Origin of the sequence: Streptomyces sp. NPDC002265 (assembly GCF_040296125.1) — a bacterium.
Taxonomy (GTDB): Bacteria; Actinomycetota; Actinomycetes; order Streptomycetales; family Streptomycetaceae; genus Streptomyces.
This window is the reverse complement of record NZ_JBEOWS010000004.1, coordinates 1-81,288: the sequence shown is the minus strand read 5'-3', so window position 1 is coordinate 81,288 and position 81,288 is coordinate 1. Positions and strand designations below refer to the sequence as shown.

Annotated in this window: 79 protein-coding genes, 3 tRNA genes and 1 pseudogene; 42 read left to right on the top strand and 41 right to left on the bottom strand. The window is 70.6% G+C overall.

The features are described 5' to 3' along the window. Positions 1-71 precede the first annotated feature (71 nt). Complete coding sequence (locus ABT085_RS01645; protein WP_351600394.1) at positions 72-380, bottom strand: hypothetical protein; 309 nt, start codon at positions 378-380, stop codon at positions 72-74. 405 nt (positions 381-785) lie between these two features. Here ABT085_RS01645 and ABT085_RS01640 point away from each other — a divergent pair, with 405 nt between their 5' ends. Next, entirely contained in the window at positions 786-3,134 is a 2,349-nt protein-coding gene (locus tag ABT085_RS01640; protein WP_351600392.1) for an immune inhibitor A domain-containing protein, read from the top strand. A gap of 121 nt (positions 3,135-3,255) precedes the next feature. After that, entirely contained in the window at positions 3,256-3,585 is a 330-nt protein-coding gene (locus ABT085_RS01635) for a hypothetical protein (protein ID WP_351600391.1), read from the top strand. A gap of 13 nt (positions 3,586-3,598) precedes the next feature. On the opposite strand, the gene ABT085_RS01630 is transcribed toward ABT085_RS01635, so the two are convergent. Together ABT085_RS01630 and ABT085_RS01625 are read right to left on the bottom strand one after the other, a co-directional pair. Beyond that, on the bottom strand, positions 3,599-4,183 hold the full coding sequence (locus ABT085_RS01630) for an isochorismatase family protein (RefSeq protein WP_351600389.1): 585 nt from the start codon (positions 4,181-4,183) through the stop codon (positions 3,599-3,601). Positions 4,184-4,367: 184 nt separating this feature from the next. Beyond that, positions 4,368-5,714 (bottom strand): nicotinate phosphoribosyltransferase, encoded by a 1,347-nt coding sequence (locus ABT085_RS01625; protein ID WP_351600385.1) that lies wholly within the window; start codon positions 5,712-5,714, stop codon positions 4,368-4,370. Between the two features lie 96 nt (positions 5,715-5,810). Here ABT085_RS01625 and clpS point away from each other — a divergent pair, with 96 nt between their 5' ends. The 8 genes from clpS to ABT085_RS01585 all read left to right on the top strand — a co-directional run bounded on the left by clpS (position 5,811) and on the right by ABT085_RS01585 (position 13,027). Then, positions 5,811-6,128, top strand: a complete 318-nt coding sequence (gene clpS, locus ABT085_RS01620) for an ATP-dependent Clp protease adapter ClpS (protein WP_152892859.1) — start codon at positions 5,811-5,813, stop codon at positions 6,126-6,128. Between the two features lie 12 nt (positions 6,129-6,140). Next, positions 6,141-6,746 carry a DUF2017 domain-containing protein gene (locus ABT085_RS01615; protein WP_351600383.1) on the top strand — a complete coding sequence of 202 codons (606 nt, stop codon included), beginning with the start codon at positions 6,141-6,143 and terminating at the stop codon, positions 6,744-6,746. A gap of 348 nt (positions 6,747-7,094) precedes the next feature. Then, positions 7,095-8,519, top strand: coding sequence for an amino acid permease (locus tag ABT085_RS01610; protein ID WP_351600381.1), 1,425 nt, complete (start codon positions 7,095-7,097; stop codon positions 8,517-8,519). Positions 8,520-8,653: 134 nt separating this feature from the next. Further along, on the top strand, positions 8,654-9,076 hold the full coding sequence (locus ABT085_RS01605) for a M67 family metallopeptidase (protein ID WP_351600379.1): 423 nt from the start codon (positions 8,654-8,656) through the stop codon (positions 9,074-9,076). A 79-nt stretch (positions 9,077-9,155) separates the two neighbouring features. Further along, positions 9,156-9,251 carry a putative leader peptide gene (locus tag ABT085_RS01600; protein ID WP_238427166.1) on the top strand — a complete coding sequence of 32 codons (96 nt, stop codon included), beginning with the start codon at positions 9,156-9,158 and terminating at the stop codon, positions 9,249-9,251. A gap of 129 nt (positions 9,252-9,380) precedes the next feature. After that, the gene (locus tag ABT085_RS01595) at positions 9,381-9,659 is read left to right on the top strand and encodes a MoaD/ThiS family protein (RefSeq protein ID WP_351600375.1); all 279 of its coding nucleotides are present in this window, start codon (positions 9,381-9,383) and stop codon (positions 9,657-9,659) included. 17 nt (positions 9,660-9,676) lie between these two features. Continuing rightward, complete coding sequence (locus ABT085_RS01590; protein WP_351600373.1) at positions 9,677-10,627, top strand: PLP-dependent cysteine synthase family protein; 951 nt, start codon at positions 9,677-9,679, stop codon at positions 10,625-10,627. Between the two features lie 327 nt (positions 10,628-10,954). Further along, entirely contained in the window at positions 10,955-13,027 is a 2,073-nt protein-coding gene (locus ABT085_RS01585; protein WP_351600371.1) for a putative Ig domain-containing protein, read from the top strand. Between the two features lie 120 nt (positions 13,028-13,147). On the opposite strand, the gene ABT085_RS01580 is transcribed toward ABT085_RS01585, so the two are convergent. Next, on the bottom strand, positions 13,148-13,399 hold the full coding sequence (locus ABT085_RS01580) for a hypothetical protein (RefSeq protein WP_351600369.1): 252 nt from the start codon (positions 13,397-13,399) through the stop codon (positions 13,148-13,150). On the opposite strand from ABT085_RS01580, the gene ABT085_RS01575 reads away from it, so the two are divergent. Continuing rightward, complete coding sequence (locus ABT085_RS01575) at positions 13,389-13,694, top strand: hypothetical protein (protein WP_351600367.1); 306 nt, start codon at positions 13,389-13,391, stop codon at positions 13,692-13,694. The two genes, ABT085_RS01580 and ABT085_RS01575, sit on opposite strands and share 11 nt — an antisense overlap. Before the next feature lie 21 nt (positions 13,695-13,715). Here the strand turns inward: ABT085_RS01575 and ABT085_RS01570 are convergent, their stop codons facing one another. After that, positions 13,716-14,180, bottom strand: a complete 465-nt coding sequence (locus ABT085_RS01570; RefSeq protein WP_351600365.1) for a type II toxin-antitoxin system PemK/MazF family toxin — start codon at positions 14,178-14,180, stop codon at positions 13,716-13,718. 214 nt (positions 14,181-14,394) lie between these two features. Between ABT085_RS01570 and ABT085_RS01565 the strand changes: the two genes are divergently transcribed. Continuing rightward, complete coding sequence (locus tag ABT085_RS01565) at positions 14,395-15,147, top strand: MBL fold metallo-hydrolase (RefSeq protein ID WP_351600363.1); 753 nt, start codon at positions 14,395-14,397, stop codon at positions 15,145-15,147. Positions 15,148-15,295: 148 nt separating this feature from the next. On the opposite strand, the gene ABT085_RS01560 is transcribed toward ABT085_RS01565, so the two are convergent. Together ABT085_RS01560 and ABT085_RS01555 are read right to left on the bottom strand one after the other, a co-directional pair. Continuing rightward, the gene (locus ABT085_RS01560; RefSeq protein WP_351600361.1) at positions 15,296-16,600 is read right to left on the bottom strand and encodes a PTS transporter subunit EIIC; all 1,305 of its coding nucleotides are present in this window, start codon (positions 16,598-16,600) and stop codon (positions 15,296-15,298) included. A gap of 203 nt (positions 16,601-16,803) precedes the next feature. Then, positions 16,804-18,090: a PTS transporter subunit EIIC gene (locus tag ABT085_RS01555; RefSeq protein ID WP_351600359.1), complete on the bottom strand. Its 1,287-nt coding sequence runs from the start codon at positions 18,088-18,090 to the stop codon at positions 16,804-16,806. A 177-nt stretch (positions 18,091-18,267) separates the two neighbouring features. Between ABT085_RS01555 and ABT085_RS01550 the strand changes: the two genes are divergently transcribed. The 4 genes from ABT085_RS01550 to rdgB all read left to right on the top strand — a co-directional run bounded on the left by ABT085_RS01550 (position 18,268) and on the right by rdgB (position 20,505). Beyond that, the gene (locus ABT085_RS01550; RefSeq protein WP_152892847.1) at positions 18,268-18,501 is read left to right on the top strand and encodes a PTS sugar transporter subunit IIB; all 234 of its coding nucleotides are present in this window, start codon (positions 18,268-18,270) and stop codon (positions 18,499-18,501) included. Between the two features lie 79 nt (positions 18,502-18,580). Continuing rightward, complete coding sequence (rph, locus tag ABT085_RS01545; RefSeq protein WP_351600357.1) at positions 18,581-19,318, top strand: ribonuclease PH; 738 nt, start codon at positions 18,581-18,583, stop codon at positions 19,316-19,318. 148 nt (positions 19,319-19,466) lie between these two features. Beyond that, positions 19,467-19,868 carry a hypothetical protein gene (locus ABT085_RS01540; RefSeq protein WP_351600355.1) on the top strand — a complete coding sequence of 134 codons (402 nt, stop codon included), beginning with the start codon at positions 19,467-19,469 and terminating at the stop codon, positions 19,866-19,868. 34 nt (positions 19,869-19,902) lie between these two features. Then, positions 19,903-20,505, top strand: coding sequence for an RdgB/HAM1 family non-canonical purine NTP pyrophosphatase (rdgB, locus tag ABT085_RS01535; protein WP_351600353.1), 603 nt, complete (start codon positions 19,903-19,905; stop codon positions 20,503-20,505). Positions 20,506-20,556: 51 nt separating this feature from the next. Here rdgB and ABT085_RS01530 read toward each other — a convergent pair. From ABT085_RS01530 to bcp, 4 genes are all read right to left on the bottom strand, one after another. Then, a tRNA-Leu gene (locus tag ABT085_RS01530) sits at positions 20,557-20,629 on the bottom strand. A gap of 24 nt (positions 20,630-20,653) precedes the next feature. Next, positions 20,654-21,322 carry an HNH endonuclease gene (locus ABT085_RS01525; RefSeq protein ID WP_351600352.1) on the bottom strand — a complete coding sequence of 223 codons (669 nt, stop codon included), beginning with the start codon at positions 21,320-21,322 and terminating at the stop codon, positions 20,654-20,656. Further along, positions 21,319-21,960: an HNH endonuclease signature motif containing protein gene (locus ABT085_RS01520; protein ID WP_351600350.1), complete on the bottom strand. Its 642-nt coding sequence runs from the start codon at positions 21,958-21,960 to the stop codon at positions 21,319-21,321. Before ABT085_RS01520 ends, ABT085_RS01525 begins: the two co-directional genes overlap by 4 nt. Positions 21,961-22,103: 143 nt before the next feature. Then, positions 22,104-22,571 (bottom strand): thioredoxin-dependent thiol peroxidase, encoded by a 468-nt coding sequence (gene bcp, locus ABT085_RS01515; protein WP_351600348.1) that lies wholly within the window; start codon positions 22,569-22,571, stop codon positions 22,104-22,106. A gap of 95 nt (positions 22,572-22,666) precedes the next feature. Between bcp and ABT085_RS01510 the strand changes: the two genes are divergently transcribed. From ABT085_RS01510 to sugE, 3 genes are all read left to right on the top strand, one after another. After that, positions 22,667-23,005, top strand: coding sequence for a DUF3618 domain-containing protein (locus ABT085_RS01510; protein ID WP_351600346.1), 339 nt, complete (start codon positions 22,667-22,669; stop codon positions 23,003-23,005). A gap of 55 nt (positions 23,006-23,060) precedes the next feature. Further along, positions 23,061-23,417: a GroES family chaperonin gene (locus ABT085_RS01505; protein ID WP_351600344.1), complete on the top strand. Its 357-nt coding sequence runs from the start codon at positions 23,061-23,063 to the stop codon at positions 23,415-23,417. Between the two features lie 194 nt (positions 23,418-23,611). After that, on the top strand, positions 23,612-23,932 hold the full coding sequence (sugE, locus tag ABT085_RS01500) for a quaternary ammonium compound efflux SMR transporter SugE (protein WP_351600342.1): 321 nt from the start codon (positions 23,612-23,614) through the stop codon (positions 23,930-23,932). Positions 23,933-23,948: 16 nt separating this feature from the next. Here the strand turns inward: sugE and ABT085_RS01495 are convergent, their stop codons facing one another. Continuing rightward, positions 23,949-26,291, bottom strand: a complete 2,343-nt coding sequence (locus ABT085_RS01495) for a transglycosylase domain-containing protein (RefSeq protein WP_502982591.1) — start codon at positions 26,289-26,291, stop codon at positions 23,949-23,951. A gap of 855 nt (positions 26,292-27,146) precedes the next feature. Here ABT085_RS01495 and ABT085_RS01490 point away from each other — a divergent pair. The 4 genes from ABT085_RS01490 to ABT085_RS01475 are packed head-to-tail and all read left to right on the top strand — an operon-like array spanning position 27,147 to position 30,821. Next, complete coding sequence (locus ABT085_RS01490; RefSeq protein WP_351600405.1) at positions 27,147-27,947, top strand: ABC transporter permease; 801 nt, start codon at positions 27,147-27,149, stop codon at positions 27,945-27,947. Between the two features lie 49 nt (positions 27,948-27,996). Continuing rightward, positions 27,997-28,761, top strand: a complete 765-nt coding sequence (locus ABT085_RS01485; RefSeq protein ID WP_351600403.1) for an ABC transporter permease — start codon at positions 27,997-27,999, stop codon at positions 28,759-28,761. 35 nt (positions 28,762-28,796) lie between these two features. Beyond that, positions 28,797-29,945 (top strand): ABC transporter ATP-binding protein, encoded by a 1,149-nt coding sequence (locus ABT085_RS01480; protein ID WP_351600401.1) that lies wholly within the window; start codon positions 28,797-28,799, stop codon positions 29,943-29,945. 33 nt (positions 29,946-29,978) lie between these two features. After that, the gene (locus tag ABT085_RS01475) at positions 29,979-30,821 is read left to right on the top strand and encodes a DUF1707 SHOCT-like domain-containing protein (protein WP_351600340.1); all 843 of its coding nucleotides are present in this window, start codon (positions 29,979-29,981) and stop codon (positions 30,819-30,821) included. A gap of 101 nt (positions 30,822-30,922) precedes the next feature. Here the strand turns inward: ABT085_RS01475 and ABT085_RS01470 are convergent, their stop codons facing one another. Beyond that, the gene (locus tag ABT085_RS01470; RefSeq protein WP_351600339.1) at positions 30,923-32,269 is read right to left on the bottom strand and encodes an SGNH/GDSL hydrolase family protein; all 1,347 of its coding nucleotides are present in this window, start codon (positions 32,267-32,269) and stop codon (positions 30,923-30,925) included. 253 nt (positions 32,270-32,522) lie between these two features. Between ABT085_RS01470 and ABT085_RS01465 the strand changes: the two genes are divergently transcribed. Then, on the top strand, positions 32,523-33,866 hold the full coding sequence (locus ABT085_RS01465; RefSeq protein WP_351600337.1) for a DUF445 domain-containing protein: 1,344 nt from the start codon (positions 32,523-32,525) through the stop codon (positions 33,864-33,866). 84 nt (positions 33,867-33,950) lie between these two features. On the opposite strand, the gene ABT085_RS01460 is transcribed toward ABT085_RS01465, so the two are convergent. From ABT085_RS01460 to ABT085_RS01440, 5 genes are all read right to left on the bottom strand, one after another. Further along, the gene (locus tag ABT085_RS01460) at positions 33,951-34,460 is read right to left on the bottom strand and encodes a levansucrase (protein WP_351600335.1); all 510 of its coding nucleotides are present in this window, start codon (positions 34,458-34,460) and stop codon (positions 33,951-33,953) included. Between the two features lie 110 nt (positions 34,461-34,570). Then, positions 34,571-35,020 carry a DUF2269 family protein gene (locus tag ABT085_RS01455; protein ID WP_351600333.1) on the bottom strand — a complete coding sequence of 150 codons (450 nt, stop codon included), beginning with the start codon at positions 35,018-35,020 and terminating at the stop codon, positions 34,571-34,573. Between the two features lie 171 nt (positions 35,021-35,191). After that, positions 35,192-35,494, bottom strand: a complete 303-nt coding sequence (locus ABT085_RS01450; protein ID WP_351600332.1) for a hypothetical protein — start codon at positions 35,492-35,494, stop codon at positions 35,192-35,194. A gap of 94 nt (positions 35,495-35,588) precedes the next feature. Next, positions 35,589-35,786: a DUF397 domain-containing protein gene (locus ABT085_RS01445; RefSeq protein ID WP_351600330.1), complete on the bottom strand. Its 198-nt coding sequence runs from the start codon at positions 35,784-35,786 to the stop codon at positions 35,589-35,591. After that, a complete protein-coding gene (locus ABT085_RS01440) occupies positions 35,787-36,632 on the bottom strand; it encodes a helix-turn-helix domain-containing protein (RefSeq protein WP_351600328.1) in 846 nt (281 codons plus the stop codon). A gap of 218 nt (positions 36,633-36,850) precedes the next feature. Between ABT085_RS01440 and ABT085_RS01435 the strand changes: the two genes are divergently transcribed. Next, positions 36,851-37,489 carry an ATP-binding protein gene (locus ABT085_RS01435; protein WP_351600326.1) on the top strand — a complete coding sequence of 213 codons (639 nt, stop codon included), beginning with the start codon at positions 36,851-36,853 and terminating at the stop codon, positions 37,487-37,489. A gap of 11 nt (positions 37,490-37,500) precedes the next feature. Here the strand turns inward: ABT085_RS01435 and ABT085_RS01430 are convergent, their stop codons facing one another. Next, positions 37,501-38,220: an HNH endonuclease gene (locus ABT085_RS01430; RefSeq protein WP_351600324.1), complete on the bottom strand. Its 720-nt coding sequence runs from the start codon at positions 38,218-38,220 to the stop codon at positions 37,501-37,503. A gap of 171 nt (positions 38,221-38,391) precedes the next feature. On the opposite strand from ABT085_RS01430, the gene ABT085_RS01425 reads away from it, so the two are divergent. Next, positions 38,392-39,525, top strand: a complete 1,134-nt coding sequence (locus ABT085_RS01425; RefSeq protein ID WP_351600322.1) for a DNA cytosine methyltransferase — start codon at positions 38,392-38,394, stop codon at positions 39,523-39,525. A gap of 85 nt (positions 39,526-39,610) precedes the next feature. Here ABT085_RS01425 and ABT085_RS01420 read toward each other — a convergent pair whose 3' ends face one another. From ABT085_RS01420 to ABT085_RS01390, 7 genes are all read right to left on the bottom strand, one after another. Then, positions 39,611-40,129, bottom strand: coding sequence for a very short patch repair endonuclease (locus ABT085_RS01420; RefSeq protein WP_351600320.1), 519 nt, complete (start codon positions 40,127-40,129; stop codon positions 39,611-39,613). Between the two features lie 154 nt (positions 40,130-40,283). Next, entirely contained in the window at positions 40,284-41,333 is a 1,050-nt protein-coding gene (locus ABT085_RS01415) for a NaeI family type II restriction endonuclease (protein ID WP_351600318.1), read from the bottom strand. Between the two features lie 71 nt (positions 41,334-41,404). Continuing rightward, positions 41,405-44,317 carry a Z1 domain-containing protein gene (locus ABT085_RS01410; RefSeq protein ID WP_351600399.1) on the bottom strand — a complete coding sequence of 971 codons (2,913 nt, stop codon included), beginning with the start codon at positions 44,315-44,317 and terminating at the stop codon, positions 41,405-41,407. A gap of 120 nt (positions 44,318-44,437) precedes the next feature. After that, positions 44,438-46,018 (bottom strand): ATP-binding protein, encoded by a 1,581-nt coding sequence (locus ABT085_RS01405; protein ID WP_351600316.1) that lies wholly within the window; start codon positions 46,016-46,018, stop codon positions 44,438-44,440. 182 nt (positions 46,019-46,200) lie between these two features. Continuing rightward, a complete protein-coding gene (locus ABT085_RS01400; protein WP_351600314.1) occupies positions 46,201-47,220 on the bottom strand; it encodes an SEC-C domain-containing protein in 1,020 nt (339 codons plus the stop codon). Between the two features lie 79 nt (positions 47,221-47,299). After that, positions 47,300-48,775 (bottom strand): glycoside hydrolase, encoded by a 1,476-nt coding sequence (locus ABT085_RS01395; RefSeq protein WP_351600312.1) that lies wholly within the window; start codon positions 48,773-48,775, stop codon positions 47,300-47,302. Positions 48,776-48,981: 206 nt separating this feature from the next. Then, positions 48,982-50,232, bottom strand: a complete 1,251-nt coding sequence (locus ABT085_RS01390) for a cytochrome P450 (RefSeq protein ID WP_351600310.1) — start codon at positions 50,230-50,232, stop codon at positions 48,982-48,984. Positions 50,233-50,684: 452 nt separating this feature from the next. Between ABT085_RS01390 and ABT085_RS01385 the strand changes: the two genes are divergently transcribed. Further along, positions 50,685-51,464 (top strand): class E sortase, encoded by a 780-nt coding sequence (locus ABT085_RS01385; RefSeq protein ID WP_351600397.1) that lies wholly within the window; start codon positions 50,685-50,687, stop codon positions 51,462-51,464. On the opposite strand, the gene ABT085_RS01380 is transcribed toward ABT085_RS01385, so the two are convergent. Continuing rightward, positions 51,442-52,848 (bottom strand): MFS transporter, encoded by a 1,407-nt coding sequence (locus ABT085_RS01380; protein ID WP_351600308.1) that lies wholly within the window; start codon positions 52,846-52,848, stop codon positions 51,442-51,444. The genes ABT085_RS01385 and ABT085_RS01380 overlap by 23 nt on opposite strands. A gap of 124 nt (positions 52,849-52,972) precedes the next feature. Here ABT085_RS01380 and ABT085_RS01375 point away from each other — a divergent pair, with 124 nt between their 5' ends. The 4 genes from ABT085_RS01375 to ABT085_RS01360 all read left to right on the top strand — a co-directional run bounded on the left by ABT085_RS01375 (position 52,973) and on the right by ABT085_RS01360 (position 55,911). Continuing rightward, positions 52,973-53,545, top strand: a complete 573-nt coding sequence (locus tag ABT085_RS01375) for a winged helix-turn-helix transcriptional regulator (protein WP_351600306.1) — start codon at positions 52,973-52,975, stop codon at positions 53,543-53,545. Positions 53,546-53,679: 134 nt separating this feature from the next. Then, positions 53,680-53,991, top strand: a complete 312-nt coding sequence (locus ABT085_RS01370) for a DUF6412 domain-containing protein (protein ID WP_351600304.1) — start codon at positions 53,680-53,682, stop codon at positions 53,989-53,991. 140 nt (positions 53,992-54,131) lie between these two features. Continuing rightward, a complete protein-coding gene (gene yidC, locus ABT085_RS01365) occupies positions 54,132-54,878 on the top strand; it encodes a membrane protein insertase YidC (protein ID WP_351600302.1) in 747 nt (248 codons plus the stop codon). 163 nt (positions 54,879-55,041) lie between these two features. Next, positions 55,042-55,911 carry a fumarylacetoacetate hydrolase family protein gene (locus ABT085_RS01360; RefSeq protein ID WP_351600300.1) on the top strand — a complete coding sequence of 290 codons (870 nt, stop codon included), beginning with the start codon at positions 55,042-55,044 and terminating at the stop codon, positions 55,909-55,911. 115 nt (positions 55,912-56,026) lie between these two features. Here the strand turns inward: ABT085_RS01360 and ABT085_RS01355 are convergent, their stop codons facing one another. The 3 genes from ABT085_RS01355 to ABT085_RS01345 all read right to left on the bottom strand — a co-directional run bounded on the left by ABT085_RS01355 (position 56,027) and on the right by ABT085_RS01345 (position 58,577). Further along, the gene (locus ABT085_RS01355; protein WP_351600298.1) at positions 56,027-56,911 is read right to left on the bottom strand and encodes an LLM class F420-dependent oxidoreductase; all 885 of its coding nucleotides are present in this window, start codon (positions 56,909-56,911) and stop codon (positions 56,027-56,029) included. A 98-nt stretch (positions 56,912-57,009) separates the two neighbouring features. Next, a complete protein-coding gene (locus ABT085_RS01350; protein WP_351600296.1) occupies positions 57,010-57,510 on the bottom strand; it encodes a heme-degrading domain-containing protein in 501 nt (166 codons plus the stop codon). Next, entirely contained in the window at positions 57,510-58,577 is a 1,068-nt protein-coding gene (locus tag ABT085_RS01345; RefSeq protein ID WP_351600294.1) for a Gfo/Idh/MocA family protein, read from the bottom strand. Before ABT085_RS01345 ends, ABT085_RS01350 begins: the two co-directional genes overlap by 1 nt. A gap of 56 nt (positions 58,578-58,633) precedes the next feature. Between ABT085_RS01345 and ABT085_RS01340 the strand changes: the two genes are divergently transcribed. The 4 genes from ABT085_RS01340 to ABT085_RS01325 all read left to right on the top strand — a co-directional run bounded on the left by ABT085_RS01340 (position 58,634) and on the right by ABT085_RS01325 (position 63,589). Next, the gene (locus tag ABT085_RS01340) at positions 58,634-59,851 is read left to right on the top strand and encodes an ROK family transcriptional regulator (protein WP_502982587.1); all 1,218 of its coding nucleotides are present in this window, start codon (positions 58,634-58,636) and stop codon (positions 59,849-59,851) included. 236 nt (positions 59,852-60,087) lie between these two features. After that, entirely contained in the window at positions 60,088-61,194 is a 1,107-nt protein-coding gene (locus ABT085_RS01335) for a hypothetical protein (protein ID WP_351600292.1), read from the top strand. Between the two features lie 84 nt (positions 61,195-61,278). Beyond that, entirely contained in the window at positions 61,279-62,058 is a 780-nt protein-coding gene (locus ABT085_RS01330; RefSeq protein ID WP_351600290.1) for an HAD-IIA family hydrolase, read from the top strand. A gap of 496 nt (positions 62,059-62,554) precedes the next feature. Continuing rightward, positions 62,555-63,589 carry a glycoside hydrolase family 6 protein gene (locus tag ABT085_RS01325; protein ID WP_351600288.1) on the top strand — a complete coding sequence of 345 codons (1,035 nt, stop codon included), beginning with the start codon at positions 62,555-62,557 and terminating at the stop codon, positions 63,587-63,589. A gap of 31 nt (positions 63,590-63,620) precedes the next feature. Here the strand turns inward: ABT085_RS01325 and glxA are convergent, their stop codons facing one another. The 4 genes from glxA to ABT085_RS01305 form a co-directional block, all read right to left on the bottom strand. Next, positions 63,621-65,558: a radical copper oxidase GlxA gene (glxA, locus tag ABT085_RS01320; protein WP_351600286.1), complete on the bottom strand. Its 1,938-nt coding sequence runs from the start codon at positions 65,556-65,558 to the stop codon at positions 63,621-63,623. After that, positions 65,555-67,522 carry a glycosyltransferase family 2 protein gene (locus ABT085_RS01315; protein WP_351600284.1) on the bottom strand — a complete coding sequence of 656 codons (1,968 nt, stop codon included), beginning with the start codon at positions 67,520-67,522 and terminating at the stop codon, positions 65,555-65,557. Before ABT085_RS01315 ends, glxA begins: the two co-directional genes overlap by 4 nt. 308 nt (positions 67,523-67,830) lie before the next feature. Continuing rightward, the gene (locus tag ABT085_RS01310; RefSeq protein WP_351600282.1) at positions 67,831-68,544 is read right to left on the bottom strand and encodes a FadR/GntR family transcriptional regulator; all 714 of its coding nucleotides are present in this window, start codon (positions 68,542-68,544) and stop codon (positions 67,831-67,833) included. 66 nt (positions 68,545-68,610) lie between these two features. Next, a tRNA-Lys gene (locus ABT085_RS01305) sits at positions 68,611-68,684 on the bottom strand. Between the two features lie 220 nt (positions 68,685-68,904). Here ABT085_RS01305 and ABT085_RS01300 point away from each other — a divergent pair. The 5 genes from ABT085_RS01300 to ABT085_RS01280 all read left to right on the top strand — a co-directional run bounded on the left by ABT085_RS01300 (position 68,905) and on the right by ABT085_RS01280 (position 74,704). Further along, entirely contained in the window at positions 68,905-70,230 is a 1,326-nt protein-coding gene (locus ABT085_RS01300) for a peptidoglycan-binding protein (protein ID WP_351600281.1), read from the top strand. 150 nt (positions 70,231-70,380) lie between these two features. Continuing rightward, complete coding sequence (locus tag ABT085_RS01295; protein ID WP_351600279.1) at positions 70,381-71,538, top strand: SPFH domain-containing protein; 1,158 nt, start codon at positions 70,381-70,383, stop codon at positions 71,536-71,538. A 96-nt stretch (positions 71,539-71,634) separates the two neighbouring features. Further along, complete coding sequence (locus ABT085_RS01290) at positions 71,635-72,240, top strand: lytic polysaccharide monooxygenase auxiliary activity family 9 protein (protein ID WP_351600277.1); 606 nt, start codon at positions 71,635-71,637, stop codon at positions 72,238-72,240. 192 nt (positions 72,241-72,432) lie between these two features. Continuing rightward, positions 72,433-72,897, top strand: coding sequence for a DUF3592 domain-containing protein (locus ABT085_RS01285; RefSeq protein WP_351600275.1), 465 nt, complete (start codon positions 72,433-72,435; stop codon positions 72,895-72,897). Between the two features lie 40 nt (positions 72,898-72,937). Then, positions 72,938-74,704: an AMP-binding protein gene (locus tag ABT085_RS01280; protein ID WP_351600273.1), complete on the top strand. Its 1,767-nt coding sequence runs from the start codon at positions 72,938-72,940 to the stop codon at positions 74,702-74,704. Here the strand turns inward: ABT085_RS01280 and ABT085_RS01275 are convergent. The 7 genes from ABT085_RS01275 to ABT085_RS01245 all read right to left on the bottom strand — a co-directional run bounded on the left by ABT085_RS01275 (position 74,670) and on the right by ABT085_RS01245 (position 79,903). Continuing rightward, a tRNA-Lys gene (locus ABT085_RS01275) sits at positions 74,670-74,743 on the bottom strand. The two genes, ABT085_RS01280 and ABT085_RS01275, sit on opposite strands and share 35 nt — an antisense overlap. A 123-nt stretch (positions 74,744-74,866) precedes the next feature. After that, complete coding sequence (locus tag ABT085_RS01270; RefSeq protein WP_351600271.1) at positions 74,867-75,625, bottom strand: IclR family transcriptional regulator; 759 nt, start codon at positions 75,623-75,625, stop codon at positions 74,867-74,869. Positions 75,626-75,855: 230 nt separating this feature from the next. Further along, positions 75,856-76,653, bottom strand: a complete 798-nt coding sequence (locus ABT085_RS01265) for an amino acid ABC transporter ATP-binding protein (RefSeq protein ID WP_351600269.1) — start codon at positions 76,651-76,653, stop codon at positions 75,856-75,858. After that, positions 76,643-77,293 carry an ectoine/hydroxyectoine ABC transporter permease subunit EhuD gene (gene ehuD, locus ABT085_RS01260; protein WP_351600267.1) on the bottom strand — a complete coding sequence of 217 codons (651 nt, stop codon included), beginning with the start codon at positions 77,291-77,293 and terminating at the stop codon, positions 76,643-76,645. The genes ABT085_RS01265 and ehuD overlap by 11 nt, the downstream gene beginning before the upstream one ends. Continuing rightward, positions 77,290-77,946 (bottom strand): ectoine/hydroxyectoine ABC transporter permease subunit EhuC, encoded by a 657-nt coding sequence (gene ehuC / locus ABT085_RS01255; RefSeq protein ID WP_351600260.1) that lies wholly within the window; start codon positions 77,944-77,946, stop codon positions 77,290-77,292. Before ehuC ends, ehuD begins: the two co-directional genes overlap by 4 nt. Further along, positions 77,943-78,848 (bottom strand): ectoine/hydroxyectoine ABC transporter substrate-binding protein EhuB, encoded by a 906-nt coding sequence (gene ehuB, locus ABT085_RS01250; protein ID WP_351600258.1) that lies wholly within the window; start codon positions 78,846-78,848, stop codon positions 77,943-77,945. The genes ehuC and ehuB overlap by 4 nt, the downstream gene beginning before the upstream one ends. 107 nt (positions 78,849-78,955) lie before the next feature. Continuing rightward, on the bottom strand, positions 78,956-79,903 hold the full coding sequence (locus ABT085_RS01245; protein WP_351600256.1) for a D-2-hydroxyacid dehydrogenase: 948 nt from the start codon (positions 79,901-79,903) through the stop codon (positions 78,956-78,958). Positions 79,904-80,313: 410 nt separating this feature from the next. Here ABT085_RS01245 and ABT085_RS01240 point away from each other — a divergent pair. Both ABT085_RS01240 and ABT085_RS01235 read left to right on the top strand, forming a co-directional pair. Next, positions 80,314-80,466, top strand: a pseudogene (locus ABT085_RS01240) (maleate cis-trans isomerase family protein); the annotation flags it as partial. Next, entirely contained in the window at positions 80,463-81,200 is a 738-nt protein-coding gene (locus ABT085_RS01235) for a maleate cis-trans isomerase family protein (protein ID WP_351600254.1), read from the top strand. The pseudogene ABT085_RS01240 and the gene ABT085_RS01235, both read left to right, overlap by 4 nt. Positions 81,201-81,288 lie beyond the last annotated feature (88 nt).

The window sequence follows — 81,288 nt, the reverse complement described above, 5'->3', positions numbered from 1 at the left end:
CGACGACGGCAATGTCGCGGCCGGCGGCAGCCTCGCCCTGTTCGACACGGCGTCCTGGGGCGACTCCTGTGTCAGCCGGCCGTCGGCACCCGCTCCTCGACCGCCTCGACGGCCGCGACGGTCTGAACGCCGTGGGCGGTCTCGACGAGTTCGGGCGAGACCGGGGCCGCGGCGTCCGCGTGCGTCGCGGCCGAGGCCGCGGCGCGCGACTTCGGCAGCGGGACCGTCATCGAGACCAGGAGCCCCAGCGCGAGTGCCGCGAGGGCGATGACCGCGATCCCCAGGCCCGAACTCGTCTGTGACAGCAGCAGCATGGCGAGCGTCGAGAAGATCACGGTGGAGGAACCGTAGGCGAGCTGTGCGGCAGTCGGACGAGGCATGGCAATCGTGTCCTCGGATGAGAAAGTGGGTCAGAGGGGTAGCGGCCTGGCATTCCGCCGACTTCCTGGCCTTCCGCCAGTCGACTCTAATCGGCTGCATGCCCGAGCGGAACGAACGGTAAGCGTGACCTAACCGACAGCGCTGGTGCACGGGGGGCGCACGGAGTCATGGAGTCCGCCAAGTGGGCCGACGCGCGCGCCTGTTGTGTTACGGCGCCATGTCCGTAATACGAACTCCTGCTTCGCATAGTGCAGTTGTCCTGCTCAAGTCAAGGTCTGTCTTTTCTCGTAAACCAGTAGTCAAATGACGTCACTTGACTACACGCGTTTAACCGTGCGCGGACCTTTCCTGTCCTGAACAGGCCCCCCTTCCGCGCGGTCGGTTGCGTCAGGGGAGGACATCAAGTGAGCAGCAGACCCAGGACCTTCAGAGCGGCCGCCACGGTCGTCGCCCTAGCGGCGGCCTCGGTGACGTTCTCGACCTTCGCGGTGGCGCAGGCCGCGGAGAGCACGTCCGCGGGAAGCCCCGCGGTGGACCGGCACGATCCGCAGCCGGTCAAGAGCAAGGAGCACGACTTCGACGGCCCCCTGAGCAAGACTCAGGACGCGCAGCGCAAGGAGGCTCTCCAGCAGGTCATATCCGGCCGGGCCACGGTCAAGGACCGCAACGGCTCGCAGGTCGTCCAGCTGAAGGGCAAGCAGGGCGGCAGCAAGTACGTCGAGCTCGGCCGCGAGAAGACCGACAAGATCTTCACCATCCTGGTGGAGTTCGGCGACCAGGTCGACAGCCGCTACGGCGGCACCGCGGGCCCGCTCCACAACCAGATCGCCGCGCCGGACCGCGCCAAGGACAACAGCACCGCCTGGCAGGCGGACTACAACCAGGCGCACTTCCAGGACCTGTACTTCGGCACCGGCAAGAACACCGAGTCGCTGAAGAAGTACTACGAGAAGCAGTCCTCGGGCCGCTACTCGGTCGACGGCGAGGTCACCGACTGGGTCAAGGTCCCCTACAACGAGGCCCGTTACGGCTCCAACGACGCCCCCACCGGCGCCTGGTACGCGGTGCAGGACGGCGTCAACGCCTGGGTCGCCCAGCGCGAGGCCGCCGGCGACACCGCCGCCCAGATCCGGACCGAGCTGGCCCAGTACGACCAGTGGGACCGTTACGACTACGACGGCGACGGCAACTTCAACGAGCCCGACGGCTACATCGACCACTTCCAGATCGTGCACGCCGGTGAGGACGAGTCCGCGGGCGGCGGCGCCCAGGGCGAGGACGCGATCTGGGCGCACCGCTGGTACGCCTTCGGCACCGACGCCGGTTCCACCGGCCCGGACACCAACAAGCTCGGCGGCACGCAGATCGGTGACACCGGCATCTGGGTCGGCGACTACACCATCCAGCCGGAGAACGGCGGCCTGGGCGTCTACGCCCACGAGTACGGCCACGACCTCGGCCTGCCCGACGAGTACGACACCGCGGGCGGCGAGAACTCCACCGGCTTCTGGACGCTGATGTCGTCCGGTTCCTGGCTCGGCACCGGCAAGAACGCCATCGGCGACCTGCCCGGCGACATGAACGCCTGGGACAAGCTCCAGCTCGGCTGGCTCGACTACGACGTGGCGAAGGCCGGCAAGCTGTCCGCGCACACGCTGGGCGTCGCGGAGTACAACACCAAGAACCCGCAGGCCCTCGTGGTCCAGCTGCCGAGGAAGACGGTCACCACGGACGTCGTCACCCCGGCCCAGGGCGCCACGCAGTGGTGGAGCGGCAGCGGCAACGACCTGCACAACACCCTGACCCGCTCGGTCGATCTGACCGGCAAGGCGTCCGCGAGCCTGACCCTCGACGGCTGGTGGGACATCGAGCAGGACTACGACTACCTCTACACCGAGGTCTCCACCGACGGCGGCGCCAACTGGACGCCCGTCGACGGCACCCTGGCCGACGGCACCGCCATCCCGCGTGACGGCAGCGGCAAGCCCGCCCTCACCGGCTCGGTGGCCGCGTACCAGAAGCTGACGTTCCCGCTCGACGCCTACGCGGGCAAGAAGGTCGACCTGCGCTTCCGCTACCAGACCGACGGCGGTGCGGCGCTGAAGGGCTTCACGGCCGACGAGATCACCCTGACCGCCGACGGCGCCACGGTGTTCTCCGACAACGCCGAGTCCGCGGACGCGGCCTGGACGGCGGCCGGCTTCACCCGCGTCGGCGCGTCCGTCACGGACGACTACGACCAGTACTACATCGCCGAGAACCGCCAGTACGTGTCGTACGACCAGCAGTTGAAGACCGGTCCGTACAACTTCGGCTTCTCGACGACCCGTCCGGACTGGGTGGAGCACTACGGCTACCAGACCGGTCTGCTGATCTGGAAGTGGGACACCTCCCAGGTCGACGACAACACCAGCGCGCACCCGGGCACGGGCCTGATCCTGCCGATCGACTCGCACCCGAAGCCGCTGAAGTGGGCGGACGGCACGCTGATGCGCAACCGCATCCAGGCCTACGACTCCCCGTTCGGCTGGTACCCGACCGACGCCGTCACGCTGCACAAGGCCGACGTCGCCACCAAGATCAAGTCGCAGGCCGGGGTCCCGGTCTTCGACGACGGCCGCTCGACGTACTACGACGCGTCGAACCCGTACGCCGGTGTCAAGATCACTGACACCAACACCCGGATCACGATCGTCCAGCAGCCGCTGAGCGGCTCGACGATCAAGCTCGTGGTCACCCCGTCCCACAAGTAGATCGCGTTTTAGCAGGTCACAGGCGTATCGGCGGCAACCCCTTGGCGGGTTGCCGCCGATCGTGTTTAGGTGCGTGCTGTGGATTTCTTATTGACACCGATGCACACGGGGGTGTGACCGCATGGCTGTGGGAGGTTTCTGCAAGTTGCCGGACGGCATGGTGGTGGTGGCGCTGAACCTGCCCAGCCCCGACGCCGACGGCTCGCCCGGTGTCCGGGTGCTCGTGCACGCCCGCAACCGTGCCCGGGCCCTGACCAGGCTGCGCAACCTCGGAATGCGCGCCGTCTACCTGCGGGGCAACGCGGCCCCGCCGACACCGGACGAGATCACCGCCGTCCTGCACCATCCCGACGGCCTGATATGGCGCAAGACGCCCTGCGGCGAGGTCACCCCGCCGGAGCTGTGGCACCCCATCCGTGCCCTGCTCAGACAGCCGACGGCTCCCGTCTGACGGGCCCGCCGACTCAGACGACCGGCTTGCCGGTCAGCTCCACCCCCGCCGCGCGCAGCTCCTCCAGCGCCCGGCCGGTGCTCTCCTCGGCCACCCCGGCGGTCAGGTCGAGGAGCACATGGGTGCGGAAGCCCTGCCGTACGGCGTCCAGGGCGGTGGCCCGTACGCAGTGGTCGGTGGCGATGCCCACCACGTCCACCTCGTCGATCTCGCGCGCCCTGAGCCAGTCGCCCAGCGGCACCCCGTTCTCGTCGGCGCCCTCGAAGCCGCTGTACGCCGCCGCGTACGCCCCCTTGTCGAACACGGCGTCGATCGCCCCGGAGGCGACCACGGGCGCGAAGTTCGGGTGGAAGCCCACCCCCTCCGTACCGGCGACGCAGTGCGCGGGCCAGGAGCGGACGAAGTCCGGGTTGTCGGCGAAATGGCCGCCGGGCGCGATGTGGTGGTCACGGGTGGCCACCACGTGCCGGTAGCCGGCGGGAGCCTGTCCGATCAGCTCGGTGATCGCGGCGGCGACGTCGGCACCCCCGGCCACCGCGAGGCTGCCTCCCTCGCAGAAGTCGTTCTGCACATCTACGACGATCAGGGCGCGGCGCATGGCGGATGTCCTTCGGCAGTGGGATCGCGGTGGGGGAGGGGACGGTGGTGGAGGACGGGCGAGGGATCGGGGGAGCGGTCGGGGGACGGTGCGGGACAGGAACCCGGCCGGGAAGTTCCGAGCCTAGAGACTTCGCGGGCCGTACGGGAGGGGGCGGCCGGGGGCGTGCGTGCGGGCACTCGCTCTAGCTACCCGACCGTCCGTGGACGTACTCCGTAGGAAGGACGGGTTCTCCCCGGGACAGCTGGGCGGCCGACAGCGGCAGACCGGCCAGGGCCGCCCGGTGCCGGTCGCGTGCGGCGTCCAGGGGCTCGCGGGCGACGACCTCGCCGCCCTTGACCAGATCGACCAGCAGCCGCCGGTCGAGCAGCTCGGGCGGCACCGCTCCGGTGCCGACGACCTCGGCCTCGGCGACCCCGTACGCGTCCAGCCGCCGCGCGGCCCACTTGCGGCCGCCGATGGAGGTCTTGCCGCCGCCGGACTTCTTCGCCACCGGCAGCAGAGGCGCCTTCGGGTCGGTGGAACCGGCGCGGGCGACCAGCTTGTACACCATCGAGCAGGTCGGGTGCCCGGACCCGGTCACCAGCTGCGTACCGACGCCGTACGCGTCCACCGGCGACGCCGCCAGCGAGGCGATCGCGTACTCGTCCAGGTCGGAGGTCACGATGATCTTCGTGTCGGCGGCGCCCAGCTCGTCGAGCTGATGGCGCACCCGGTGCGCCATCAACAGCAGGTCGCCGGAGTCGATGCGTACCGCGCCCAGCTCGGGCCCGGCGATCTCGACCGCCGTACGGACCGCCTCGGCGACGTCGTAGGTGTCCACCAGCAGCGTCGTGCCCCGGCCCAGTGAGGCGACCTGTGCCTGGAAGGCGTCCCGCTCCCGGTCGTGCAGCAGGGTGAAGGCGTGGGCGGAGGTGCCGACGGTCGGGATGTTGTAGCGGAAACCGGCCGCCAGGTCGGAGGTGGAGCTGAAACCGCCCACGTACGCGGCGCGCGCCGAGGCGACCGCGGCCAGCTCGTGGGTGCGCCGGGCGCCCATCTCGATCAGCGGCCGCCCCCGGGCGGCGGAGGACATCCGGGAGGCGGCGGCCGCGATCGCCGAGTCGTGGTTGAGGACGGACAGGATCACCGTCTCCAGCAGCACGCATTCCGCGAAGGTGCCCTCGACCCGCATGATCGGCGAGCCCGGGAAGTACACCTCGCCCTCGGGATAGCCCCACACGTCACCGGAGAACCGGTAGGCGGCGAGCCAGGCCAGGGTCGCCTCGTCCACGACGGCGCGTTCGCGCAGGAAGGCGATGACGTCCGCGTCGAAGCGGAAGTTCTCGATCGCGTCCAGCACGCGCCCGGTGCCCGCGACGACGCCGTAGCGCCGCCCTTCCGGCAGCCGGCGCGTGAACACCTCGAACACGCTGCGCCGCTCGGCGGTGCCCGCCTTGAGCGCGGCCTGGAGCATGGTCAGTTCGTACTGGTCGGTGAAGAGCGCGGTAGAGGGAACGTCCACCGGCAGCCCAAGGTCCGCTACGTCCATGGCCCGGATCGTACCCCCATTTCGTCAGTTTGACGATTTCAGTTTCGGGGTGCCCCGGGCGGGCTGTTTGTGCGACCACCCCCCTCGGGTGGCAGCATGGGCTCTGTGACGTCACCCGCACCCCTGGAGATCGAACGCACCGAGTCGGCGGAGGAGGTCTTCGCCGTACCCGAGCCCGACGTCCCCTGGGTCACGATCGTCCACAACGACCCGGTCAACCTGATGAGCTATGTGACGTACGTCTTCCAGTCGTACTTCGGCTACACCAAGGACAAGGCCACCAAGCTCATGCTCGACGTCCACCACAAGGGCCGGGCGGTCGTCTCCAGCGGCAGTCGCGAGGAGATGGAACGCGACGTGCAGGCCATGCACGGCTACGGTCTGTGGGCCACCCTCCAGCAGGACCGGAAGTAGCGAATCGCCTCCATGCCAGGACACTTCGAACCGCTCCCCGGCGGCGGCGCGGCCGTCGCCCTCGACGACGTCGAGATCTCCATCATCCGCTCGCTGACCGTCCAGCTCCTGGAACTCATCGGCCCCGGCCCCGCCGAGGACGCCTCGGCCGACCCGCTCGCCGAGCTGTTCGCCGAGGGCCCCAGCGAGCCGCCCGCCGACCCGGTCCTCAGACGGCTCTTCCCCGACGCCTACGGCGACCCGGAGGCCGCCCCGGGACCCGAGGAGGCGGAGGAGCAGCGGGCGCACTCCGCCGAGTTCCGCCGGTACACCGAGAACGACCTGCGGGCCGGCAAGCGCGAGAACGCGCTCGCGGTGATCCGGACCCTGGACGCGCTCACCTCCGCCGCCGGTGACAGCGGCGCGGTGCTCAAGCTGTCGCCCGGCGAGTCCCGGCAGTGGCTGAGCGCCCTGAACGACCTGCGGCTGGCGATCGGCGCCCGGCTGGAGATCACCGACGAGGACGACACCGACCTCCTCTACCGCCTCCCGGACGAGGACCCGCGCAAGCCGATGGTGATGGCCTATCTCTGGCTGGGCGGGCTCCAGGAGACGCTCGTGTCCACCCTCCTGCCCTGATCCGCCCGGCCGGGCGTTCGCTCAGCGGACGCTCAAATCCGGATAACGATCGCATTACCCCAGCGGCCGACTGTGTCCACTTTGTGCACCCTTTGGCCGCTTCTACCTGTGCGTTGCGCCACAAATCGCCCCGACGATCAAGAGTAGGGGCGTGATAAATCTTCACGACCGCCCGGCGAGGACCACCCATGCCCCCGCCGGGTGCGCCACCGAGCCGACGACCGTCGGCCAGGCACGGAGCGGACTCGGAGAGCCCCGAGCCCGCTCGCTCCATACATCCGGGGGGATCGCAACCCGATCCGAGGCCGACAAAAGGCCTGGGTCGGCATGGAGAAAGGCGCACCACACATGACCTCGGTACAGGTCGACAAGGACAGCACCCCCGAAGAGGGGTACGAGCGCGGGCTCGGCAGCCGCCAGGTCCAGATGATCGCGATCGGCGGAGCCGTCGGTGTCGGGCTCTTCCTCGGCGCCGGGGCGAACATCGCCAAGGCGGGCCCCAGTCTCATCCTCATGTACGCCCTCGCCGGCGTGATCATCTTCTTCATCATGCGGGCACTGGGCGAGCTGCTGCTCTACCGCCCCGTCTCCGGCTCCTTCGCGGAGTACTCCCGAGAGTTCCTCGGCCCGTTCTTCGGCTACTTCACCGGCTGGACCTACTGGCTGATGTGGGTCGTCACCGGCATGGCGGAGCTCACCGCCGCCGCGATCTACGTCAACTACTGGTTCCCGTCCATCCACCAATGGGTGACGGCACTGGTCTTCCTGGTCGTCCTGTTCGTGGCCAACCTGATCTCCGTCAAGCTCTTCGGCGAGATCGAGTTCTGGTTCTCGATGGTCAAGGTCACCGCCCTGATCGGCATGATCGTGATCGGCCTCGGCGTCCTCACCTTCGGCTTCAGCTCCGCCGGTGACACCGCCTCGGTCGCCAACCTCTGGCAGTTCGACGGCTTCTTCCCCAAGGGCATCGGCTCCTCCCTCATGACCCTCCAGGGCGTCATGTTCGCCTACCTCGCCGTCGAACTCGTCGGCGTCACCGCGGGCGAGTCCGAGAACCCCGAGAAGACCCTCCCGAAGGCGATCAACACCCTGCCCTGGCGCATCGCCCTCTTCTACGTCGGCGCCCTCACCGTCATCCTCTGCGTGGTGAAGTGGACCGAGTTCGCTCCCGGCGTCAGCCCCTTCGTCGAGGCGTTCGCGAAGATCGGCATCCCGGCGGGCGCGGGCATCGTCAACTTCGTCGTCCTGACCGCCGCCCTGTCCTCCTGCAACTCCGGCATGTACTCCACCGGCCGGATGCTGCGCACCCTCGCGGACAACGGCGAGGCCCCCAAGGTCTTCAACCGGCTCTCCGCCACCAAGACCCCGGCGATCGGCATCACCGTCTCCATGCTCTTCATGGGCATCGGCGTCGTCCTCAACTACGTCGTCCCGGAGAAGGCCTTCGGCTACGTCACCTCCGTCGCCACCGCGGCCGGCATCTGGACCTGGCTGATGATCCTGATCAGCCATGTCCTCTACCGCCGCGCCGTCGACGCCGGCCGGCTGCCCGCCTCCTCCTTCCCGGCACCCGGCGGCGCCAAGTTCAGCTACGTCGCCATCGCGTTCCTGCTCTTCGTCACCGGCCTCATCGCCTTCGACGCCGACTCCCGCGTCTGCCTCTACGTGATGGCCGGCTGGGCCGCCGCCCTCGCCGTCGGCTGGTACGTCGTCAAGGCCCGCAACCCCCAGGTCGCCGAGCGCCGCGCCCCGGAGTTCGAGAACGTGGGCTGACCACCCTCCCAGGACGTCCGGCCGCGGGGAGCACTCGTGGCGCCCCTCGTGGCAGCCGCTCAGGGCGTCCGGCATACGGGCTCTGCCGTACCACTCTTCGGTACGGCAGGGTCCGTCTGTCTATCCTGACCGGCATGCTGACCATCACCCAGTACCTGTACGACCGGATCGTCGCCCACGCGCGCCAGGACCACCCCGACGAGGCCTGCGGCGTCGTCGCGGGCCCGGTGGGCGAAGGCCGCCCCGAGCGCTTCATCCCCATGCTGAACGCCGCCCGCTCGCCCACGTTCTACGAGTTCGACTCCCAGGACCTGCTCAAGCTCTACCGCGAGATGGACGACCGCGACGAGGAGCCGGTGATCATCTACCACTCCCACACCGCGACCGAGGCCTACCCCTCCCGCACCGACCTCTCCTACGCCAACGAGCCCGGCGCCCACTACGTCCTCGTCTCCACCGCGGACACCGACGGCGCCGGAGAGTTCCAGTTCCGCTCCTTCCGGATCGTCGAAGGAGAGGTGACGGAGGAGGAGGTCAAGGTCGTGGAGGCCTACTGATCTCGCCCCTCGGTCGAAAAAAGTCCGTCATGTGGGATGACACTCCGGAATCCGGACCGGGAATCGATACGATGAGCCCATGGTTCTGTACGACGTGAGCGAGAAGACGCCGGGCGCACTGCTCGTGGCGCGGCTGCACGTCGACCTGTGCAGGCTCGCCAGCGCCATCTGTTGACGCCGACCCCTGCTGACGCCGACCCCTGCCGCCGTACGGCCCGTGAGCCGCGGCGCCCGATCCGCGCCACCACGCCCGGCACCGCCGCGCGCCCACCGAACCCGCCACTCCCGACAGGAGCCCTCAGCCATGGCCATCGAGGTCCGCATCCCCACCATCCTCCGCACCTACACCGACGGCGCGAAGGCGGTCGACGCCAACGGGGAGACCCTCGCCGAGCTGTTCGCCGACCTCGACACCCGCCACGCGGGCATCCAGGCCCGCATCGTGGACAACGGCGAGCTGCGCCGCTTCGTCAACGTCTACCTCAACGACGAGGACGTCCGCTTCCTCGACGGCATCAACACCAAGCTGACCGACGGCGACAACGTCACGATCCTGCCGGCCGTCGCCGGCGGCATGGCCTGATCGGTCTTCGGGCACCCATGCGCTACGACTCCCCGCTGGCCGCGGTGGGCAACACCCCTCTGGTGCGCCTGCCGCGGCTGTCGCCGTCCGCCGACGTCCGTATCTGGGCCAAGCTGGAGGACCGCAACCCCACCGGCTCGGTCAAGGACCGTCCCGCCCTGCACATGATCGAGCAGGCCGAGAAGGACGGCCGGCTCACTCCCGGCTGCACGATCCTCGAACCCACCTCGGGCAACACCGGCATCTCCCTGGCCATGGCGGCCAAGCTCAAGGGCTACCGCATGGTCTGCGTCATGCCCGAGAACACCTCCCAGGAGCGCCGGGACCTGCTCGGCATGTGGGGCGCCGAGATCATCCCCTCCCCGGCCGCGGGCGGCTCCAACACCGCCGTGCGTGTCGCCAAGGAACTGGCCGCCGAACACCCCGACTGGGTGATGCTCTACCAGTACGGCAACCCCGACAACGCGGGCGCCCACTACGCCACCACCGGCCCCGAGATCCTCGCCGACCTGCCCTCCGTCACCCACTTCGTGGCCGGCCTCGGCACCACGGGCACCCTGATGGGCGTGGGCCGGTTCCTGCGCGAGCACAAGCCGGACGTCAAGATCGTCGCCGCCGAACCGCGCTACGACGACCTGGTCTACGGCCTGCGCAACCTCGACGAGGGCTTCGTCCCCGAGCTCTACGACGCCTCCGTCCTGACCACCCGCTTTTCCGTCGGCTCTGCGGACGCCGTCACCCGCACCCGTGAGCTCCTCCAGCAGGAGGGCATCTTCGCGGGCGTCTCCACCGGTGCCGCCCTGCACGCCGCGATCGGCGTCGGCACCAAGGCGGTCAAGGCGGGCGAGAGCGCCGACATCGTCTTCGTGGTGGCCGACGGCGGCTGGAAGTACCTCTCCACCGGCGTCTACACCGCGGCCACCACCGAGCAGGCCATCGAGACCCTCCACGGCCAGCTCTGGGCATAGTCCTTCTCATCGATGCGCCAACCCCCTCTCATGAGGGGGCTAAGGCGCGTTATGAGGCGGCAAAGATCTCCCTCCGGGCCTGCCCGGCCCCTCCCCGGGCGGGCTACGGTCTGCCCGCGCCTTGTCATGCCTAGCTCATCCGGGTAGGGCGGGGCGCCGAAGGTGTTCCAAGCGTTCGAAGCGTTCCAAGTGTTCCAAGCGTCATGTCGATGACGTGAGTCGATGCTGTAAGTGTCATGCTCATGACCGCGCTTTGAGCCGCCGCTACGCGCGTCACAAGCCTGCCACCCAAGTCGAGATCCCCACTCCCGATGGAGGCAGTACCCCATGCGTGAGTCACGCCCGAGCAAGCGGCGACCGAGCCTGCGAAGACTCCTGACCGCAGCAGTCCCGGCCCTCGCCCTCACCGTCGCCGGCCTCATGGCGGCCCCCGCGGCCGGAGCCCAGACCGCCACCGCGGTCCCCGCCACCTCCCACACCACCCAGAACGCCAAGGCCCTCACCGCCCCCGAGCGGCAGGCCGTCCACGCGACCGGCAAGGCCGGCCAGAAGGTGCCGACCGAGCACCTCTGCGCCACCGCCGAGCCCGGCCACGCGTCCTGCTTCGCCCAGCGGCGCACCGACATCAAGCAGCAGCTGTCCGCCGCCCTCGCCGCCGCCGCGCCCTCCGGCCTGAGCCCGGCCAACCTGCACAGCGCCTACAACCTGCCCTCGACCGGCGGCTCCGGGCTGACCGTCGCCGTCGTCGACGCCTACAACGACCCCAACGCCGAGTCGGACCTGGCCACTTACCGCTCGACGTACGGCCTCTCGGCCTGCACCAAGGCCAACGGCTGCTTCAAGCAGGTCAGCCAGACCGGCTCCACCACCTCGCTGCCGACCAACGACAGCGGCTGGGCCGGTGAAGAGGCCCTCGACATCGACATGGTCAGCGCGGTCTGCCCGAACTGCAACATCATCCTGGTCGAGGCCACCTCCGCGAACGACTCCGACCTCGGCACCGCCGAGAACGAAGCCGTCGCGCTCGGCGCCAAGTTCGTCTCCAACAGCTGGGGCGGCAGCGAGTCCTCCTCCCAGACCAGCGAGGACACCTCCTACTTCAAGCACCCGGGCGTCGCCATCACCGTCTCCTCGGGCGACGAGGACTACGGCGCCGAGTACCCGGCGACCTCCCAGTACGTGACCGCCGTCGGCGGCACCGCGCTGTCCACGTCCTCCAACAGCCGCGGCTGGACCGAGTCCGTGTGGAAGACCTCCAGCAGCGAGGGCACCGGCTCCGGCTGCTCCGCCTACGACCCCAAGCCGAGCTGGCAGACCGACACCGGCTGCACCAAGCGCATGGAGTCCGACGTCTCCGCGGTCGCCGACCCGGCCACCGGCGTGGCGGTCTACGACACCTACGGCGGCTCCGGCTGGGCGGTCTACGGCGGCACCAGCGCCTCCGCGCCGATCATCGCCGGCGTCTACGCCCTCGCGGGCACCCCGGGCTCCAGCGACTACCCGGCGAAGTACCCCTACTCCCACACCTCCAACCTGTACGACGTCACCAGCGGCAGCAACGGCAGCTGCTCCACCTCGTACTTCTGCACCGCGGGCACCGGCTACGACGGCCCGACCGGCTGGGGCACCCCCAACGGCACCACCGCCTTCGCCTCCGGCACCAGCACCGGCAACACGGTGACCGTCACCAACCCGGGCAGCCAGTCGACCGCCACCGGCAGCTCGGTCAGCCTCCAGATATCCGCGAGCGACAGCGCCGGCGCGACCCTCACCTACAGCGCGACCGGCCTGCCGACCGGCCTGTCCATCAGCAGCTCGACCGGCCTGATCTCCGGCACGGCGTCCACCGCGGGCACCTACAGCACCACCGTCACCGCGAAGGACTCCACCGGAGCCTCCGGATCGGCCTCCTTCACCTGGACCGTCAGCACCTCGGGCGGCGGCACCTGCACCTCCGCCCAGCTGCTCGGCAACCCGGGCTTCGAGTCCGGCAACACCACCTGGACCGCGAGCAGCGGAGTCATCACCACCGACTCCGGCGAGGCGGCCCACGCCGGCTCCTACAAGGCCTGGCTGGACGGCTACGGCTCCACCCACACCGACACCCTGTCCCAGTCGGTGACCATCCCCTCCGGCTGCAAGGCGAGCTTCACCTTCTATCTGCACATCGACACCGCGGAGACCAGCACCAGCTCGGCGTACGACAAGCTGACGGTCACCGCCGGATCGACCACCCTGGCGACGTACTCGAACCTCAACAAGGCCACGGGATACACCCAGAAGACCTTCGACCTGTCCTCCTTCGCGGGCTCGACGGTCACGATCAAGTTCAGCGGCGCGGAGGACTCCTCCCTCCAGACCAGCTTCGTCGTGGACGACACCGCCGTCACGACCAGCTGACCCTCCCGTACCGCTGAGCGGGGGCCCCGGCCGTGCGACACGGCCGGGGCCCTTCCGGGATCCGGATGTGCGGGTGGAACGTCACATCTGCACCAGGCACCGGTCCCGGCGGAAAGGCGGTCACCCCATGCGCCGTACGACGCTCCACCGCACGACGGTCACCACGGTCGCCACGGCGACGCTCCTCCTCGCGGGCTGCGGCGCGCAGCACGGGGGCACGGGCGGCGCCTCGACGGTGTCCCCGTCCGCGGACACGTCCGCGGGTAAGCCCTCGGACGCATTTCCGAGTGCGCCGTCGAGTACGCCGCCGGGCGCGTCGGCGCCCGCGACCCCGTCCGGGTCACCGGCCTGCACATCCCACGTGGAACTCACCGCCGCCGACAACGGCCGCGCCGTCTGTCTGACGGCGGGCGGCCAGATCCGCCTCACCCTGGACGGAACCAGGGAACGGCCCTGGACCCCGGTCACGGCGAGCGGCGGCGCGCTGAAGGCCGCGAACCCGGGCATCGCCGTCCTGCCGGGCGACGCCGTCGCCGCCTACGACGCGGTGGCCACCGGAGACGCGGAACTCGGCTCCTCCCGCCCGGTGTGCGCCCAGCACACCGGCCCCGGCCGGATGTCCTGCAAGAGCGTCGAGGAATGGACCGTCACCGTGACAGTGCGCTGAGCCCGCGAGGCCGAGCGCTCCTCAGCCGGCCAGGTGCCGCACCTGGTCCCACAGGGCCGGGTCCACCACGCCCACCCGACGCCGGAAGTCCATCAGCGGCACCTGCCGCAACTCGTCCGTCTCCAGGAAACTCGTCCGCCCCTGCGCGTCCCCGACCGCACCCGGCGGCAGCGGGATCACCCCGGCCCGCTCGTCGTGGTACCTGCTGGTGATTTTCGCGACCGTCGCCCGCCGCCCGCGCACCGACAGCACCAGACACGGCCGGTCCTTGCCTCCGGGCCGGTCCTCGTACGGCACGCTCGCCCACCAGATCTCCGCCGGCCGCGGCCGCCCCGCACCGCCCACGCGCCCCGGCTGTCCCGGCCGCCCCGGTGGACGGCTGCGGCGCCGGGCCGGTCTGCCGCTGCGCCCCCAGCCGTCGACCAGCACGGCGACCAGCGCGAGCAGTACCACCGCCGCCAGCGCCAGCCACCATGACGTGTCCATACGACGACGTTACCGGCGCGCAATCCCCGCCGCGCGCCTTGCCCCTACGCCCCCGGGCTCCGCTTCCAGCCGATCCGGTGACACCACGGGTGAGTTCGCCCACAACGGCCCCTGGCGGAGGAGCGACCGACGGTTTTGCGCCTTACGCTCGACGGACCGCACGACCCCCGTCACCCCTTTTCCCAGTATTCCCGCCAGCGGAGGTTTCTGCTTTATGAAGCTCACCGTCGTCGGCTGCTCGGGGTCGTTCCCGTCCGCGGAATCGGCCTGCTCGAGCTACCTCGTCGAGGCCGACGGCTTCCGGTTGCTTCTCGACATGGGCAACGGTGCCCTCGGAGAGTTGCAGCGCCACTGCGGTCTCTACGACCTCGACGCGATCTTCCTGAGTCATCTGCACGCCGACCACTGCATCGACATGTGCGCCTATTTCGTCGCGCGCTACTACCGCCACGACGGCGGCCCGTGCGCCCCGATCCCGGTCTACGGGCCCGAGGGCACCGAGCACCGCCTCACCACGGCCTACGGCGACACCCCCACCGCCTCGTCGATGAGCGAGGTCTTCGACTTCCACACGGTCAAGCCGTCCACGTTCGAGATCGGCCCGTTCACCGTGCACACCGAGCGGGTGGCCCACCCGGTGGAGGCGTACGCCATCCGTATCGAGTACGGCGGCCGCTCGCTGACGTACTCGGGCGACACGGGAGTCAGCGACGCCTTGACGGAACTCGCCCGGGACACCGACCTGTTCCTGTGCGAGGCCGCCTTCACCCACGGCCGGGAGGACATCCCCGACGTGCACCTCAACGGCCGCGAGGCAGGCGAGATCGCGACCCGCGCGGGCGTGCGCCGCCTGGTGCTGACCCATGTGCCGCCGTGGACGGACCCCGCGATCAACCTGGCCGACGCCCGAGCGGCGTACGACGGACCGCTGGAACTGGCGGCGCCGAGGATGGCGTACGACATCTAGGTCCCGAGACCTCCCGAGTGCTTTACGGGGTTCCACGCCCCGCGGCCGCGCAGCCCACGGCGTGACGAACTGCCGGGCAGGTCCCACGACATGACGAAGGCCCCCGGAGCCACAGTGCTCCGGGGGCCTTCTGCCGTTCAGCGGGGACTCACGCCTTCGTGAGGTCCTCGATCTCCTCCTCGGGCTCGCGGCCCGGGGTCGGGAGGTTGAACTTGGTGATCGCGAAGCGGAAGACGACGTAGTAGATCGCCGCGAAGACCAGACCGACAGGGAACAGCAGCCACGGCTTGGTGGAGATGCCCCAGTTGATGAGGACGTCGGTGGCACCGGCCGAGAAGCCGAAGCCCATGTGCATGCCCAGCGCCCAGGTGACGGCCATCGAGAGCGCGGTGAGAACGGCGTGGAGCGCGTACAGCACCGGGGCGATGAACATGAACGAGAACTCGATCGGCTCGGTCACACCCGTGATGAACGAGGTGAGCGCCAGCGACGTCATCATGCCCAGCACGGCCTTGCGGCGCTCGGGACGGGCAGAGTGCGCCATAGCCAGGGCGGCGGCGGGCAGACCGAACATCATGATCGGGAAGAAGCCGGTCATGAACATACCCGCGTGGGGGTCACCTGCGAAGAAGCGCGGGAGGTCGCCGTGGACGACGGTGCCGGCGGAGTTGGTGAAGTCACCGAGCTGGAACCAGGCCACGGAGTTCACGAACTGGTGCATGCCGATCGGGATCAGCGCGCGGTTGATCAGGCCGAAGAGAGCCGACCCGAAGGAGCCGAGGCCGGTCATCCACTCACCGAAGTTGGTGATGACGTCACCGATGGGCTGCCAGCCGAGGACCACCAGGATGCCCAGTGCGGTGCCGACGAGGGAGGTGATGATCGGCACGAACCGACGGCCGTTGAAGAAGCCGAGCCAGTCGACGAGCTGCTTGCGGTGGTAGCGCTGCCACAGCACGGCCGTCAACAGGCCGAGGATGATGCCGCCGAGCACACCTGGGTTCTGGAAGGTCGCGGTCTGCGCGGCCTCGGTGCCCTTCTGCCAGAAGCCGCCGAACGCGCCGGTAGCCGTGTAGGTGGCGCCGTCGTGGCCTTCCTCGATCGGGAACTGGTGGATCACCGCGTAGTAGGTGAGGAAGCTGACTACGGCCGCCAGCGCTGTCGAGCCGTCGGCCTTCTTCGCGAAGCCGATGGCCACGCCTATACAGAAGAGCAGGGGCAGCCCGAAGGAGCTGTCCAGCAGGGCGCCGCCGGCGCCGGCGAACACCTTCGCGACGTCTGCGGGGATGTGGAACCTCTCCTGGACGTCCGCTTGCCCGGCGCGCAGCAGAAGGGCCGCCGCCGGAAGGACGGCGATCGGCAGCTGCAAGCTGCGACCGACCTTCTGCAAGCCTTGGAACAGGCCGGATCCCCGCTTCTTTGCGGGGGCCGCCGTTGCGGTGGCGGTGCTCATAGCGTTCCTCCATCAAGGGGATGGTCTACACCACTCAGTGGTGTAGACCAGTTATAGCCGATTAAGGACCGTCTAAGGAACCCGTGAATCCAGCTACCGGATCGCTACTCGTGGTGCTCGTCGAGGGCGGCGATCCCTTCCATACCGGACAAAAGTAAGGCCCCCGGACCGTCGGTCCGGGGGCTTTGTGACAAAAGCGACGTCTACACCTTTGTGACATCTTCCACTTCATCTTCGCGTTCCCGCCCAGGAGTTCTCAAATCGAACTTCTTGATCGCGAACCGGAAGACCGCGTAGTAGACGGCGGCGAAGCCCAGGCCGATGGGCACGATCAGCCAAGGCTTGGTCGCCAGGCTCCAGTTGATGACGTAGTCGATCAGTCCCGCCGAGAAGCTGAACCCGTCGTGGACCCCCAGCCCCCAGGTCACCGCCATCGACACACCCGTCAACAGCGCGTGGAACACGTACAGCAGCGGCGCCACGAACATGAACGAGTACTCCAGCGGCTCCGTGATCCCGGTGACGAACGACGTCAGCGCCACCGACAGCATCAGGCCCCCGACCTCCTTGCGCCGGTCCGGCCGTGCGCAGTGCGTGATCGCCAGCGCCGCCGCCGGCAGCGCGAACATCATGATCGGGAAGAAACCCGAGGTGAACTGGCCCGCGGTCGGGTCGCCCGCCAGGAACATGTTGATGTCGCCGTGCACCACCGTGCCGTCCGGCTTGGTGAAGCTGCCGAACTGGAACCACAGGGGCACGTTCAGGAACTGGTGCAGCCCGATCACCAGCAGCGCCCGGTTCGCGACCCCGAAGATCCCCGCCCCGTACGAACCCAGATCGCTCAGCCAGTCGGAGAAGCTCTCCAGGGCGTCGCCCACCGGCGGCCACACCCACAGACACAGCGCCGCGAACGCGATCGCGACGAACGCCATGACGATCGGCACCAGCCGGCGGCCGTTGAAGAAACCCAGCCAGGCCACCAGCTTCGTACGGTGATAGCGCGCCCAGAAGTACGCCGCCAGCAAGCCCATGACGATGCCGCCGAACACCCCCGGATTCTGGTACGCGAACACCGTCACCGAACCGTCCGTCAACTGGCAGCCCGTGGCGACCGGTCTGGATCCCGCCGCACAGTCCTCCGGGAACTGGCGCAGCACATTGAAGTAGACGAGGAAGCCCGCGACCGCCGCCAGCGCCGTCGACCCGTCCGACTTCTTCGCCATCCCGATGGCCACACCCACGCAGAACAGCATCGGCAGCCCGAAGGCGCTGTCGAGCAGCGCGCCGCCCGCGCCCACCATCACCTTCGAGACATCACTCCAGCCCAGCCCGTCGTCCCCGAACACGTCCGGCTGTCCCAGCCGGGTGAGGATGCCCGCCGCCGGGAGCACCGCGATCGGCAGCTGGAGGCTGCGTCCCATCTTCTGCAAACCCTGGAACAGACCGTTCCAGCGCTGCCGGGCGGGGCTGATCGTGGCGTCTGCGCTCATCGGGCTCCTCGCGGCGGGGGCCTGGTTTGGCGGCCGTCCGCCTGGTGGTGTAGACCAGTTCGCGGACGGTTCCGTTGTCGTGAACACCAGCATTCGGCACCCACGACACGACCGCTCGCAAAGTTGGGCCAACTGTGGGTTACTGCGACAAAGCGGTTCGTAACAGGGAGAAGGAACATGGCCACCAAGGCTGAGAAGATCGTTGCCGGGCTCGGCGGCATCGAGAACATCGAAGAGGTCGAGGGCTGCATCACCCGCCTCCGGACCGAGGTCGCCGACGCCAGCCTCGTCGACGACGCCGCTCTCAAGGCCGCCGGAGCCCACGGCGTCGTCAAGATGGGCACCGCCATCCAGGTCGTCATCGGCACCGACGCCGACCCCATCGCCGCGGAGATCGAAGACATGATGTGAGGCATCCGCCTCCCCCCGGACGGGGCCCCTTCCCGGTAAGGGAGGGGGCCCCTCCCGTTGTGCGGCTAGGCTCGGCGCCATGTCTCGAATCGACGGCCGCACCCCCGAACAGCTCCGCCCCGTCACCATCGAACGCGGCTGGAGCAAGCACGCAGAAGGCTCCGTCCTCGTCTCCTTCGGTGACACCAAGGTCTTCTGCACCGCCTCCGTCACCGAAGGCGTGCCCCGCTGGCGCAAGGGCAGCGGCGAAGGCTGGGTCACCGCCGAGTACTCCATGCTCCCCCGCGCCACCAACACCCGCGGCGACCGCGAGTCCGTCCGCGGCAAGATCGGCGGCCGCACCCACGAGATCAGCCGCCTCATCGGCCGCTCCCTGCGCGCGGTCATCGACTACAAGGCCCTCGGCGAGAACACCATCGTCCTCGACTGCGACGTCCTCCAGGCCGACGGCGGCACCCGCACCGCCGCCATCACCGGCGCCTACGTCGCCCTCGCCGACGCCGTCACCTGGGCCCAGGGCCGCAAGCTCGTCAAGGCCGGCCGCCAGCCCCTCACCGGAACCGTCTCCGCCGTCTCCGTCGGCATCGTCGCCGGAGTGCCCCTGCTCGACCTCTGCTACGAGGAAGACGTCCGCGCCGAGACCGACATGAACGTCGTCTGCACCGGCGACGGCCGCTTCGTCGAGGTCCAGGGCACCGCCGAGGCCCAGCCCTTCGCCCGCGACGAACTCGACTCCCTCCTCGACCTCGCCGTCTCCGGCTGCATCGACCTCGCCGCCGCACAGCGCGCGGCACTCGAGGCCGTCCTCGAAAAGTAAAAGACGCACCAAGCAGAACGGCTCCGCCGGGCAACCTCCCCCTCACCCGAAGCGTCCCTACGAGTACGGGGCGCACGGCACACCGCCGTGCGCCCCGTATCGCAAAGGGAACGGGGCCCTCGGGCCCGGACAGGGGAGGGAACCACCCATGGGCGCGAACAGACGCCGAGGCCGCCGCACCACCATCGCCACCGCCCTCGCGGCCGTCGCACTCACCACCGGTCTGACCACCGGCTGCGACGCCGTCGGCACGGCCCTCGACTGCGTCCAGACCGCCGACACCATCGCCGACAGCGTCACCGACCTCCAGCAGGCCGTCGAGAACGCCGCCAACGACCCCACCCGGACCGGGGAGTCCCTCACCGCCATCGAGAACAACCTCGACAGGATCGGCGACAAGACGGACAACGCCGACGTCAACAAGGCGGTCGACGACCTCCGCAAGGCCGTGGGCAACGTCCGCACCGCCGTCGACAACGGCGACACCACCCCGGACCTCGGCCCCGTCACCGACGCTGCCGGCGAACTCACCAAGGTCTGCACACCGTAAGAACCGCCAGGCCGCGGCCGGGATACTGGTCCCCATGACCCGCCTGATCCTCGCCACCCGCAACGCCGGAAAGATCACCGAACTGAGGGCGATCCTCGCCGACGCAGGACTGCCCCACGACCTCGTCGGCGCGGACGCCTACCCCGACATCCCCGACGTCAAGGAAACCGGCGTCACCTTCGCCGAGAACGCCCTGCTCAAGGCCCACGCCCTCGCCCAGGCCACCGGCCACCCCGCCGTCGCCGACGACTCCGGCCTGTGCGTCGACGTCCTGGGCGGCGCACCCGGCATCTTCTCCGCGCGCTGGGCCGGCCGCCACGGCGACGACAAGGCCAACCTGGATCTGCTTCTCGCCCAGCTCTCCGACATCACCGAGGAGCACCGCGGCGCCCACTTCGCCTGCGCGGCCGCCCTCGCCCTGCCCGACGGCACGGAACGCGTGGTCGAGGGCCGGCTGCGGGGCGTCCTGCGCCACACCCCGGCCGGCACGAACGGCTTCGGCTACGACCCGGTCCTCCAGCCGGACGGCGAGAACCGCACCTGCGCGGAACTGACCCCGGCTGAGAAGAACGCGATCAGCCACCGCGGCAAGGCATTCCGGGGGCTGGTGCCGGTGGTGCGGGAGTTGTTGGGCTGAGCTCGCACAACGGCCCCTCGTCTTCGATGACGAAGACGAGGGGCCGATTTGTGCGCCCGGTCGGATTCGAACCGACAGACACGACCACCTAAAGATCGCCGCTCAGCCCTTGGCGTACGGGCGCCAGTGCCGGGCCCACTTTACTGGGCTACGCGCGTTGGCGTCTGCCGCCTCTGCACCAGGTGTCGGTAACCGCGTGGTAATTCGGGCACAACAACCGCAGGTTCGCCCGCCGGTCGTCGCTCCAGTCACCGTTGATGTGATCGACCTCCAGCGTCATGGGCCTGCCGAGCCACTCGGGGCCGACGCCGCATTTGGCGCACATCTCTGGTTCGCCCACCTCCAGGAGGGCTCGGCGCAGCAGATGGGACCTCGTTCTGCGGCTGCCATCGTGCCGGACCAGGATGTCCGCAGCGCGCCTGAGTGGTACGCAGCCCGGTTTGCTCCGCTGATGCGCTTGCCCCAGGAAATGGGTGGTGTCGAGGCCGTCCTCCGCTACCCATTGGCGGAGCAGGCTGCGCAGCCTGGAGTTGTAGGGCTCCATTCCCAGAGCGCGGAGCGCGTCCGCGAGGGAGGTCGCCCCCGCGACCGCATGACGCAACTCGTCAGTGGTCGGCCTGGCGGGTGTCGCCTTCCTTCGCTTCTGGCGAGGCATATGAGAGACGTCGATCCCGAAGTGCTCGAAGCGTCGGAAGAGGTGGCGGCGGAGCTGGCCGTAGGGGCGAGTGCCGAAGAAGGCGATGACCTCCTCGATGTCAGAGCACTGCGCGGCCGCCTTGACCAACTGCTCCCGGGTGTACTGCGTGCCACCCTTCATGAGACCCGCCCTTTGCCACGTCCGCGATAACTGTCCGTCGTCGAATGGCAGTTGGGGCACAGGAGTCGCAGGTTTCCGATGCGGTTGTCGCGCCAGTTGCCGTCGATGTGGTCGACTTCGAGTGGCAGCGGGTGCCCCTGCCACATCGCCTCGATCCCGCACAGAGCGCAGCGTTCCGGCATGCCGGAGGCCTTCATCGCCCATTTCAGGCGGTCGCTGGGGATCCGGCGGGCGTCCGCCTCCGACTGCTCGACGAGTAGCCCCTCGGGGGTCCGGGGTCGCCATGGCTTGCCGCGCCGGGTCGGTACCTGAAAGTGCGACGTGTCGATCCCGTACGCCCTGATCCTGCGGCTGATGTGCGTGTGATGCCCGCCCACGACTTCCAGCCCGAGACGGCGCAGCACCTCGCACATGTTCGTCGACGCGGAGACCGCCGCCTGGAGCACTTCCCTGGTCCATCGCACCCCCTCACGTTCGAAGTGCGACGTATCCACCCCGAGCTTCCGCATCCGCTCCCGGAGGTATCCCCGCGTAGGCCCCCTCGGCTCCACCCCCAGCCTCTCCAGTGCCTCGGACAGTGTCCGAGCCTCCCGGGCCGCCTCCTCCAGCCGTTCCCTGGTGTACGCGCTCGCGCCCATCGAGACCCCCCTCCGCCCCCGGCCACCCGTTCGTGACTCGTACGGATTAACGAGCGGCTCATCGGACAGTCACGCCCGAAATGCAAAGCGGCCCGCGCCGGGGTGTCCGGGACGGGCCGCTTCGCGGGTGCGGGGGCAGGGCCTCAGATGCCCAGGTCCTTGATGATCTTTGCTACGTGGCCCGTGGCGCGGACGTTGTACAGGGCGCGTTCCACCTTGCCGTCCTCGTCCACCACGATCGTGGAGCGGATGACGCCCATGTAGGTCTTGCCGTAGTTCATCTTCTCGCCGAAGGCGCCGTACGCCTGCAAGACCGTCTTGTCGGGGTCGCCGACCAGCGTGACCTTCAGGGACTCCTTCTCACGGAACTTGGCCAGCTTCTCCGGCTTGTCGGGGGAGACGCCGATGACGTCGTACCCGGCGCCGGCCAGGAGGTCCAGGTTGTCCGTGAAGTCGCACGCCTGCTTGGTGCAGCCGGGGGTCAGGGCCGCCGGGTAGAAGTAGACGATGACCTTGCGGCCCTTGTGGTCGGCCAGTGACACCTCGTTGCCGTCGGCGTCGGGCAGGGTGAAGGCGGGGGCGGTGTCCCCGGGCTGGAGTCGCTCGCTCATCGGCCTAGCGTAACCGGGGGTCCTGGCCGTGCGGCGCGGCGCGAACCTGACAGACTGTCCGGAACAACGCATCAGCAGATTTTGGAGGCCGTACGGTGGCGGACACGTCGGAAACGTCGGACACCAGAAGCCCGGCGCAGATCGAGGCGGACATCAAGCGCCGCCGGGACGTTCTGGCGGAGACCCTCGACGAGATCGGTGTGCGGGTGCACCCGAAGACCATCGTTGGCGACGCCAAGGCCAAGGTCGTCTCCAACATCGACCACACGCTCGGACGGGCGTACGTCGGTGTGAACCGGGCCGTGAGCGATGTGAAGGCGCAGTTCGTCGACGAGGAGGGCGCGCCGAGGATGGAGCGGATCGTGCCCGTCGCGCTGGTCGCGGTCGGCCTGGTCGGGCTGCTCGTCGTCGGGTCCAGGCGCCGCAGGCGCTGAGCGGCGGGCGACCCACCCGCGTACGGATTCGTACGGGACAGGTAGGTTCAGTGGTGTGAGCGCCAACAAGAACGAGCACAGTCCGCAGCACGACAAGCTGCCCATCCGGATGCTGCACGACCGCGTACTCGTGCGGCAGGACACCGCCGAGGGCGAGCGGCGTTCCGGCGGCGGCATTCTCATCCCGGCCACGGCCGCGGTGGGGCGCCGGCTGGCCTGGGCCGAGGTCGTCGCGGTGGGGCAGAACGTACGGGGCGTGGAGCCGGGTGACCGGGTGCTGTACGACCCGGAGGACCGTGCCGAGGTCGAGGTGCGGGGAGTGGCGTACGTGCTCATGCGCGAGCGCGACCTGCACGCGGTGGCGGCGGACCGGTTCGAGGGGTCGCAGGACTCCACCGGGCTGTATCTCTGATTCTGCGACTGAAGAGGGCTGGTGACCATGGTCACCAGCCCTTTCTTCGTGCTTTTGCTACGTTGGGAAGGAGCCCGACGAGACGCGCCGTACCGGGGTCACAGGCTGCCGACTCAGGTCGGCCGGCCCGCTGTGACAGGGAAGAAAGACGACGCACCCCGCAAGAGTGTCCGTACGTCTCGGAGGTGCCTGTCATGGCCTGGGTTCTGCTTGTCGTCGCCGGTCTGCTGGAGGTCGGCTGGTCGGTGGGGATGAAGTACACCGACGGGTTCACCCGGCTCGTGCCCAGTCTGCTCACCGGGTCCGGCATCGTCGCCAGCATGGTGCTGCTGTCGTACGCCACGAGGTCGCTGCCGATCGGCACGGCGTACGGCGTGTGGGTGGGCATCGGGGCGGCCGGTGCGGCGGTGGTCGGCATGGTGGTGCTGGGGGAGCCGGCGACCGCCGCCCGGATCTTCTTCGTGGGTCTGCTGCTGGTCGCCGTGGTGGGGCTGAAGGCGACCTCGGGGCACTGACTGGCGGGCCGGCCGGTCACTCTCTGCGGGTGCCGAGGGCGCCCGTGCCCAGGGTGGTGCCGATGGGGCCCGTGTTGCCGGTGTCCCCCGTGGTGCTGCCGGTGGTCGCTCCGGAGGAGCCGTCGCCGTTGCTGCCGTCGGTCGTCGAGCCGGTGTTCCCGGTCGTGGTCGAGCCGTCGGCGCTGCCGTCCGTGGTGGAGCCGTCGCCGGTGCCGTCCGTCGGCGCGCCGGTGTTCCCGGTCGTGCCGGAGCCGTCGCTGCCGCCGTCGTCCGTGCCCTCGGTGGCGTTGCCGTCGTTCTGGCCGGAGGGGGCCTGGGCGCTCTGGGAGGGGTCGGGGAGTGGGGGCGCGGGCTGGTCGGCGCCTTCCTGGAGCTGGAGGTCGAAGTCGGTCACCGGCTTGCCCTTGAGGGCGTTCTTGGTGAACTGCGCCCAGATCTCGGTGGGGGCGCCGCCGCCGTTGACGCGCTGGAGGCCCATCGCGCCGTAGAGCGGGGTGTGGGCGGCGGTGACCGGGTCCTGACCCATGACGGAGATGACGGTGGCCAGCTCGGGGGTGTAGCCGGCGAACCAGGCGGCCGTGTCGTTCTCGGCGGTGCCGGTCTTGCCGGCGGCGGGGCGGCCGGCGGCCTGGGCGGCGGTGGCGGTGCCGTTCTGGACGACGCTGCGCAGGACGTAGGTGGTGGTGTCGGCGGCTTCGCGGGTGACGGCCCGGCGGGTCTTCGCCTCGGGCGTGTCCATGATGCTCCGGCCGTCCTTGGTGACCTTGTCGATCATCGTGTACGCGCCGGCCTTGCCGTGGTTGGCGAGGGTCGCGTAGGCCTCCGCCATGTCGAGGACACTGGCGGTGGCGGTGCCCAGCGCGATGGACGGGTAGGGGTTGAGGTCCTTGGTGGCGGCGGGGATACCGAGGGCGACCGCGGTGTCCTTGACCTTCTGCGGGCCGACGTCGACGGCCATCTGCGCGTACACGGAGTTGACGGACTTGTCGGTGGCGGTGCCCACGGTGATGTTGCCGTAGGAGACGTCGTCCTCGTTGGCCGGGGCGTAGCTGCCGCCGTTCCAGCCCTGGACGGGCCGCTTGTTGGTGCCGTCGTAGTAGGTGTTCGGGGTGATGGCGCGGCCGTCCTGGGTCTTCGACCCGTTCTGGACGGCCGAGGTGAACACGAACGGCTTGAAGGTGGAGCCGACCTGGAAGTCCCCGCGGGTGGCGTTGTTCGTGTACTGCTTGATGTAGTCGATGCCGCCGTACATCGCGACGACCTTGCCGGTCTTGGGGTCGACGGAGGCGCCGCCCGCGCGGACGGAGTTGTCGACCTTGCGGCCCTTCTTGTCCAGCTTGGACATGAGGTTGTCGTTGACGGCGTCGACGAGGGCGTCCTGCTTGGACTTCTGGAGCGTGGTGGTGACGCGGTAGCCGCCCGCCTCCAGCTCGTCCGCGGTGACGATCTTGTTGTCCTTGAGGTATTCCTTGATCGCGTCGACGATGTAGCCGCGCTGTCCGGACATGCCGGTGGAGGCGGCGCTGTTCTCCTTCGGCGTCGGGAACTTCATGCCGGCGCGCTCGGAGGCGCTGAGCCAGCCCTTGGTGACCATGCCGTCGAGGACGTAGTTCCAGCGGGCCTGGGCGGCCGCCTTGTTCTCGGGGTGCGCGATGACGTCGTACTCGCTGGGCGCGTTGACCAGCGCGGCGAGGTAGGCGCCCTTGGCGGGGTCGAGGTCCACGGCGTCGATGCCGTAGTAGGCCTTGGCGGCGGCCTGGATGCCGTAGGCGTTGCGGCCGAAGTAGCTGGTGTTGAGGTAGCCCTCGAGGATCTTGTCCTTGCTCTCCGTGCGGTCCAGCTTGATGGAGATGAAGAACTCCTTCACCTTGCGCTTGGCGGTCTGCTCCTGCGCGAGGTAGTAGTTCTTGACGTACTGCTGGGTGATCGTGGAGCCGGACTGCTTGCCCTTGCCGGTGGCGGTGTTCCAGCCGGCCCGGAGCATCGCCTTGGGGTCGATCGCGGACTCGGTGTAGAAGTCGCGGTCCTCGGCGGCGAGCACGGCGTGCTGGGCGTCCTTGGAGACCTGCGGGAGGCTGACGTTCTCGCGGTTGATCTCGCCGTCCCGGGCGATCTCGGAGCCGTCGGCGTAGAGGTAGACGTTGCTCTGCTTGGTGGCGAGCGCGTTGGCCGCCGGAACCTTGACCATGGAGTAGCCGAGGAAGAACAGGCCCATCAGCAGCACGACGCCGATGACGACGGTGCTCAGCACCATGCGCCAGGTCGGGAAGATCCGGCGCCAGCCGGTGCGCTTGGGGCGCTTGGGCTTCTTTCCGCCGTTCACTGGCTCGGCACCCCGGTCGGGTTCGACGGTGTGCACGGCCTGGGCGGTCCGGGGGTCCTGGGGCGCGTAGGCGGTCTGCGCCTGCGCCTGTACGGGCGCCGCATGGGGCGTGTGAGGCGTGTGGGCCGTCCGGGCAGCCGCTGCCGCTGCTGCCGCCGTCGCGAGCGGTGCGGCCTCGGCGGGGAGGGAGGGGCGGCGGGCGCCCTGGGCGGGAACCGTGGGGCGGGTGCTCCGGGCGGCGGTGGCGTCCGGCTCGGTCGTCACCCGGCGGAGCTGCGCCGTCGCGTCCGGTTCGGTCGTCACCCGGCGGAGCTGTGCGGTCGCGTCCGGTTCGGGCGCCACTCGGCGGAGCTGTGCGGTCGCGTCCGGCTCGGACGTCACCCGGGGGAGCCGCGCGGTCATCTCCGCCTCGGCCGCTCCGGCCTCGGCGTCGCCCGTGTCGGCCTTGTCACTCGCGGTGGCTTCGGCGGCTCCGGCCGACCTGGCGGCTTCGCCGGCCTCGGTGGTTCCGGTGGCCGGGGCGACCCGGCCGGACGTGGCGTCCGCGCCGGTCCCGGCGGCCCGCTGGTTCCCGGCGACCTCGCCCGCGCCGCCGTCCCGGCCGCCGCGGTCGCGCGGCTCGTCGGCCGTCTGTGGTGCGCTCCGGGCCGGGCCCTCGGTCGGCTGCTGCGGCTGCGGCTCGTCGCTCATGTCGTGCACGGACTCCTGTTTCGCGTCGTACGTTCCCGTACGCCCTCGTACGCCTTCTCTGCCCCCAGTTAAAGACTGTCGCACCAAGCGTTTCGTTCCCGAAAATCGGCACGCGTTCCGCCGGAAATTGCGTGGTGTGCCGGGTCACACACGCAGTAGGCTCCTGCGCTTCGGTGCCGGGCGGACCTGGAGGGCGTGGACGTGGGTGCGGGACGGTTGTACGGGGCCGTCGCGGCGGGGGGATTCCGACGGTACGCGACGTACCGGGTGGCCACGGCCGCGGGAGTCTTCACGAACACTGTTTTCGGCCTGATCCTGGTCTACACATATCTGGCACTGTGGGACGAGAAACCGCACCTGGGCGGCTACGACCAGGCACAGGCGGTGACCTACGTGTGGCTGGGACAGGCCTTGCTGTCGACGCTCGCCCTGGGCGGCGGCGGGGTCGAGACGGAGTTGATGGAGCGCATCCGCACGGGGGACATCGCGATCGACCTGTACCGGCCCGCCGATCTCCAACTGTGGTGGCTGTCCGCCGACTTGGGCCGGGCCCTGTTCCAGCTGCTGGGGCGGGGCGTGGTGCCCTTCGTGTTCGGCGCGCTGTTCTTCCCGACCGCGCTGCCCCAGGACCCGCTGACCTGGGCTGCCTTCCTGGCCGCGGTGGTGCTGGCGATGGTGGTCGGCTTCGGGGTGCGCTTCCTGGTGGCGCTGAGCGCGTTCTGGCTGATGGACGGCACGGGCGCGCAGCAGATGTCGTGGATCGTGGGGTTCTTCTGCTCGGGGATGATCGTCCCGCTCAACGTGTTCCCGGGCGAACTGGGCGACGTCGTACGGATGTTGCCGTGGTCGGCGCTGCTCCAGGCGCCGGCCGACGTGCTGCTGGGCGAGGCCGGACCGTGGTCCACGTACGCCTTCCAGGCGGGCTGGGCGGTGGTGCTGCTGGGGGCTGGGCGGCTGTTGCAGTCGGCGGCGACGCGGCGGGTGGTGGTGCAGGGTGGCTGAGCCCGGGCGGTTCACGGAGGGCCTGCGGGCGTACCGGCTGATCGCCGGGATGTGGATCCGCTCCACGATGGCCTACCGGGCGTCCTTCGTCATGACGACGTTCGGGAACTTCGCGGCGACCGCGCTGGACTTCGTGGCGATCCTGCTGATGTTCTCCCGGGTGGACGCGCTCGGCGGCTGGTCGCTGCCGGAGGTCGCGTTCCTCTACGGCCTGTCCGGGATGGCGTTCGGGCTGGCCGATCTGGCGATCGGGTCGATGGACCGGCTGGGCAGCCGGGTGCGGGACGGGACGCTGGACACCCTGCTGGTGCGGCCGGTGCCGGTGCTCGCACAGGTGGCCGCCGACCGGTTCGGGCTGCGCAGACTGGGCCGGGTGGTACAGGGGGCGCTGGTGCTGGGTTACGCGCTGGCGTCGCTCGACATCGACTGGACCCCGGCCAGGGTGCTGCTGATGCCGTGGATGGTGGTGAGCGGCTGCGGGATCTTCTGCGCGGTGTTCGTCGCGGGCGCGGCCTTCCAGTTCGTGGCGCAGGACGCCTCGGAGGTGCAGAACGCTTTCACGTACGGCGGTACGACGCTGCTTCAGTATCCGCCGACCGTCTTCGCCCAGGACCTGGTGCGGGGGGTGACGTTCGTGCTGCCGCTGGCCTTCGTGAACTGGCTGCCGGCGAGCTATGTGCTGGGGCGGCCGCTGCCGCTGGGGCTGCCCGGCTGGGTGGCGTTCGCCGGTCCCGCGGCGGCGGTGGCCTGCTGCGCGCTGGCGGGCCTGGCCTGGCGGACGGGGCTGCGGGCCTATCGGAGTACGGGAAGTTAGGAGAGACCCGGGGCATGGACGGTACGGACGACGGCATGAGCGATACGGGCGACGTGAGCACCGCCTTCTCCGAGGGCGGTGCTCTGGGCGAGGGCGGCGCTCTCATCGAACTCGACCGGGTCGAGAAGGTCTTCTCCGTGCGCAGGAAGACCGGCTTCCTGCGGCGGGAGTCGCGCCAGGTGCGGGCGGTGGACTCGATCTCCTTCACGGTGGCGCGGGGGGAGATGGTGGGCTACATCGGTCCGAACGGCGCCGGGAAGTCGACCACGATCAAGATGCTGACCGGCATCCTGACGCCCAGCGGCGGCCGGCTGCGGGTCGCGGGCATCGACCCGTCCCGTGAGCGCGCGCGGCTGGCCCGGCGGATCGGGGTGGTGTTCGGGCAGCGGACGACGCTGTGGTGGGATCTGCCGCTGATCGACTCGTACCGGTTGATACACCGTATGTACCGCATCCCGGACGGCCGCTACCGGGAGAACCTCGACCGGTGCGTGGAACTGCTCGAACTCGGCGACCTGCTGGACGTCCCGGTACGGCAGCTGTCGCTGGGGCAGCGGATGCGCGGTGACATCGCGGCGGCCCTGCTGCACGATCCGGAGGTGCTGTACCTCGACGAGCCGACCATCGGCCTGGACGTGATCTCCAAGGCCAGGGTGCGGGAGTTCCTGCGCGAGCTGAACGCCGAGCGCGGCACGACGGTGCTGCTGACCACGCACGACCTCCAGGACATCGAGCAGTTGTGCTCACGCGTGATGGTGATCGACCACGGGCGGCTGGTCTACGACGGTGCGCTGGCGGGGCTGCACGAGGTGGGGGAGAGCGAGCGGACGCTGGTGGTGGACCTGGAGCGGGAGGTGCCGCCGGTCGAGGTGCCCGGGGCGCGGGTGGTGAAGGTGGAGGGGCCGCGGCAGTGGCTGGCCTTCCCTGCGACTGCTTCGGCGGCGCCCCTGGTGGCGCGGATCGCGGCGTCGTACCCGCTGGTCGATCTGTCGGTCCGGGAGCCGGACATCGAGGCGGTGATCGCCAAGATGCTGTGGTCGACGGACGCGACGGGTGCGACGAACGCGACGGACGCGACGGACGCGACGGACACAGCGGGTACGACGGAGACGACGGAGACCGCGTCGGGGGTGGAGCCGGGGGAGGGGACCCTCGACCCTCCGTCGGAGCGGGCCACCGCGTAGTGCCGGGAGCCGGGAACTCGTAGGCTGTCAGGCATGACCGACGATGCCCCGGAGCTGCGTGCCTCCGACGCCGATCGTGAGCGAGTCGCCGAGGTCCTGCGGGACGCCGTCGCCGAAGGCCGCCTCGACATGGAGGAGTTCGAGGAGCGGCTGGAGGCGACGTACAAGGCGCGGACGTACGGCGAACTGGCCCCGATCACCCGCGACCTGCCGTCGGCCGGAGTCACGCCGCCCACCATCTCCCTGATCAAGGAGCCCGAGGGCGACGGGAGTTGGGCGGGGCGGATCGTCGGCGGCGAGGGCTCGTCGCCGTGGGCCGTCGCCGTGATGTCCGGCTTCCAGCGCAAGGGGCGCTGGACGATGCCGAAGCGGTTCAACTGCTTCGCCTTCTGGGGCGGCGGGGAGATCGACCTGCGCGAGGCGAACTTCGCCGACCGCGAGGTGGAGATCAACTGCGTTGCGATCATGGGCGGGTTGAACGTCATCGTGCCGCCCGGCGTCGAGGTCGTCGTGCGTGGCATCGGCATCATGGGCGGCTTCGACCACACCCAGGCGGGCGTGCCGGGTGACCCGGGGGCGCCGAGGGTGATCGTGAGCGGCTTCGCCTTCTGGGGCGGGGTGGGTGTCGAGCGCAAGGTGACACGGGCCGAGCGGCTGCGCCTGAAGGAGGAGCGGCGGCAGGAGAAGCTGGACCGCAAGGCGGCACTGCGGGACCTGCACTCGACCTTCCGCGACGAGGTGGAGGGCGCGCACCGCAAGATGCTGGACTCCCACCGCGACCTGCGGCGGGCGCACCACGAGGAGCGCCGGGAGGCCCAGCGCGAACGCCGTGAGGCCCGCCGCGAGGAGCGGCACCGGCGGCGCTACGACGACTGAGCGGTCCCCGCTGCCCGGGGCCGGCGGGGCCATACCCGGGCCGCTCGGCCCTGCTTGCCGGATGTGCGCCGGATGTCCGGCGGCCGCCGGCGCTTTGCCGGTCACAGCCGCGCCGGAGCCGACCCCTTCAGATCGTCCAGGTCGAGCGCCCCGGCCATGGCCCGGTAGCCCTTGTCGCTGGGGTGGAGATGGTCGCCGGAGTCGTAGTCGGGGCGGAACGCGCGGGGGTTGTACGGGTCGCGCAGCGCCTCGTCGAAGTCGACGACCGCGTCGTACACTTTCCCGGCCCGGATCCCGGAGTTGACCTCCTGGCGGACCTCCTCGCGGACGCCGGTGTAGCGGGGGTGCCCCTGGAAGGGCATCAGCGTCGCGCCGACGACCTTGATCCCGCGGGCGTGCGCCTGCCGTACCAGCTCGCGCAGGCCGTCGAGGATCGCCTCGGGGTCGGCACGCTGCTCGTTGCGCAGGATGTCGTTGACGCCGAGGTCGATGACGACGACCTTGACGTTCGGGCGGGCCAGTACGTCCCTGGCGAAGCGCTTCAGGCCGCTGGTGTTGCCGGCGGGGTTGCCCGGCCCCCCGTCCACGAGGACGCGGTTGCCACTGATGCCCGCGTTGACCACGCTGTAGCGGGGCACGTCCGTACCCGGGCCGAGGGCCGTCCGCAGCCGGTCCGAAAGGGCGTCCGGCCAGCGGCGGTCGGCGTTCTCGGTGGAGGTGACGCCGTCGGTCAGCGAGTCGCCGAGGGCGACGACGGTGCCGTCGGCCTCGTTGCTCAGCACGTCCAGGGCGGTCAGATAGCGCCAGTGGTCGTCGTGCTGCCCGTACGGCGTCCCCGTCGCGTCCTGCGTGTGGTCTCCGTCGGCCGCGTAACTGATCTGGCGGGCCTCCTCGTGGAAGGTGACCGGGCCCGAGGAGGCGGGGGAGTAGGTGCTGACGAGGACGTCGCCGCCGCGCGGGACGGGCAGGGCCACGGCGTCGCTGACCCGCTGGCCGCCCGCCGGTACGACGACCGACGCGGCGCCGCCGAAGGTGAGCCGGCGCATGGTGCCGGTGGCCGCGGCGGCGGTGTCCGCTCCGGCGGCGACGGCGATCGAGGCGTGGGTGACGGTCAGCGGCCGGGTGCCGTAGAGGTTGGACAGGGTGATGCGGGCACTCGTCCCGGAGACGCCCGCGTGCACGACGTTGCGTATCGAGCGGCCCGCCGTGCCGTTCGTCTCCGTGTCCGGTTCGGCGCCGGACGGGGAGGCGGACCAGGCGCCGACCCAGACGCCCGTGGAGGCGGGGACGGCGTCGGCGCGGCCGGGGGAGCCGCCGTTCTTCGCGCCGGTGCGGTCGTCGCCGACCGAGGCGTCCACGTACGAGACGCCCACGTATATGGCGGCGGACAGAGCCACGATGAGGGCCATGATCGCGGACAGCAGGGCACAACCGTGACGCCTGGTCATGCGGCGCGGGTCTCCTCGGGCATGGGAGCCCGGGGCTCCGCTGTGATCGGCTCATGACGAACGGAGAGGTCCGGCGCGCTTCGAGCTTTCTCGAGCCTTCTCGGGTCTTTTTGAACCCTCTCGAGCCTTCTCGAAGTTTCCTCGAACCTTCCTCGAACACGAACGTCGGGAACTCTTGTTCCGTTCCAGGAGTCCGTCACTGAGGGGCGAGGAAGGGACAATAGGTCCGAGGGGTAGCGAACGGGTGGAGTGGATGAACGTCACGAACCAGGGCGAAGTAGACGAAGTAACCAGAGGGACCGAAGCGGGGGCGCCCGCCGCGAGCCGGCGCACGATGACCACCTTCAGCCCCGCCGACGAGGAGAAGCGGCGCGGGGTGCGCCGGATGAAACTCACCGCGACCGGTCTGCTGCTCCTCGTGGCCCTCGTCTACGTCCTCGCCACCTGGGCCCGGCACTCCGGCGCCGGGGCCTGGACGGCGTACGTCGCCGCGGCCGCCGAGGCCGGCATGGTCGGCGCGCTCGCCGACTGGTTCGCGGTCACCGCCCTGTTCCGCCATCCCCTCGGCCTGCCCATCCCGCACACCGCGATCATCCCCAACAAGAAGGACCAGCTGGGCGTCTCCCTCGGGGAGTTCGTCGGGGAGAACTTCCTCTCCGAGGACGTCGTACGACAGCGGCTGCGCGCCGTGGGCATCGGTAGCCGCCTCGGCACCTGGCTGGCGGAGCCCGAGCACGCCGACCGGGTGACGGCCGAACTGGCCACCGCCCTGCGCGGCGCGCTGACCGTGCTGCACGACTCCGACGTCCAGGCGGTGGTCAGCGAGGCGATCACCCGCCGCGCCGATGCCCAGGAGATCGCGCCCGGCATCGGGAAACTGCTGGAGCGGATCGTCGGCGACGGCGCTCACCGCCGGGCGGTGGACCTCGTCGTGGCCCGCGCGCACGACTGGCTGGTGCTGCACGGCGACTCCGTGATGGACGCGGTGCAGGGCGGCGCGCCCGGCTGGACCCCGCGGTTCGTGGACCGGAAGGTCGGCGAGCGCGTCTACAAGGAGCTGATGCGCTTCATCACCGAGATGCGCGACATGCCCTCCCACCCGGCCCGCGGCGCCCTGGACCGCTTCCTCACCGACTTCGCCACCGACCTCCAGTCCGACACCGACACCCGCGCGCGGGTCGAACGGCTCAAGGGCGAGGTGCTGGGCCGCGGCGAGGTCCAGGACCTGATCGCGTCCGCGTGGACGGCCGTACGGTCCATGATCGTGGCGGCGGCGGAGGACGAGCGCAGCGAGCTGCGGCTGCGGGTACGGGCCTCGCTGCTGACGCTGGGCGCCCGGATGGCCCATGAGCCGAAGGTGCAGGAGAAGGTCGACAGCTGGGTGGAGGGCGCGGCGGTGCACGTCGTGACGACGTACCGCAAGGAGATCACCTCCCTGATCACGGACACCGTCGCGGGCTGGGACGCCCGCCACACCACGAAGAAGATCGAGGCCCACATCGGCCGCGACCTCCAGTTCATCCGGATCAACGGCACGGTGGTCGGCTCCCTGGCGGGCCTGGCGATCTACACACTGTCCCGGGCGCTCGGGGCGTAGCCGGCCGGGCCGGTGTGAGGGCGAAGGGTGTGGAGGTCCGGTCCCCTCGTCCTCACCGGCCATGGAGGTGCGGCTGCGCCGTCCTCACTGGCCGTGGAAGTACAGTGCGCCCTTCTCGTTGAAGTACGAGGCGTAGACGCGCCCGAGGACCGGCTTGCCGCGGTACATCCCCACGTACCGGCGGGAACTGTCGACCACGACGGGCCGCGTCATGCAGGCGAACCTGACCCGCTGCTGCGCCTCCGCCCACTGCACGGCGGCCGGATCGACCCGGTCGCTGACCAGGAGCGGGAAGGCGCCGATGCCGGTCTGCATGCCGACCGGCAGACCGCCCTTGGTGTCCTTGGCGTACCGCATCACATGGTCGGTGAAGTCCGAGATGACCGGCACGGTTATCTCCGGGACGGCGGCGGCCACCGTGAACAGATGCAGCCGCGTCGCCATCCAGCGCATCCGGAACTCGGCCCGCCGCCCGACGAGCACGGACACCCCGGCCCAGTCCTCCCACCGCGTCGTGCATCCGTCCGCGGTCAACTGTCTCTCCACGAAAGCCAGATAGGCACCCGGTGCCGATTGTTCCTGCTGTGCGTTCATGGGCGGGATCCTAGGACGCCGTTTCCGGCCGCGGGAAGTGGGCCCGGGGGTGCGCCCGGCGTCCCCGGAAGGCGGGGGAGCGGGTGCGGGCGACAGGGTCCAGGCCTGGCCTAGACCCCTGTGGTGGACCCCGGCCGGACGATCATCAGCACGGTCACGGCCGCCCAGAGCAGATTGAACATCCCGGTGAACATGGCGAGCCGCACGGTCGCCTCGGCCGTCCCGCCCCGTTCGGCGAGCGCCTCCTGCCGGGGCAGCACCAGCACGGCCAGCACGATCGCGGCCAGCGCGGTCAGCACGATGGAGGCGATCAGCCAGCCGTCGCCGAGCACACCCATGTTGCTCGCCGTGGCGAACCCGAACACGGGGACGACGACGCCTACGACGGCGTACACCCGGCAGATCCGGTGCAGCAGCCGTACGGTCTCCACCGCCCGCGGATCGTCCGGCGCGGCCAGCGCCCGGCGCGCGGCGGGCGGGAACATGCTGGCGGCGACGGTGACGGGCCCGATCGCGACGATCGCGGCAAGGACATGGACGGCGAGCAGGAACTTGTTCACGACCCGACGGTAGGCGGCGCCCCGCCGGCACAGAAGTGGCAGGAGTGCCATAGATCAACGGATTCTTGCCAGCACCTGCCGCACGGCCGCCGAGGCGAGGACGGCCCGCGGCCGCTCCCGGTGCCGTTGTCGTGCTTGTGGGTCACGCGGTGCCGTTGTCGTGGTTGTGGGTCACGCCTGCCGGTCGGCGACGGCCCAGGACGCCAGGGCGACGGCCCCCGCCACCCCGAACACGGCGGGCCAGGCGCCCACCTTCTTGGCCAGCGGGTGGGACCCGGCGAACGCGGCGACGTACGCGGCGCTCAGCGCACCCGCGGCCGCCCCGCCGGCCTGCTCCCGCCACTGCCGGGCGGCCGCGACCCCGGCCACGGCCAGCACGGCCCCACCGAGCTGCCGCTTCTTCGTCCACCGGGCCACCCCGTACCCACCGATGAGCCCACCCGCAGCCACGACAGCACTGGGAACCTTCGCCATGATTACCTCCTCATTTGTCCCCTGAGGCTAACGCCCGGGCTCAGCGCGACGGAGTTGCCCCCTGATGCGGGGCTCGGCCACATGGCCAGCGGTACTACCTCGCCGGTGCAGCAAGGAACTTGCTCCACGCAGCCGCTGATACGGCGACCACGGGGCCGCTTGGCCGCTTGGAATCCCGCACAAGGACGCCGGTCGGCCCGAACGCGGCCTCCACGCATTCGGTGGCGTTGCCGCCGCTGTACGTCGACTTGAACCAGACGGGTTCAGAAACGGGCTCAGGACTGGCCGGCATTCACAGCTCCCTGCGAGCGCGATGGATCATGGCGGAGGAGGCCTCCATGTCCAACGCTTGCGCCTGGAGGTACTCGAACGCAAGTCTGTATCGGCTTAGCTCCTCGTCCTTCTCCAGGAAGAGCGAGCCGGTGTGGAAGTCGACGTACACCACATCTAGGGCCGGTTCAGTGCCGCCGATGGTGACGAAGCTCCCCAGCGCGGCGGCGTGAGCGCCCTTCGCGAAGGGCAGCACCTGAAGTGTGATGTGCGGGGACTCGTTCGCTTCGACCAAGCGATCGAGTTGCTCCTGCATGATCCGGGGCGACCCCACGACGCGGCGGATCACGGATTCGTCGAGGATCGCCCACAAGCGGAGAGGCTTCGGCCGGTCGAGAATCTGCTGCCGCTTCATGCGAATGTCGACCAGACGCTCGATTTCCGCTGGCGCCAAAGGGACTTCATTGGCCTTCTGTAGCGCCGTGCTGTACGCGCGTGTCTGAAGGAGACCGGGGACGTAGACACAGGCGAAATGACTCTCGCGTACGGCTTCGTCCTCAAGCGTGAGCAGCAGGTTCATGCTCTCCGGGATGGAGTCAGCGAAGGAGCTCCACCAGCCTTGCTGCTTCGCATCCCTAGCCAGTCCGACAATGGCCGTGCGTTCGGCCTCTGTTGCCCCGTACTCCCGACACAGGGCGTCGACAACAAGCCACTTGACCGGCCCCGCCTGAGTTTCGTATCGGCTGACCGTCGCTTTCGAGACGCCGACAAGCTGCCCGGCCTCGTCAAGGGTCAGACCCGCGCGAGCGCGCAATTTGCGCATCATCGAGCCTAGTTGCCGACGCCGGGTGGTGATCCGTTCGGGCATGCGGCTCCTTTGCCATGGCCGGGCAACGGGCCCGGAGGTTCCCGTCAGGCTAGGCAGCACATGCGCGGCTTCACTACCAGATTCACCCGATAGATTCCGATGAGAAGTTACACAGGGAGAGTTCTCTATGCCATGCTCATCCACGGATCGCTACGCAGTGCAGTCGTACGGATACGGCAGGTGCAGCATGTGCGTGGTGCGGGAGGGAGGAGCGGCCTATGTCCGGCTGCGAAATCACTGAACCTCGACCTCGACTCCGTTGTGTCCTGCCCTTTGAGGCGGCGCCGGCGGAAGTGCGTTTGCTTCGGAGAGCCGCGGCGGCACAGCTGAGCCGATGGGGTGTGCCCGTTGCCGCTGGCGAAGCGGAACTGCTCGTCACTGAGCTGGCGACGAACGTCGTCAAGCACGTTGGCGAGGGCTCATCGGCCACTCTGGTCCTGGAATGGCGCGGGGAGCGGCTGCGTCTCGAAGTGCATGACAAGAGCCGGGCTGTGCCGTCACCCGGCGCCCTCGACAGTGACGCGGAGTGCGGCCGTGGTCTGCACATGCTCGCGGCGCTGGCGGTTGACTGGTGCACTGTGCTGACCGCGATGGGCAAGGCGGTCTGGTGCGAGATCTCGATCGGCTCAGACCGGACGTGTCGGCGCATCGAGCGGGCCGTCACGGCACTGGAGGGCTATCGAGGGGTCAGCTGTGCTGCTTCGCTGCGCGTGAACGGGCGGGATCTCGGGCTTGAGGAAACTGCCGTGGAACTTATCGCCGATCTGCTCCACTGGACTGCCACCCGCGGCCTCGACCCGGACGACGTCCTAGACCGGGCGCAGATGCACTACGAAGCTGAGGCGGACGCGGCCTAGTGGGACGGCATTCAACCGGACGTCCGCATCTGCCTTCGAAGGTCGGCGGGCGTGCGCCAGGATTCTCCGAGGAAGCTCCTGTGGCACATGCGATGGCAGTTCGCGCACAGCAGGGCAAGATCCTTGATCCGGGTGTCCGTCACGCCCGATATGTGGAGAGGCAGCCTGTGGTGGACCTCGATGTACCCGTCCCCCAGCTCGCCATAGGCGGCGGTGAAGTCGAACGAACACACCTCGCAGTGCAGAGTGCCACCCTCCGCCAGGGCCGCCCGGATCTTCCGGTCGCGCAGGGGCCTGCTCCGCTCGCGGTGGAGAGCCCAGCGCGTGAGAAGTCGCCCCTCGCGCGCAGCGTCCGCCTCGCCTTCCTGGGCGGGTATGCCAATCGTCTCGGTGGACGCCAAACCCGCGCGCAGAGCCCGGGCGGCAGCGAGCATCTCGGCGGGACGGTCTGTGAAGTCGGCCACCACCTCGCTGGTCAGCCGGCCGCCCTTCATAGGGGCCCCGCCGTATTCAGCCCTGGCTGTCACGATGTTGCCCGTCTTCAGGCTGACGCTGCCCGGGGAGCGGAACTTCGGATCGGCCGCCGCGCCATCGTGCAGCGGGAGCTGCCTGAGGAGCCGGGACAGGTCCTGCACCTGCTGGTCGGCTGTCCGCAGCTCGCGCCATCCGTTTTCGGCAACGAGCGCGCAAGCCAGCAGCAGCTCGTCACGTGTCCAGTCGATTCTCGCCACGCCGGTATCGTACAAGCATTCGAAACGATCGCGCTGCTGGTGACCGAGGTGAGGCAGAGGATGCCGCACACTGGTGTGTGCCGCCGTGTCGAGTCGCAATGTCAGTGGGTCGTGTCACCCTCTGTGATGGCTGCCGTAGGCGTCACTGGTATTCGTGCAAGAGGAGGGGCCATGACCGGGACTGACCGGGGCTACACGTCGATCGAGATCTGCGCCGGCGCCGGCGGGCAGGCGATCGGCCTGCACGAGGCCGGTTTCCGGCACCTCGCCCTCATCGAAATCGACAAGTACGCGGCAGCCACCCTGGACGAGAACATCAAGGTGCACCCGAAGTGGGACTGGGAGCGCGATAACTGCGATGTCCTCTGCCAGGACGTGACGGAGTTCGACCCTGCGCGTGATTTGGTGAGGAGTGCCGGTTTCTACAAGCGGGGTGAGGTCGACCTGCTTGCTGGAGGCGTGCCCTGCCCCCCCTTCTCTCACGCCGGCAAGCAGCTCGGCGAGGATGATGAGCGTGACCTCTTCCCGCGCATCCTGGAACTGGCCGAACTCATCCGCCCACGCGCTGTGATGATCGAGAACGTTCGCGGACTCATGGACCCCAAGTTCGACGACTACAGGTCGCGGATCCGGGCGAGCCTGGAGGAAATGGAGCCTGATGAGGACGGGCGCCCGGGCTACGAAGTCGTGGGGTGGGACGTCTACGAAGCCGCAGAGTTCGGTGTTCCGCAGCTTCGGCCCCGGTCCATCCTCGTCGCCTTTCGGAAAGACGTGCTCAAGGACCTGAAGTACGAGGCTCCCACGCCCAGTGCTGAGACGGTATCGGTCTATGCGGCGCTTAAGGACTCGATGCATGATCGCATCGCACCATTCCTGACGGGGGCTGAAGCCGTCCAAGCGCAGAAGGTCTTTGACGATTGGGCAAAGGACGCCGATAAGGGTGTAGCCCCCACGCTCGTTGGTGGTTCCAAGAAGCATGGAGGCGCCGACCTCGGTCCCAGCCGGGCTAAGAAGGCGTGGGCGAATCTGGGCGTCTCGGGCATGGGCGTGGCCAACGCGCCAGCGAAGAAGGGGCAGAAGACCGGCACTGAGGACCGCGATCTCTTCCGTGAGGGCGGGCCCATGCTGACAGTTCCGCAGGCAGCCATCATTCAAGGTTTCCCGCCGTACTGGGAATTCTCGGGTGGTAAAACGGCTCAGTACCGGCAGGTCGGCAACGCGTTTCCCCCACCCGTGGCAAGGGCAATCGGCGAATCGATCATGGGAGTTCTCGAGGCGGACCGTAATCGCGCCGCCAGGCAGTGATTGAGGGCGGCTGACGAGCGGGAGCGCACCTGACGCCCCCGAAGTCAGCCGCCCTTTCGCGGAGCTCGGCTGTCCAGGTGTGAACTCAAAACGGCATTTCTTTAGTAGTGGTGCCCGCCTTTCCGGTGGCCGGTACCGGGCGTCTTGGTAGCACCGCCTGGCAGATTGTCTTACTGGATTCCTCCGCTGACTCGTGCTCCCAGAAGCGAAGGACAAGCCAGCCGGCTGCTCGCAGGCGCTCGTCCGTGTCGCGGTCACGGGTGACGTTCCGGGCCACCTTGTCCGACCAGTAGCCGGGGTTGGTTTTAGGAGAGACGTAATGCTCGGGGCAGCCGTGCCAGTAGCACCCGTCAATGAAGACGGCGACTTTGGCGGGCCGGAACACCATGTCGGCGGTACGGCGCAGGTCCGAGAGCGGCCGGGCCGCCACGCGGTACCGCAGCCCTTGGGCGTGCACCAGTCGGCGGACAAGCCGCTCCGGAGTAGTGTCCCGGCTCCGGATCGCCTGCATGTTGCGTCGGCGTGCCGCTGACGAAGCCCAGGAGCCCTCGGGTGGCACCCAGGTGGTTCTCGACGGATCTGGTTCTGAACTGGGAGTTGTCATCTACGGTGATCCACCAGTCGGAATGATGATCGCAAACGGCCTGCTTCGTGACGGCTGCATCCGCCGTGATGAGGATGCCAGCCCCTCTCAGCGTCGGCCGGCCGGGTGCTGGCGCTGCGGACTCGCTTGATCCCGGCTGCACCCATGCATGGCCTTACAGGGTTTCAATTAGATCATCATTTGCGAGGTGAGACGTAGGCGCCTGCTCCTTGCTCGGCAATTTAGGTGCCGTCTCCCACGGGTCGGAAGGGCTTGCGATGGTCCACAATTCCCCTTCGATCTCTGTGACCTTGGAGCCGTCATCGTCAGGCCGGGCGCGGCGAACTCGGTGGGCGACAAATTCCCCGCTCCTTGGCACTTCTCCGCCCAGCTCTTCTGCGATTTTCTGGTGCAGCTTGGACTGACCTAGGATGATGATGCCGTCCGGACGGAGCTTGGTCCGTGCCCGATTCCTGCTGCTCTTGTCTTCCCGCACACGAGCCATGTAATCGCGCTGCTTACCCAGGGTGCGTATGACCTCGCGGTCAATTGCCACATTGTGGATACGGCTGAAGAGCGCGTTGACCCTTGCCTGTCCGGAATCCAGTCTTCCCTCAGGAGGGTTCAAGATGGAAGCGCGCACATCGGCGGGCAGGTGCAGGAGCAAGTTCTCCCTCAGGGGTTTGTCGTGCCAAAGCCATCTGACAAGCCCGTGATGCTCCCGGGTGAGGCGGAACTTGCCGTCACGGTTCCCCTTCTTGGTCATGCCCTCCGACATGGTGAGCGCAGAGCGGTCGGCCCGAAACAGACCGGCGCCCCAAAGACTTTGATGGTCGTCAGCCCATACCACCAGGCAGACTTCACCTAGAGCTTCCGGAGGGATCATCCAGCCGTAGCGTTTCTGGGAGAACTTACAGTCCACCTCCACGCCTTCGATGAGATAGTCCATGTGGATGGTGCTGTCCTCCGCATGGGAGGCGAACTTGAACTCCCGCTGAAGGTTGATCTCTACGAGAGTTCCAGCATGGGTCTTCTCAGTTTTGTGCAAGTCGCGCCAGTCGAACCGTCCGGTGTGCTCTCCGTCCAGTAGCTGGTCGATGGTCTCTCGTAGGACCCTGCCGAAGACGGCGCCGTCCGGGTCCAGTTGGAGCAGGTGACGGCGGACTTTCTCCAGCTCGGGGTCTTCGCTGTCGGCAGCTGCGAAGTCGTAGTCGAACAGCGTCACGGAATCCCCAGATCGTCAGTGTTCGTACTCGGTCATGGTGAGTGATCCGCCGCGTGCGGAGCCCTCGTGCCTCAGTCCGCGTTGACGATAACCGCGTCCGGACGAGTGGAGTCCTTGGTCTGGAAGCGCACGAGCTCTTTCTTTGTATCGATGGCTGCCTTTGGTGGAATCACGGTGAACGCCATGATGACGCGGTCAGTTGCCGCAGTGCCCGTCGTGGCGACGGCTTTGACCTCATCGTCCTGGGCGGCTTCTACGACGGGATACAGGAGCACTACGCCTCGCGTCGCTCCGAGCGCGGGGAAGCTGTCTCCCGTGGAGGCCAAGTCAGGGTGTTCGATCAACTGCTGCGCGAACAGACGGTGTTCCAGGCCCGAGATACGACCGAAGGACTGCTTTCCAGACTGGCGGCTCCGGCGGAACAGGGAGAACGGGCCCTGGCCCAGCACGGTCGCCTCGATGCGGTTGCGCTGGGTTCGCTGCGGAGCGATGACCAGCCAGTCGTCCACCTTGGCCAGGCGGCCGTCAAGCTGGGACAAGTAGGTCAGGTGCGGGGCGAGAACGTTGCCGTCCTCCCACTCCAGCGAGCTCAGAACGGAGAGGAGCTGCGCGTGCGGGATGACCGCGGTTGCCGCCTGGAAGCTGCGGGGCAGGGGCGAAGTCCCGTCCGGCCGCAGAACGCAGGTTGCTGAGGTACCGCTGAGAGCACCGAGGACGGACTTCCAGCGCTCGGTGTTGCGCGAGGTCAGCGCAGCGTCCTGCGGGTACGCGGCCGGCTCGATTGGCTTGCCCGGCGACCGCACCTCCACCAGTTCCGCGTTGAACATCTTGTTCCGGGCCGACGGCTTCACCCATGGCAGGTGCTGGGCCACCAGGGGCGGGATCTGGGCGGGGGTGACCTGGGGGCGGCCGTCCACCAGCGGGGCGTAGCGGGCGAGCTCGGCGCGGAAGAGTTCCTCGTCCCGGCAGATCGCCTCGAAGGCCTCGTACAGGTCGACGGTCTTGGCGCTGCGGCCCTTGCCGAGGGTCTCCTCGCGGCCGATGTAGAGCCGCACCAGGTCCCGGTAGCCGGGGCGGAAGCCGAACCAGCGGCCCATCTGCATCAGCGTGTCGGCCTGCTGGGTCGTACGGCGGTAGTAGGTGATGGTCAGACCCTCGACCGTGAAGCCCCGGGACAGCTTGGTGCCGCCGACGAGGATCTTCCAGACATGCGGGGTGCGGTCGAAGTCGAGGTCGGGCTGGGTGTAGTCGCGCTCGCTCTCGCCGTTGATGACCATGACGGGGCTGCCGCCCTGGTTGATCAGGCGGCGGGCCTCGGCGACGTACGGCTTGAGGTCGGCGTACGTCGTGGGAGTGGGCAGGGAATCGTCCGCGCAGGTGCGGAAGTCCCTCTCGAAGAGGTCCGCCAGGCGGGCATGGCCCTCCGGGCCCGTGTACGCGGCGTTGTGCCACATGGTGTTGATGCGCAGGGCGAGTGCCGTGTGCTCGGCCATGCGGACCGATTCGTGCACCAGCATCGTGTGGTGCCTGAACGGGTCTGAGGGGACGCCGTGCTCGGCGCGGTAGACCTTCAGGGCGCCGGTGAGGACGAAGGCGTCCAGGGCTTCCTGGAGGCGGTCGCCCGTGGAGTCGTAGATGCCCCGTACGTGCTTCTTCTCGGCCTCGCCCTCGCCGTCGTCGACCGTGTCCAGGTCGTGGAAGTCCTGGACGCCCATGTAGTCGGTCGGGCGCGGGAGGGAGATCAGGAAGTCGCGCGGGAACAGGTCCTCCTCGTCGCCAGGGTCGATGAAGACGTTGGCGAAGGGCGTGGCCGTGTAGCCGACGTACTGGGCACGGGGCAGGAGCTTGAGCAGGGCGCTGATCTGGCCGTTGATCGCCGTGCGGGTGACCTTGCCGTCCTCCCACTTCTTCGGGTCCGTGGTGTTCACCGAGGCCTGGTCCGACTCGTCGTCGATGATCAGGGCCGGTACCTCGCCGAGGATCGGGCCGAACTTCTTGAGGTCCTTGACCAGCTTCTCCAGCACGGACTTGTTCTTCTTCACGACCATGACGCGGGCGCGGGCCGCGTGCAGGTTCGCCGGGTCGTACAGCGGACGGGTGCGGTCCGGCTTCTCGAACTCCAGGGCGCTGATGCCGCGTTCCAGGGACATGTAGTCACGGTCGCGGGAGGTGAGGCGTTCGATGTCGAAGGCGCCGAGGGCGGACGGGCGGGCACCGAACGAGACGAACTTCGCGGGCCAGTCCTCGTCGTCCTGGTAGTCGATGCCGACCAGGGCGTCCGGGTCGTCCGGGTCGGCCGAGCCCAGGATGTTCTCCTGGCCGATCAGTTCCATGTCGAGCCGGCGCTGGGTCTGGCCGCGCAGCAGGTTCAGCGTGCCGCCCAGGACGATGACCAGCCGGTAGCCCGCGTCGATGGCCTTGGCGGTGACGCCGGTGAAGTTGGCGGTCTTGCCCGACTGCACGTAGCCGACGACCAGTCCGCGCGCGCCGTAGGCGTCGCCACGGGTCGGGTCGGCGAGCCGCTCGACGACCGCGTGGGCGGCCTCGTCCAGGCCGGCGACCGCCGCGTCGGGCCAGCCCTTGCGGCGCAGCAGACGCTCGTACGAGGCCCAGTAGAAGGAGCGGTTCGCCGCCTGTTCGCGGGTGTACCAGGGCTGGAACTCGCGGCTGATGGTGACCGGGCCCGCTTCCTCGTGGACCGGTACGGCCGCGTCGAGTGCCTTGCACAGGTCCGGGCCGAACACGAGCCTGTCGTAGATCTCGGCACGGCGCTCGGGGGTGCGGGGAGCCGTGGCCGACCAGGTGGGGGACTGCTCGAAGTCCCAGGCGGTGAGCTTGCGGTGCCAGAGGGCGAGAAGGTCGTCGCCGGGGGCCGCGGCCAGGATGCGGGCCCGGAAGTGGTTCTCGTCCGTGTCCTGCGGCTCGTCGGCGTCGGAGAGTACGAAGGCGAGTTTGGCGAAGGGCTTGGGGCCGCGCCTGCTCATCGCGTCGAGGACCTCGCCGTGCAGGTCGGTGAGGTGGTCGGGAAGAGGTGTGGTCTCGGCGGTCACAGCGGCGGGGCGGCCTTTCTGGCGGTGCGGGAGGACGCGTGGGGCAGGAGACGGCTAGTCGGCGGCGCGGGCGAGTTCGGCGCGTGCCGCGGTGACGAGCACGCTGTTCCACAGGGCGATCCTGTCGGTCTGGTTGGCCCGGACCCGTTCCTTCTGGAAGATCTCGTTGAGCATCAGATACAGGAGGCTCTTGAGGACCGGGGCGTCGTTGGAACCCCCGCGCCGGCCGCCGTTGAAGGCCTGCCGGTAGTCCTTGTTGAGGACGACCAGGCGCTCCTTGTGGTCTATCGTGAAGAGCAGTTCGGCGGAGTCGGTCCCGGGCGGCACGTCGAGCCTGGCCCAGGTGAAGTCGATGGGGTCGTCGCCCTCCAGCTGCGGAAGTTCGTCCCGCAGTGTCCGCCTCAGCTTCGGGTCGATGCCCTTGCCGGGCGGGATGACGGCCGTGCGCTTGACCTCGGTGTTGCGTCTGGCCGCTTCCCGGTAGGCCGCGTCGGCCTCGTGGACGTACTCGGTGAAGGTGTGGCCGGTGTCGGGGACGGTTGCCCGCTCCAGCCCTCGGGCGAACGCCGGGGTGACCTGGACGCCGTCCTTCTTCACGGTCAGGGCGAAGACGTCGTTGGGCTCGGGCGGCAGGTCCACGGCGATCCTGGCGAGGGCGAGGTGGCCCTCCGGGCTGCGGGTGTCGTTCCAGCCGCCGGCCTGGACGAGACGGTCGTTGCGGTAGAGGTAGAAGCCCTGGCGCTCGGCGAGCGGACCGATGCCCCGGTAGGCGACCAGCGGCGACTTGGCGGGCCAGATGTGCGCGGTGAGCGCCACGTCACCGACGCCTTCGACGGGCGCGAGGTAGGTGCGGGGGTAACCGGCGCGGCCCGGAACGCGGTAGCCGAACGGGTCGATGGGCTCCACGCCCCGGTGGTCCAGCTCCTCCCGGGTGTGGACGTCCTCGACCACGATGTCTATGTGGAAGCCCTCGCGGGCGAGGAAGCGGTGGAGGTAGAGACCGAGGTGGGTCTCCAGCCGTTCGATCGCGTCGTTGAGGTAGCGGTCGGTCTGGCCGGCGACGATGGTCTCGAACGCGCGGACCTGGTCCCAGCGCACGATCGTGCCGTGCCAGCCGATGATCCCGTCGTAGCGGTCGACCAGGTTCTGGCAGTACGTCGCGTCGACGATGTCGCACGTGAAGTCGGCCTGCGCGCGGGCGGTGAGCCAGCGGCGGCCGACCGACGGGCTGCGCTTGGTCCGGCTGATCACGGTGAGCGCGTCGGCGTGCGAGAGCGAGGCGGCCTTAAGGCCGGCGCCGAAGTGCCCGAGAGCGTCGGCGGCGTACCGCTCGCGGCCGCCGACGGTCATCGCCGTGTCCACACCGGCCTCGTCCATCCCTTCGCCGTCGTCGATGACGAGCAGGCCGACGAGACGGTCCCGTCCGCCGCGCTCACCGGTGTCCCGCAGGAAGCTCACGACGACGTTGCGGGCCTTCGCGTCGATCGAGTTGTCGATCAGGTCGGCGATGGCCGCCTCGAAGCCGTAGCCCTGGTGCGCGAGAGATTCGAAGGACCTGGCCGCCGGGGGGAGCCGTTTGCTTCCACTGGTGGGTACGTCGAACTGCCAGTCCGAGGACGGCTGGTAGGGCGGCATGCAGGTCTTCCTCGCGGGCCGGGACATGCCCGGAGCGCGTGCGGGCGTGCCAGATTCAGCTGTTCACGTGTGAAGTTATCGTGAGGGAGTTGTGCGGCGTGTAACGGGATCGGAACAAAAGCCCCGGTCTCCGTGGGTGCGTTCCCGGGGCGCGGGACCAGGAGGCGTGAGCCCGCCCGGACTCACGGCGCCGGGATCCCGTGACACCCCTCGTACCCCCGCCCCGACCCGCACCAGCACATCGCCCCCCGTTGCGGCGGCCAGACGATGGCTCGGCCTCGGGCTGCCAGGGTGGTGGCGTACTGGGGGAGGAGGGCGGAGTCGGACGGGGTGGTGGCTTCCGAGGCGGCGAAGGCCTCGTAGGAGGGGACCGTGCCGGTGACGATGCCCAGGTTCGGGGTGCCGGACGCGGACAGCTCGCGCAGGGACGCCTCTATCGTCGCGAGGTGTTCCTCGTGGGAGGGGTACTCCGCGGCCAGGGGCGGATAGGCGGCGAGGAGTTCGGTCAGTTCCTGGGTCGGCCAGTGCAGGACCGCGACCGGGAAGGGGCGGGAGAGGGCCTCGCGGTAGGTGCCGAGTTCGGCGCGCAGGCGGGAGATCTCCGCCGCCAGCTCCTCGGGGTTGTCGGAGCCCAGCGACCAGACGCGCTTGGGGTCGTGGAGTTCGTCCAGGGGGATCGGGGACGAGTTCAGGGAGTCGGCCAGGGTGTCCCAGTCGTCGTGTGCCACGCCCAGCATCCGGCGTACCCGGTGGCGGCCGAAAAGCAGCGGGTGGGTGGCGTACGGGGGCTCCGAGGTGTCCGTGAGGACGAGCCGCACGCCCTCCGTGAACGTCTCCTGCGCCGCCTCCAGCTCGTCGTGGGACTCCAGGGACTCCGCCACGATCACCCAGGGGGCCGGGTCGCGCGGGGCGGCCGTGCGGATGCCGTCGATGATCGCCCGCGCCTCCGCCTCGTGGCCGTACTCCCAGAGGTTCGAGGCCTTCAGGGCGCGGACCAGGTGGGGGTTGTCGAGCGGGTCTGACGTGCTCAGCAGACGGTCGTAGAGGGTGGACGCGGCGGGGCGGTCGCCGGCCAGTTCCAGGTGGGCCGCGGCCTGCAACAGCAGGGCTTCGGCGTCCTCGGGATACAGGCCGGCGGTCCGCTCCAGGCGTGCCGCTTCGGTGGTGTGGTCGACGTTCTCGGCAGGCGTGTCGGGGCGCATGGTGGACACCGTACTGCCGGGCCCGGCCGAAGGTGAGATATCTGCTGGCCAGGGCGCCGGGCCCGGAAGGGTGCCGGTGCTACACGGTGACGCCGTCCACCTGGAGCGTCTGCACCGACTTCGCCGCGAACGGCAGGCTCACCGACTTCCCGCTCAGATACGTGTCCGAGTGGGCGGTGTAGAGGTCGCCGCCGCCGGTGGTGAGGGTGTTCCAGCGGGGGACCAGACCGCCCGAACCGCCGGTCACGGTGGTGAAGCGGGACAGGTCGAAGGTCAGGGTCTGGGCCGAGGCGGCGGTGTTCGCGGCGACGATCACCAGACGTTTCGCGCTCGCGTCGTAGGCGGCGGCCGCGTAGCTCACGCCCGTGTCGACGATCTTCATCCCGGGGCGGATGTGCCGGCTGAACTGGGCCATCACGTAGTACTTGGTCGTCACCGCGCCCGCCGCCAGGGTGTCGGCGTCGTACGCGATCATCGCCCAGTTCGTGGACGGGTCCATGACCTGCCAGTAGACCCAGGCGGTCGGGTGCAGCCAGCGGAAGTCGTAGAGCAGGTTGCTCGCCAGGGTCAGGCCGGTGCCGTCGTTGTCGCCGGTCTCCGAGTTCCACAGAGCCTTGCCCGCCGTCGTCACCACGTCGGTGTAGAGGAGGTCGCGGCGGCCGCCCGAGCCCTGGTAGCCGTGGACGTTGACCCGGTTCACGTACCCCTTCGTCGTCGAGCTGAAGGAGTTCCAGGTCGTGCGGGCCAGGTCGTAACTCGTCTCGTCCGACGCCGAGATCCTCGTACCCGTCAGGCCACGCTTGTCCAACTCGCTGCGCAGGTAGGGCAGTACGGCCGCCTGGACGGTGGCGTCCATGTGGCAGCCCTCCTGGGTGCCGGTCGCCGTCCACCAGCCGGAGCTGGGCTCGTTGAAGGGGTCGACCGTCGCGAAGTTCACCCCCCAGTTCGACTTCGCGTACAGCGCCACCGCGGCCAGGTGGGAGGCGTGCTGGCGGTAGTTCCAGGACTGGAGGTTGTTGCCGCCGTCGGCCGCGCCCGACGGGTTGTGGTTCAGGCACATCCACCACATCGGGGAGTTCGCGAACAGCTCGGTCGTCGCGCCCCGGGCGGTGGCCTTGACCAGCATCGCCCGCTGGGTCGCGTCCGCCGTCCACTTCCAGGCCGCGGAGGTCGGGTCCTCGTTGTTCCAGTCCTGCCAGTAGCCCTCGATCTGCTTGAAGGCGGGGATGTCGGCGGAGGCCGTCATGCTCTCGCCGCCGACGCTGTTCCAGCTGCACGCGCCCAGGTTGTAGCGGGCGATGTTGAGGCCGAGGCCGGGCAGGGACTTGCCGTTGTACGTCACCGACTTGGTGGTGAAGAAGACGTCGGCGAAGTCGTCCCGGGCACCGAAGACGTTGGCCCACCAGGCCAGCGAGGTGCCCCAGCCCTCCCAAGTGCCGTAACCCACCGAGGGGTTCACGGCGATCGTGGCGTCGGCGCGGGCGGTGCCCGTCGCCAGGGTGCTGCCGAGGACTCCGGCTCCCGCCGCGGCCAGCAGGGTTCTGCGTCGGATCATTCGCGTCTCCGATTCCCTCAACTACCGGTTGGCGAACCGGTGTTGGTGCCTGTCCCGTTCATGGCAACAGGAAGCATCGGGTGTGACGCGTGGGTTGTCGAGCGTTCTGACAGCCCTTTCTCAAACCTATGGAGGAAGCCGGACTCCGGACGGTCTGACGCCCGGTGGACCGCCAGGCGGACGGGCGGCCCACCGGGCGTCGGGGGTCACCAGGTGACCGGGAGCGTCCGCGGTCCGCGGATGAGTCCCTGGAGCTGGAACTCCACCTCCCGTGCGGGTACGGCGAGCCGGATGCCGGGGAAGCGGTCCAGCACCGAGCTGATGATCACCTCGGCCTCCATCCGGGCCATGATGGCGGCCAGGCAGTGATGCGGGCCGTGCCCGAAGGCGACATGACCGGCACCGGTGCGGTCGAAGTCGAGGGCGTCGGGGTCGGGGAAGACGCCGGGATCGCGGTTGGCGGCGACATAGGCGTTGTAGACCACCTCGCCCGCCCGGATCACATGACCGCCGACCGTCACGTCCTCGGTGGCGATGCGGGGGATGCCGACGCCGTTGCGGTGGGGTACGTAGCGGAACAGCTCGTCGACCGCCTTCGGGAGCAGCTCGGGATCGCGGCGCAGCCGCTGGAGTTGCTCGGGGTGGGTGAGCAGCGCGTACATCATGGAGCCGCTGTTGTTCCGTACGGCGTGACCCCCGCTGACCTGGATGGCCATGGCCAGGGACACCGCCTCGTCGTCCGTGATCTCGCCCGTGGCGGCGGCCTGCGCGAGGACGCCGGCCAGGTCGTCCCGGGGGTCCTCGCGCCGGCGGTCGAGCAGGTCGACGATGCGGGCGCGGGTCGCCGCCCGGGCCGCCGCCGCGCGCTCCTCGGAGTCCGCGCCCGCGGACAGCAGGGCCTCGCCGGTCTGCGCCCAGCTGTGCCAGTCGCTCTCGTCCACCCCGAGGAAGTCGCGGATCACGGCGATCGGGAACGGGCCGTGCAGCTGCTGCATGAGGTCGGCCGGGGGACCCGCCGACTCCATCGCGTCGAGCAGCCCGGCGGCCGTGCGCTCGGCCATCGGGCGCAGCCGCATCATGCTCCGGCCGGTGAACGCGCGGGCGACGACCCGGCGCAGCTCGGTGTGCCGGGGCGCGTCGATGTACTGGAGCCCGGCCGTCTGGGACGCCACCGGCGTGGGCCGCATGGTGGTCACCGGGCGGCCGACGAGCTGTGCGCGGGAGAAGCGCGGGTCGGAGACGACGAACCGGACGTCCTCGTAGCGGGTCACCAGCCAGGCGTGCCCCTCGCCGTGCGGCAGCCGGATCCGGCTGACCGGCTCGTCGCGCAGCAGCTCGTCGAGAAAGGGGTCGGGGTCGAGGGCGGGCAGGTCGTCGACGGGCCAGAACCTCACGGGCGGGGGCGGTGCGGCGGTGCCCGAGACGGCGGAGGGGTCGGAGTCGGGGTCGAAGGGCATGGCACACCACTCCCGTGCGTCCTGGGGTTCCGGCAGGTTCCGGCAGCCGGCTCGGGCTTCCGCCATGGCCAGCCTGCCCGAGCCCGCGGCCGGGCGCGCGCCGGTGCGGCCGTTCGTGGGAGTCGGGGGCCGGGGGCTGAGGCCGGGGGCCCGGGGGCGAACGGCAGGGGTGCGCAGGCCGTGGGTGCGTGGTCGATGGTGCGTGGGCCTGGAGACTTCGGCCGCGGCCGTCTATCTTGCGGCCGTCTGTCCTGCGGTCGGCCCCGGCGGGCGGAGGTGACGGCGTGCGGATGCGTACGAGTTCCCGCGTGCGTACGGGTTCCCGTGTGCGTACGGGTTCCCGTGTGCCTGTGAGTTCCGGTGTGCCTGCGAGTGCCCGCGTGCGTACGAGTCCACGTACACGGACGGGTACGCGTCCACCCCTGCGGGCGTGGACCTGGCCCCGCCTGCGGCTGCGCTCGCGGGTCGTGCGGCACAGCACCCGGCGCCGCCGTGCCCGGCTGCGGCGCGCGCTGTGGGGGACGGGCGAACTCCTCGTCACCGCAGGGCTCGTGCTGCTGCTTCTCGTCGTCCACCAGCTGTGGTGGACCAACCGCGAGGCCCGGCAGGGCGCCGACCGCAAGGTGCAGGCGCTGGAACGGCAGTGGGACACGGAGACGGATCCGTCCGCGGGCAGTGGTGCCGCCGGTTCCGGAACGGCCCCCGGCCGCACGGACCCCGAGTCGGCCGGGTCCCGCGGCCACGGCTCCACCGCCGCCCGGCAGGCCACGGCACCCCGCTGGTCCCAGGCCTACGCGGTCCTCGGCATCCCCCGCCTGCATCTGCGCGTCCCCGTCGCCGAGGGCACCGGCAAGCGCGACGTGCTCGACAAGGGCTACGTCGGCCACTATCCCGGTACCCAACAGCCGGGCCGGGCGGGCAACTTCGCCGTCGCCGGGCACCGCAACACCCACGGCGAGCCGTTCCGGCACCTGGACCGGCTGCGGAAGGGCGACGAGGTCCGGGTGGAGACCGCCGGCGCCGTCTACACGTACACCGTCGACCGGACGCTGCCGGAGACCTCGGCGCGTGACTCCGGTGTCATCGCCCCCGTACCCCGCAGCCTGGTGCGGCCCGGCTACGGCTACCGCGGCCCCGGCTTCTACATCACCCTCACGACGTGCACCCCGGAGTACACCTCCCGCTACCGGCTGGTGGTGTGGGGCACGCTCACTTCCATGCGGCCACGCTGACCGCGCCGACCGCCGCGAGGACCGCCGACACCACCATGGCGATGTCCGCGCCGTGCGCCAGGCTGCCGGCCGAGGTGGCGATCGCGATCGTCAGGGCCACGCCCGCGCAGGAGCCGATGTAGCGGAAGGTCTGCTGCGCCCCCGAGCCCATCGCGGCCCGCTGGGCCGGTACGGACTCGACCGAGAGCAGCGGCAGGGCGGCGTTGAGCAGGCCGCTGCCCACACCCGCGATCAGCAGACCGGGCAGCAGGCGCGGCCAGGAGCCCGCGTCGAGCGCGCCGAGCATGGCCAGCACGCCGACCGCGTGCAGCATGAAGCCGAGGACCAGCTGGTGGCGCGAAGCCATCCGGCCCGCGAGCCGCCGGGCCTGCAACGCGACCGTGAAGGACAGCCCGGACCAGAGCAGGAACAGCCACGCCGTCTCCAGCGGGGAGAGTCCGAGGGAGCGTTGCAGCAGCGTCGGCAGGAAGCTGAACAGGCCGATGACGGCGAGGCCGGTGAACAGGCCGCCCGCCGAGGAGGCGAGGAAGCGGGGCCTGCGCAGCAGCGCGAGGTCGATCATCGGGGTGGCGGAGCGACGTTCGACCAGGGTGAAGGCGCCGGTCAGCAGCACGAACGCGGCCAGCAGCAGGCCGACCGGCGCGCGCAGCCAGCCGTCCCGGCCCAGGGTGAGCGCCGCGACGAGGGCGACCAGCGCCAGCCCGAAGGTCACCGCGCCGAGCAGGTCGGGGCGGCCGCCGCGCGGGGCGCGCGACTCGGTCAGGGTGCGCGCCGAGAGGCCGGCCACGACCAGGGCGGCGGTGGCCAGGACGGCGTAGCCCAGCCGCCAGTCGGGCAGCGCCCCGGTGAGCAGCGGGCCGACGGCGATGCCGCCGCTGACGAACGCGCCCCACACGCCGGTCGCGTGCAGCCGGCCGCGTGGGGTGGGGAAGGCGTGCACGAGCAGTCCCAGGCTGCTGGCGAGCAGGGCCGCGCTCGCCGCGCCCTGGGCGACCCGGGCCAGGGTGAACAGCCAGGTCGAGCCGGCGAGCGCGCCGAGTGCGGTGGTGAGGCCGAGGGCGAGCGTGCCGGCCACGAAGATCCGGCGGCGGCCGTAGTCGTCGGCGAGGCTGCCGGCGACCAGGAGCAGGGCGGCCAGGCCCAGCGGGGTGCCGTTGAGCAGCCAGGCCTGGGCGGAGGGAGCGGTGTGCAGGTCGGCGGCCAGGTCGGGGAGCGTGACCGTCGGCGCGGTGTACGTCATCAGCGCCACGGCGGTCGCGGCGCTGGTCAGGGCCAGGGTCGCGCGGGGGCGTGCGGGCGGGTCCGGGCGCTGCCCGCGCACCGCGCCGGTGGCCGCGACGGCGGCGGTGCCGGTGGTCGTGGCGGTGGGGTCGAGCGTGGTCATGGCGTCCTTCCGGGGAGGCGGCAACCGTGCGAGTTCGGTCATTGAACTTACTGATGTCTCCGACCGTAGCATCCATGGTTCGGTCATTGAACCATCATGAGGAAAAGTGGCTACAGTGGACGTCATGGCACTGGGCAAGGACTACGCATCGCAGGAGTGCTCGATCGCCCGAGCACTGGAGATCATCGGTGAACGCTGGACGCTGCTGGTCGTCCGCGACGCCCTGTACGGCGTACGGCGCTACAACGACTTCCTCGTCCACCTCGGCATCCCGCGCGCGGTCCTCGCCTCCCGCCTGCAGTCGCTGCTGGCCGAGGGGATCCTGGAGAAGCGCCGCTACCAGGAGTCGCCGCCGCGCGACGAGTACGTCCTCACCGAGCGCGGCGTGTCCCTGTGGCCGGTGCTGCGCTCGCTCGGCCGGTGGGGGCGCGAGAACGTCGACGGGTCGCTGCTGCGCGAGTTCCGGCACGCCGACTGCGGCACGGAACTCGGCTCGTACGGCGAATGCCCCGCCTGCGCAACCGTCGTACCCGTTTCCGACGTCTTCACGGTGCCGGGACCGGATCTCGACCCGGACCCGGCGGACCCGGTCAGCCGGGCCCTGCTGAAGCCCAAGCGGCTGCTGGAACCCCTCGCCGTGGAACCCGTCGGCGCGGAACCCGCAGGTGCGCAGCCTGCCGGCGCGGATCCCGCCTGACGGATCCCCTCCGGCGGATCGCGTACGGCCGGCAGGGCACACGTACGGCCGGCACGGCACACGCACGACCGGCAGGGCACGTCTACGATCGGCAGGGCATACGTGGGTACGAGAGGGCGAGAGGAGAAGGGGCGATGATCCGCAGCCGCGCCGCCGTGCGCCCGCTCGCCGTGCTGCTGGTCCTGCTGCTCCAGATCGCGCTGCTGGACACCGGCAGTCTCCCGGCCGCCGTCGCGCTCGCCGCGACCGCCGCGGCCGCGTCCGCCCTCTGTCTCTGCTCCCGCCTCGCCGCGCGCTGCGCACCCGCCGTGCCGCCCACCCGGGTGCGTACGGCCATCCGCGACCGGGCCCGCCGTACGGCGTTCCTGCCCCAGCGCGACCCCGACGCCCCCGGCCGGCGCAGGCCCAGGGCCCCTGGCACCGCCCTCCCGACGATCTCCGCGTAGGACACGCCGGCCGGGCAAGACCGGGGCACCGCACTTCCCTTCTCCGGTGACCCCGCACCCTCCGACGTGCCCCGCCCGGATCGTCATGCCGTCGTACAGCCACCCGCTTCCGGCACGACGAGACCCCGGAGGGCTCAGCCATGTCCGTTTTCGCGCACCTCGTCGAGCAGCTCGCCGATCTGCTCGAACCGCTCTTCCACGCCTGCGCGGCCGCCGCCGCCGCCATCGTCCTGTTCACCGCTCTGGTACGACTGCTCGTGCACCCCCTGTCCCGGGCCGCGGCCCGCGGCGGGCGGGCCCGGGCCGCACTGCAACCGCGGATCGCCGAACTGCGCAGACGGCACGCGAAGAACCCCGAGAAGCTCCGGCAGGCGGTACTGGAACTGCACGCCGAGGAAAAGGTGTCGCCGCTGTCCGGCCTTTTGCCGAGCCTGCTCCAACTGCCCGCGTTCTTCCTGCTGTACCACCTGTTCTCGAACCGGACGATCGGCGGTGCCCCCAACGGCCTGCTGGACCACCGGCTGTTCGCCGCGCCCCTGGGCGGCCGCTGGGCCGACGCCCTGGCCGACGGCGGGGTGTTCGGAGCCGCGGGGGTCGTGTACCTCGCCCTCTTCGCGGTCGTCGCCGCCGTCGCGACCTTCAACTACCGCCGTACGAAGCAGATGGCCGCGGCGGACGCCACGGCCGGTGCCGGTGCCACGGCCGGGGCCGGCGGCGGGGGTGGCGCGGACGGGCAGCTGCCCGGTCTCGGCGCGGTCGGCAAGGTCGCACCGTTCATGTCCTTCCTCACGCTCTTCACCGTGGCCGTCATGCCGCTGGCCGCCGCGCTGTACATGGTGACCAGCACGGCCTGGAGCGCGGTGGAACGGGCGGTGCTGTACCGCTGACGGTCCGCCCGGCCGTACCGGTTCGGTTCCATCCGGTTCGGTCCGGTTCGGTCCGGTCCGTGAACACGGTCTTGCGGACTGGATGCGGACCTTGGATGATCGACCGGTTCTTCGATGGCCGCACCTGTCGGCCGGGCGCCCGCGAGCGAAGGAGACGGTGACCATGAAGCTGCTGCGAGTGGGGACGGCGGGCGCGGAGCGGCCCGCGCTGCTCGACGCCGGAGGCGTCCTGCGGGACCTGTCGGGTCTCGTCACCGACATCGACGGGGCGCTGCTCGCCGACGACGCCGCACTCGACCGGATCCGCGCCGCCGCCGAAGCCTCCGAGGGCGACGGCGGGCTGCCGGTGCTGGACCCGGCCGGGCTGCGCGTCGGGCCGCCGCTGGGGCGGATCGGCAAGATCGTGTGCATCGGGATGAACTACCACGACCACTCCCGGGAGATGGGGGTCCAGCCGCCCACCGAGCCCGTCGTCTTCTTCAAGGCGCCGGACACGGTCGTGGGGCCGAACGACACGGTTCTCGTGCCGCGTGGCTCCACCAAGACGGACCACGAGGTGGAGCTGGCCGTCGTCATCGGACGGACCGCCCGCTATCTGGAGTCGGCGCAGGCGGGGCTCGCCCATGTCGCGGGGTACGCGGTGGCGCACGACGTGTCCGAGCGCGAGTTCCAGATGGAACGGGGCGGGACCTGGGACAAGGGGAAGAACTGCGAGACGTTCAACCCGCTGGGCCCGTGGCTGGTCACCGCCGACGAGGTGGGGGACCCGCAGGAGCTCTCGCTGCGGCTGTGGGTCAACGGGGAGCTGAGACAGGACGGGACGACCGCCGAGCAGATCTTCCCGGTGGGCGAAGTGGTGCGCTACGTCAGCCACTTCATGACCCTGTACCCCGGTGACGTCATCAACACCGGGACTCCGGCCGGGGTCGCCGTGGGGCGGCCCGAACCGAAGCCGTTCCTGCGGGCCGGGGACGTGGTGGAGCTGGAGATCGACGGACTCGGCCGTCAGCGGCAGGAACTGAAGGACGCGTAGGCCCGGCCCGGGCGGGCGCGGGGGCCGGGCCCGGATCCGGTCACCTCGGATCGGGTCGCGTCGGATCGGGTCGCGTCGGATCCGGTCACCTCGGATCCGGTCGCGTCGGATCCGTCTACTTCAGTACGGCCGCGAGCCTTCGCCAGGCCTCGCGCGGCAGGTCGTCCCGCGCGCCCGCGTCCACCACCTGGATCGCCACATGGTCGGCGCCCGCCCGGTGGAAGGCCTCGACCCGCTCCCGGATCCGCTCCTCGTCGCCCCACGCGTACAGCGCGTCGACCAGACGGTCGCTGCCGCCGTCGGCCAGGTCGTCCTCGGTGAAGCCCAGGCGCAGGAAGTTGCCGGTGTAGTTGGGCAGCGAGAGATACAGCGCCAGGTGCCCACGGGCCAGGGCGCGGGCGCGGGCCGGGTCGGCCTCCGGGACGACCGCGAACTCCGGGGCCAGCAGGGGCCCGTCGCCGAGGAGTTCGCGGGCGCTCGCGGTGTGCTCGGGCGTGACGAGGTAGGGGATCGCACCCGCCGCCCGGTCCCCGGACAGCTCCAGGGTCCTCGGGCCGAGGGCCGCCAGGACGCGCCGCCCGGCGGGCACTCCGGCCTTGTCCAGCGCGTCCAGATAGGTGACCAGCGCCGAGTACGGACGGCGGTACTGCTCCGCGAGCCTGGCGTGGCTCACGCCCAGGCCGAGCACGAAACGGCCCGGGTGGGACGACTCCAGCTCGGCGAACCCGGCCGCGCTCTCGTCGGCCTCGTACTGCCAGATGCTCTGGATGCTGGTGCCCACGACCAGCCGGGACGTCGCTTCGAGGAGCGGTCCGGCGTGCCGGGGGGCGCTGCTGCCGCCCAGCCAGGCCGCCCCGTAGCCGAGTTCCTCCAGTTCCGCGGCCGCCTCGGCGATCTCGCCGCGCCGGGCCGGGTCCTCCGGGCGCAGGCCCGTGCTCCAGACGCCGTACCTGCCGATCGCTTCCTTGACGGTGGGGGTGCCGTTCGTCGACTCGGTCATCGGGTCCGTTCCCTCCGGATGGGTGTCGTGCCGTGATCGTCGTGCACGTCCGTCCCAACCGGAGGGAGCCGCGCGGTAATCCCGCGTACGGACCGGTCCTACAGGCCCAGGAACTGCTCCAGCGTCGCCACCACGAACCGGTGGTCCTCCAGCTGCGGCAGCCCGGAGACCGTCACCGAGCCGATCACGCCGACGCCCTCGACGTTGATCGGGAAGGAGCCGCCGTGCGCCGCGTACAGGTCGGGGTCGAGGCGGGAGGAGTCCTCGAACGTGGTGCCCTTGGCCCGGAACCGGGCGCCGACGAGGTAGGACGCCGCGCCGTAGCGCTCGACGACCCGGCGCTTGCGGGCGATCCAGGCGTCGTTGTCGAGGGTGGATCCCGGCAGCGCGGCGTGGAAGAGCTGCTGGCCCGCGCGGTGGATGTCGATGGCGACCGGGGCCTGGCGCTCCCGGGCCAGCTCCACCAGGAGCGAGCCGAGGGCCCAGGCGTCGTCGTGGGTGAACTGACGGAAGACCAGCCGGCGTTCCTGGGCCTCCAGTTCCTCCACGCTCGGGGTGATCTCGGGGGCGAACCGGGGGGTGATCTCGCGTGCGCTCATCACAGGTTCACCGTCACACCGTCGCGGGCCGAGCGGCGGGCCGCCTCCAGGACGTCGAGGGCCGTGGCCGCCTCCAGCGCGGTCACCGGGTTCGGGCCGCCGTCGGTGAGGGCCTTCGCCACCGCCGCGTAGTACGCGGGGTAGTCGCCGGGCAGGGTCGGTACCGGGGCGCCGCCGCCGGACAGCGGGGACTCGCCGGAGCCGAGACGGCCCCACAGCTGCTCGGGCTCCGTGCCCCAGCCGGCACCGGGACGATCGCCGTCCCGCAGTGCCGCCTCCTGGGGGTCCAGACCGTGCTTGACGTAGCCCGCCTGCGAGCCCAGCACCCGGAAGCGCGGGCCGAGCTGGGCGGTCGTCGCGGAGACGTAGAGGTGGGAGCGGACGCCGCTCGCGTGCGTGAGGGCGATGAAGGTGTCGTCGTCCGCCGCCGCGCCCGCGCGCCGGACGTCCGACTCGGCGTACACCTGCGTGACGGGGCCGAACAGGACCAGCGCCTGGTCGACGACGTGGCTGCCGAGGTCGTAGAGCAGACCGCCGATCTCCGCCGGGTCGCCGGACTCGCGCCAGCCGCCCTTGAGCTGCGGGCGCCAGCGCTCGAAGCGCGACTCGAAGCGCCAGACGTCGCCCAGCTCGCCGTCGGCGATCAGCCTGCGCAGGGTGAGGAAGTCGTTGTCCCAGCGGCGGTTCTGGAACACGGACAGGAGCAGGCCGCGCTCCTCGGCGAGGGCCGCCAGCTCGCGGGCCTCGGTGGCGGTGCCCGCGATCGGCTTGTCGATCACGACGGGCAGACCGGCCTTCAGCGCGGCCGTGGCGAACGGGACGTGCGTCTTGTTCGGCGAGGCGATGACGACCAGGTCGAGGTCGGCGGAGCGGTCGAACAGTTCCTCGGCGTTCACGGCGACGTGGACGTCCGGGAACTCCTTGCGGGCCTGTTCCTGGCGCTCGGGGTTCGAGGTGACCACCGTGTCGAGGACCAGGCCCTCGGTGGCGGCGATCAGCGGAGCGTGGAAGACGGAACCGGCTAGGCCGTAACCGATCAGGCCCACGCGGAGGGGGGTAGCAGTCATGCCCCCTACTTTCGCAACGCTGTTGCCAAAGTGCAAGCGCGGGGGAGAATGGCGGGGTGAACAGGACCAGGGGTGGCAGTGGCGGCGGGAGCGCCGACAGCGGTGGCGCGGTCGGCGGGACCGGGACCGGGAGCGGGAGCGGCGGTGGTGGCGGGACCGGCGGCGGCCGTACGGGCGCGACGGCCGGCGCCAATCTGCTCGCGCTGCGCAGCCACAACACCGCGCTGGTCCTCGACCTGCTGCGCACGGCGGGGGCCGGGGGCGCGGACGGCATAAGCAGGCTCGAACTCGCCGAGCGGACCGGGCTGACCCCGCAGGCCGTCAGCAAGATCACCGCCCGGCTGCGGGCCGAGGGGCTGGCGACGGAGGCGGGGCGGCGCGCGTCGACCGGCGGCAAACCGCGCACGGTGCTGCGGCTGGTGCCCGAGGCGGGGTACGCCGTCGGCGTGCACCTGGACCGGGACGAGGCACGGGCCGTCCTGGTCGACCTCGCCGGGAGCGTGGTGGCGGAGCGGGGCGGTCCGCTGGACCTGGGGGCGGGGGGCGAGGCCGTGGTCGCGGCGGTGGCCCGGGAGGCGGAACTCCTGGCCTCCGCCCGGCGCTCCGGCTCCCTCCTCGGGGTCGGCGTGGCCCTGCCCGGTCCCCTCGACCACACCCACGGCGTACTGCACCGTGTCACCGGCTTCCCCGAGTGGGACGGATTCCCGCTGCGGGACGCGCTCGCCCGGCGGCTCGGCGGTGTGCCGGTGGTCGTCGACAAGGACACCAACGCGGCGGCGCTCGGACTGGCCGTCGGCGGCGAGGGGGACTCCTTCGCCTATCTGCACCTCGGCACCGGACTCGGCGCCGGACTTGTCGTGGGGGGCGGCGTGCACCGGGGCGCGCGCACCGGGGCGGGGGAGTTCGGGCACCAGGTCATCCAGCTCGACGGGCCGCCGTGCGGCTGCGGCGACCGCGGCTGCATCGAGGCCCTGTGCCTGGGCGCCGTGGCGCGCGGCGACATCGAGGAGGCGGCCCGGGTGCTGGGCGCGGGCGCGGCGAACCTGGTGGGGCTGCTCGACATCGACCAGGTGCTGCTCGGCGGGCGTACGGTCGCCGCGGCGCCGGAGCGGTTCGTGCGCGGCGTGGCGGAGGTGCTCGACGCGCGGGCCCGGCGCGGGGGCGCGGCCGAGGGCGCGGTGCCGGTGCGGGTGGCGCCGGGCGGGGCGCGCGCGGTGGCGGAAGGGGCGGCCCAGTTGCTGCTGGGGCCGCTGTTCGGGCGGGACGACACCTAGGGCCTGTCCGGCGGACCAAGTCGCAGGAAAGCTGCGGTGCCGTATCAGCCGAGGTGGGCGTGCCGGACCCCGCGTCTGCGGCGTGATCCGCCGGAGCCCCACGCCCCCGGAGTCCCGAGGCGGCAACCGGGGGTGCGCCGATCGGACGGAATTGCACACTCGTTCGAGTTCTGTCGTCCTTCGGCCCGGCATGGCGCCGGGGCCCGGCCGTCCTCGTCCGGCAGGGTCACTTGACCATGCGACCGTGCACCCCCGTCTCCCTGTGCCTGGCGGCAGCCGCCGCCCTGCTTCCCGTATCGACGGCGACCGCCGCTGCGGCGAACGCCTCGGCGGTTCGCGCCGCTTCCGACCCGGTCTGTGCCACCTCCGACGGCAACGCCTTCCCCCTCACCACCCGGATCCGCGGCGGCCCCGGCGCCTACGAGCCCGGCGGCGGTTACGGCACCTGGTACCTGGACCTGACCAACACCACCACCCGCCCCTGCGCGGGCATCCACCCGGTCGTCGTGCTGGTCGACGGGCAGCACGCCCTGAAGCCCGACCAACTGCTCCTGGAGTTCTACGACGGCACGCGCCCACGTCGCGTCCACTTCGAGACGACCGACGAGGACGAACTGGTCGGGGCGTTCGACGCGGAGGACGACGGCACGGACGACTTCGCGGGCTTCACGGTGGCCCCGCGCAAGTCCCTCACGGTGAAGGTCCGGCTCGCCCTCACCTCCGACACGGCGGCCAAGGACATCACCGTCAACGCGGCCGTGGTCCAGCGCCACAAGGACGACGGCGACTGGGTCGGCGAGTCGAACGCCTACCGCTTCCGCGTCGCGGCCGACGCGGATTCCAACACCCGCCCCGACGCCGACGCGGGTACGGGTACACATTCCGACACGAACCCGAACGCGCACCCGAACCCGAAGCCGAACCCGAACCCGAACCCGAACACCGAGGCGGGTGGGCACGCGCGCGCCGACACCCCCGCCGCCTCCGGCACCGTGCGCCCGCCTGCCGCGTCGTCCTCCCGCCCGAGCGCCGGCCCCGGGACCGGCATCGGCAGCGATCCGGACACCGCGCCACGCACTCCCGCCGGTTCCCCAGCCCCCTCCGGCGCCCCGCGGCCCCACGCCTCGGGCACCTCGTCCGCGTCCGTGCCCGACTCCACCGACTCCACCAAATCCAACGGCTCCGCCGAGCCGGCCGCCTCCGCCTCCGCCGACGACGTCCCCTTCGTCGAGGAGCTCGCCGGTACCGGCCTCGGCGCCCCGGCCGCCGTGCTCGCTGCGACCCTCGCCCTGCTGCTCGCCGGCGGTGTGCTGGTACTGGTACTGGTGCGCAGGCGGCGCTGACCGCGGACCGGAAGGCCGTTCCGCAAGATCGGGCCTGTGTCTAGGCTGGGGCTCACGTACCGCGTACGGCAGGAGACCTTGCACATGTCAGACCGCAGGCCCATCGAGTCGTGGCTCACCGACATGGACGGTGTGCTGATCCACGAGGGTGTCCCGATTCCCGGTGCCGACGCCTTCATCAAGAAACTCCGCGAGTCCGGCAAGCCGTTCCTCGTGCTGACCAACAACTCGATCTACACCCCGCGCGATCTGCACGCCCGGCTGCGGCGCATGGGCCTGGAGGTGCCGGTCGAGTCCATCTGGACCTCGGCGCTGGCCACCGCCCGGTTCCTGGACGACCAGCGGCCGGGCGGCACGGCGTACGTCATCGGCGAGGCCGGCCTCACGACCGCGCTGCACGACATCGGCTACATCCTCACCGACCACGAGCCGGACTACGTCGTGCTCGGCGAGACCCGGACGTATTCGTTCGAGGCGATGACGAAGGCCGTGCGGCTGATCCTCGGCGGTGCCCGCTTCATCTGCACCAACCCGGACGAGACCGGCCCGTCCGCCGAGGGCCCGCTGCCCGCCACCGGTGCCGTGGCCGCGCTGATCACCCAGGCGACCGGCCGTAAGCCGTACTTCGCCGGCAAGCCCAATCCGCTGATGATGCGCACCGGCCTCAATGCGATCGGCGCCCACTCCGAGAACAGCGCGATGATCGGCGACCGGATGGACACCGACGTGCTGGCCGGCATGGAGGCCGGGATGCGGACGTTCCTGGTGCTCACCGGGCTGACCCGGCCCGAGCAGGTCGAGGACTTCCCGTACCGGCCCTCGGAGATCGTGGACTCCATCGCGGATCTCGTCGAACGGATCTGAGACGCCCGGCACCGGGCGATCCACCGGTACGGAGCGGCGCGGCCGGTCGCGCACGCCTCCGTCGTCGCGCACGCCCCCCGTGGCCGTCCCCGGCGCCGTGGACGGACCGGGGGTCACCGGGCCCGGCCGGCGGCCCGCTCCCCCTTGGAGACGCCGACCGGGCCGGTCCTCGACCGCGTGCGCACGGGTTGCGGGAGTAACCCGGCGGGCGACGCGGGAGGTTGCGCAGGCCACGGTGAGTGCACGGCCGGCCGGGGCCGTCCGAGAAGACTGTAGAACGGATGTGCCCGCGGGCCTAGAGGGCGTATGACGCCGGGTTCCCCGGTCGTGGCTCTCCGTCATCCCCGCAGGTGACCCGGGGGCGTGCCGCGTCGAGGCCTTGGAGCTGTCGACAACTTCCCGACAAATTCGGGCGATCCCGTGGGCGTACGGGGTCGTATGTCAGGATTGGCGCCGGGAGGAACTGCGCAGAACAGTGCACTCTAGGGGGAGTTGGATGTATCGCACGTGGGGGGAGCGGTCTTCGGTCCGGGGCGGGATCTGCATGGTGGCGCTGGGGGCGGCGCTGGCCGTCGCGGGATGCTCGTCGGGCGGCGGGGACGACGGCGAGCCGGGCGGCGCGGCGAGCGCCGGGGTCACTCAACAGCCCGAGCGCACCGACCCGTTCTGGGTGAACCCGGACGGGAACGCGGCACGGCAGCTGGCGTCCTACGCCAAGGCCGGTCGCACGGACGAGGCCGGGCAGATCCGCAAGATCGCCGAGCAGCCGACCGGTGAGTGGATCGGCCCGGAGAACCCGGAGCAGGAGGCCCGGGGCTTCACCGAGGCCGCCGAACGAGTGGGCCGCACCGCGTTATTGGTCCTCTACGACATCCCGCACCGCGACTGCGGCCAGTACTCGCAGGGCGGCGCCGGCGACGGCGACACCTACCGGTCCTGGATCGACGGCGTGGCCCGGGGCATCGGGGACCGTCCCAGCACGGTGGTCCTGGAACCGGACGCCCTGCTGCACCTGGTGGACGGCTGCACCCCGGAGGACTTCCACGCGGAGCGCTACGACCTCCTGCGAGGCGCCGTCGACAGGCTCAAGTCCCTGAAGAACACGGAGGTCTACCTCGACGCGGGCAACGCGGGCTGGGGCCACCCCGACCAGGTGGCGGACGCGCTGCGGCGGGCGGGCGTCGACAAGGCCGACGGTTTCGCGGTGAACGTCTCCAACTTCTACTCCACGAAGGACTCCCTCGCCTACGGCAGGGACCTCTCGGCGAAGGTCGGCGGCAAGCACTTCGTCGTCGACACCAGCCGCAACGGCAACGGGCCCTACACACAGGGCGATCCGGACGAGCGCTGGTGCAACCCGCCCGGCCGCGCGCTGGGTGCACCGCCGACGACCAGGACGGCGGACGCGCTGGCCGACGCCTACCTGTGGGTCAAACGGCCGGGCGAGTCGGACGGCGAGTGCAAGGGCGGCCCCAAGGCGGGCCAGTGGTGGCCGAAGTACGCACTGGACCTGGCACGGGCCACCCACTGACACCGCCGGCCCGGAACCGCCGGCCCGCCGGCTAGGGCACCTTCACCCACTGGGCCTTGCTGGGCGTGCCCCGGTCGTCGTCCACGAACAGCATGTACCAGCCCGACGGCACGAGGTTGCGGCTCTTCGGCACGGTCACCGTGATCCGGTCGCCGGAGGTCGTGAAGTCCAGCGCGACCGACCGCTGGTCGACGTCCGTGACGTGGGTCGAGGCGCTCGGCCGGATCAGCCGCACCTTCCTGATCGCGGCGGCGTGCCGTGAGGTGAACGTGCCCGTGGTGCCGCGCGCGATCGTCCGCGGGCCCCCGGACAGCGACGGCCGTGCGTCCCGGTAGAGGTAGGGCGGTGTGTAGATCTCGATGCGCTGCTCGAACGTGCCCGGCTTGGTGTCGTCCTTGTCGCCGTACAGCGGGTCCGAGCCGAAGAACATCACCCGCCCGTCGGGCAGCAGGAGCGAGCCCGAGTGGTAGTTGCGGCCCACCAGCGGGTCGGCCACCCGGTCGAAGGCGTTGGTGTCCGGGTGGTAGATCCGGGCCTGGAGGATGTCGGAGTCGCCGCGCCCCCGGTAGTCCTGCGAGCCGCCCGACACCAGCACGGTGTCGTCGGGCAGCACCGAGGACTGCGGGTAGCGGGTGCCCTTCTCCAGGGCCGGCCCGTCCCTGAACGCCGGGTGGGCGTCCTTCAGGCCGATGATCCGGGTCCGGTTGCTGGCCAGCTCGGACTCGCCGACCCCGCCACCGCCGATCACCATGTACCGCTCGTCCTGCGCGGGCGGCAGCAGCACCGTGCCCGACGTCTCCATCCGGTCGGGGTCGCTCAGTCCGGGCAGCTTGGTGAACCGGTTGGTGGCCACGTCCCAGACGCCCGGGTCCCGGCCGACGTTGTCGGGTCCGTAGCCCGCGTTGGAGCCCGAGTAGAAGATCTTGCCGTTCTGCATCAGGAACAGCGCCGGATACGTGGGGAACTGGCGGATCGTGGAGGTGTAGGTCCACTTCCCGGTCGCGGGGTCGAAGATCTCGTTCTTGCCCGGGACCAGCTGGCCGATGTCGTCGAGGCCGGAGACGCTGAGGACCTTCCCGTCGCTGAGGGTGGTGAGCGTCGGGTACCAGCGGGCCTCGTTCATCGGGTCGACCTTGATGTACCTCTCGGCGACCGGGTCGAACTCGTAGGCGTCCCGGATCCCCTGGAAGTCCTTCTTGTCGAGCGCGAGCTTCTGCGCGATGCCGTACGTGTTGCGGGCGTCGACCCCGGTCAGGCCCTGGATCGCATAGTTGTCCTGGGTGCCGGTCTGGTACGCCGAGCCGGACTTCTGCGCCTCGACGTAGATGCGGCCAAGGCCGGGGTCGTTGTGCAGGAACCGGCCGGTCGCCGGGTCGAACACCTTCTTGGCGCGCGGTACGAGCACCGGGTCCTTGGAGACGAAGGTCCTGCCGTTCTCCTTGCCGGTGAACCGGGTGCCCGCGGGCAGGGTGACCGGCCGGTCGGGGTTCTCGTTGTGGACGATCATCAGGCCGCCGGCCTTGGTGACGTCACCCTTCAGCTTCTCGTACCGCTTGGTGCCGCCCGCGATCAGGATGCTGCCGTCGGCGAGCTGGGTGTGGCCGGTGCAGAACAGGTCGTTCGGCGTGGGCACCTTCTTGATCGTGCCCTTGACCGGGTCCCAGATACGGCTGTCGAACTTCTTGGCGTCGAAGTTGTCCTGGTTGTTGCCCGATCCCGCCACGAGCAGGACCTTGCCGGTGTGCAGCAGGACGGCGTGGATGGTGTCCTGGCGGTACTTCTCGGGGAACTGCACGATCTGCCAGTGGCCGTTCTCGGCCTTGTACTGCGGTCTGTCGATCGCGTACTCGTGGTACTTCTCGGTCCCGAAGCGGTACATCCACGGGCCGTTCATCCCGGCCAGTGCGAGGACCACCGCCGTACCCACCGCGAGTCGCCGTGCGCGCCGCCGTCCGGCTCGCTCGCTCATTCCTCACGACCTCCCGGTCCGCCCAGGGCTATCCGCATGGTCTGGTCGCCGCTCCCGCCCGACGCGGCCAGGCCGGGCCGGGGCACCGGGCCGTGCGGGCCGGGTGCCGGGTGCGGGCCGGCCGTGGTGAACTGCGGCGGGACCGCGTCCTGCGGTTCCGGGGTGGCTTGGGCGGCCCGCTTCCGGGCCTGCCGCAGCGTGTACCGCCAGGCGAGGATCGGCGACGCGGTGATCAGCAGGGCGAGCGAGGCCCAGACCACCATCGCGGGGTGGGAGTGCCCCTGTGCGAAGCCGGCGGTGATCGACCCGGCGAAGACCACGATGAAGAACAGATGGATACGGAAGGTCCCGAACAGGGTGTCAGGACTGGCCGAGTCGCCCTTAGGCGTCACCACGAACCTGCTCCTGCGGCGCAGCACCGTGTCCATCAGCGAGCGGGCGTAGACCGGCGCGGACAGCGCCGACATCACCATGCCGGCCACACCGCCCGAGCCCTCCGGCTCGTGCGGGGAGACGTTGTGCCGCCGGTTCCAGACGTACAGGCCGATCTGGAGCGCGGAGGCGTTGCCGTAGAGCATCAGCCACACGGTCGGGTCGATGTCCACGCCCGAGGCGCCCAGGCCCAGGAACAGCGCGCAGCTCAGCGCCGCGAGGATCCAGTTCAGAGCCGACATCGGGTAGAAGATGATCATCATCGTGTAGTTGAAGAGCTTGCCCGGCGGCAGCGAGAAGAAGCCCTTCCAGTACTGCTTGAGGATGGTCTCGTAGGTGCCCCGGGACCAGCGCAGCTGCTGGGTGAAGAAGTCCGTCCAGGCGTTCGGCCCCTCGCCGACCGCGAGCACGTCGGGCGTGTAGACGGAGCGCCACTTGTGGCCCGTGTCCGGGTTGCGGTGCCGGTGGATCTCGAACCCGGTCGCCATGTCCTCGGTGATCGAGTCGTACAGGCCGCCGATCTGCTTCAGCGTCCTGATGCGTACGGCGTTGGAGGTGCCGACGAACATCGGGGCGCCGTAGAAGTTGCCGGCGCGCTGGATCAGCGCGTGGAAGAGGAACTGCTGGGACTCGGCGGCCTTGGTGACGAACGTGTCGTAGTTGCCGTAGACCTGCGGGCCGATGACGAAGCCGACGTCCGGGTCGCGGAAGAAGCCGAGCATCCGCTCCAGGTAGTTGGGCAGTGGTACGTGGTCGGTGTCGACGGAGGCGAAGTAGTCGTACGCGTCGCCGTGCGCCTCCAGCCAGGCGTTGTAGTTGCCGTGCTTGGTCTTCGCGCGGTGCGGGCCCTTGGGCCGGTTCCACCTCTCGACGCCCTTGCGGGAGAAGTGGTGCACGCCGAGCCGGGCGCAGACCGCCTTGACCCCGGGGTCGTCGCCCTCGTCGAGCAGCCATACGTGCAGCAGCCCCCGGTGGCGCAGCCGGACGGCGGCCTCCAGGGTCCGGGTCACCATCTCCAGCGGTTCCTTGCCGGGCACGAAGGAGGTCAGGAACGCGACTCGGGTGCCGGTCTCGGGTACGACCGGGACCGGGTCGCGGGCGACCAGGGTGGCGTGCGCGTTCGACAGTACGTTCATGCAGCGGAAGAACTCGATCAGGCCGATCGAGACGAGCATGACGACGTCGAGCGCCGGCAGCCAGGAGGAGGCGGGGTGGTCACGCGAGGTCCAGTGCTCCGGCCGCAGCAGCCAGCCCAGCAGGACCAGGGACAGCACGGGTGCGGCGCCCAGCATCAGGGCGGCCCGGATCCGGTGCGGCTCCTGCGAGAGCAGTGAGCGGTACTCCACCCGGTACGGCCTGGCCGGGTCGGGCTGGGTCAGCGGGCCCGCCAGCCGGCTGTAGTGCTCGTAGTCGAATCTCGGCAGTGCCCTTCTGGCTCGGCGTAACTGTCCGGTCGAATGCGCGGGCACTCTCAGCTGGACCGTCTCGGACGGGTCGGGATCGTGCCGGGCACCCGTCGGCATGGACGTCATGAGTCTTCCCCCCACAACACGCTGGTCAGGGCGTGTCTGTCGGTTTCTGACACCTGCCATGGCCCCCCTCGGCCGCACAGGTGTTTCAGTGGCGAGGCGCAGTCGCCGTACAACCCATGGACACGAAACTGCGCACTCCCGGTTGCGGGGCGCCCCCCTGGACACACCCCCGTGAACGGGTTCCCTCCACCCGCATCAACGGCAACCGGCTTCTTACCCCCCAAGTGCCGTCAAACGACAGCATCTTGGGAAACAGGGTTCTACGGCGTCCGGCCTGATCGCAAGACGCGAAACGCTCTGTTTACCGGTCATACGCGCTCATTGTGGCAGCTGTGGGGGAGTTGTGGATCAGTTGTGGACAGTCGGGTGCGAATGTTTCCGAAGTGATCTCTTATGGCCGCTTCTGCTCGAATCGCGTCACCCGAGCGCACCGCGCGCACGATGTCCCGGTGCTGGCGGCAGGTGACCAGCGGGTCCTGCGGGACGTCCGCCAGATCGGTGCGGACCCGGTGGAAGGCGTCCCAGAACGCCTCCAGCACCTCGCGCAGCAGCGGGTTTCCCAGCCCCCGGTAGAGGGCGGCGTGGAAGGCCCGGTCGGTCTCGGCGAGCCCGGCCCCCCGCTCGGCCTCCTGCTCCATCCGGTCCACGAGTGCGTCCAGCTCGGCCAGGCCGGACTCGGGGATGCGGCCCGCGAGCCGGGAGACCAGACCGGTCTCCACCGCCTCGCGCAGCTCCAGCAGCTCCAGCAGGCTGTCCTCGCCCCGGTAGTGCCCGGCGACCGTGCGGAAGGCGAGGCCCTCGATCATGGGGGCGAGGGACATGGGGCCCACATAGGTGCCGAACCCGTGCCGGATCTCGACGATGCCCATCGCCTGGAGCGCCTTGAGCGCCTCGCGCACCGAGTTCCGGCTCGCGCCGAGGAACTCCATCAGCTCGGGCTCGGTCGGCAGCGGGGCCCCGGAGGGCAGCCGGCGGTCGATGATGAGCTTCTTGATCCGCTCCTGGAGGTCTCGGGCTGCCATGGCGAGAGGGTATCCGGCCAAACAACGAAAAAGCCCCTCGCTGCTGCGAGGGGCTTTTTCCGTCTGTGCGCCGCCAGGGACTCGAACCCCGGACCCGCTGATTAAGAGTCAGCTGCTCTAACCAACTGAGCTAGCGGCGCCTGCTGACGTCGTTAACTCTACATGACGTCCGGAGGTGCTTCCGACCACCTCCAGGCCGCCTCCCGGCCGCCCCCGCGCGGCTCCCCGGCCCCTTCGGCCCCCTCCGGCCGGCCGCTGTACATCGTTCGGACCGTCAACATGCGCACCCGGAAGACAGTTGGGAAACTGATCTACGTGTACACACGCGGACAGGTCCACCTGGAGTGTGAGGGGAATCGCATGAGGACTCCGGTATTCGAGGAATTCGATCCCGCGAGCGACTGCGACTGCCCGGGCTGCGCCCTGTGGCACCGATTCCTGCCCTTCTCCCGCACCCGCACCGTCGGCCCCCCGGCCGTCCACCGCGTCCTGGCCGTGGCCGCCGCCTCGGCCGCGTCGGCGGCGCTCGGCGCGGTGGCCGCGGCGCCCGCGCACGCCGCCCCGCACGGACCCGCCCGGCCCGGCGTCCCCGCAGGTGACGAGCCCGGCACCCCGCAGGGCGGCAAGACCCCGCTGCACGGCCACGGCCGCGGGCAGACCGGTACGCCGGGCGGGCCCAAGACGCCCAGGACCACCCGTACGGAGATCGTCAACCGGGCGAAGAAATGGCTCGACGCGAAAGTGCCGTACAGCATGAACGCCTATTGGTCCGACGGTTACCGGCAGGACTGCTCGGGTTTTGTCTCCATGGCCTGGAGCCTGCCCGGAAACGAATGGACGGGCAGTCTGGGCCAGTACGGGGAACGCGTCACGAAGGACACGGTCCGGCCCGGCGACATGCTGCTCTTCCACAATACGAAGGACCCGCAGAAGGGCTCGCACGTCGTCATCTTCGGCGGCTGGACGGACTACACGCACACCTACTACACCGCCTATGAGCAGACGCCTCCGCACACCCGCCGCCAGGGCACCCCGTACGCCTACTGGAGTCACTCCGACAAATACGTCGCCTACCGCTACAAGGGGCTCGCGTCGGAGGCGGCGGCCACGAAGCCGGCCGGCAGTGGCGGAAAACTGATCACGGCGGGCGGACAGCCGGGCACCGGTGCGACGCCGTACCCCGGAGCGGCGTACTTCGGTCCCGGCGCGAACAACAAGTACGTCGCCCAGCTCGGCCGGATACTGGTGAGCCGGGGCGCCGCCGCCTACTACGCCACCGGCCCCGGCCCCCGCTGGTCGGACGCCGACCGCAGGGCCACCGAGGCGTTCCAGCGCGCCCAGGGCTGGACGGGCGCGGCCGTGGACGGGCGGCCAGGACCGCGCACCTGGGAGCTGCTGGCCACCGGTGCGGGCCGGGACATCGCGGCCGGGGCGCATCCGGCGAAGATCCCGGCCTACCCGGGCCGGGGCATGTTCCGGCCGGGCGCGGACAACGTGTACGTCGCCCAGCTCGGCCGCCAGTTGGTGAAGAAGGGGTTCGGCAAGTACTTCACCACCGGGCCGGGGCCGCGCTGGGGCGAGCCGGACCGGCGGGCGGTCGAGGCGTTCCAGCGCGCCCAGGGCTGGCGGGGCGGCGCGGCGGACGGCTACCCCGGGCCCGAGACCTGGCGCCGGATCTTCTCGTGACCGCCGGGCCGCGGACCGGACCCCCGGCCCGACGGCCCGACGGTCGTCCGCGGCCCCACCGGCGTCCCCCGCGGCCCCACCGGCGACCACTCGCGGACCCCCTACCCGCCCACCGATGCGACGCATCTGGCGCAGAGGCCGGAGGCACGTATGAGCAGTACGACCATGTCACAGACGCCCGAATCCGACGGGCCGGGACCGGCGGAGGGGCCGGACGGACCGGGCCCGGCCGAGGGGCAGTCCAGGCCCGTCCGGCTGATCCAGAACGAGACGACCACCGAGATCCCCGTCCATCTGCTCTTCCGTGACGAGCCGGACCCGGTGTCCGTACCGGTCGGGCCCGCGGTGGTGGGGCGCCGGCCGGGCGCCGACGAGCAGCCGCGCCTGCGCCGGCCCGGGCTCGCGACCGCGCCCGGGCTGCCGCAGGTCGACCCCGATCTGGTGGAGCACCGCGGGCGGGCGCTGCCCGGCGCGCTGGGCGTGCTCGCCGGGGCCTGTGGAACGGCCGGCTGCGCGGCGGTCTCCTGGTGGGCGGGTGCGCTGCCGGTGCCGGTCGCGCAGGCGCTGTGGCTGCCCGCGTCGACGGGTGCCGGACTGGGCCCGGCGCAGTGGGCGGCGTACGCCGGGACCGTGGCGCTCGGGCTGCTCGGGTTCGGCGGTCTCGCCCGGGGCCGGACCGGACAGGCCTGGGTGCTCGACCAGTTCGGCCGCTACCGGGGGACCGTCCGGCGTACCGGCCTGACATGGGTCAACCCGCTGCTGCTGCGCCGCCGGGTCGATGTGCGGCTGCGGCACTGGCGCAGCGAGCCGATGCAGGCGGCCGACGGCAACGGGGTCGCGCTGCGGGTCCTGGTGCTGGTGGTGTGGCGGGTGCGGGACACCGCGCGGGCGATGCTCGGGGTCGAGGACCACGAGACGTATCTGCGCGAGTGCGTGGAGGCGGCGCTGGCCCGGGTGCCGGTGGAGATGCCGGGCGTGGCGCGGGGTTCGCTGGACGCGGCCGCCGACGCGCTGGGCAGACGGGTGGCGCGGGACGCGGAGGCGGTCGGCCTGGAGGTGTTCTCGGTGCGGCCGGTGCGGGTGGAGTACGCCCCGGAGGTCGCCGCCGTGATGCAGCGCCGCCGGATCGCCGCGCTGGACGCCCGGCAGCGGGCGAGCGTGCTCACCTCGGTCCTCGACTCGGTGGAGGACACGGTGACCCGGCTGACCATGCGCGGACTGGTCGAACTGGACGACTACGAGCGCAAGGCACTGGTGAAGGACCTGACGGTGGCGTTCTGCGCGGGCCGGGGGGAAGCAAGCCCGTGATTGGTATGGACATGTTCAATTGACGGCAATAATCTGAGACTTGGTCTAGACCTGCACGCCTCAGTGAACCTCCCCACGTTCTCCAGGAGCGGCAGTATGCGCACACGGACCAAGTGGTACGCCGCCGTGCTGGGCCTCGCCACCACCGGAGCCTTCGTGCTCTCGGCCGGCGGCGCCAGCAGCCACGGCTACACCGACCTGCCCGTCAGCAGGCAGAAGCTCTGCCAGAACGGCACCGTCACGAACTGCGGCGACATCCAGTGGGAGCCGCAGAGCGTCGAGGGTCCCAAGGGCTTCCCGGCCGCGGGTCCGGCCGACGGCCAGATCTGCTCGGGCAACAACACGCGGTTCGCCCAGCTCGACAGCCCGAAGACCCCCTCGGGCGGAGCCTGGCCGACCACCAAGGTGGCCGGCGGGCAGAGCTACACCTTCCGCTGGCAGTTCACCGCCATGCACGCCACCACCGACTTCCGGTACTACGTCACCAAGGCGGGCTGGAACCAGAACCACAACCTGACCCGCGCCGACCTCACCACCACACCGTTCCTGACGGTGCCCTACAACGGCCAGCGCCCGCCGTCCACGCTCTCCCACAGCGGCACGCTGCCGTCCGGACTGAGCGGTCACCACGTCATCGTCGCGGTGTGGACGATCGCGGACACGGCCAACGCGTTCTACGCCTGCTCCGACGTCACCTTCTGATCCCCCCACGGGCAGGGTCCGTGCGCGCCGGTGTCACCGGTGCCCGGCGCACACGGGTCCGCCCCGGGCGGACCCGTCGCCGGACGCCCGCCCGGTGAGTTCTGAGCCTCCCTTGAGCCGGTCGGCCGCCGCCCGGGGGTAGGTTCCTGGCACGCCTACCGGGGGGTAGGCGCACTGGAGGCCGGGGGGCCCGTGGAGATCTTCTTCGTCATCATCCCGTCGATCATGATCGTCGGGCTGCTCTGCGCCATGTACGCGGTGGTCAAGCGTTCCCGGCGGGTCAGCCGGGCCTGGGGCAGTGGCCTCGTCGCCGAGGCGCGCTGCCTGCGCACGTACACGACCACCAGCGGAGGCGGCGGCGACAGCAGTGTGTCGACGACCCTGCATCACGTCTACGAGTTCACCACCCGGGACGGCCGCACCGTCCGCTTCGAGGAGGCGGGCGGACCGGGCACGACCCTGGAGGGTGACATCGTCACCGTCCACTACGCCGCCGACCGCCCCGAGCAGGGCACGGCCAAGCCGCCGGCGCACGGCCGGCTCTTCGCCGAGTCGGGATGCCTGATGCTGTTCCTCGGCGTGGCGCTCGCCTTCTGCGTCACCTTCATCGTCACCGCGCACCTGATGTTCTCCGCGGCCGATGACCTCATGCCGTAGCCGTGGCTATCTGACGAGTCGTCAATTACCGTGCACGGCCATGAAGTCCACGCGGAACGCGAGGGTCACGGTCGCCGAACTCGTCGCGCAGCGGTGGGGGGACCACCGGCCGGGGCTGTGGTGCGGGGAGCAGGAGCTGACCCACCACGAGACGGCGGCCGGGGCGGCGGCCCGGGCGCAGCTGCTGACCGAGCTGCTGCCCAGGGGAGCCGAGCCGCATGTGGGCGTCCTGCTCGACAACACCCCGGAGTTCCCGCTGTGGCTCGGCGCGGCCGCGCTGGCCGGGGCGGCCGTCGCGGGCATCAACCCCACACGCCGGGGGCCCGAGCTGGCCCGTGACATCCGGCACACCGAATGCCGGATCGTCGTCACCGAGCGGGCCCACCTGCCCCTCCTCGACGGACTCGAACTCTCCGGCGTGCGCCTGCTGGTGACCGACACCGAGGCCTACGCCGACCTGCTCGCCCCCTACGCGGACGCGCGGCCGGACGCCTCCCGGGCCACCCCGGCCGACCGTGTCCTGCTCTGCTTCACCTCCGGCTCGACCGGTGCGCCCAAGGCCGCGATCTGCTCCCAGGGCCGGCTGGCCGCCGCCGGCCGCTCGCTGGTGGAGCAGTTCGGGGTGGGCCGGGACGACGTGCACTACGTCTGCATGCCGATGTTCCACGGCAACGCGGTGATCGCCGACTGGGCGCCCGCGCTGGCCGCCGGGGCGGGGGTGGCGCTGCGCCGCCGTTTCTCGGCGTCGCGGTTCCTGCCGGACGTACGGCGTTACCGGGCGACCTACTTCACGTACGTGGGGCGGGCGGTGCAGTACCTGCTGGCAACCGAGGCCCGCCCGGACGACCGGGACAACCCGCTGCGGCTGGGCTTCGGCACGGAGGCGGGGGCGGTGGACGCGGCCGCCTTCGAGCGGCGGTTCGGGGTCCGGCTGGTGGAGGGGTACGGCTCCTCGGAGGGCGGGGCCGCGGTCCAGTGGACGCCGGGGACGCCGTCCGGAGCGGTCGGCAGGCCGGCCCGCGGGGCCGAGCTCGTCGTTCTCGACCCGCACACCCGCGCGGAGTGCCCGCCCGCCGCCTTCGACGCGGCCGGGCGGCTGCTCAACGGGAACGCGGCGATCGGCGAGCTGGTCAACCGCGGACCGAACCCGTTCGAGGGTTACTGGCGCAACCCCGAGGCGGAACGCGAGCGGCGCCGGGACGGCTGGTACTGGACCGGCGACCTCTTCTATCGGGACCGGGACGGCTTCCTCTACTTCGCGGGGCGGGCCGACGACCGGCTGCGCGTCGACAGCGAGAACCTCGCCGCCGCGCTGATCGAGAACATCCTCGCCCGGTACGAGGGCGCGGCGGCCGTCGCGGTGTACGCGGTGCCCGATCCGGTGGCCGGGGACCAGGTGATGGCGACCCTCGCGGGGGACTTCGACCCGGCCGGTTTCGTGGAGTTCCTGGCGGCCCAGCCGGATCTGGGGACGAAGATGGCGCCGCGGTTCGTGCGGGTCGTGGAGCGGATGCCGGTGACCGCCACGAACAAGGTCCACCGGGCGGGGCTCAGGCGGGAGGGTCTCCGGTGTGCCGATCCGGTCTGGTGGCGGCCGCCCGGCGCGAGCGCCTACCGCAGGTTCGGCGCCGCGGACCTGGCCGGACTGGAGGCGGAGTTCCGGGCACGGGGTCGGGAGGGACTCATGGCCGAGGAGCTCGTGGGCGAGGGGCTCCCGGCCGAGGAGCACATGACCGAGGGGCCCTCCGCTGTCGCGAAGGGCCCCTCTTCTGTGCGCCGCCAGGGACTCGAACCCCGGACCCGCTGATTAAGAGTCAGCTGCTCTAACCAACTGAGCTAGCGGCGCATGACTCCCGCCTTCCGCTCTGTGCGGCCGGCGACGAAGAAAATACTACCTGGTCCGCGGGGGTGCTCGTGACCACGGCCTGTCGCCCCGGCCCGGCCGGGGCGACAGGCCTCAGGACAGGTCCTAGATCGCCAGCGACAGCAGGACCGGCGCCGCGTTCCGGTTCAGCGCGTCCGCAGCCTGGCGGAGCCGGTGCGCGTGCTCCAGCGGGAGGGACACGGCGAGGCAGCCCACCGCGGACCCGGCGGTGATCGGTACGGCTGCGCAGACCGTGCCGACCGCGTACTCCTGGAGGTCGAGCACCGGCACCGTGGGCGGCTGCGCCTCCAGCCGGGAGAGCAGCAGCTTGTCGCTGGTGATGGTGCGCGAGGTGAGGCGGGCCATCTTGTGCCGGGCGAGATGGTCGCGCCGGCCGTTGTGGTCGAGTTGGCCGAGAAGGCTCTTGCCGACCGCGGTGGCGTGCGCGGAGAAGCGGAAGTCGACCCACTCGTTGACCGCCGGGGTCGCGGGGCTGTCGGCGTACTGGGTCACCCTGACCTCTCCGTCGACGTACCGGCTGATGTAGACGGCGGCGCCGACGGAGTCGCGCAGTCGGTCGAGGGTGTGCTGGAGCTTCTCGCGCAGGGCCTGTTCGCGGTCGTGGCTGGAGCCCAGGCGGGCGAGGGCGTGTCCGGTGACGTACGCGCCGTCGCCGACCTGCTCGACATAGCCCTCGCGGCGCAGCATGCGCAGCAGCGCGGGCAGTCGCTCCGGCCCCAGGCCGGTCTCGCGGGCGAGCAGAATGTCGGTCACACCGCTGGAGTGCCGCGCCACCGTCTCCAGGACGCGCAGGGCGTCCTGAGCCGAGTGGTACGGCGCGGTCGGCTCTTGCTTGAGCGCCACGGTGAATCCCCCCGGTCGCTTCCTGGGCCGTGATCCGGACAGCGGATCCTCTCCACGATAACCGGCAAGAAGCCTCCCGGAAGGGGTTGTTGGCGAGAATGCGGCCCTCTCAACTGGGGCGCTGGCTCTCTGGCATATGCCCAAGTCATGTCACCCCGACGAGACCTGGGGTGATGACTTGTGTGCGTCCTGTAATTGCACGCCAAAACTTTCCTGGTCGGTAACCGAGGTCACAGCACCGCGCCGAGGAACTCCCGGGTGCGCGCGTGATCGGGGTCGCCGAAGAGCTTCTCCGGCGGCCCGGACTCGACGACACGGCCCGCGTCGAACATCAGCACCTGGTCGGAGATGTCCCGGGCGAAGTTCATCTCGTGGGTCACGCACAGCATCGTGATGTCCGTGCTGCGGGCGATGTCCCGGAGCAGGTCGAGGACGCCCGCCACCAGCTCCGGGTCGAGCGCCGAGGTCACCTCGTCGAGCAGCAGCACCTGCGGCCGCATCGCCAGGGCGCGGGCGATCGCCACCCGCTGCTGCTGCCCGCCGGACAGCCGGGTCGGGCGCACGTCGCACTTGTCGGCCAGGCCCACCAGGTCGAGCAGCTCGCGGGCGCGGGCCTCCGCCTCGTCCCGGGACAGCCCGAGGACGGTCACGGGCGCCTCGGTGAGGTTCCTGAGCACGCTCATGTTCGGGAAGAGGTTGAACTGCTGGAACACCATCCCGATCTTCTTGCGGACCTCGCGGGTCTGCTTCTCCCCGGCCGGGTGCAGCCGCTCCCCGGCCACCGTGATCGTGCCCTCGTCGGGCCGGGTCAGCGTCATCAGCAGCCGCAGGATCGTCGTCTTGCCGGATCCGGACGGCCCGATCAGCGTCACGTGCCTGCCGGAGTCGACGGAGAAATCCAGCCGGTCGAGCACGGTGTTGTCGCCGAAGCGCTTGGTGACCTGCTCGAAGCGGATCAGTTCGCTGCCGTCCACCGGCGGATTGGCGTGGGTGTCGGGATCGCTCGTCAGGGAGGTGTCAGCGGACAAGGCGTCGCTCCAGGGCTCGCAGGAGAAGGGAGGCCAGATAGGAGATGAGGATGAAGGCCGCACCGATCACCGTGAGGGGCTCGGTGAAGCGGAAGTTCTGCTGGGAGAAGAGCCGGGCCTCACCGAGCATCTCCAGCACGGTGATCACCATCAGCATCGGTGTGTCCTTGAGCATGGCGATGACGTAGTTGCCGAGGGCCGGCACGACCCGCCGGATCGCCTGCGGGAGGATCACCGCCCGCCAGGTCCGGCCGGGCGGCAGGCTCAGCGCCGTCGCCGCCTCCCACTGACCGGCCGGCACCGCCTCGATGCCGGCCCGGTAGACCTGCATCGTGTACGTCGAGTAGTGCAGGCCGATGCCCAGCACACCGGTGGTCAGCGCGGACAGGGCCAGGCCCCACTCGGGCAGCACGTAGAAGAGGAAGAACAGCTGCACCAGCAGCGGGGTGTCGCGGACGAACTCGGTGACCGCCCCGACCGGCCAGCGCACCCAGGGGGTCGGCGTCCGCATCAGCAGCGCCCACACCAGCCCCAGGGCGAACGAGATCAGCGAGCCGAGGGCCAGCGCCTCCAGGGTGACCACCAGACCCTCCCGCAGCAGCGGCAGGAAGTCCGTCACGGCGTTCCAGTCCCAGGTCATGCGACACCACCTCCGACCCCGGCCTTCAGCCGCCGTTCCAGGGCGCGCATGAGCCGGGTGAGCAGGAAGGCGATCACGAAGTAGATCAGCAGCACGTAGGCGTAGATCTCGGCGCTCTGCTGGAGCGCCAGCCGCACCAGATTGGCGCTGAACGTCAGATCGCCCATGCCCATCACGGACACCAGCGCCGTGCCCTTGAGCAGCTCGATCAGCAGGTTGCAGAACGGCGGGACCATCTCCGGCACCGCCTGCGGCAGCAGGATCAGCCGCATCCGCTGCCAGGGCGTGAAGCCGAGCGCGATGCCGCCCTCGGGCTGCGCCGGGTCGACGGCGTTCAGCGCGCCGCGCACGATCTCCGAGCCGTACGCCCCGTAGGTCAGCCCCAGCGCCAGCGTGCCCGCCCACATCGGCACGAGCTGCCAGCCGAAGGCGATCGGCAGCACGAAGAACACCCAGAAGATCATGACCAGGGCCGAGGTCCCGCGGAACACCTCGGTGTACAGGCCCGCGAGGAAGCGGACGATCCACCGGCGGTGGGTGCGGGCGATCCCGACGGCGAAGGAGACGGCGGCGGCCAGCAGGGTGCTGCAGACCAGCAGTTGGACCGTGGTCCACACGCCCTTGAGTACGAGTTCCCAGAGTCCCGGGGTCATCCGCCGCACAGCTCCTTCGCGGTCAGATCGGTCATCTCGGCCTCGGTGAACCCGAACGGCCGCAGGATGCGGAACAGCTCCCCGCTCCTCTTGAGCTTGCGCAGCTCCACGTTGAAGGCGTCCCGCAGCCTCGTCTCGGCGGGCCGGAACGCGAAGGCGCCCCCGTCGACGTGCGGCTTGCCGCCGACGAGCGGCGCGAAGCCCTTCGTCGCCTCGGCCTTGCGCGACTTCCTGACCACCTCGCGGGTGGTCAGCGCGGTACCGGCGAACACGTCGGCGCGCCCGGCCTCGACCGCGTTCAGCCCGGCGACCTGGTCCGGCACGACGAGGATGTCGCTCTCCCGGTAGCCGGCCTCCACCGCGTACTGGATCTCGGCGTAACCGGTTCCGGTCGCGAATCTCGCCTTCCTGGCGACCACGTCCTGATAGGTGTGCAGACCCATCGGGTTGCCCTTGCGCACGATGAACGAGTCGAGCATCCGGTAGTCCGGATCGGCGAAGATCACCTGTTCGCAGCGGTCCGGGTTCACGTACATCCCGGCGGCCACGACGTCGAACTGCTGCGAGTTCAGGCCGGGTATGAGCGAGCCGAACTCCGTCGGCACGGGCTGGACCCGGTCCACGCCCAGCCGCTTGAAGACGGCCTTCGCCAACTCGGGTGCCTCGCCGGTCAGATCACCGTTCCTGCCGATGTAGCCGAAGGGGATCTCGCCCGCGATGCCCAGCCGTACGACGCCCTGCGCCCTGAGCCGGTCGAGCAGATCACCGCCCTTCGTGGTGGACGCCGTGGCCACGCGACTGCAACCGGCCGCGGCCGGCGCGCCAAGTGCCGCCACCCCCGCGAGCAGCGTTCTGCGGGTGGGGCCAGGTCTCTTCTCGCCGATTCCTATAGGTGGTGCCATGGCCGCGCTGCTACCCGGGCCCCGGCGACCTATGCCGACACGGACCCGTCCCGATCGCGAACGAGGCGCCCCTGGCCGGTGCCCGGCCCGCACCCGCCGGGCCGGGTTCAGTGTCCGGGTACGTACCCGCGCTGCTTGTCGACCACGTTCGGCAGGCTCCGGCCCACCGCCCAGCGCTCGTACAGCTCGACGAACTGCGCGCCGAGCTCGTCCCGCCAGCCGACCGTGTCACCGCTCATGTGCGGGGACACGATCAGCCCGGGCACCTGCCACAACGGGCTGTCGGGGGCGAGGGGTTCGTCCTCGAATACATCCAGCGCGGCGCCCGCGATCCAGCGCTTGGCGAGCGCCTGGGCGAGCGCGTCCTGCACGACCAGCTCCCCGCGCCCGACGTTCAGGAACCGGGCCGACGGCTGCATGACCCCGAAGCGGCGGGTGTCGAACATGCCGCGCGTCTGCTCCGTCAGCGGTGCCGCCGCGATCACCCAGTCGGCGCGGGCCAGCAGCCGGTCCAGGTCCTGGGGGCCGTGGATGCCGGTGCGCGGCACCCGGCCGACCAGCGCGGTCGTCACCCCGAGCGCCTTCAGCGTGCGTACGATCGCCCGGCCGATGGGGCCCGAGCCGACGACGCACGCACGGGTGCCGGCCAGCCGCTGCCCCTCCCGGTGACGCCACTCGCGACGGCCCTGCAGCTCCAGGGTGCGCGGCAGGTCCTTGGCCATCGCCAGGACGAGGGCGGCGACGTACTCGGCGATGGGCTGCTCGAAGATGCCGCGCGCGTTCGTCACCACGGTGTCCGAGGCCACGAGCTCCGGGCACAGCAGATGGTCCACCCCCGCGCTCGCCGTGTGCACCCAGCGTGGCCGGGGCCCCTCACCCGGCCACGCGGCCCGTACCGCCGTGGAGGCGAAGTCCCACACGAGCAGTACGTCGGCTTCCGGCAGCCGCTCGGCGACCGTGTCCGCGTCGGCGTGCACGATCCGGACCCGGCCGGTGAGGCGGCCCAGGCGGGGCGGGGGGTCGGCGTCGAGGACGAGCAGCGTGGGTACGGTCATGGGCAGCCGTTCTTCGCGGTGGCCTAGGGCGTGCGTGCCAGGCGGCGCAGGGCGGACGGGCCCTGCGAACACGGCCCGGTGTCCGGCAGGAGCGGATTGACCACGCTCGCACTCGAACCCACCTGCGTCAACACGGGCGCGTGCCCGGTCCGTTGCCGCGCCCTTCCGCACGGTGAGCAAGGCGCCCGCCGGGGTCCCCGGCCTGGGGCCTGTCCGGCGGACCGGTGCCGCGGCAGGAACCCTTCCGGTCGGTCCCGCCCGCGTCGGTCCCGCCCGCGTCGGGCCGCCGGCGCGGCGGCCGGCCCGCGCACGGCCCCTGCCGGCGCGTCGCCCCCGTCCCCGTCCCCGTCCTCCGTTCCTCGCCGCCCGTCCCCGTCCGCCGTCCGCCGTCCCCCGGACGGCGGTGCGGACGTGTGCCGGTCCTGTCGGCCAACCAGGTAACGATGTGGGCGGCGCCGCGCAGGCGGGGTACCCGAGCCGTGGGGCCGTATCGGGCGCCGGCGGACATCGCGGCGCGCGAGCGGCCCGTACTGCCGGAAGAACAGCAGGAAGGCTGGCCATGACCGCACTCGGATTCCTCCACCCGGGCCACTCCGCCGAGGACGACTACCCGCGCATCGAACAGCTCCTGGGCAGCGACATCCGGCTGGACGTGGTCCACACGGAGACCGGCGAGGACGTGCACAGGGTGGAGGCGCTGCGGGCGATGGGCACACCGCAGCTGCTCGCGCCGGCCGTCGAGGAGCTGCGGCTGTCCGGGGCCGAGGCGGTGGTGTGGGCCTGTACGGCCGGCAGCTTCGCCCTCGGCTGGGAGGGCGCCCGCGACCAGGTGCGCGCCCTCGCCCGGGCGGCCGGGACACCGGCCTCCTCGACCTCCTTCGGCTTCGCGCACGCGCTGCGCGAGGTGGGGGTACGACGGGTCGCGGTCGGGGCGACCTACCCGGACGACGTGGCGGGACTGTTCGCGGACTTCCTGCGGGCGGGGGGCGCGGAGGTGGTCGCGGTCCGCGGCGCGGGCGCGGACGTCGTCACCGCCGCCGAGGTGAGCGCCTGGGGCGAGGCGGAGCTGTTCGCGCTGGCCCGGTCGGCCGACGACCCGTCCGCCGAGGCGCTGCTGCTCCCGGACACCGACCTGCACACGGCCGCGCACCTGCCCGCCCTGGAGGAGGAGCTCGGCAAGCCGGTCCTCACCGCCGCCCAGGTCACCGTGTGGGAGGCGCTGCGTCTGGCGGACCGGCGCGTGAACGCTCCGGCGCTGGGATCGCTGTTCGCGCGGGAGCCGCTCGTACAGGTGTGAGCCGGGCCGTCGGCGATGCGGCTTCTCAGGATGTCGGAGACGCGTTCGGCGGTGCTGGTGCGCCCCAGGAGCGCGCGGTCGTCGGCCA

Coding starts and splice junctions, on each gene's coding strand:
- ehuB (WP_351600258.1), bottom strand. CDS start 78,848: ATGGCACCACCTATAGGAATCGGCGAGAAGAGACCTGGCCCCACCCGC.
- ABT085_RS01355 (WP_351600298.1), bottom strand. CDS start 56,911: ATGACCGAGTCGACGAACGGCACCCCCACCGTCAAGGAAGCGATCGGC.
- ABT085_RS01300 (WP_351600281.1), top strand. CDS start 68,905: ATGAGGACTCCGGTATTCGAGGAATTCGATCCCGCGAGCGACTGCGAC.
- ABT085_RS01435 (WP_351600326.1), top strand. CDS start 36,851: ATGTCCGGCTGCGAAATCACTGAACCTCGACCTCGACTCCGTTGTGTC.
- ABT085_RS01400 (WP_351600314.1), bottom strand. CDS start 47,220: ATGCGCCCCGACACGCCTGCCGAGAACGTCGACCACACCACCGAAGCG.
- ABT085_RS01630 (WP_351600389.1), bottom strand. CDS start 4,183: ATGCGCCGCGCCCTGATCGTCGTAGATGTGCAGAACGACTTCTGCGAG.
- ABT085_RS01565 (WP_351600363.1), top strand. CDS start 14,395: ATGAAGCTCACCGTCGTCGGCTGCTCGGGGTCGTTCCCGTCCGCGGAA.
- ABT085_RS01440 (WP_351600328.1), bottom strand. CDS start 36,632: ATGCCCGAACGGATCACCACCCGGCGTCGGCAACTAGGCTCGATGATG.
- ABT085_RS01280 (WP_351600273.1), top strand. CDS start 72,938: ATGAAGTCCACGCGGAACGCGAGGGTCACGGTCGCCGAACTCGTCGCG.
- ehuC (WP_351600260.1), bottom strand. CDS start 77,946: ATGACCCCGGGACTCTGGGAACTCGTACTCAAGGGCGTGTGGACCACG.
- ABT085_RS01470 (WP_351600339.1), bottom strand. CDS start 32,269: ATGACCAGGCGTCACGGTTGTGCCCTGCTGTCCGCGATCATGGCCCTC.
- ABT085_RS01605 (WP_351600379.1), top strand. CDS start 8,654: ATGCTGACCATCACCCAGTACCTGTACGACCGGATCGTCGCCCACGCG.
- ABT085_RS01350 (WP_351600296.1), bottom strand. CDS start 57,510: ATGAGCGCACGCGAGATCACCCCCCGGTTCGCCCCCGAGATCACCCCG.
- ABT085_RS01325 (WP_351600288.1), top strand. CDS start 62,555: ATGTATCGCACGTGGGGGGAGCGGTCTTCGGTCCGGGGCGGGATCTGC.
- ABT085_RS01550 (WP_152892847.1), top strand. CDS start 18,268: ATGGCCACCAAGGCTGAGAAGATCGTTGCCGGGCTCGGCGGCATCGAG.
- ABT085_RS01520 (WP_351600350.1), bottom strand. CDS start 21,960: ATGGGCGCGAGCGCGTACACCAGGGAACGGCTGGAGGAGGCGGCCCGG.
- ABT085_RS01390 (WP_351600310.1), bottom strand. CDS start 50,232: ATGCCCTTCGACCCCGACTCCGACCCCTCCGCCGTCTCGGGCACCGCC.
- ABT085_RS01370 (WP_351600304.1), top strand. CDS start 53,680: ATGATCCGCAGCCGCGCCGCCGTGCGCCCGCTCGCCGTGCTGCTGGTC.
- ABT085_RS01375 (WP_351600306.1), top strand. CDS start 52,973: ATGGCACTGGGCAAGGACTACGCATCGCAGGAGTGCTCGATCGCCCGA.
- ABT085_RS01645 (WP_351600394.1), bottom strand. CDS start 380: ATGCCTCGTCCGACTGCCGCACAGCTCGCCTACGGTTCCTCCACCGTG.
- glxA (WP_351600286.1), bottom strand. CDS start 65,558: ATGAGCGAGCGAGCCGGACGGCGGCGCGCACGGCGACTCGCGGTGGGT.
- ehuD (WP_351600267.1), bottom strand. CDS start 77,293: ATGACCTGGGACTGGAACGCCGTGACGGACTTCCTGCCGCTGCTGCGG.
- ABT085_RS01410 (WP_351600399.1), bottom strand. CDS start 44,317: ATGAGCAGGCGCGGCCCCAAGCCCTTCGCCAAACTCGCCTTCGTACTC.
- ABT085_RS01335 (WP_351600292.1), top strand. CDS start 60,088: ATGCGACCGTGCACCCCCGTCTCCCTGTGCCTGGCGGCAGCCGCCGCC.
- ABT085_RS01560 (WP_351600361.1), bottom strand. CDS start 16,600: ATGAGCACCGCCACCGCAACGGCGGCCCCCGCAAAGAAGCGGGGATCC.
- clpS (WP_152892859.1), top strand. CDS start 5,811: ATGGGCTCTGTGACGTCACCCGCACCCCTGGAGATCGAACGCACCGAG.
- ABT085_RS01445 (WP_351600330.1), bottom strand. CDS start 35,786: ATGCCGGCCAGTCCTGAGCCCGTTTCTGAACCCGTCTGGTTCAAGTCG.
- ABT085_RS01360 (WP_351600300.1), top strand. CDS start 55,042: ATGAAGCTGCTGCGAGTGGGGACGGCGGGCGCGGAGCGGCCCGCGCTG.
- ABT085_RS01425 (WP_351600322.1), top strand. CDS start 38,392: ATGACCGGGACTGACCGGGGCTACACGTCGATCGAGATCTGCGCCGGC.
- ABT085_RS01570 (WP_351600365.1), bottom strand. CDS start 14,180: ATGGACACGTCATGGTGGCTGGCGCTGGCGGCGGTGGTACTGCTCGCG.
- rph (WP_351600357.1), top strand. CDS start 18,581: ATGTCTCGAATCGACGGCCGCACCCCCGAACAGCTCCGCCCCGTCACC.
- ABT085_RS01475 (WP_351600340.1), top strand. CDS start 29,979: ATGACCGACGATGCCCCGGAGCTGCGTGCCTCCGACGCCGATCGTGAG.
- ABT085_RS01555 (WP_351600359.1), bottom strand. CDS start 18,090: ATGAGCGCAGACGCCACGATCAGCCCCGCCCGGCAGCGCTGGAACGGT.
- ABT085_RS01525 (WP_351600352.1), bottom strand. CDS start 21,322: ATGAAGGGTGGCACGCAGTACACCCGGGAGCAGTTGGTCAAGGCGGCC.
- ABT085_RS01290 (WP_351600277.1), top strand. CDS start 71,635: ATGCGCACACGGACCAAGTGGTACGCCGCCGTGCTGGGCCTCGCCACC.
- ABT085_RS01315 (WP_351600284.1), bottom strand. CDS start 67,522: ATGACGTCCATGCCGACGGGTGCCCGGCACGATCCCGACCCGTCCGAG.
- ABT085_RS01590 (WP_351600373.1), top strand. CDS start 9,677: ATGCGCTACGACTCCCCGCTGGCCGCGGTGGGCAACACCCCTCTGGTG.
- bcp (WP_351600348.1), bottom strand. CDS start 22,571: ATGAGCGAGCGACTCCAGCCCGGGGACACCGCCCCCGCCTTCACCCTG.
- ABT085_RS01245 (WP_351600256.1), bottom strand. CDS start 79,903: ATGACCGTACCCACGCTGCTCGTCCTCGACGCCGACCCCCCGCCCCGC.
- ABT085_RS01460 (WP_351600335.1), bottom strand. CDS start 34,460: ATGAACGCACAGCAGGAACAATCGGCACCGGGTGCCTATCTGGCTTTC.
- ABT085_RS01235 (WP_351600254.1), top strand. CDS start 80,463: ATGACCGCACTCGGATTCCTCCACCCGGGCCACTCCGCCGAGGACGAC.
- ABT085_RS01295 (WP_351600279.1), top strand. CDS start 70,381: ATGAGCAGTACGACCATGTCACAGACGCCCGAATCCGACGGGCCGGGA.
- ABT085_RS01585 (WP_351600371.1), top strand. CDS start 10,955: ATGCGTGAGTCACGCCCGAGCAAGCGGCGACCGAGCCTGCGAAGACTC.
- yidC (WP_351600302.1), top strand. CDS start 54,132: ATGTCCGTTTTCGCGCACCTCGTCGAGCAGCTCGCCGATCTGCTCGAA.
- ABT085_RS01595 (WP_351600375.1), top strand. CDS start 9,381: ATGGCCATCGAGGTCCGCATCCCCACCATCCTCCGCACCTACACCGAC.
- ABT085_RS01330 (WP_351600290.1), top strand. CDS start 61,279: ATGTCAGACCGCAGGCCCATCGAGTCGTGGCTCACCGACATGGACGGT.
- ABT085_RS01625 (WP_351600385.1), bottom strand. CDS start 5,714: ATGGACGTAGCGGACCTTGGGCTGCCGGTGGACGTTCCCTCTACCGCG.
- ABT085_RS01345 (WP_351600294.1), bottom strand. CDS start 58,577: ATGACTGCTACCCCCCTCCGCGTGGGCCTGATCGGTTACGGCCTAGCC.
- ABT085_RS01600 (WP_238427166.1), top strand. CDS start 9,156: ATGGTTCTGTACGACGTGAGCGAGAAGACGCCGGGCGCACTGCTCGTG.
- ABT085_RS01405 (WP_351600316.1), bottom strand. CDS start 46,018: ATGCCGCCCTACCAGCCGTCCTCGGACTGGCAGTTCGACGTACCCACC.
- ABT085_RS01610 (WP_351600381.1), top strand. CDS start 7,095: ATGACCTCGGTACAGGTCGACAAGGACAGCACCCCCGAAGAGGGGTAC.
- sugE (WP_351600342.1), top strand. CDS start 23,612: ATGGCCTGGGTTCTGCTTGTCGTCGCCGGTCTGCTGGAGGTCGGCTGG.
- ABT085_RS01380 (WP_351600308.1), bottom strand. CDS start 52,848: ATGACCACGCTCGACCCCACCGCCACGACCACCGGCACCGCCGCCGTC.
- ABT085_RS01465 (WP_351600337.1), top strand. CDS start 32,523: ATGAACGTCACGAACCAGGGCGAAGTAGACGAAGTAACCAGAGGGACC.
- rdgB (WP_351600353.1), top strand. CDS start 19,903: ATGACCCGCCTGATCCTCGCCACCCGCAACGCCGGAAAGATCACCGAA.
- ABT085_RS01615 (WP_351600383.1), top strand. CDS start 6,141: ATGCCAGGACACTTCGAACCGCTCCCCGGCGGCGGCGCGGCCGTCGCC.
- ABT085_RS01420 (WP_351600320.1), bottom strand. CDS start 40,129: ATGACAACTCCCAGTTCAGAACCAGATCCGTCGAGAACCACCTGGGTG.
- ABT085_RS01540 (WP_351600355.1), top strand. CDS start 19,467: ATGGGCGCGAACAGACGCCGAGGCCGCCGCACCACCATCGCCACCGCC.
- ABT085_RS01635 (WP_351600391.1), top strand. CDS start 3,256: ATGGCTGTGGGAGGTTTCTGCAAGTTGCCGGACGGCATGGTGGTGGTG.
- ABT085_RS01450 (WP_351600332.1), bottom strand. CDS start 35,494: ATGGCGAAGGTTCCCAGTGCTGTCGTGGCTGCGGGTGGGCTCATCGGT.
- ABT085_RS01485 (WP_351600403.1), top strand. CDS start 27,997: ATGTGGATCCGCTCCACGATGGCCTACCGGGCGTCCTTCGTCATGACG.
- ABT085_RS01310 (WP_351600282.1), bottom strand. CDS start 68,544: ATGGCAGCCCGAGACCTCCAGGAGCGGATCAAGAAGCTCATCATCGAC.
- ABT085_RS01395 (WP_351600312.1), bottom strand. CDS start 48,775: ATGATCCGACGCAGAACCCTGCTGGCCGCGGCGGGAGCCGGAGTCCTC.
- ABT085_RS01480 (WP_351600401.1), top strand. CDS start 28,797: ATGAGCGATACGGGCGACGTGAGCACCGCCTTCTCCGAGGGCGGTGCT.